116 protein-coding genes (2 of these 116 running past the window's edge) are annotated in these 113,734 nt (G+C 61.1%); 79 read left to right on the top strand and 37 right to left on the bottom strand.

Annotation, left to right across the window (positions count from 1 at the left end):
- Both P0111_01605 and P0111_01600 read right to left on the bottom strand, forming a co-directional pair.
- Positions 1–123: the start of an SDR family oxidoreductase gene (locus P0111_01605; GenBank protein MDF0642699.1), read on the bottom strand. It extends 750 nt beyond the left edge of the window; the window shows 123 of its 873 coding nt (coding positions 1–123); the start codon lies at positions 121–123; the stop codon falls past the left edge of the window.
- Positions 120–794: an SDR family oxidoreductase gene (locus P0111_01600; protein MDF0642698.1), complete on the bottom strand. Its 675-nt coding sequence runs from the start codon at positions 792–794 to the stop codon at positions 120–122. The genes P0111_01605 and P0111_01600 overlap by 4 nt, the downstream gene beginning before the upstream one ends.
- Positions 795–1,148: 354 nt before the next feature.
- On the opposite strand from P0111_01600, the gene P0111_01595 reads away from it, so the two are divergent.
- Positions 1,149–1,871, top strand: coding sequence for a hypothetical protein (locus P0111_01595; protein ID MDF0642697.1), 723 nt, complete (start codon positions 1,149–1,151; stop codon positions 1,869–1,871).
- Positions 1,872–1,895: 24 nt separating this feature from the next.
- On the opposite strand, the gene P0111_01590 is transcribed toward P0111_01595, so the two are convergent.
- Positions 1,896–2,021 carry a hypothetical protein gene (locus tag P0111_01590; protein ID MDF0642696.1) on the bottom strand — a complete coding sequence of 42 codons (126 nt, stop codon included), beginning with the start codon at positions 2,019–2,021 and terminating at the stop codon, positions 1,896–1,898.
- A gap of 87 nt (positions 2,022–2,108) precedes the next feature.
- Between P0111_01590 and P0111_01585 the strand changes: the two genes are divergently transcribed.
- The 3 genes from P0111_01585 to P0111_01575 all read left to right on the top strand — a co-directional run bounded on the left by P0111_01585 (position 2,109) and on the right by P0111_01575 (position 4,280).
- Positions 2,109–3,329, top strand: a complete 1,221-nt coding sequence (locus P0111_01585; GenBank protein MDF0642695.1) for a hypothetical protein — start codon at positions 2,109–2,111, stop codon at positions 3,327–3,329.
- Between the two features lie 6 nt (positions 3,330–3,335).
- On the top strand, positions 3,336–3,479 hold the full coding sequence (locus P0111_01580) for a hypothetical protein (GenBank protein ID MDF0642694.1): 144 nt from the start codon (positions 3,336–3,338) through the stop codon (positions 3,477–3,479).
- An 87-nt stretch (positions 3,480–3,566) separates the two neighbouring features.
- A complete protein-coding gene (locus tag P0111_01575) occupies positions 3,567–4,280 on the top strand; it encodes an RNA polymerase sigma factor (protein ID MDF0642693.1) in 714 nt (237 codons plus the stop codon).
- 16 nt (positions 4,281–4,296) lie between these two features.
- Here P0111_01575 and P0111_01570 read toward each other — a convergent pair whose 3' ends face one another.
- Entirely contained in the window at positions 4,297–5,553 is a 1,257-nt protein-coding gene (locus P0111_01570) for a patatin-like phospholipase family protein (GenBank protein ID MDF0642692.1), read from the bottom strand.
- Between the two features lie 145 nt (positions 5,554–5,698).
- Here P0111_01570 and P0111_01565 point away from each other — a divergent pair, with 145 nt between their 5' ends.
- The 4 genes from P0111_01565 (at position 5,699) to smbP (ending at position 7,422) form a co-directional block, all read left to right on the top strand.
- Positions 5,699–5,938, top strand: coding sequence for a ribbon-helix-helix domain-containing protein (locus tag P0111_01565; GenBank protein ID MDF0642691.1), 240 nt, complete (start codon positions 5,699–5,701; stop codon positions 5,936–5,938).
- A gap of 4 nt (positions 5,939–5,942) precedes the next feature.
- Positions 5,943–6,365, top strand: coding sequence for a PIN domain-containing protein (locus P0111_01560; GenBank protein MDF0642690.1), 423 nt, complete (start codon positions 5,943–5,945; stop codon positions 6,363–6,365).
- 256 nt (positions 6,366–6,621) lie between these two features.
- Positions 6,622–7,002: a hypothetical protein gene (locus tag P0111_01555; GenBank protein ID MDF0642689.1), complete on the top strand. Its 381-nt coding sequence runs from the start codon at positions 6,622–6,624 to the stop codon at positions 7,000–7,002.
- A gap of 39 nt (positions 7,003–7,041) precedes the next feature.
- A complete protein-coding gene (gene smbP / locus P0111_01550; GenBank protein ID MDF0642688.1) occupies positions 7,042–7,422 on the top strand; it encodes a small metal-binding protein SmbP in 381 nt (126 codons plus the stop codon).
- A gap of 12 nt (positions 7,423–7,434) precedes the next feature.
- Here smbP and ettA read toward each other — a convergent pair whose 3' ends face one another.
- Entirely contained in the window at positions 7,435–9,120 is a 1,686-nt protein-coding gene (gene ettA, locus P0111_01545) for an energy-dependent translational throttle protein EttA (GenBank protein ID MDF0642687.1), read from the bottom strand.
- Between the two features lie 381 nt (positions 9,121–9,501).
- Between ettA and P0111_01540 the strand changes: the two genes are divergently transcribed.
- Positions 9,502–10,434, top strand: coding sequence for a hypothetical protein (locus P0111_01540; protein MDF0642686.1), 933 nt, complete (start codon positions 9,502–9,504; stop codon positions 10,432–10,434).
- A gap of 95 nt (positions 10,435–10,529) precedes the next feature.
- Here the strand turns inward: P0111_01540 and P0111_01535 are convergent, their stop codons facing one another.
- The 7 genes from P0111_01535 to P0111_01505 all read right to left on the bottom strand — a co-directional run bounded on the left by P0111_01535 (position 10,530) and on the right by P0111_01505 (position 20,100).
- Positions 10,530–10,700 (bottom strand): hypothetical protein, encoded by a 171-nt coding sequence (locus tag P0111_01535; protein MDF0642685.1) that lies wholly within the window; start codon positions 10,698–10,700, stop codon positions 10,530–10,532.
- Between the two features lie 8 nt (positions 10,701–10,708).
- Positions 10,709–11,464, bottom strand: a complete 756-nt coding sequence (locus P0111_01530; GenBank protein MDF0642684.1) for an alpha/beta fold hydrolase — start codon at positions 11,462–11,464, stop codon at positions 10,709–10,711.
- Positions 11,461–12,180, bottom strand: a complete 720-nt coding sequence (locus tag P0111_01525) for a dienelactone hydrolase family protein (protein ID MDF0642683.1) — start codon at positions 12,178–12,180, stop codon at positions 11,461–11,463. Before P0111_01525 ends, P0111_01530 begins: the two co-directional genes overlap by 4 nt.
- Positions 12,181–12,291: 111 nt before the next feature.
- A complete protein-coding gene (locus tag P0111_01520) occupies positions 12,292–14,505 on the bottom strand; it encodes a PQQ-dependent sugar dehydrogenase (GenBank protein ID MDF0642682.1) in 2,214 nt (737 codons plus the stop codon).
- 318 nt (positions 14,506–14,823) lie between these two features.
- A complete protein-coding gene (locus P0111_01515; protein MDF0642681.1) occupies positions 14,824–18,054 on the bottom strand; it encodes a hypothetical protein in 3,231 nt (1,076 codons plus the stop codon).
- Between the two features lie 148 nt (positions 18,055–18,202).
- Positions 18,203–19,678 (bottom strand): YdiU family protein, encoded by a 1,476-nt coding sequence (locus P0111_01510; GenBank protein MDF0642680.1) that lies wholly within the window; start codon positions 19,676–19,678, stop codon positions 18,203–18,205.
- A gap of 77 nt (positions 19,679–19,755) precedes the next feature.
- Positions 19,756–20,100: a DUF2294 domain-containing protein gene (locus P0111_01505; GenBank protein ID MDF0642679.1), complete on the bottom strand. Its 345-nt coding sequence runs from the start codon at positions 20,098–20,100 to the stop codon at positions 19,756–19,758.
- Between the two features lie 390 nt (positions 20,101–20,490).
- On the opposite strand from P0111_01505, the gene P0111_01500 reads away from it, so the two are divergent.
- From P0111_01500 to P0111_01475, 6 genes are all read left to right on the top strand, one after another.
- Positions 20,491–22,209 (top strand): proton-conducting transporter membrane subunit, encoded by a 1,719-nt coding sequence (locus tag P0111_01500; GenBank protein ID MDF0642678.1) that lies wholly within the window; start codon positions 20,491–20,493, stop codon positions 22,207–22,209.
- A gap of 57 nt (positions 22,210–22,266) precedes the next feature.
- On the top strand, positions 22,267–23,967 hold the full coding sequence (locus tag P0111_01495) for a proton-conducting transporter membrane subunit (GenBank protein ID MDF0642677.1): 1,701 nt from the start codon (positions 22,267–22,269) through the stop codon (positions 23,965–23,967).
- Positions 23,964–25,274: a proton-conducting transporter membrane subunit gene (locus P0111_01490; protein ID MDF0642676.1), complete on the top strand. Its 1,311-nt coding sequence runs from the start codon at positions 23,964–23,966 to the stop codon at positions 25,272–25,274. The genes P0111_01495 and P0111_01490 overlap by 4 nt, the downstream gene beginning before the upstream one ends.
- Positions 25,262–28,507: a DUF2309 domain-containing protein gene (locus P0111_01485; protein ID MDF0642675.1), complete on the top strand. Its 3,246-nt coding sequence runs from the start codon at positions 25,262–25,264 to the stop codon at positions 28,505–28,507. Before P0111_01490 ends, P0111_01485 begins: the two co-directional genes overlap by 13 nt.
- A gap of 310 nt (positions 28,508–28,817) precedes the next feature.
- Complete coding sequence (locus P0111_01480) at positions 28,818–29,159, top strand: P-II family nitrogen regulator (GenBank protein ID MDF0642674.1); 342 nt, start codon at positions 28,818–28,820, stop codon at positions 29,157–29,159.
- 234 nt (positions 29,160–29,393) lie between these two features.
- Positions 29,394–29,663 carry a hypothetical protein gene (locus P0111_01475; GenBank protein MDF0642673.1) on the top strand — a complete coding sequence of 90 codons (270 nt, stop codon included), beginning with the start codon at positions 29,394–29,396 and terminating at the stop codon, positions 29,661–29,663.
- Positions 29,664–30,299: 636 nt separating this feature from the next.
- Here the strand turns inward: P0111_01475 and P0111_01470 are convergent.
- The 4 genes from P0111_01470 to P0111_01455 all read right to left on the bottom strand — a co-directional run bounded on the left by P0111_01470 (position 30,300) and on the right by P0111_01455 (position 33,647).
- Positions 30,300–30,701, bottom strand: coding sequence for a type II toxin-antitoxin system VapC family toxin (locus P0111_01470; GenBank protein ID MDF0642672.1), 402 nt, complete (start codon positions 30,699–30,701; stop codon positions 30,300–30,302).
- Positions 30,698–30,940 (bottom strand): hypothetical protein, encoded by a 243-nt coding sequence (locus P0111_01465; protein MDF0642671.1) that lies wholly within the window; start codon positions 30,938–30,940, stop codon positions 30,698–30,700. The genes P0111_01470 and P0111_01465 overlap by 4 nt, the downstream gene beginning before the upstream one ends.
- A gap of 162 nt (positions 30,941–31,102) precedes the next feature.
- Positions 31,103–32,140 (bottom strand): tetratricopeptide repeat protein, encoded by a 1,038-nt coding sequence (locus tag P0111_01460; GenBank protein MDF0642670.1) that lies wholly within the window; start codon positions 32,138–32,140, stop codon positions 31,103–31,105.
- Positions 32,141–32,159: 19 nt separating this feature from the next.
- Positions 32,160–33,647, bottom strand: coding sequence for an FAD-dependent thymidylate synthase (locus P0111_01455; GenBank protein ID MDF0642669.1), 1,488 nt, complete (start codon positions 33,645–33,647; stop codon positions 32,160–32,162).
- A gap of 158 nt (positions 33,648–33,805) precedes the next feature.
- Between P0111_01455 and hisS the strand changes: the two genes are divergently transcribed.
- From hisS to P0111_01410, 9 genes are all read left to right on the top strand, one after another.
- On the top strand, positions 33,806–35,062 hold the full coding sequence (gene hisS / locus P0111_01450; protein ID MDF0642668.1) for a histidine--tRNA ligase: 1,257 nt from the start codon (positions 33,806–33,808) through the stop codon (positions 35,060–35,062).
- Positions 35,063–35,175: 113 nt separating this feature from the next.
- Positions 35,176–35,496, top strand: coding sequence for a DsrE family protein (locus tag P0111_01445; GenBank protein MDF0642667.1), 321 nt, complete (start codon positions 35,176–35,178; stop codon positions 35,494–35,496).
- Between the two features lie 18 nt (positions 35,497–35,514).
- Positions 35,515–35,859, top strand: a complete 345-nt coding sequence (locus P0111_01440; GenBank protein MDF0642666.1) for a DsrE family protein — start codon at positions 35,515–35,517, stop codon at positions 35,857–35,859.
- Positions 35,856–36,095, top strand: coding sequence for a hypothetical protein (locus P0111_01435; GenBank protein MDF0642665.1), 240 nt, complete (start codon positions 35,856–35,858; stop codon positions 36,093–36,095). The genes P0111_01440 and P0111_01435 overlap by 4 nt, the downstream gene beginning before the upstream one ends.
- Before the next feature lie 310 nt (positions 36,096–36,405).
- Entirely contained in the window at positions 36,406–37,770 is a 1,365-nt protein-coding gene (gene dnaA / locus P0111_01430; GenBank protein ID MDF0642664.1) for a chromosomal replication initiator protein DnaA, read from the top strand.
- 24 nt (positions 37,771–37,794) lie between these two features.
- The gene (gene dnaN / locus P0111_01425) at positions 37,795–38,922 is read left to right on the top strand and encodes a DNA polymerase III subunit beta (protein ID MDF0642663.1); all 1,128 of its coding nucleotides are present in this window, start codon (positions 37,795–37,797) and stop codon (positions 38,920–38,922) included.
- A 54-nt stretch (positions 38,923–38,976) separates the two neighbouring features.
- Positions 38,977–41,466, top strand: a complete 2,490-nt coding sequence (gene gyrB, locus P0111_01420) for a DNA topoisomerase (ATP-hydrolyzing) subunit B (GenBank protein MDF0642662.1) — start codon at positions 38,977–38,979, stop codon at positions 41,464–41,466.
- 162 nt (positions 41,467–41,628) lie between these two features.
- The gene (gene gyrA / locus P0111_01415; GenBank protein ID MDF0642661.1) at positions 41,629–44,109 is read left to right on the top strand and encodes a DNA gyrase subunit A; all 2,481 of its coding nucleotides are present in this window, start codon (positions 41,629–41,631) and stop codon (positions 44,107–44,109) included.
- Between the two features lie 39 nt (positions 44,110–44,148).
- Entirely contained in the window at positions 44,149–44,721 is a 573-nt protein-coding gene (locus P0111_01410) for a hypothetical protein (protein MDF0642660.1), read from the top strand.
- Here the strand turns inward: P0111_01410 and P0111_01405 are convergent.
- Positions 44,718–45,188 (bottom strand): DUF721 domain-containing protein, encoded by a 471-nt coding sequence (locus tag P0111_01405; protein ID MDF0642659.1) that lies wholly within the window; start codon positions 45,186–45,188, stop codon positions 44,718–44,720. The two genes, P0111_01410 and P0111_01405, sit on opposite strands and share 4 nt — an antisense overlap.
- A gap of 55 nt (positions 45,189–45,243) precedes the next feature.
- On the opposite strand from P0111_01405, the gene smpB reads away from it, so the two are divergent.
- Positions 45,244–45,711 carry an SsrA-binding protein SmpB gene (gene smpB, locus P0111_01400; protein ID MDF0642658.1) on the top strand — a complete coding sequence of 156 codons (468 nt, stop codon included), beginning with the start codon at positions 45,244–45,246 and terminating at the stop codon, positions 45,709–45,711.
- Positions 45,712–45,773: 62 nt separating this feature from the next.
- On the opposite strand, the gene P0111_01395 is transcribed toward smpB, so the two are convergent.
- The 11 genes from P0111_01395 to P0111_01345 form a co-directional block, all read right to left on the bottom strand.
- Positions 45,774–46,094, bottom strand: coding sequence for a hypothetical protein (locus P0111_01395; GenBank protein ID MDF0642657.1), 321 nt, complete (start codon positions 46,092–46,094; stop codon positions 45,774–45,776).
- Positions 46,095–46,193: 99 nt separating this feature from the next.
- Entirely contained in the window at positions 46,194–47,087 is an 894-nt protein-coding gene (locus P0111_01390; GenBank protein ID MDF0642656.1) for a universal stress protein, read from the bottom strand.
- A 10-nt stretch (positions 47,088–47,097) separates the two neighbouring features.
- Complete coding sequence (locus P0111_01385) at positions 47,098–47,496, bottom strand: DUF488 family protein (GenBank protein ID MDF0642655.1); 399 nt, start codon at positions 47,494–47,496, stop codon at positions 47,098–47,100.
- A gap of 44 nt (positions 47,497–47,540) precedes the next feature.
- Complete coding sequence (locus P0111_01380) at positions 47,541–47,696, bottom strand: hypothetical protein (GenBank protein MDF0642654.1); 156 nt, start codon at positions 47,694–47,696, stop codon at positions 47,541–47,543.
- A gap of 314 nt (positions 47,697–48,010) precedes the next feature.
- A complete protein-coding gene (locus tag P0111_01375; protein MDF0642653.1) occupies positions 48,011–48,586 on the bottom strand; it encodes a BON domain-containing protein in 576 nt (191 codons plus the stop codon).
- Positions 48,587–48,869: 283 nt separating this feature from the next.
- Positions 48,870–49,376: a hypothetical protein gene (locus P0111_01370; GenBank protein ID MDF0642652.1), complete on the bottom strand. Its 507-nt coding sequence runs from the start codon at positions 49,374–49,376 to the stop codon at positions 48,870–48,872.
- A gap of 12 nt (positions 49,377–49,388) precedes the next feature.
- Entirely contained in the window at positions 49,389–50,177 is a 789-nt protein-coding gene (locus tag P0111_01365) for a hypothetical protein (protein ID MDF0642651.1), read from the bottom strand.
- An 80-nt stretch (positions 50,178–50,257) separates the two neighbouring features.
- Entirely contained in the window at positions 50,258–50,905 is a 648-nt protein-coding gene (locus P0111_01360; GenBank protein MDF0642650.1) for a LexA family transcriptional regulator, read from the bottom strand.
- Positions 50,906–51,380: 475 nt separating this feature from the next.
- Positions 51,381–52,334, bottom strand: coding sequence for a sugar phosphate nucleotidyltransferase (locus P0111_01355; protein ID MDF0642649.1), 954 nt, complete (start codon positions 52,332–52,334; stop codon positions 51,381–51,383).
- A gap of 239 nt (positions 52,335–52,573) precedes the next feature.
- Positions 52,574–54,013, bottom strand: a complete 1,440-nt coding sequence (locus P0111_01350; protein ID MDF0642648.1) for an ATP-binding protein — start codon at positions 54,011–54,013, stop codon at positions 52,574–52,576.
- On the bottom strand, positions 54,010–54,705 hold the full coding sequence (locus tag P0111_01345) for a response regulator transcription factor (protein MDF0642647.1): 696 nt from the start codon (positions 54,703–54,705) through the stop codon (positions 54,010–54,012). Before P0111_01345 ends, P0111_01350 begins: the two co-directional genes overlap by 4 nt.
- A gap of 634 nt (positions 54,706–55,339) precedes the next feature.
- Here P0111_01345 and rnk point away from each other — a divergent pair.
- Complete coding sequence (gene rnk, locus P0111_01340) at positions 55,340–55,753, top strand: nucleoside diphosphate kinase regulator (GenBank protein ID MDF0642646.1); 414 nt, start codon at positions 55,340–55,342, stop codon at positions 55,751–55,753.
- A gap of 1,519 nt (positions 55,754–57,272) precedes the next feature.
- On the opposite strand, the gene P0111_01335 is transcribed toward rnk, so the two are convergent.
- A complete protein-coding gene (locus P0111_01335) occupies positions 57,273–57,881 on the bottom strand; it encodes a hypothetical protein (protein MDF0642645.1) in 609 nt (202 codons plus the stop codon).
- A gap of 286 nt (positions 57,882–58,167) precedes the next feature.
- On the opposite strand from P0111_01335, the gene P0111_01330 reads away from it, so the two are divergent.
- The 14 genes from P0111_01330 to P0111_01265 all read left to right on the top strand — a co-directional run bounded on the left by P0111_01330 (position 58,168) and on the right by P0111_01265 (position 67,067).
- A complete protein-coding gene (locus tag P0111_01330; protein ID MDF0642644.1) occupies positions 58,168–58,611 on the top strand; it encodes a DoxX family protein in 444 nt (147 codons plus the stop codon).
- 103 nt (positions 58,612–58,714) lie between these two features.
- Complete coding sequence (locus P0111_01325) at positions 58,715–58,861, top strand: hypothetical protein (GenBank protein MDF0642643.1); 147 nt, start codon at positions 58,715–58,717, stop codon at positions 58,859–58,861.
- Between the two features lie 81 nt (positions 58,862–58,942).
- Positions 58,943–59,839 (top strand): pirin family protein, encoded by an 897-nt coding sequence (locus tag P0111_01320; protein MDF0642642.1) that lies wholly within the window; start codon positions 58,943–58,945, stop codon positions 59,837–59,839.
- A 146-nt stretch (positions 59,840–59,985) separates the two neighbouring features.
- Complete coding sequence (locus P0111_01315; protein MDF0642641.1) at positions 59,986–60,672, top strand: DsbA family oxidoreductase; 687 nt, start codon at positions 59,986–59,988, stop codon at positions 60,670–60,672.
- Positions 60,673–60,675: 3 nt separating this feature from the next.
- Entirely contained in the window at positions 60,676–61,110 is a 435-nt protein-coding gene (locus P0111_01310) for a VOC family protein (GenBank protein MDF0642640.1), read from the top strand.
- On the top strand, positions 61,107–61,478 hold the full coding sequence (locus tag P0111_01305; protein ID MDF0642639.1) for an ester cyclase: 372 nt from the start codon (positions 61,107–61,109) through the stop codon (positions 61,476–61,478). The genes P0111_01310 and P0111_01305 overlap by 4 nt, the downstream gene beginning before the upstream one ends.
- 49 nt (positions 61,479–61,527) lie before the next feature.
- Complete coding sequence (locus P0111_01300; GenBank protein ID MDF0642638.1) at positions 61,528–61,827, top strand: hypothetical protein; 300 nt, start codon at positions 61,528–61,530, stop codon at positions 61,825–61,827.
- A gap of 27 nt (positions 61,828–61,854) precedes the next feature.
- Positions 61,855–62,529 carry an SDR family NAD(P)-dependent oxidoreductase gene (locus P0111_01295; GenBank protein ID MDF0642637.1) on the top strand — a complete coding sequence of 225 codons (675 nt, stop codon included), beginning with the start codon at positions 61,855–61,857 and terminating at the stop codon, positions 62,527–62,529.
- A 14-nt stretch (positions 62,530–62,543) separates the two neighbouring features.
- Positions 62,544–62,990: a VOC family protein gene (locus P0111_01290; GenBank protein ID MDF0642636.1), complete on the top strand. Its 447-nt coding sequence runs from the start codon at positions 62,544–62,546 to the stop codon at positions 62,988–62,990.
- A gap of 55 nt (positions 62,991–63,045) precedes the next feature.
- Positions 63,046–64,173, top strand: coding sequence for a hypothetical protein (locus P0111_01285; GenBank protein MDF0642635.1), 1,128 nt, complete (start codon positions 63,046–63,048; stop codon positions 64,171–64,173).
- A 186-nt stretch (positions 64,174–64,359) separates the two neighbouring features.
- A complete protein-coding gene (locus P0111_01280) occupies positions 64,360–64,566 on the top strand; it encodes a CDGSH iron-sulfur domain-containing protein (protein MDF0642634.1) in 207 nt (68 codons plus the stop codon).
- A 51-nt stretch (positions 64,567–64,617) separates the two neighbouring features.
- Entirely contained in the window at positions 64,618–65,376 is a 759-nt protein-coding gene (locus tag P0111_01275) for an ROK family protein (protein ID MDF0642633.1), read from the top strand.
- A gap of 852 nt (positions 65,377–66,228) precedes the next feature.
- Positions 66,229–66,567 (top strand): hypothetical protein, encoded by a 339-nt coding sequence (locus tag P0111_01270; protein MDF0642632.1) that lies wholly within the window; start codon positions 66,229–66,231, stop codon positions 66,565–66,567.
- A 47-nt stretch (positions 66,568–66,614) separates the two neighbouring features.
- A complete protein-coding gene (locus P0111_01265) occupies positions 66,615–67,067 on the top strand; it encodes a Spy/CpxP family protein refolding chaperone (GenBank protein ID MDF0642631.1) in 453 nt (150 codons plus the stop codon).
- Positions 67,068–67,390: 323 nt separating this feature from the next.
- On the opposite strand, the gene P0111_01260 is transcribed toward P0111_01265, so the two are convergent.
- The 7 genes from P0111_01260 to P0111_01230 all read right to left on the bottom strand — a co-directional run bounded on the left by P0111_01260 (position 67,391) and on the right by P0111_01230 (position 71,122).
- Entirely contained in the window at positions 67,391–67,972 is a 582-nt protein-coding gene (locus P0111_01260; protein ID MDF0642630.1) for an aldehyde dehydrogenase family protein, read from the bottom strand.
- Between the two features lie 41 nt (positions 67,973–68,013).
- Positions 68,014–68,514: an NAD(P)H-dependent oxidoreductase gene (locus P0111_01255; protein ID MDF0642629.1), complete on the bottom strand. Its 501-nt coding sequence runs from the start codon at positions 68,512–68,514 to the stop codon at positions 68,014–68,016.
- A gap of 28 nt (positions 68,515–68,542) precedes the next feature.
- Positions 68,543–68,986, bottom strand: a complete 444-nt coding sequence (locus P0111_01250) for a GMC oxidoreductase (GenBank protein MDF0642628.1) — start codon at positions 68,984–68,986, stop codon at positions 68,543–68,545.
- A gap of 9 nt (positions 68,987–68,995) precedes the next feature.
- Positions 68,996–69,436 carry a cupin domain-containing protein gene (locus tag P0111_01245; GenBank protein MDF0642627.1) on the bottom strand — a complete coding sequence of 147 codons (441 nt, stop codon included), beginning with the start codon at positions 69,434–69,436 and terminating at the stop codon, positions 68,996–68,998.
- A gap of 80 nt (positions 69,437–69,516) precedes the next feature.
- A complete protein-coding gene (locus P0111_01240; protein ID MDF0642626.1) occupies positions 69,517–69,987 on the bottom strand; it encodes a hypothetical protein in 471 nt (156 codons plus the stop codon).
- 22 nt (positions 69,988–70,009) lie between these two features.
- Positions 70,010–70,363 carry a hypothetical protein gene (locus P0111_01235; GenBank protein ID MDF0642625.1) on the bottom strand — a complete coding sequence of 118 codons (354 nt, stop codon included), beginning with the start codon at positions 70,361–70,363 and terminating at the stop codon, positions 70,010–70,012.
- 282 nt (positions 70,364–70,645) lie between these two features.
- On the bottom strand, positions 70,646–71,122 hold the full coding sequence (locus tag P0111_01230; protein ID MDF0642624.1) for a JAB domain-containing protein: 477 nt from the start codon (positions 71,120–71,122) through the stop codon (positions 70,646–70,648).
- Between the two features lie 660 nt (positions 71,123–71,782).
- On the opposite strand from P0111_01230, the gene P0111_01225 reads away from it, so the two are divergent.
- The 6 genes from P0111_01225 to P0111_01200 all read left to right on the top strand — a co-directional run bounded on the left by P0111_01225 (position 71,783) and on the right by P0111_01200 (position 75,898).
- Positions 71,783–72,307: a hypothetical protein gene (locus tag P0111_01225; GenBank protein MDF0642623.1), complete on the top strand. Its 525-nt coding sequence runs from the start codon at positions 71,783–71,785 to the stop codon at positions 72,305–72,307.
- A gap of 72 nt (positions 72,308–72,379) precedes the next feature.
- A complete protein-coding gene (locus P0111_01220; GenBank protein ID MDF0642622.1) occupies positions 72,380–73,021 on the top strand; it encodes an NAD(P)-dependent oxidoreductase in 642 nt (213 codons plus the stop codon).
- A 75-nt stretch (positions 73,022–73,096) separates the two neighbouring features.
- Positions 73,097–73,768, top strand: coding sequence for a carbonic anhydrase (locus P0111_01215; GenBank protein ID MDF0642621.1), 672 nt, complete (start codon positions 73,097–73,099; stop codon positions 73,766–73,768).
- A gap of 346 nt (positions 73,769–74,114) precedes the next feature.
- A complete protein-coding gene (locus tag P0111_01210; GenBank protein ID MDF0642620.1) occupies positions 74,115–74,987 on the top strand; it encodes an NmrA family NAD(P)-binding protein in 873 nt (290 codons plus the stop codon).
- Positions 74,988–75,234: 247 nt separating this feature from the next.
- Positions 75,235–75,489 carry a ribbon-helix-helix domain-containing protein gene (locus tag P0111_01205; protein ID MDF0642619.1) on the top strand — a complete coding sequence of 85 codons (255 nt, stop codon included), beginning with the start codon at positions 75,235–75,237 and terminating at the stop codon, positions 75,487–75,489.
- Positions 75,470–75,898 carry a type II toxin-antitoxin system VapC family toxin gene (locus P0111_01200; protein ID MDF0642618.1) on the top strand — a complete coding sequence of 143 codons (429 nt, stop codon included), beginning with the start codon at positions 75,470–75,472 and terminating at the stop codon, positions 75,896–75,898. The genes P0111_01205 and P0111_01200 overlap by 20 nt, the downstream gene beginning before the upstream one ends.
- Positions 75,899–76,674: 776 nt before the next feature.
- Here P0111_01200 and P0111_01195 read toward each other — a convergent pair.
- On the bottom strand, positions 76,675–76,803 hold the full coding sequence (locus tag P0111_01195) for a hypothetical protein (protein MDF0642617.1): 129 nt from the start codon (positions 76,801–76,803) through the stop codon (positions 76,675–76,677).
- 577 nt (positions 76,804–77,380) lie between these two features.
- Between P0111_01195 and P0111_01190 the strand changes: the two genes are divergently transcribed.
- The 33 genes from P0111_01190 to P0111_01030 all read left to right on the top strand — a co-directional run.
- On the top strand, positions 77,381–77,662 hold the full coding sequence (locus tag P0111_01190; GenBank protein ID MDF0642616.1) for an antibiotic biosynthesis monooxygenase: 282 nt from the start codon (positions 77,381–77,383) through the stop codon (positions 77,660–77,662).
- Between the two features lie 151 nt (positions 77,663–77,813).
- Complete coding sequence (locus P0111_01185) at positions 77,814–79,859, top strand: c-type cytochrome (GenBank protein MDF0642615.1); 2,046 nt, start codon at positions 77,814–77,816, stop codon at positions 79,857–79,859.
- Between the two features lie 212 nt (positions 79,860–80,071).
- Positions 80,072–81,553 (top strand): hypothetical protein, encoded by a 1,482-nt coding sequence (locus tag P0111_01180; GenBank protein MDF0642614.1) that lies wholly within the window; start codon positions 80,072–80,074, stop codon positions 81,551–81,553.
- A 12-nt stretch (positions 81,554–81,565) separates the two neighbouring features.
- Positions 81,566–82,522 carry a hypothetical protein gene (locus P0111_01175; protein MDF0642613.1) on the top strand — a complete coding sequence of 319 codons (957 nt, stop codon included), beginning with the start codon at positions 81,566–81,568 and terminating at the stop codon, positions 82,520–82,522.
- 155 nt (positions 82,523–82,677) lie between these two features.
- Positions 82,678–83,826: an efflux RND transporter periplasmic adaptor subunit gene (locus P0111_01170; GenBank protein MDF0642612.1), complete on the top strand. Its 1,149-nt coding sequence runs from the start codon at positions 82,678–82,680 to the stop codon at positions 83,824–83,826.
- Positions 83,823–87,011, top strand: coding sequence for a multidrug efflux RND transporter permease subunit (locus tag P0111_01165; GenBank protein MDF0642611.1), 3,189 nt, complete (start codon positions 83,823–83,825; stop codon positions 87,009–87,011). The genes P0111_01170 and P0111_01165 overlap by 4 nt, the downstream gene beginning before the upstream one ends.
- 1 nt (position 87,012) lies before the next feature.
- A complete protein-coding gene (locus tag P0111_01160) occupies positions 87,013–88,446 on the top strand; it encodes an efflux transporter outer membrane subunit (GenBank protein ID MDF0642610.1) in 1,434 nt (477 codons plus the stop codon).
- 153 nt (positions 88,447–88,599) lie between these two features.
- Complete coding sequence (locus P0111_01155; protein ID MDF0642609.1) at positions 88,600–89,142, top strand: hemerythrin domain-containing protein; 543 nt, start codon at positions 88,600–88,602, stop codon at positions 89,140–89,142.
- 158 nt (positions 89,143–89,300) lie between these two features.
- A complete protein-coding gene (ybaL, locus tag P0111_01150; GenBank protein ID MDF0642608.1) occupies positions 89,301–90,935 on the top strand; it encodes a YbaL family putative K(+) efflux transporter in 1,635 nt (544 codons plus the stop codon).
- Between the two features lie 160 nt (positions 90,936–91,095).
- Positions 91,096–91,254 carry a pyrroloquinoline quinone precursor peptide PqqA gene (gene pqqA, locus P0111_01145; GenBank protein MDF0642607.1) on the top strand — a complete coding sequence of 53 codons (159 nt, stop codon included), beginning with the start codon at positions 91,096–91,098 and terminating at the stop codon, positions 91,252–91,254.
- A complete protein-coding gene (gene pqqB, locus P0111_01140; GenBank protein ID MDF0642606.1) occupies positions 91,251–92,174 on the top strand; it encodes a pyrroloquinoline quinone biosynthesis protein PqqB in 924 nt (307 codons plus the stop codon). Before pqqA ends, pqqB begins: the two co-directional genes overlap by 4 nt.
- Positions 92,171–92,935, top strand: a complete 765-nt coding sequence (gene pqqC / locus P0111_01135; protein ID MDF0642605.1) for a pyrroloquinoline-quinone synthase PqqC — start codon at positions 92,171–92,173, stop codon at positions 92,933–92,935. Before pqqB ends, pqqC begins: the two co-directional genes overlap by 4 nt.
- Positions 92,904–93,185 carry a pyrroloquinoline quinone biosynthesis peptide chaperone PqqD gene (gene pqqD, locus P0111_01130; GenBank protein ID MDF0642604.1) on the top strand — a complete coding sequence of 94 codons (282 nt, stop codon included), beginning with the start codon at positions 92,904–92,906 and terminating at the stop codon, positions 93,183–93,185. The genes pqqC and pqqD overlap by 32 nt, the downstream gene beginning before the upstream one ends.
- Positions 93,182–94,294 carry a pyrroloquinoline quinone biosynthesis protein PqqE gene (gene pqqE / locus P0111_01125; GenBank protein ID MDF0642603.1) on the top strand — a complete coding sequence of 371 codons (1,113 nt, stop codon included), beginning with the start codon at positions 93,182–93,184 and terminating at the stop codon, positions 94,292–94,294. Before pqqD ends, pqqE begins: the two co-directional genes overlap by 4 nt.
- A 50-nt stretch (positions 94,295–94,344) precedes the next feature.
- Positions 94,345–95,520: a PQQ-dependent sugar dehydrogenase gene (locus tag P0111_01120; GenBank protein MDF0642602.1), complete on the top strand. Its 1,176-nt coding sequence runs from the start codon at positions 94,345–94,347 to the stop codon at positions 95,518–95,520.
- 49 nt (positions 95,521–95,569) lie between these two features.
- A complete protein-coding gene (locus P0111_01115; protein MDF0642601.1) occupies positions 95,570–95,998 on the top strand; it encodes an OsmC family protein in 429 nt (142 codons plus the stop codon).
- Positions 95,999–96,099: 101 nt separating this feature from the next.
- Complete coding sequence (locus P0111_01110; protein ID MDF0642600.1) at positions 96,100–97,023, top strand: MBL fold metallo-hydrolase; 924 nt, start codon at positions 96,100–96,102, stop codon at positions 97,021–97,023.
- 33 nt (positions 97,024–97,056) lie between these two features.
- Entirely contained in the window at positions 97,057–97,740 is a 684-nt protein-coding gene (locus tag P0111_01105) for an HAD family hydrolase (protein ID MDF0642599.1), read from the top strand.
- A 139-nt stretch (positions 97,741–97,879) separates the two neighbouring features.
- Positions 97,880–98,845, top strand: coding sequence for a hypothetical protein (locus tag P0111_01100; protein ID MDF0642598.1), 966 nt, complete (start codon positions 97,880–97,882; stop codon positions 98,843–98,845).
- A 121-nt stretch (positions 98,846–98,966) separates the two neighbouring features.
- Positions 98,967–101,555, top strand: coding sequence for a sigma 54-interacting transcriptional regulator (locus P0111_01095; GenBank protein ID MDF0642597.1), 2,589 nt, complete (start codon positions 98,967–98,969; stop codon positions 101,553–101,555).
- 225 nt (positions 101,556–101,780) lie between these two features.
- Positions 101,781–102,377: a hypothetical protein gene (locus P0111_01090; GenBank protein ID MDF0642596.1), complete on the top strand. Its 597-nt coding sequence runs from the start codon at positions 101,781–101,783 to the stop codon at positions 102,375–102,377.
- Between the two features lie 52 nt (positions 102,378–102,429).
- Positions 102,430–103,389 carry an arylamine N-acetyltransferase gene (locus P0111_01085; protein MDF0642595.1) on the top strand — a complete coding sequence of 320 codons (960 nt, stop codon included), beginning with the start codon at positions 102,430–102,432 and terminating at the stop codon, positions 103,387–103,389.
- Positions 103,390–103,663: 274 nt separating this feature from the next.
- The gene (locus tag P0111_01080) at positions 103,664–104,620 is read left to right on the top strand and encodes a VTT domain-containing protein (GenBank protein ID MDF0642594.1); all 957 of its coding nucleotides are present in this window, start codon (positions 103,664–103,666) and stop codon (positions 104,618–104,620) included.
- Between the two features lie 400 nt (positions 104,621–105,020).
- Positions 105,021–106,139, top strand: a complete 1,119-nt coding sequence (locus P0111_01075; GenBank protein MDF0642593.1) for an efflux RND transporter periplasmic adaptor subunit — start codon at positions 105,021–105,023, stop codon at positions 106,137–106,139.
- Positions 106,140–106,177: 38 nt separating this feature from the next.
- Positions 106,178–109,261 carry an efflux RND transporter permease subunit gene (locus P0111_01070; protein ID MDF0642592.1) on the top strand — a complete coding sequence of 1,028 codons (3,084 nt, stop codon included), beginning with the start codon at positions 106,178–106,180 and terminating at the stop codon, positions 109,259–109,261.
- 180 nt (positions 109,262–109,441) lie between these two features.
- Positions 109,442–109,798 carry a YciI family protein gene (locus P0111_01065; GenBank protein ID MDF0642591.1) on the top strand — a complete coding sequence of 119 codons (357 nt, stop codon included), beginning with the start codon at positions 109,442–109,444 and terminating at the stop codon, positions 109,796–109,798.
- Positions 109,799–109,832: 34 nt separating this feature from the next.
- The gene (locus P0111_01060) at positions 109,833–110,276 is read left to right on the top strand and encodes a VOC family protein (protein ID MDF0642590.1); all 444 of its coding nucleotides are present in this window, start codon (positions 109,833–109,835) and stop codon (positions 110,274–110,276) included.
- Positions 110,273–111,454 carry an exo-alpha-sialidase gene (locus tag P0111_01055; protein MDF0642589.1) on the top strand — a complete coding sequence of 394 codons (1,182 nt, stop codon included), beginning with the start codon at positions 110,273–110,275 and terminating at the stop codon, positions 111,452–111,454. The genes P0111_01060 and P0111_01055 overlap by 4 nt, the downstream gene beginning before the upstream one ends.
- Before the next feature lie 230 nt (positions 111,455–111,684).
- Positions 111,685–111,981 carry a MoaD/ThiS family protein gene (locus P0111_01050; protein ID MDF0642588.1) on the top strand — a complete coding sequence of 99 codons (297 nt, stop codon included), beginning with the start codon at positions 111,685–111,687 and terminating at the stop codon, positions 111,979–111,981.
- An 82-nt stretch (positions 111,982–112,063) separates the two neighbouring features.
- Complete coding sequence (locus P0111_01045) at positions 112,064–112,480, top strand: VOC family protein (protein ID MDF0642587.1); 417 nt, start codon at positions 112,064–112,066, stop codon at positions 112,478–112,480.
- A gap of 22 nt (positions 112,481–112,502) precedes the next feature.
- Positions 112,503–112,868 (top strand): YciI family protein, encoded by a 366-nt coding sequence (locus tag P0111_01040; GenBank protein ID MDF0642586.1) that lies wholly within the window; start codon positions 112,503–112,505, stop codon positions 112,866–112,868.
- Positions 112,869–112,937: 69 nt separating this feature from the next.
- The gene (locus P0111_01035) at positions 112,938–113,360 is read left to right on the top strand and encodes a YciI family protein (protein MDF0642585.1); all 423 of its coding nucleotides are present in this window, start codon (positions 112,938–112,940) and stop codon (positions 113,358–113,360) included.
- A 14-nt stretch (positions 113,361–113,374) separates the two neighbouring features.
- Positions 113,375–113,734 carry the 5' portion of an SRPBCC family protein gene (locus P0111_01030; protein MDF0642584.1) on the top strand. The gene runs 168 nt beyond the window's last position, so only the first 360 of its 528 coding nucleotides appear in the window; its start codon is at positions 113,375–113,377; the stop codon falls past the right edge of the window.

Raw genomic sequence — 113,734 nt, 5'->3', positions numbered from 1 at the left:
GAGCTCGAGGTCCCGGCGGGTCAGCCCACGCACCTTCCAATCGGGCGCCCAGCGAACGACGGTGCGGACCACATACTGGCCGATTAATCCACCCGCGCCGGTCACCACGACGAGCGGTTTCACTGTGTCCCGCCGGCGAGCAGTCGGATGTCCGGCACATCCATCACTCGCATCGCCTCCGGCGGATGCTCTACGGCCCAGACCACCGCGTTCAGCATCTCGCCGATGGTCAGCAGCCCCAATCGACCGGCCGCCTTGCGTGTGGACGGCCATCGTTCCGCGATCCGGTAGATCGGCGCAAGGAAGAACGGCCACCAATGGCCGGGACCCAGGACGTACCAGGGACGCAGGATCGTCGCCGGCATGTCGCCGGCCCGCAGAACGGCTTCGCACTCGCACCGCACGGCAATGTAGTCTTTCATGATCGGCGCCGGATGGGCGACGCTGACATAGATGAAATGGTCGACTCCGGTCTGCCGCGCCGCCTCGATGGATGCCAGCCCTGAGATCCGATCGACAGCGCGAAACTGGTCGCCTTTCCACGGCGCCGGTCTCGGCGTACCGACCAATTGCACGAATGTGTCTCCCCTCCGCACATGCTCGAGGAAGGTCCGCGCGTCGAACGGATTGCCGATCACAGGTTCGCAACCGGCAGGGAGTCGCGTCCGCGACGACTCTCGGGTCAACGCACGAATCGCATGGCCACGTTGAGCGAGGAGTGGAATCAATCGGCTCCCCAGATAACCGGTGCCGCCGGTGAGGAAGATCCGTTGCAATGGTGGCTTCGTCTCCATCGATCGGACCATTATAGTGTGATCCGGTTCCAAAGAGCAGATAGGGTGGAGCCCCACGGCTTAAGCCTCCTCCGCCGAAGCAGCTTCGGCTGCGAAGGCCGGACAGCCGTGGCTTCCTGCGTAGGCGGGTGCATCACGCCTTCGGCCCTATCGCCATGTTTCCAGGCTGAGAGAGACCTGCCCAGGATCGCGATCAAGGATGGTCCCGGAAGGAGCCTCCACAAATCGCCGGAATACGGGAACGCGGCGGGCGACCTCAACATCCAATAGGTAGGACCGCGCGCGACGTGTCCCAGGCCACAGGGTCGTTCGCGGCATCCAGACCACAAACCATACCATTTTATGGAGACCGTCATGTCCTGTTTGCAGATCTCCCTTCCCGCCATCGTCCGAAAGCTCACCCTTGCGGGCACGGCAACCGCGTTCGTGGCCCTGTCTCTGTTGACGCTCACGACCGCCTGCGCTCATGAATCGCAGTCCTCGGATGTGTCGGCTAGACATGAGCGCATGATGACGGGGCAAGCCGGCATGCGCACCGCGAGCATGAGCGCGCTGTACTCCACGATGCAGCGACTCTGGGCGCAACACATGGAGTGGACCTACGCAGCGGTGACCGCGTTCGTCTCCGGCTCGCCCGCGTTCGATGCGAGTGCTGCGCGCCTCATGCAGAACCAGGCCGACATCGGCAATGCCATCAAGCCCTTTTACGGTGATGCGGCCGGCGAGGCGTTGACCAAGCTGCTCAAGGAGCACATTGCCGGCGCGGTCGAGGTGGTGAAGGCAGCCAAAGCCGGCGACAAGCCCGCCACGGACAAGGCTGTCGCCGCAGCCTACGCCAACGCTCAGGACATCGCGGACTTCCTCGCAAAGGCGAACCCCCATTGGAAACAGGACCAAGTGCGCGCGATGCTGAAGGGCCACATCGACACGACGCTCGTATATGCCACCTCGGTGCTGCAGGGTAAATACGCCGACGGTATCGGTGAGTACGGCAAGGCCGAAGCGCACATGCTGCAACTGTCCGACGCGCTGAGCGCAGGGCTCATCGCCGCATTCCCGAACAAGTTTGCCAGCTAACCCCCATTTCAGTCATGACCGCTTCTACCGCAACCGCCCATGCGCCGCGGTGACGAGCCTGGACGCAGCGGCTGCTGCGTCCAGACTGGCGGCTTTCTGGAACTCGCGCTGGTTCCAGAAGGCCAGACGATGTCTGACGTCCACCTGCATGGAGAAATCATGAAACGGGAACGTGGGGCGAAGTCGCTGCATCCAATGAAGTGATGTGAACGCGGACGCAGGCAGAAAGGAGACGACATGCTGACAGGCACGGCTCGAACATCGTTGATTGCAGTGACGGTCGTAGCGGTCGCGATCACGGCGGCTGGGTGTGGTGGCTCGGACGACCTGGCCACCCCCGTCTCGAACGCCCCCGCCTCGGCCTCCCCCGTCCAAGAGGGCCAGCAGATCTTCCGATTCGACACTTTCGGCGACGAGCGCCAATGGACCGACACGTTGAGGATGCACGAGGTCATCAGCGCGGCAGTCGATCCGACGACGGCGTTGTCGGTCGGGCTGAAGGTGGATGCCGATGCGCTCCCGGCAGCCGTCGCCGACGGCATCAAGAACGGCAGCGTCGATCTGAAAAGCCCGGCCACGACGGTCGCGCTGCTGAAGCTCGACGCGGTGGTCGGCATTAAGGGCACCGTCGAGACGGTCAACGGCGTGGACCGGTTGACCCGCGTCGGCATCACCTGCGCGCTCTGCCATTCGACGGTCGACGACTCCTTCGCCCCCGGCATCGGCAGACGGCTCGACGGCTGGGCCAATCGCGATCTCAACCCCGGCGCCATCATCGCGCTGTCCCCCGCGGTCAATGACGCGACAAAGGCGGTCTTGAACTCATGGGGTAAAGGTAAGTTCGATCCGCGGCACAACGTCGATGGCATCAGCAACCCAGTCGTCATTCCTCCGGCTTACGGGCTCGAAGGCATCCACAGCGTGACCTTTACGGGCGACGGCACGGAACCGGCCTACTGGAACCGCTATGTCGCCGTGGTCGAGATGGGCGGGGAAGGGTCGTTTTCCGATCCGCGCGTCAACCTGAATATCACCAACGGCACCAAGGATCTCGTGTCGAGCAAGCTGCCCGCTCTACAGGCGTATCAGTTGTCGCTGAAAACGCCTCCCCCACCGACCGGCAGCTTCGACCCAACCGCCGCAGCGCGCGGCAAGGGGGTCTACGAAGGCCCGGGCCAATGCGCAATCTGCCATAGTGGGACGCTGTTCACCGACGCCAACTCAACCCTGCATCCGCTCAGCGACTCGGCGGCCGCCGAGACGGACTATGCGCTGCGCTCGGCGACCAAGCAGTTCCGGACCACGCCCCTCAAGGGAGTGTGGCAACATCCGCCGTACTTCCACGACGGCTCGGCGGCGACGCTGGAAGATGCCGTACACAGCTATAACACGAAACGTTCGCTCGGGCTGAGCGTCCAGCAGGTCGCCGACCTCGTGCAGTACCTGAAGTCGCTGTGAGCACAGATGCCCTCCCGCTTGCGCGAGGTCCGCGCGATCGTTCAGGACGAGAATTTGCGCACCGCCACCGGCGAGAGCTACCATAGCTATTCGAGGGATGCGCTGGACACCGCAGTAGATAAGGACGATGTAAGCAGCGAACATTTCTAGGGTTATTGAACTCTTCAGGAGTCAACTCTCGCGGCCCCGAAGCCGGGAACGCGCGAGCCTCATAGCCCATCTAATGCTTTAGGACACATGCTGAACACAGACCGCCAATCATCAGCACCCAGTTCCGAGCACAGTCAGGAACTGGAACTCGTTTCACGCGCCGCCTGCGGAGACGAGGCCGCCTTCGAACTGATCATGCGGCGCTATAATCAAAAATTGTTTCGCACGGCGCGCAGTATCTTGAGAAATGACGAGGAGGCCGAGGATGTGGTGCAGGAGGCCTATATGCGCGCCTGGCGTGCGCTCGGCAACTTTCGCTCGGATGCCAGACTCTCGACTTGGTTGGTGCGCATTGTGGCCAATGAAGCCCTTGGACGCTTGCGCCGCAAGAGCCCGCAGATTCTCACGCTGGACGATGCTATGAATTCACCTGAACCCGACATACAAGCGTCGCTGACGGACGAGCCCAGTCGGAGACCCGAGCACGCCGCCATGCGGGCGCAGCTGCGTACGTTGCTGGAAGCACGCATTGATCTGTTGCCCGAGGCGTTCCGCGCCGTCTTCATGCTGCGTGCCGTCGAAGAAATGAACGTGGAGGAAGTTTCGCAGGCGTTGAATATTCCCGAGGCCACAGTGCGAACCCGGTTTTTCCGCGCCCGCACCCTGCTGCGTGAGAGCTTGGCCGGCGATCTCGATGTCACGCTGGCTGAAGTCTTCACCTTTGACGGCGCGCGCTGTGATCGTATTGTCGCCGGGGTCCTGGCCAGGATCAGGGGGGAAAGGCCCAGCTCAGGACGATGAAATCCTTGCCGGCGAATCAGTGGCCGGAAGGCGAAGGGGGCAGAAAGCTGGTCCGACCTTCGAGGCGCGCTACTTCGAGGCTCTCTTCGACAAGACGTTTTGCCGCCGCGATGAGCGCCTGCTGATCCTCCACATCGATCTTCAGACTGGTCTCGATTCTCGTGACCTTCGCGCCGAGCGGATCGTCGTCCGGCAACTGACGGAGGGCGAGGTGCCAAGAGCTGCAGGAGCCCTGCCTGTTGTCCGTTCCCACTGCAAACCTGCCGAACCGAGCGCGATCCTGCCGGTCGGCCGGAATGCCGGCCCGCTCCAGGACTTCCCGCCGATTGCTCTTGAGCAAGACGGTCGCAGCGGGTAACGGTTTGCCGTCGTGCTGTCTGAGGCGTGGAGTGGCATCCACCGAAATGAGAAGGCATCCCTCTGAGAATTGGGTCCCCAGCGATTCTCGTTCCACGGCCCGGTTCAACATCGTGACCAGGGTCTTCACGCCGAGATTGTCGACCGGACCGCCGTCATACGCGAGCACGGCCGGTCCAGCGGACGCGCCGGCTGCGCCGGATTTCCCGCGCAGAGCGACCGCATCGAACAGGCCCGGATAGGCAGCCGACATGTAAACCGCGCGGGCGACGCTGAATGACGCGAGCGACGGCTCCAACCCGGCAAAACTCTCGTCGGAAATCACGAACGGCTCGCCAGTCAGGGCGTTGGTGCTGTTGAGCAGAAGCGTCGGTCTGTCCGGATTCAGGTCGGCATAGGTCGCTCCATGAAAAAGTTCTTCATCGAGCACAGAAACGACCGTATCCGCCTTGGTGGTCTCCGTGAACCAATAGCGAAACAGGTTCGGCGGCGACAACCAGCGACCGAGCACTTCCCCCTGAAAATCCTGGCCCATCCGTTGCAGCACACCGTTGGAAAAGTCGATGTCTTTGTACCCGTCAAGCGCATAATAGGCGGCGGGCAGCGCGCCGCCGGAAACGGCGGACAGCACATCGATCTGCTGAAGGATGCCGAGCCGCTCCAGCTCCTTCATCACCGCCGCGCCGAACACTGCCGCGCGACTGCCACCGCCGGAGATCGCCAACCCAATAAAGCGGCCATCGCGTCGTTCTTTCTCGCCAAGCTCATGACTCGCTCTGGTCGGGTTCGACGCCCCGACCACCTCGAAGTGGGTGGGGACAGGCGGTCTCGCCGACGCGCAGCCGCCGGCGGTGAACACAAGCAGAACCATCAGACGAATCGAGTGGGAGAGGGTCCTGGCCAAGATCGTCTTCATGCAATGATGTACGAGACCGGATGACGATCGGATGCCTGGGAGTTTGTACGAGTCATGCCGCGCGACTTGACACAGCCGCCCTACGGTCATACAATTCTGCCACTACCGTAGTACCTTCCCGCGCCCACGACGGGGGAGTTGAACCATGAAGACCCTGTCCCTCAAGTTGGATGATGCGCTCTATGCCCGGGTCCTCGCCGCAGCGAAGCAGCGCGGCACGACTCAGTCCGACGTGGTGCGCGACGCGATTCTTGCCCGCCTTGCGCCGCGACGGGGAGCAGTCGTCGGTTCCGCGCTCGATCTCGCCAAGGATCTCGCCGGCTGTGTCACCGGCCCCGCCGATCTCTCGACCGACAAGACCCACCTTCGCGGATTCGGACGGTAGGCCGGTGCGGGAGGTCCTGCTGCTCGACACCGGTCCGCTGGTGGCGTTTCTGAACCGAACCGATCGGCATCACGAGTGGGCCACGGATCAATTCGACCGGTTGCGCCCGCCTCTTCTCACGTGCGAGGCCGTGTTGGCTGAAGCCTGTTACCTGCTCCGCCATCATCCCGGCGGCAGCCAAGCGGTCGTGCACCTGCTCGATCGCGGCGTGCTGCAAGTCGGCTTCGACCTCGAAGACGACGTCGAGTCCGTCGTCAAGCTTATGGGCCGATACGAAACTGTCCCCATGTCCCTGGCCGATGCCTGCCTTGTACGAATGGCGGAAGGGCACGCCAAGAGCCGCCTCCTCACCTTGGACGGAGACTTTCGTATTTACCGGAAGCACCGCCGCCAGATGATCCCGACCATCATGCCGCAAAGGGCATAACCGGCCAGGCGTTTCATGCTCCTGGCCGGCAGCGCTGCGCCCGGCCGTTCGGCAAGACTAGAACCTATCTCAAAATTCTTTCATGATGGGGCGGGGTCTGTTGTCGTCATTCCCGCGCAGGCGGGAATCCAGTCTTTTCGGGTCATTCTGGATGCCCGCTTTCGCGGGCATGACCACTTCTTTGTGGAACAACCATTTCGAGATAGGGGCTAGGCCGCGCACACGTCTCTGACGAAGTCGGTGCTATAATCGCGCCATGCGTTGGCTGATATCGCTCGCGGGGTTGCTTGTCCTGCTGCCGGTTTCCGGACGGACGCAGCAGCCGCTCCCGCCCTACGACCTCCCGCCCGAAATCAGAATCCCCATCGAGCAGATGAAGTTCGATCGGGCGACCAGGATCGAGGGCCGTGTGCTGTATCTGGATACCTACGACGAGGCGCTCTGGATCGAGTGGACCGCCGTTCACGACGGAGACCGGTGGCACACCGTTCCGAGCGGACGGCAATTCGTGGTCTACCCGGCAAGCTCCGACATGATGGCGTTCTTCAAGGCGCTGGCGAAGGGCACGGTATTGCGCATGACCGTGCAGCGCGGCCCGGACGGCAAGCGGCGGGCGCTGGTCCTCGAAGGCACATAAGGACGAACCGAGCAATTTGAAACCGGAGGAGGGCCTCCCATGCGATGCGATCGAAGCCCCATTCTGACCGTCCTGAGCGTGGTCCTGTTCACGGTGTCGCCGGCCTGGTCCCAGGGGTCCCACATTGAAGAGGCCTTGCAACACGCCCAGGCGGCAGCCATGCAGGGAAGGCAGGACTACCCCGACGAGTTGGTCAAGCAGGCGAAGGAGGCGCTCCGGCATGCCGAACAGGCTGCCAAGGGCAACGACAATCCCCATCTCGCATCCGGGATCGGCGCGCTAAAGCGCGCCATCGAGCACGGGCGGGCTGGTCAGAACACCGAGGCGACGAAGGCAGCCGAGGAAGCCGCCACGCATCTTTCTCAGGTGACGGCCGCCGCGCCTGCCGTGGCCCCGGCTGCGGCGGACAGCGGCTACTGACCTCCCGGTCGCTCAATCTCTGGTCAGTTTGCGATACCGGATTCGATGCGGCTGGTCCGCTTCTTTGCCGAGCCGTTTCTTGCGGTCCGCTTCGTAGTCGCTGTAGTTGCCCTCGAACCAGACGACCTTGCTGTCACCCTCGAACGCGAGAATGTGCGTCGCGATGCGATCGAGGAACCAGCGGTCGTGGCTTGAGATCACCGCGCAGCCGGCGAAGTTTTCGAGGCCTTCTTCAAGCGAACGCAACGTGTTCACATCCAGATCGTTCGTCGGCTCGTCCAGAATGATGAGGTTCGCGCCTTCTTTCAACATACGGGCGAGATGGACGCGGTTCCGCTCGCCCCCTGACAGATCCTTCACCTTTTTCTGCTGATCGGTCCCGGCGAAATTGAAGCGCGCGCAGTAGCCGCGCGCATTCACTTCGACCTTGCCCAGCTTCACGGTCTCTTGCCCATCGGAGATCACCTCGTACACGGCCTTGGTGCCGTCGAGGCTCCGATCCTGGTCCACATAGCCGAGCTTCACCGTGTCGCCGACCTTGATGCTGCCGGCATCCGGTTTCTCCTTGCCGATGATCATTTTGAACAAGGTCGTTTTGCCGGCGCCGTTCGGCCCGATCACCCCCACGATTCCGCCCTTCGGCAGGCTGAAGTCGATGTGCTCGTAAAGCAGCTTATCGCCGAAGCCCTTCGTCACCCCCTTGGCCTCCACCACGATATCGCCAAGGCGCGGACCGGGCGGAATGTAAATCTCCAAATCGTCGCTGCGCTGGTCCTGTTTCTGGTTCACCAGTTCTTCATAGCGATTGAGGCGCGCCTTGCCCTTCGACTGGCGGGCCTTCGGCGACATGCGGATCCACTCCAGCTCATGCTCCAACGTCTTCTTCCGTTTGGACTCGGCTTTCTCTTCTTTCTCCAATCGTTCCTGCTTCTGTTCCAGCCACGACGAGTAGTTGCCTTGGAACGGAATGCCGTGGCCGCGATCGAGCTCCAGGATCCAGCCTGCCACATTGTCGAGAAAATACCGGTCGTGCGTGACGGCGATCACCGTGCCCTTGTACTGCTGCAGATGCTGCTCCAGCCATTGTACGGATTCCGCGTCCAGATGGTTGGTGGGCTCGTCCAGCAAGAGAATATCCGGCTCCTGGATCATCAATCGGCAGAGAGCCACGCGGCGCTTTTCGCCGCCCGACAACGTCCCAACTTTTTGATCGGCCGGGGGACAACGCAACGCGTCCATGGCGATGTCGAGATGGTTCTCTAATTCCCACCCGTTCGCCGCCTCGATCTTTTCTTGCAGCTGCGCCTGCTTGTCCAGCAGCTTCTCCATCTCGTCCGGCGAGGATTCGCCGATCTTGTTGCTGACGGTCTCGTACTCTTTCAGCAACGCGACCAGTTCTTTCTTGCCCTCCTCAACGACCTCCTTGACCGTCTTGTCGGGGTCGAGCTGCGGCTCCTGTTCAAGCAGGCCGACGCTGTATCCCTTTGAACGTGAAATTTCACCGGTATAGTTTTGATCGACGCCGGCGATGATTCGCAGCAGTGAACTCTTGCCGGAGCCGTTCAAGCCCAGCACGCCGATCTTCGCGCCGTAATAGAAGCCGAGATAGATCTCCCGCAACACCTGCCTCTTCGGTGGGTAGACCTTCCCGACATTGACGAGGGAGAAAATGACTTGTTTGTCGTTCGCGGTGGCCATACGGTCCTTTATAACAATGATGTGAAGTGGTGGTGCGCCGGTATGAACGCTGGTGCGCTAAAGCGATGCCGTCACGCAAGCCTCTGTCGTCGGTCCGATTGCCGAGTGACAACCATACCCCGGATGCTTCGTCGATTTCCACTGAGCGCAGGCATTCCCGTTGCACAGGACATCCGAGTCGGCCCCTCTTGCCGGTTTAAGCCGTTCGGTATACGGTATCCGCCGTCGCGTCTCCTTTGTACCTGAAGGCTTCGGACCCCCAGCATGTCTTGACCGACGCCGTATCTGATAGCTGAATAGTCAATCCACTTTTTTGTGGTCGTTCCTCTTTCTTTCCAGACCTCTTGTTCCAGAGGCGCGCGGTTCGAAAGGAGGCTGTTCATGTTCGGCTCAATGGCGCTCGAGCTCGCGATCAGCATGGTCTTTGTCTACCTCCTGCTCAGCTTATTGTGCACGGCGATCAATGAGTGGATCGCGGGTTTGATGGCCTTACGACCGAAAACCCTGGAGCAGGGGATTCGCAATTTGCTGAACGATCGAACCGGTACCGGCTTCGCCAAGCGACTCTACGATCATCCATTGATCAGGGGGCTGTCCGAACAGGGTCATAAACCTTCCTATATTCCCTCGCGCGTCTTTGCTCTGGCCTTTCTGGACATGATCGCGCCCGTCGACGCCGCCGGCTCATCACGATCGCTTGCGGATGTGCGGACGCTTGTGGGGAAGATAGCCGACACCGAGCTTCAACGAATTCTGCTGATTCTCATCGACCAATCCGGCGCTGAATTGAACCGGTTACGCTTGTCTCTGGAAAACTGGTACGACGAGTCGATGAATCGGGTATCCGGCTGGTACAAGAAGAAAACGCATAAGATTATCTTCGTGTTGGCCTTCCTCTTGACGGTGCTGGTGAACGCCGACACGATCATGATCGTCAATGCGCTTTCGCGTGATGCCACATTGCGCGCTTCCATTGTGGCGGCAGCGCAACAAGCCGCGGCACAACCGCTGCCCCAAGGCGGCGGGCAGGCATCCGAAACCGTGACAACGCTCCGAAGTCAGATCAATGCCTTGCAATTGCCGATCGGATGGTCGGCGGATGCGAGAGACTCGCGAGCTGTTCCGACTTCATGGGGCGATGCGCTCATGAAACTCGTGGGTCTCTCCCTCACGGTGTTTGCCGTTTCATTGGGCGCGCCGTTTTGGTTTGACCTCCTGAATAAGCTGGTGAACATCCGATCGGCGGGGAAGCCGCCTGAAACCGTGATCGAAAGGGAGGAGCGGGTCTCCCGTGTCCAACAAGCCAACCCGTGAAGGAAATCCGTTCTAGTGGCCGTCCTGCTGAACGATGCGTAATGCTCCCCCTTCGCGTCCCACGACGCAAAGCGAAACCATCACGTGAGAAACGCTCATATCCCCAGGTCTTCCGACAGTCGCACTTCCGACTCGTCGAGAATGTCTTCCAGGCAGGTGAAACAGGGAAAGGGGAACCGATCTACAGGAAGCGCACACACTTCTCCGACGGCGGTGCCGGTTTCCAGCGCCGGGCCTCCACACTCCCTGTGGATGAGCGTCAACATGAGGGCCCTCATCGTTGCTCGACCAGCAGCCGACGCAGCAGTTCGATATGCTCCGGGCCGCTCAATCGATGGTCGCCAGGGATCAGGTGAAGATCAACAGGAAACGACGGGGCGTTCAACCGAAGCTGTTCGACGAACCGTCTGCTGCCTTCCGGAGCGATCGCCGCATCATTCAATCCATGTACGATGCTCGTGCTCACCGGCCTCAATCGATCGAGCGTCGTCTGCCAGACGGCCTCGCTTTCCTCGACCCACTTCCATGACAGCGGCCAGTCTTGGTGGAGGGGATCGTCGTCCCACGGCATCGAGCCCAACCTGATCCAGTCGCGTCGACGCTGATCCGGGATGTCCCTCGCGCGAACACCCATCATGTTGAACGCCGGCGCGATGAGAATCAGCCGATCGATATAGTCGAACTCTCGGGCCATTAGCCAGGCGATCCAACCGCCCAGCGAGTTCCCGACGATCGTGAGCGACGGACTCTGCGGCAGCATGGAGATCACGGCCCGGGCGTCGTCCAGCCAGTCTGAGAGACTGTACTTCGCAAACGACCCTTCCGAATCTCCGAATCCTCGCACATCGTAGCAACAAAACCCCCATCCCTGCTCCGCACACCATTGGGCCAAGGCTTTGCTCTTACTTCCCCAGCGTCTGGACAGGAAGCCCGTGATGAAGAGGACTTGGCGTCCGGCACCCTCGGCGATATCCCCCCGGATCAATTTACCGTCGGCACCCTTCAGATCGAATCGACGCATAGGCTTCATGGCCGGTTCAGGACTCCCGTCAGGAACGCGCCCAGTTGCCGCATGACCGGCTCAGGAATCTCGTGGCCGCCCCGGAAACTCTGCCAGGCGACCGCCAGCCCTGCCTGGGTCAATTCGTCCCGCAGTCGTTCTGCCATTTCATAGGGAAGGATCGGATCCTGGGTGCCGTGGCTCTGAAACACGGGCAAGCCCGCTCGCTTGGCAACGGCAGGCCGCCATTCATGGCGTGCCAGGAGCGTTCCAGATAATTGTACCAACCCGGCAAACGGATAGGCCGTGCGCATGGCCAGGTCGCAGGTCAACATGGCCCCTTGGGAGAAGCCGCCGATGACGGTGCGCTTGTAGTCGATCGGCAGGACATGCGGAAGTTCGGCCAGCAGCTGTTCCATCGTCTGCCTGGCTTGCAGCAGTCCACGCGGCACCTCAGTTGAGAGGTCCCGGAGACGCCCGGCCGAACGGTCTGCCTCCAATCGAGCCATATCGATCAACCACCAGGCTCGGGAATCTCCGTACCCGAAGCTCAGCGAGAGCGGGCCCTCGGGAAATACAAATCTCGTACCGGGCGGCACGGCCAGCGCGTCGCCGATCGGGACCAGGTCGTCTCCCGGCGCGCCGAAGCCGTGCAACAGGATCACGGCCGGACCCCTCCCGCCGCCTTTCCCATCCGTTCCGCCCGTGACGCGGACATTGAGGTCGCCAACACGCGCTTGCTTCATCAGTGAACCACTCTATGACGAGCGACTCCGCGCCGCAAGCAGCCCCGCTCCGCTGCGGCGTCAAACCGAGTCGTGCCGTTGACCCCGGAGATTGGGATGTCCGATGTGCGATTAGGGATTGGAATTTGGAATCACTTTATAGATCGCATTGAAGCCGGAAGCGTAGACGAACCCGCCCGGTCCTTGAATGACATCGAGCAGTCCTCCCAATCCTCCGTTGAACGAGACGGCCATGGCTCCAAGATGATCGAGCTGTGCTCCGGCCAATGCAATCCGCCGAAGCTTACCCCCGTTGACGTCGGCGAACAGCAGATTGTTGTGGTAGGCGGACGGATAATTCGAATTCTGCGGGATCGTCGTCATGCCCGTCGGCCCGATCGTGGGCGTGATGGACACAATAGGATTGCGGAACCGCGGATCGTTGGCTATGCCCGTGACGATAGGCCAGCCGTAGTTACCACCGGGCACGATGCGATTGACTTCATCGTCGCTCTCCGGCCCGTTTTCGGTGACCCAGAGGTCTCCGGTTTGAGGATGAAACACGGCCCCGAAACTGTTTCGAAGACCCATGGCGTAGATTCTGGGGTCGCCGAATCCTGGAGGATTGTCCGCCGGGGCTGAACCATCGGGATTGAGACGAAGAATCTTGCCGCCCAATGAATTGATGTCTTGCGCCAATTGCCGGCGATCCCATTCTCCGAGCGTGACGTAGAGTTTGCCGTCCGATCCGAAGCGCAGGACTCCGCCGTTGTGAATGTCCCCTGCGGGCAGACCGTCGAGAATGGGTGTTTCGTTCGTCCCTTGGCCGTTGACTTCCGTTACACGAATGAGTCGATTGTGCAATTGGTCAGCGGTGACATGGTAGAGATATACGTAGTGGTTCGTCGAAAAGTTCGGATCGAGCACGAGGCCGAGCAGGCCTTGATCCCTACCATGGCCGACGTCGACATGATAGAACGTGGTCGGGCGCAGTTGCCACGCGCCTCCCACGATATCGACGATCCTCACATTTCCTGTCAGAAGTTCGTTGAAGAACACCCTCCCATCCGGCGCAACAGCCATCGTGACCGGAATATCTAGGTCGCTGAGGACTGACTCTAACCGGAATTCGCCTCCGGGCGGTTCTGCGATCGTGAATGTCACTGTTTGAGTTGATTCGGGATTTCCAAGCGGATTATGCGCGCTGTCCACCAGTTGCAGACGGACTCGATGCGTACCGCTGGGTTGCTGGAAGATCTGAAACGACGTGCTGGTCTTCCAGTGCACGACGTGGGTGTGCTGCCCCTCATAGAGCACGCCCGTGTCTTCATTGGGTCCGCTGAAGAACTCATAGGGAGTCGGATCGTTGTCCAAGAAAAAATGGACATGGGGCTGCCCCTGGAGTCCAATGGTGAAGTTGGCGGTCGCCAGGGAAATGGGCACCGCTCCCGGCAGGAAGGTGGCGCCCGACGAGGGGCTGACGACGCTGATGGTCGGGATGGTGTTGGGCGGAACACCGACGGAGAAGACGAGCAAGGTCGTGGCCTGCGCATTGCTCAGCGCGACACCGGCCGCATCAACCAGCGTGAATCGAATCTGATGGGCCCCGCTCCCAAGATTGCTCAGGCGTATTGCCGTGGAACTTTGCCACGAGGCATCCGTCGCAGGGTTCCCTGAACGCTGGACTTGATTCGTCGTCCCGTTCAAGAAATCGTACGGAGTCGGATCGCTATCCAGATTAAACTGCAGATGCGGTTCCCCCGCCCCGCCCAGGAAAAAATTCTGCACCACAAAGTTGACCGTCACGGGGCCGGCCGGTAGCGCATCGTTCTGTGCGGGGCTCGTCACCGTCATCGTGGGGGCGATGCTGGCCGGGAGGGTCGTGTTCGGTTGACCCGGATTGTAAGACGAAGGTGGAGAGACATGTTCCGGAGTTGCCTTTTCCGGCGGGGCCGCGCTGGTCGCCACAAATCCTAGGTCGATCGCCCCGGCTTGTGTCAGAGAGAACACATTTGTTTCAGGATTGCCGATGTAAAGAGGGTAGATTCGCCCGCCGGTGATGAAAAATATCCGCAGCGGGGTCCCGAGTTGGAGCCCGGAGAGTTGATAGGGGACATGGCCTTGAGCATCGCGGGGCCTCCCTGTCGTGTCGTCCTCCGCGACGATTTGGTCGTTTGAATCAATCGCCACGATTCTCGTGCCGGCGACAGTCCCCGTGATCGAGCCGGGCCCCGGAGTCGTCGCCACGGGCTGGGAACTGTCGCTGCTGGAACCGCACGCAGAGAGACCCACCCATAGAAGGAGGGCTGTGCCCCCGGTAAGCGCTCGCAGAATTCTTGTAGCCATGCTCTCCCTTGTTCGTTCCTGCCCGACAGACGACTCTCCGTTTGCCCCTTATGGCCGCAAGTTTCTAGCATCTATCACGATTGCTTACTACCTCTACTGAAGTAGGGGGGCAGTACGAGCCCTGCCGCCCATTCCTCTCGAGAGTCGGATCTTCAAACCGCCCGGTAGGTTTTCAGGCATGAGCCACTTGCTAGCGTTGCGTCCCAGAAGTTCGTTCGTGGTGAGCCTGTCGAACCATGAACGAAACTCTTTGAAAGTGGGCACCCTTCGACCGACTCAGGGTGAACGGATTATTACAGGAACTTAAAGGACACCACACTAGCGGACATATAGATATTGGAGCAGTGCGATGAGGCCGTAGAGCGAAGATTCGATCACCGGCTGCTGGTACAGCGGCACGAAGGCCCCCTGCTCGTTGGCTTCCACCTCGCCGATGATGTGTTGGATTTGCTTCGTCCGGACCTCATGATCCTTTCCGACCCCCAGCGTCTGCACCATCTGTCGGCTCAACTTGGCCAGCATGGCGGCTTTCGCGTTGTTCGCCGCCTGATAGAGCAGGTAGGCGCCCATCAGCGCGAGCAGGATGTTCACCGACCACATGAGCAGCAACAGTTTGGGATAGTTCCAAATGTCGAAGTAGTCGTTGCGGGCGGCGATCATGATGAGCAGGGCGATGAAGGGGTAGCGGATGATGCGGTTCACGGCCTCGGTTCTCAGGCCGATCAGATCGATCACGGCCAGATATTTCAGCTTCTGGAACTCGGTTTTGTGTGCCTCGTCGAGACCGTAGTCGCGGAGATATTCGTCCTGCACCTGGTCGGACCAGCCGCCGGTCGAGGTCGTCACCCAGCCGATCCATCGCCGGCACAGCATGACGGCGTCGAACACCGCGAGGTTCAAGAGGACGACGACGGCCGCCGTGCCCAGCGCCATGAGCGAATCCACCGCGCAGCTCAGCGTTCCCCGACAGGGGTGAATCATTTCCTCGTCGAGCACCCATCGCTTCAGCGGCCACATGACCGCCAGATAGAGTAGGAACAGGAGGAGCGCCCGCGCGGTTCGCTGTGCCGGCCTCCCGGCTTCGCGATACCAGGACCAGGTTTGATCCATGGTGGCCGGGATTCTGGTCGCGGACGGATGGTAGACGCGCTGCAGGTTCGTCCAGAATGATCCGATCGTGAGACCTCGTTGTCCTTGGTCGTCCCGGAATCGGAATCGCCGGTCGAGCCGGTCGCTGTTGTGCCCGAGGTCGCGCGCACCCTTCGCCAGAAACACCATGCTCACGACGACCACCAGGAGCCGCAGCAGTTCGCTCGGCCAGATGCTCACGCCGTCCGTCCAGGAGAACGGCTCTCCTTCGTCATGCCCGGACAGGAGCGCAGGAGCGCCGCCCAGCGCCACAAACGCCAAGAAGGAGGCCAACACCAGCAGAGCCAACGCGCCGACCTGCCGGGGCTTTTCCGACGCCCAACTCCAGATCCGCTGATTACTCCAGGCGACGATGGTCATGATCAACAGGCCCACGATGCCAGACACCGCCACCGCCGTGTCGTTGAACCCGATCCCCTGCTTGAGCTGACCGAGATCGTCGGTAGAGGCCAGATCGCCCCGTAGCGGATGGACGGTCCGAACCCGTTCTTTCTCGACGACGCTCAAATCCACGGCGCCGTTCCGTCCCACTTCAAAGAGACGAGGGTGAACACCCGGATCATACCGGCGGTCTTCCGGCGTCAAAGACACATGATATGAGGAGGTACAGCGGCCGGGCGGTTGCGGCTGCCCCCTCGGTAGACAGACGACGTGTCCCACCGCCTGCAGGGCGGCAAAATAGGTGGCGGTCTGGTAGCTGCTGCGAAACGGCGGCACGTCGCGCTGCAGGCCACCTTCCAGCTGCAGCCCGAACGGCGAAGCCACGACCAGGTTGCGGGTCGATCGGTATTCGCTGGGGTGGAGGTGCCGCCCGTCCAGATCGACGGTGAAGAAAATCGCGTGGGGAAACGACGGCCGGAGCGCCTTGATGATCAGCAGCGCGTCGTAGGGATCCGTACCGAGGATCCCGATCGCCCTCGCTCCTTCTCCTTCCTCGTAAATCCGCGCGGTCAGCGCTCGCACGTAATCGAGCTGGCTCGTTCCTTCGGGTCGATCCCCGACCGAGTCTTTCGATGGATCGGCGCTCGCCCGCGCCGCCCGAGCGGCGCGGGCCGCATCGTCGCCCGGCACTTCTCCGTCCAGACCGCTGAGGTAACTGTAGCGAAACACGTTGAGCCGGAGATCTTCATAGTCGGCCGGGCGTTGAACCTGGAGATCGACGGCGCGAGGGACCGTGGGACAGCGCGTCTTGATCTCGACCGGAACGAGAATCTCTTTGAGTTGCTGCTCAGGAAGCGCGGCCACCTTGACGCAGGCGGCGGCGCGGAACTCGATCGGAAGGGCCCTGCCGTAAAAAGAATCCCACTCCCCGATGAGGATGACGGCATCCCATCCCAACTTCACCTGCCGCCGTTCCAGTTCGGCGATCAGTCCTTCGAAGAGCAGATCGTCGGATCCGATTTCATAGACCAACCGGATGTTGGCGTCGGCCAGCCGGCGGTGGAATTCGTGCTCGCAATCCTCATAGGTCCTGCAGGCCGCTCCCCGTCCGGATTCCGTCTTGAGTCCGTACGCCAGCAATCCTCTCATCGCGCTCGCCCATGGCGAGTAGAGTTCGACGGTGCCGTCGGCGTTCGGCCAGACCCCTACCCCGTCGTGCGGCCGCCCATATAATTGACCGACTTCGTCCAGGATGGCGCGGAAGGCGGACGAGCTGCGCGGCCCCATGATCTTGACGGTCACCGCCCGTTGCAGCGCGAGACGAATCCGAACCAGTTTGGGGGATTGTTGAGTCAGCAAGCACTCGCCTTGCGCGGAGTCCTCACAGACCAACGCCTGCGAAAAAGAGGTCAAGGTCGCGAGAAATCCCCGCCGCAACGCTTCATCGGCAAACCAGACCACGAGCACGCTGTCGGCGCGCGCCTCGTCCGCCCCGCAGACCCGCGTCTTCCTGAGCCGGTACCATTCGTACGGAAGTCCGGGCATCGCGCCGCCCGGTTCCCAATCGACGAAGGAGAGGTACCCTTCGCCCTCCGGGGCATAGCACCCCACTCCAAGCGCGGTGCCGACGGCATAGCGGTCGCGAATGCGGGATTCGATGTTGTCGACGTAGGGCCCGCCGCTGGTCGTGACCAGCAGCACCGTCACCCGTTGCCCGTTCTCCACCCGCTCGGCGAGGGCCTTGCGCAGCGGCATGAGCCGGCGGGCCAGCGAGGCTTCCGCGCCGGACGACGGCTTGGATCCTGACCGTCGGATGGCCCGCTCCACCGCCGCAACCGGATCCTCCCACAGACGCGCCCGAACGATCTGCTCGCTCGACCCCGGCTTCAGCTCGAGCGCGGATCCGGCCGGTCGCGAGCTGCGCAACGGCTCCTTGACCAGAAGCACCCCGGCGATGGCCAGCGCGAGCGTCAGCGCTCCCGCCACTGCCAGCTTCGAGTCACTGCGCGTCTTGGCCACGAGTCCTCCCCTGCCGTGCGGAAGTCACTCTACAACACTCCATGAGGGGACCTGCAAGGTGGGAACGTGCGCCTGACGGCGGCGTCTGGTTTGGACGCGGGTCTGAGGGGAACGGCACAGAGACCTGCGCAAGCCTGTAACAGGCCGGTCACGACGAACAACTGACCGTCACGTGCTTGCCCCAATTGGGCGGCGAGGCGGCATAGGCGTCCGTTCCGGCTCGTTCGCGGTAGGGATCCTGCAGCACATCGAACAATCGCTCGATCTCGGTGAAGTCCTGGTGCTGCGCCTTCTCGATCGCCGTCTGCGCGAGATAATTCCGCAGCACGTACTTGGGATTGATCCGGTTCATCCGTTCGCGCCGGTCGTCGTCGGCGCTTCCCTCGTCCTGCAGCCGCTCTCGGTACCGCACCGCCCAGGCCGCGAAGCGATCACGATTGAGAAAGTAGTCGCGTAGGAGCTCGTTGACCGCGCCGGGTGCGCTGTCGAAACTGCCGATCTCTCGAAACACACGCGTGTAATCCGCATGGCTCTCCTGCAGCATGCCGAGGAACTCGTCGATCAGGTCGTCGTCACCGCTTCGTGCTTCCCGCAATCCCAACTTCAGGCGCATTCGCGTCCGGAACTCCGACTCAAAGATCGGGGTATAGCGGTCCAACGCCTCCTTCAAGGCCTCCTTCGGCGCCAGCGGCAGTAACGTCTGCGCGAGGCAGCTGAGATTCCATAGTCCGATGTACGGCTGTTGGTTGAAGGCATAGCGTCCGTTGTGGTCGGAGTGATTGCAGATGAACGAGGCGTCGTAGTCGTCCATGAAGCCGAACGGTCCGTAGTCGAGGGTGAGGCCAAGGATCGACATGTTGTCCGTGTTCATCACGCCGTGGGCCCAACCGACGGCCTGCCACTGCGCGATGAGCGTGGCTGTCCGCTCGACGACCTCGGCGAAAAATCGGGCATATCGGTCGGCAGCTTCGCGGAGGTGCGGGAAATGCCGGTCGATCACGTAGTCGGCCAGGATTCTCAGCCGCTCATGCTGTTTGCGGTAGTAGAAAATCTCGAAGGTGCCGAAGCGCACGTGCGTCGGCGCCATCCGGACCAGCATCGCCCCGGTTTCGATCTGTTCGCGATAGACCTTGTCCTCGCTGCCGACGATGCAAAGCGCTCGCGTCGTCGGGATGCCCAGACCGTGCATGGCTTCGCTGCACAAATACTCGCGGATCGTCGACCGCAGCACCGCCCGCCCGTCGCCGTCCCGAGAAAACGGCGTCATCCCCGCTCCCTTGAGGTGTAGCTCCCATGTCTCGCCCCGCTCGTTGACGGCTTCGCCCAACAGGATGGCCCGCCCGTCGCCCAGCTGAGGCACATAGACGCCGAACTGGTGACCCGAGTAGAGCATGGCCAACGGTTCCATGCCGGGTGCCAGCAAGCTTCCGCCGAAGGTTCCCGCGAATTCCGGGCGAGCAAACTGAGCCGGATCCAGGTCGATCAGGGCGGCGGCGGCAGGATTGGCGTGGATCAACCGCGGGGGAGAGCTGAACGGCGTCGGGTTGAGCCTGGCGAAGAAGGCATCCGGCAGGCGGGCATAGCTGTTGTCGAAACGGAGCGTTTCAAGGGTCCGACCGGCCATGGTCCAGCATGCCAGGACCGGCGAGCGGCTTGCAACCGCGATTCGGCGTCACGAGAGGAGCGGTTCTTGGGTCTGCCCTAGCGGCCGACGGGCTGGATGTCCCGATCGACAGTGAAGACGAAGACGCGCTCCCCCAGCTGGACGTCGATGTCGGTAAAGAGGCCCAAGATCTTCGCGCCCGTGATGTCGCTGACCTGTTCGCAGAGTTTGTCGCGTCCTTGGGCGATCAAGGTCTGGCGCAGTCGCTTGACCATCTCCACCCCTTCGGGTGTCTTGGCCAGTTGACGCTCGGCGGGCGTCAGCACGCCTTTCAACCGCACCACCACGAGATCGCGCACGATGAACGCCCGCACGTCGTCGGGGCCGCGTCCCATGAACTCCTGTTCGAATTTGATGATGGCGTTGCGTATGGCGTTTTCCATGATGCGACTGCCGGCGCTGAGGCTCCGTCCGCTCCCGCACGTGTCCTCGTGATTATAGAGTTGCGCGGTGGCTCGAACAAGCAGTCCGGCCGCGCCGGTGGTTGATAGGTCTTTCGGACCATCGGACGGTTGTTGAGTGGACTCATGCCGCGATTCCTGCTTGACGCTGATCAGGACCCCGTATTAATGATGGACCACGATCGGTCGGCCGGCAGTGTTGCTCGTCCCGAATTTCGTGTCGCAGACGAGCAGGATGTCACGGTCGGCCGTCAGGGGCCGTAGGGCGGCCGGCAGTTCGATTGGACGGCCGGTCGCAGTGCAAGCCAACCGCGGGGCTCGACCGGAACGTCGAGACACCCGGTTGGCTTTTTGTCTTTTTACGGGTGTGGAATGTGGACGTTCGCCGTGCTGCTCGCCGTGCTGCTCGTCCTGCTGCTGCCGCTGCTGACCACGCTCATCGTGGTGGCCGGCGGGGAAGCGGCCTTGCGTGCCCGCATCAACATCGCCCTGTGGCCGATCGGCGTCGCCTGCGCCGGCGCCGTGGCAACCCTCTATGTCGTCGCCACGCAAGGGCCGGTCTCGATCCGCTTCTATGATCCCGCCCTGACCGGGTCGTTCCCTCTGCCGCTCGGCTTCTACGTGGATCGCCTCAGCGCGGTCATGATGGTGCTCATTTCGGGCATCGGCACGATCATCTATGCCTATTCCATCCAGTACATGAGTCGGGAGCCGCACGAACGCCGCTACTTCGCGCTGCTCGGTGTCGCCGTCTGCGTATTGCTCTGCATGGTGTCCAGCGCCAACCTCATCATGCTGTTTGTCTTCTGGCAGCTTCTCTCGTATCTGCTCTATCTCCTCATTCACAATCACACACACGCCGCGACGCTGGAGAGCGCCTTCCGAACCTTCACGTTGCTGCGGATCGGGGACGTCGCCTTTCTCGCCGGGACGGCCCTGGCCTATATGTGGTATGGCACCCTGGAGTTCCCCGAGCTGTTTGCCGCCGCCGTTCAGTCGCAGGTCACGATCGCGCCGCTACCTGGCATCGAGTGCAGCGGGGCCACGGTGGTCACGCTGCTCTTGCTGATCGGCGCCATGAGCAAGTCGGCGCAATTTCCCTTCCACATCTGGCTTCCGCGGTATCTGTACGCGCCGACGCCGGTGACGGCGCTCCTGCACGCGGGCATCATCAACGCCGGGGGCTTTCTGATCAACCGGCTCGCCCCGTTGTTCGGGCTCAGCTCCACGACCCTGCACATCGCCTTTCTCATCGGCACGCTGACCGCCGTGCTCGGCGCGACGATGATGCTGGCGCAGAATGACATCAAGAACATGCTCGGGTTCTCGACGATCGGGCAGATGGGCTATATGATCATGGAATGCGGCCTGGGCGCCTTCTCGCTCGCCGTCTTCCATTTGATCGCCCACGGCCTGTTCAAGGCGACCGTCTTCCTCAATTGCGGCAACGTCATCGGCAAGGCTCGGCTGGAGCCGCATGTCCCTCATCTCGAGCCGGAGACGGATGAGGAACACTACTCGCGCCTGACCTGGGTGACCGGATTCGTCACGACGCTGCTGATCCCGCTGCTGATTCTGTTGCTGACGCACGGGGCGTTGCACATTCCCCTCCTCGAAGCGCAGGGCACCGTGATTTTTCTGTTTTTCATTTGGATCACGTCCTCGCAGGCCATCTTGACCCTCACGCGCCTGCGGGCCGTCGCGTCGTGGAAAGTCTCGGCCGCCATGCTGCTGACCCTGTTGTTCGTCGTGTTCGTCTATCTGTTCGCCGTCGAGTCGTTCACGGCGTTCTTGTATCCCAACCCGGAGGACGTCGCGTCCTACTTCAAGGCGGCGGAGCTGCCGAGCCGGATGTTCGACATGATGATCGGCGCGGCGACGCTCATGACCGTCCTCGGCTGGTGCTACGTCTATCTCAAGGCTCACGGCCGATCGTTCCCGATGCCGGCCTGGATCCACGGCATCCGCCTCCGGCTCTACGTCTTCTTCCTGAATCGGCTCCACATCGACGAAAGCGTCCGGCGCCTGGGCCAAGCCCGGTTGGCCGCCATCCGGCGAGTCGAAGAGCTGGCGCAGGGACGGACGTCCTGATCGCGCTTGACGAGGATCTGATGGTCGTATTAATGGTTAGCCCCTGATGAGGGAGTCGTGACGCTCGTCTTGCTGGTACCGCTTCTCCTCCTCGCAGCCGCCGGTATCGTCGTATTCGGACGGGGCGGCTCCGAACATGCGCGGGCGAAGCTGGCCGCCTATCCCATCGGGGCCGCCTTCCTTGGCGCCGTGGCGACGCTGTATCTCGTGACGACCGGCGGGCCCGTCTCGATCCGGTTCTACGATCTATCCTCGATCGCCTCCTTTGCGATCCCCATCGGATTCTACGTCGACAGGCTGAGCGCAGTGATGATGACGCTGATCACCGGGGTCAGCGTCATCATTTACCGCTACTCGACGGCCTACATGTACCAGGATCGGCACGCCCGTCGGTATCTGGCCATGATCTGCCTCACGGATTTCGTCCTCATCTGCATGGTGTCGAGCGCCAATCTCATGATGCTGTTTCTCTTCTGGCAGGTGCTCAGCTACCTGCTCTACGTGCTCGCCCACAATCACGCCCATGCGGGGACGCTGGCGGGAGCCTTCAAGACCTTCACGCTCCTGCGCGTGGCCGATACGGCATTTCTTGCAGGAATCGCACTCGCCCATCAATTGTACGGCACGCTCGAATTCCAGGAGCTCTTCGCGCGAGCCGCCGATATGCCGGTCATCTTGTCGTTGTGGCCCGGCATGGACATGAGCGGCGCCACGGCCGTCACGCTGCTCCTCTTCGTCGGGGCGATGGGAAAATCGGCTCAGTTTCCGATCCATCTGTGGCTGCCGGGGTCGCTGTTCGCGCCGACGCCGGTACACGCGTTGCTCCACGCGGGCATCATCAACGCCGGCGGCTTTCTGATCAACCGGCTCGCGCCGTTGTTCGGGCTCAGCTCCACGACCCTGCACGTCGCCTTTCTCATCGGCACGTTGACCGCCGTACTCGGCGCGACGATGATGCTGGCGCAGAACGACATCAAGAAGACGCTCGGGTTCTCGACGATCGGCCAGATGGGGTACATGATCATGGAATGCGGCCTGGGCGCCTTTTCGCTCGCCGTCTTCCATTTGATCGCCCACGGCCTGTTCAAGGCGACCGTGTTCCTCAATTGCGGCAATGTCATCCACAAGGCCAGGCAGGAACCGCATTTCCCGCACGTCGATCATCAGGCAGAGGAACCGGGTTTGTCCCGCCTCACGTGGTTCACCGGAGCCGTGACCACGCTGTTCATCCCGCTGCTCATTTTATTGGTTACGCATGGGGTCCTGCGCATCCCCCTGCTGGAATCGCAAGGGACGGTGATTTTTCTGTTCTTTATCTGGATCACCTCGTCCCAGGCCATCCTGACGCTGACGCGGCTGCGCCAGGTGGCGTCCTGGAAAGTCTCGGCCGCCATGCTGCTGACCCTGTTGTTCGTCGTGTTCGTCTATCTGTTCGCCGTCGAGTCGTTCACGGAATTTCTGTACCCGAATCCCGATGAAGCGGCCTCGTACTTCAGAGCCGCCGATCTCCCCGACTGGTTGTTCGACCTCATCATTGTAACGGCCACGATTCTCACCGTCGCCAGTTGGGCGTACCTCTATATGAGCGCCCATGGAATGACGCTGCGGATGCCGGCATGGGTCGAGGATTTGCGGGTACGCCTCTACCTGCCCTTCATGAACCGGCTCTACGCCGACGAATGCTACGCGCTGATCGGGCAGACCATCATGCGCCTGGTTCATCAGGTCGACAAACGGGAGGGGGGCTGGTCGCGATGACAGGCGGCGCGCTGATACCGTGGCTGCTGGCCGGCCTCCCGTTGCTGGGGGCGCTCGCCTGTCTGCCCTTCCGCTCGGAGTCGGAACGGTTGAAACAGTCCTCCGTCGCCTGGGCCGTGGTGAGCCTCGCCTCAGTCGCGGGATGCGCCGGGCTGATCGATGCGCCCCCCGAGGGATTGTTGCCGCTCTACCTGTTGCCGCTCGCCGCCACGATTTCGATCTTGGGCCAACCGGTTCACGAACAGCACCGGCTTTCGTGGATCTTGACATTGGTGTGTCTCGGACTCGGCTTGTCCGCCCTGAGCAGCCCACAGCCGATCGCTCCCTTGAGCGTGACCCTCCTATTGGCTCTGATCGCGGGGTTGCTCTACCGTCACCACAGCGCACTCTGGCCCAGGTCCTGGTGGGGCATCGGCGCCTACGGCTTCGGCGCTTTCTGTGCCGCCGCGTCGGTCGCTGCGGACGTGCCGTTGTCATCGGTCGCCTCCTTACTGGCTTGCGCGGTCTTGCTTCCCCTCGTACCCTTTCACGATGGGTACCTGACGGCGCTGACGCGGTTGCCGGGCAGCCTCCCCTCGTTCATCGTCGTCCTCCTCCCGGTCGCCGGTCTCCACCAGCTTGCGGCTGCCCTGCCCACGATTCCGGACACGGTGGCCTGGACCGTGAGTCTCTTCGCCCTGGTGGGCGCCTCCTACGGGGCGCTCAAGGCCTTGGCGCAATCCCGAGTCCGGCTCCTCCTGGCCTACGGCAGTCTTTCGTTCCTTTCCATCTTCTGGTGGTTCGCCGCAGCCTCGCGAACGACGACGCCCCGGGCCGCGCTCCTGGTCGGGGCGGTGGGCCTGGCGACCAGCGGGCTCATGATCGGCTGGCAGGTCGTCCGCACCAGATACGGCGACGACGTGGATCCACAGGCGATCAGCGGCCTGGCGAGCGGCATGCCGCACTATGCGGTCTTGCTGTCCTTGATCGCGCTGGCCGCGATGGGCCTGCCGCCCTTCGGTGTGTTCGCCGGATTTATGGGGCTGTTGCTGAACTCGCCGCTTCCGTCCTTGGCCGGCCTGTTCGTCACACTTCTGGCATGGCTCGCTGCATCCTGGTACATCATGCAGTTGGTGCAACGGCTGCTCTTCGGCGTCCAGCGGCCCGAACTGCGATACACCGATCTGCTTCACGCCGAGTTGGCGTCGCTGTTGATCATCGTGCTGGTCCTGCTCGCGTTGGGACTGGCACCCTCGACCCTCTTCGCGTCCGACCAAGCCTGGCTCGGGACCTCCACCATCGGAGAATTGACCACGTGGAATCGGTAGGGCGCGCGACCGATATCGAATCGAGACGGATGGAATTGCGCGGGGTCGTTCGCCTCGCCGGGGAGGTGATCGCGCAATATTGGCCGATGCGGACGTTCGTGCATCACAATCCGCTCCACAGTCTCGAATACCTTCCGTTCGAGGAAACGGTCCGGCGCGGCAAGCAATTCATGGGCGGGAGCGGCTATCTTCCCGGCGACCTCTATCGCCGCTACGTCCGGTCGGGGCGGATCCGTCCCGAACACCTGGATGAGGTCTTGGGCCCGCTGGCGCAGGATACCGGTGTCGCGATCGGCGCCCGCACCGTCTCGCAGCGCGAGGTGCTGCGCGCCTGTCTGACCGAGGGACTGGGATCGCCCGCCATCGAACCTCTCGACAGCCAGCTGCCCGATCCCTCCCATGTGCCGATCGAACGGCTCGCGACCCGCCTTGAGTCCGCGCTCATCTATCCCGACCTCCGGACGCGGATACGCGCCATCGTGGAGGCCGATGAAGCCGCGTTGGGTCAGTGGCTCACCCTCTCGCACTGGTGCGACGATACGTTGGGTACGCAGGTCGTCCGCCAGATCAACGACCAGCTCATCAAATGGTGCGAAGCCTTTCTCGACGAAGGACACGCGACCTGGGCCATGCCGGAACGCGACAAGGGTCTGTACCAGGCCTGGAAGACGATTGCCGCGCACGAATGGTCACCCTGCGGCATCGAAGACAGCGCGCGCAAAATCGCGGAACTGCCCGAGTACCCGGAAGATGCGCTGATCGAGAGCCTCGACATGCTCGGCATTCCCGCCAACCTGCGGCAAGACTATCTGTCATTGCAATTGACCGCCCTGCCCGGCTGGGCCGGGTTCATCAAGTGGCGCGGCGAAGAACGAGATTATCCTTGGCAACAGGCGTATCCGGCCGGGCTCGTGAAGTTCCTGGCCATCCGCCTCTGGTACGCGCGCGAGCTCGTCCAGAAAGCCTGCCGCGCCGAACTCGGTATCGACGGTCGCTACGAGGCCGTAACCGAGTACATGCGCAGCCATCCGGAAGAGTACTATTTGCGAAAGCAACGGGTCGCGGGGCGATTACCGGCCCTGTATGCGGAGGAGGTCGATCGTCTGGCTCACCAGAGAGGCAACGGATGGAAGGCGGTGCTCGATCGCTACCACATCGACGTGGTTCCCCGACAGGCGTCGGCGTCTCGTCGTGGCGCAGCCAGAACGCTGCTGGCGCTCGCGCAATCGCTCGGTCTCGACCCGGAGCAGCTCGTCGCCGCCCCGCCCGATACGCTGAAACAGCTCGTGCAATGGATTGAGGCCTTTCCGGAGTCCGCTCATGGGCCGGTTTGGCTCAAGGCCTTTGAGGCGGGCTATCAGGACACGCTGATCGGAAGACTCGCGCGCAACGCGCGTGAGGGGGAGGCTCCGCCGGTGAAGCCGGCGGAGGGGGCGACGCGAGCCCCTACGATCAGTCGACCCTACTCACAGTCGGTCTACTGCATCGACGTGCGATCGGAACCGTTCCGCCGGCACTTGGAATCGACCGGCGCGCACGACACCTATGGCTTCGCCGGCTTCTTCGCCGCCTTCATCCGGTTCAGGGCCTGGGGAAAAGAACACGACACGGAACAGTTTCCCGTCATCATGCGCGCCAAGAACGAGGTGCGTGAGATTCCACGCAGCTACCTCGATCACAAGGTCTCCACTCATGAAGCCCGGACGAAATGGGTCCATGCCGGCCACACGCTCCTCCACGATCTCAAAGAAAACGTGGTCACGCCCTACGTCATGGTGGAATCGTTGGGATGGGTCTATGCGATTCCCATCTTCGGCAAGACCTTGTGGCCGTCGCTCTACCGTCGATGGACATCCTGGCTACGGCGGCTGTTCGTCCCGTCCATCGCGACGACGCTCACGGTCGGCAAGATGGCCCCAGACGAAACCGCCGAGATGCTGGCGGCGCAGCAGCAAGCCAGGATCAGGGCGGCGCTCGAAGAACATACGGGTCTGCGCAAATCCCGGATCACGCCCGGGCTCGTCGAGGGCCTTCGTCAGCGGGCGCTGAGCGGCGCGGGAGAAGCCGATCCGCTCCTCCTGGACGCAGCCACGCAGTCGGGACTCACGGCGGACACGCTCGACCGGCTCGTCGGGCTTCTGCAGCGGCAGTACGGCATCAGCGCGCGCTCCGCCTCCCATCAACGGGAACGGATCACGCGCACCGGGTTCACGACGGATGAACAGGTCCTGACGGTGGATACAGCCTTGCGGATGATGGGCCTGACTCGGAACTTCGCTCGGCTGGTGCTGTTTTGCGCGCACGGCAGCACGTCCGACAACAATCCCTATGAATCCGCGCTCGATTGCGGAGCCTGCGGCGGCAATGAAGGCAACCCCAACGCGCGGGTTTTGGCCATGATGGCGAACAATCGGACGGTGCGGGAACGCCTGGCCAAAAACGGCCTCGACATCCCGGCCGACACCCATTTCGTGGCCGGCCAGATGGATACCACGACCGACCATGTCACGCTGTTCGACCTGGAAGACGTGCCGCCGACCCACCGTGCCGATCTGGCCCGGCTGCAGGAAGACCTTCAGGAGGCGGCCGAACTGACGAGCCAAGAACGCTGCGCGCGGCTTCCCGACCTCGAGCCGCCCCCGACGGGACAGCAGGCGGTCGCCCACGTGCGCAGACGCAGCGCCGACTGGAGTCAGGTCCGCCCGGAATGGGGGCTCTCAGGTAACACGGCGATCATCTTCGGTCGCCGGGAGTTGACCAAGGGTCTCGATCTCGAGGGCCGGGTGTTCCTCCATTCCTACGACTATCGGGAAGATCCGTCCAATCGCCTGCTGGAGGTGCTCCTGACCGCGCCGCAGGTCGTGGCCCAGTGGATCAACATGGAGCATTATTTTTCCACCACCGACAACGAGGTCTACGGGAGCGCGAGTAAGATCTACCACAATGTCGTCGGGCGACTGGGGATCATGTCGGGACCCTGGAGCGATCTTCGTTTGGGGCTCGCGCGGCAGACCGTCATGAACGGCGACCTGCCCTACCACGAGCCGATGCGGCTGCTGACCATCGTCGAGGCGCCGCGCGGGCGCATCGACAAACTGATCGGACGGCACGAGGTGCTGCAGCACTTCTACCACAATGAATGGGTCCATCTCGTCGCGCTCGATCCCGAAGATGCGGTATGGTATCGGTATCGCCCCACGGGGGGCTGGAGTCGAATCGAGTCGATGTCGTAGCTCATCGTGAGCTAGGAGTCTGTCCGAGTCATGCCATTCTACTGCGGCAAACGATCTGCGGGTATCTGCCTCGTGCTCGGCCCGAAAAAATGCTCAACGTATTCCAGCGAATACGCGTCCGGTTTTTTCGAGCCTTGCGCCGCTCATCTGCCCGCACCTCCTTCGCCTCGCTACGAAGGATGACTCGGACAGACGCTTAGGAATTCGAGCAGACGAAGCTGTCCGAGGAACGTCCGGCACCGGCAGCAACGTCCCAGACGCGAGGACCACCGAGCGTCGAGTATGTCTAGCCGGGAGAAGGAGACGTGAGATGGGCGGGCTAGTCCTGCATCCGATGAAGGAAATTCGTGTGATCGTCGCCGGGGAGCATCGGGCGTTCGTGACGGAGTTGCTCGACCGCGTCAATGCGACCGGCTATACCATCATCGGCAACGTGTCGGGGAAGGGGCATCATGGGGTGCGTGAAGCGCATTTCATGTTCAGCGAGCAGGAAAGCCTGGAGATGATCATGACGGTCGTGCCCGAAGACAAAGTCGAACCCATTCTGGCCGGCCTGAGGCCGCTGTTCGAGCGGCACTCCGGCGTCATGTTCGTGGCCGACGTGGCGGTCAGCCGTCAGGAGTATTTCGGCAAGAAGAACAAAAATTCCTGACCGGCTGGTAGCGAGTCAGTGGGCCATCAGCAGCACTGACGTGTGTCATTCCCGCGGAAGCGGGAATCCAGTCAAGGCCTTCTGGTCAGCATCGAGTCTTGATCGAGGAGTGGATGCCCGCCGTCGCGGGCATGACGCAAGAGGGAACCGACCCACTACCGACTGGTTTCCGGCCTTGTCTTTCCCGTGACGGATTGTCTAGAATGGCGGTCCGTCCACGGTCAGGAGTCTATCGTGAAAGGATTGCGGTTCGAACGAATCGGGCAAGGCCGTTATTACAACGTGGTGTTCCACCTGGGCAGTACGTACGTCCCGGTGAGCGACGAGACCATCGACGAGCTCAAAGCCCAGAGTCTGCTTCCCGCCGAGCGGTTTCTCGACTTGCTGCTGGATCGCGTCGGCTATTCCTCCTACCTGAAAGATCAGATCCGAGCCGAACTGCGGAGTTCCGGCGATCCGGTGACGCAGATTACGGTTCTTCAGGGCGCCATCCGCGAACTGTAATCAGGCGTTGAAAAACGCCACCGGCTACGTTCTCGCATTACTCAAAGGCTCAACGTATCAGCAACCATACGCCTCGCCTTCTCGTTCGCTGCGGCCTTGCCAGCGTCGCCTTTGAATACCTGCGAAATCCTGGAAATTCATTCCTCCGGTCTCTAAATGCCCGAGTCACCGCAAATCTTGTGAAATGCATCTCCGAGGAAGTACGGGTGATACTATCATCAGGATATTGTTCACGCTATTGCGTGCCACAACACTATTCCTACCCAAACCACTGCGGCAATAATCGCTAGAATCCAGGCCAAGATTGTTCCGAAGGCAAGAAATCCCATAATTGTTGAGGCAGGCGACAGGGTTCCAATAAGCTTCCGCTCGTCGCCCAACGACTTGCCAGTCCGTGACCACAAAGGAGTATCGAGTATAGTTCTCTCGCTTTTATGGCTTCTCCCGGTCTCTTTGATAGCCCGAAATGAAACGTGTTGCCGGAATTTCGATGAAGATGGTGCGGGCCGTCCGTAGGAGGGTTTGCAACTGCTCAAAGGTGTTCATACATATGATGCAACTTGCCCATCCCCTCTCTTCGGATCTAGCGAGTCAGGTTTTGGTCCTTCCACTGCGCGCCTCGAGCGAGGGCCTGTTTTAAGCCACAAAGGCCGAGGGTGAAACGGCAACGACGGGGAAGGCTTTCAACAACTGGCGGTCGCTTGTGACCAAGGGCGCCCCTAGGTCCTGTGCAAGGGCGACAAACTCACAGTCATATGCGGAGCATCCGGACTGATCGGCGAGCGTCAACACATGGCGAGAGATCACGCTGTACTCGTGTCCGGCCACCCATCGTTCGGCTTCGTCGAGGATGGAAAGGGCCTCATCCAGTTGGAGCACAGCTTTTCTCACCAGTCCGATCAGCGCATTCCGAAACTCGGACCGCCACAGCAACGGGGCCGCCCATACGGCATCCCGACGCAGCACAGCTTCGCTGTCCTGCGTTCGTTGGCCTTGCACATAGAGATAGATCAGCAGATTGGTATCGGCCACGATCATGGCCGCCCGGCCTCCTTGAGTTCGTCGAGCACCCGATCGGTTAGTTTCATACCTTTGGGCATCCGTCGAAGGGCCCGCGCTCTGGCCAGCAGCGCATCGGCATCGACTGGGACGCTGTGGGTCATTTGCTCCAAATAAGAGATAACTTGAAAATTCAGGCTCCGGCGATGAGCAGCAGCCTGTTGCTTGAGGCGCTTCACCAACGGCTCCGGGATATTCTTTATGGTTAAGGTCGCCATGAGATTCCTCCTGGATGGTTCCATAACGAATCCGTTATGGATGCTATCTTGGGCTCGATGACCTCGTCAAGCGTGAAGATGTGCGGGCAGGTGATGACGAGCGAGCGGCGGATCGTTCTTGCGCGACGCGAGAACGACGCTGGCGGTCTGTTGAGCAGCGCGCTAATCCCCGACTCGCCCTTCCTGGAAGAGCTGATTCATGATGGCGTTCTTCATGTCGGGGTCTTTGTAGTACTTGAGCGCCTTGGTGTAATTGTCCATCGCGCTTTCCGGTTTGCGCCGTTGCGCATAATATTCGGCGATGCCGTGATAGGCGCGGGCGTCCTGCTCGTTGACTTTGAGGCCGCGGTTGAAGGCCTCATACGCGTCCTGCAAGTGCCCCTTCCGCAGCGAGATCCATCCGAGCGCCGTATGCGCCGGCCCGAAATCGGGATTCGACCGGAGCGCTTCGGCATACTCCTTCTGCGCCAGGTCCATCCGGTTGCGCGTTTCGTACAAGCCGCCCAGCGCAAACCGCACTTCGGCGTCGTGGGGATTCAGCCGGAGCGCTTCCTTGTAGGCCTGCACGGCCGCTTCCTGCTTACCCTGTTCCGCCAAGGCACAGGCCAGATTCGCATGGGCCACGCTGTCGCTCGGGTCCAGCTTGATCACTTCGCGATATTGGGGAATCGCCATTTCCAACCGCCCTTGCTCCTGATAGGCCACGCCCAGGTTGGTTCGGGCCGGCGCAAAGCCGGGATCGAGCCGGACGGCTTCTCGATATTCTTTGATCGCCATATCCGGACGGTCGGCCCGTTCGTGGATCTGCGCCAGAAAATAGTGCGGATAGGCGGACGCCGGCGCCAGCTTCGCGGCCTCCTTGTAACTCTGCTGTGATTGCTCCGATTGGCCCGATTGCGCCAGGAACAGACCCATGATGAGGTGGGCGAAGGCCTGATCGCCGTGCATCGCGACGAGGTCCTCCGTCCACTGTTTGATCTGCGTGATGTCCTCCTCCTCTTGAAGACTGTGCGCGTGGCTTGCCCAGGCTTCGGCGAATCGCCCCTTGAGGAGATGGGTGACGTTGAGCACGAAATGCGGGCGGGGGTCACGCGCCTTGACGGTCTGGGGATGGCGTGCCCAGGCCAGCGCCGCCTGAGCCGCGCGCTCCCAGTCTCCCTCCAGGAGAGCGGTTTCGCATACTGTTCGATGGTCGTTCATGACGAGAAGAACCGGCCGGCTATCTGGTCAAGGTGTCTTCGATATCCGGTGAGGTCGCCTGCATGTGCCGGCCGAGGGATGGGTAGCGCTCCGTCACCTTCTCCTTGATCTGCCAGGCGATGGACCGGTAGGACCAGTGTCCCTTCACGCCGGAGCGGAGCTTGGCGATGTACTCGGCCTCGGCAAAATCCATCTTGAACAGGCAGCGGACCTTGAATCCGAACGGAATGGCGTAGAGGGCGGCTTCCCCGTTGACTTTCTTGAGCTGCTCGATGTCGGCCTGCACGGCGTCCATCGCTTGCCGATACTCCCCGTCGAGACCGGCCTGCATGAGCGGCTTGGGCGTATCGTACCCATGCCGGGTCGTGAAGTTCTGCTGGATCTGCTGGCATCGCCGATGCCGGTGAAGGTCGCGCCACCCGCCGATGTCCATGAGAATATCGAACGTGAACGGATAGCCGCTGCGGAATTCCCTGATGAGTTCGTCATACGGACCCCGTCTGTTCAGCGCGACCTCGATCGTTTCTTGCTTCTGCTTCTCGGTCCAGTCGCGGACCACGGCCAGGATGTGTCGGTAGGGTGCTTGGGACACGCGGTAGAGAAGCGTCGCCACCACTTCGTCGCAGGGGTCGTGCGGGTCGATCAGCTCGACCGCCTGTTGGCTGCCCCACGTGGCGGTCTCGTCGAGTCCTGTTCCGCGGAGCGCCTCTTTCGCATACCGGGCCAGGTCCGTGTAGACGGTCCCTTGATACTCGTTGGCCTTGGCGTGGCGCGCCAGCGTGGGGGCCAGCGGTTCGTGGGCGCCGGTCGATTGCCCGTTCAGCTCGCCCCAGACGTTCATCGGAGACCTCTGGCAGGCGTCCTTCAAATCTTCGCCGATCATGCGGAGCTCCGGCAGCTGCGACGACAACAGCCGGGTGATCTGTTTCTCCAGCGTTCTGATGCTGACCACCTGGCCGACGTTGGTGCGGGACGCGAGCGGCAACAGATAGCGCGTGACATCGAAGGCCCTGGCGGCGATCGTGCGTTGATAATCGCCGGGCTTCATGGATTCCGGTCGCGGATCGCCCTCCGACAAAAATTCCACCAGCGGTCCGTGCAGAAGGCGGTAGATTTCCCCCAGGCTCCGAAGAATGCCCTGGTAGGCTCCCTCCGTTTCACTGCCGTGAATCGCGTCCGGTACATACCACCCGCTCGAGGCAAAGTTTTGATACCGGCTCGATTTCGCCTGCCCGTCCCACAGCGGTTCGTCCTCCAGGCGGATCGCCGCCAATTCGGTGATCTCCTCGAAGCAGACGATGACGTGACCGAGGTCGGCGATGGAGGCGTGACCGTAATCGAAGTAGAACTGTTCCCAGAACTTTTCCGAGGAATGGCCGTGGACCCATTGGATGCTGTTCTCGATCGAGTCGGGAGACCGGCTGTACCGGGCCAAGGCATAGGCGGATTTTTCAGGCGGCATCGGGGCCACGGCGATCACGCGACGACTTGGACGGTCTGCGCTCATGCAACGCTCCGGTTCAGGGAGAGACAAGGGTGGAAGGAGGCCACTATAGCGCTCCGCGTCCGCCGCGTGCAAGCGCAGCGATGTCCGCCTGCTCGTTGACTTGGCCGCGAAGCCGTCGCTATAGTCCGCTCGCATCGGCGAGACGTGCGAGATTGCTCATGATCAAGGGAATTAAAGGCGTCAAGGACATTTTGCCCGAGGAAACTCCGCGGTGGCGCGTCATCGAGGAGGCCGCCCGCCGGTGGGCGGAACGGTGCGGATTTCAGGAAATCCGTCTGCCCATTTTCGAGGTGACGGCGCTCTTCGCCCGCAGCATCGGAGCCACCACCGACATCGTGGAGAAGGAGATGTACACCTTTCCCGATCGCGACGGCACCCTGCTGACCTTGCGGCCTGAGGGCACGGCGGGCACGGTCCGGTCGTTCGTCGAACACAATCGAGCAGCCGATCCTGTCCCGCAGAAATACTACTATCTCGGGCCGATGTTCCGTCACGAGCGGCCGCAAGCCGGCCGCCTCCGGCAGTTTCACCAGTTCGGTGTCGAACATTTCGGCACGCAGGATGCCAGGGCCGACGTGGAAGTCATCTCGCTGCTGTGGCGCTTTCTGTCGGACCTTGGCCTTCCGGATTTGACGCTGGAAGTCAACAGTCTCGGCAGCGCGGCCGACCGAGCTGCGTATCTTCCGGTCCTTGTCGCGTTTCTGAAGGGGCGCACCGACCGCCTCTGTGCCAACTGCCTCCGGCGGCTGGACAGCAACCCGCTCCGCGTACTCGACTGCAAAGTACCCGAATGCCGCGCCGCCACGGAGGAGGCGCCACGCCTGACGGATCACCTCTCGGTGGAAGCAAAGGCTCATTTCGACGAGGTGCTCGCCGGCCTGACCGCGCTCGAGATCCCCTCTCGCCTGAATACCCGCTTGGTCCGCGGCCTCGACTACTATTGTCTGACGGCCTTCGAAGTCACATCGTCTCACTTGGGCGCTCAGAACGCGGTCGGAGCCGGCGGCCGGTACGATGGGCTGGTGGAGACGCTTGGAGGACCCAAGACTCCCGCGGTCGGTTTCGCAGCCGGGCTCGAGCGGATCTCCCTGATGTTGCCGGAAGCGCCACAGTCTTCTTCCGTCCCCTCGGTCTATGTGGCTTCGTTCGGAACGGAAGGCGCACCGGCCGGTGTACATGTGCTGGACGCATTGCGGCGGGCCGGGCTGGTTGCTCAGACTGACTACCGGTCCACCACGCTCAAGGCACACCTCCGTCAGGCTGACCGGACCAAGAGCCGTTGGGCCGTCTTCCTTGGTGACGACGAAGTCCGCCGTGGATCCGTCATCGTCAGAAATATGGATACGAAGGCACAAGAAGAGGTACCGCTTCCAGATCTCCCGCGCTATGTTCTCGCACAGCTTCCCCGTTCATAACGCGCCGATTTTTCGTGTTGACTTCCTCTCGAAAACCCCGTAGGCTCGCCAAGTTGTATTAGTGTAACTGTTTGAATAATAAGTGAAGTTTCTTTTTAGTTCCAGGTTATCTCATGGCTGCGCAGAAGCTGGGTCTGTTGTTATCCACACCCCCATCGCACCCCAGCGTTGAGACAGCCGCTCATCTGGCCCGAGCCGCCTTAGGGCGAGGAATCGAGGTCTATCTCTACCTCATCGACGAGGGCGTCAAGAACGTCCGAGACCATCGTTATATCGGCCTCCTCGATCAGGGGGCCAGACTGTCCATCTGTGCATATGGCTGCCAGCAACACGGCGTCTCCACAGAACAGGTTGATTCGCGCGCGTCTCTCTCCGGCTTAGTCGTGCTCTCCGGGATCATTGATGGTTGCGATCGCTTCCTCGCCTTCACATGATAGTCCACATAGTCCACAATGGCTAAGCGTATTGCCGTGGTGATTACAGAAGACCCTCGCGAGACGCACCGACCAGTCGAGGCGCTTCGCATCGCCCTCGGCCTTTCCGCCGGCGACCATGACACAACCGTCGTTCTCATAGGTCCCGCCGCTCGCCTCCTCAGTGAGGACACCGACGACGTCATCGATGTCGATATCCTCGAGCGCTATCGCCCTTCCTTCCAACAACTGGGCGTCCGGTTCGTCGTCGACGATACCACCGTCCCCGCGACGCTTCTCCCTGGTTACGCGGTCGAATCGCGATCCAGACAGGATATTCAGGCCTTGTTACGCGCCGCTGAGCGGACGGTGATTTTTACATGAACTCATTTCTCTATCTTCTTCGACGACCGCCGGATCAGATTCCGGACACTCTGTTCCGACCTTCCGACGCCCCCGCCGATGTGGTGCTTCTGGAAGCGGCTACATCGTCTGTCATGTCCGTGCCACATGGGACTGTGTTTAGCCTCAAGCAGGATCGCGCGGGGGACGAAGGGACGCTCACTTACGACGAATTGGTGGAGAAGATATTCGACAGCGAGCGAGTGATGGTGATCTAGAAACAGTGCTCTTACTTCCGAGCGTCTCTCAGGAGAAAGAAATTCGTCGTCGGAGTCGGAGTAGGAATAGGTCCTGTGGAGAAGGAGGGAAGGACATAAGTGTCGAGGTGACCACGAAAGTTCGCCGAGGGACCCTGGTGATGAAGTTGGGGATTGACTCTGGGTTGACGGTGAGTGCAGAGTCAGCAACCGCTGAATCACGTGTCGGGGTGGTGATCTCTCATCCGGGGACCGGAGACCCAGTGTGTGTGGGGCGGCCGGATGAGGGAGTACAATGTACAGTTATCCACAGGTGTGAATAAGCCTGTGTATGGGTGATATTGCAGGGATTATGACTGTCGCATCGGTGTGGCAAGAGGCCCTGGCCTATATCCAGGGAAAAGTCCCAAAACAGGTGTACGACACATGGTTTACGCCGGTTCACCTCGAACGGATCGAGGACAGTACGGCTCAGATTGCGGTGCCGAACAAGTTCTTCGGTGACTGGCTGAGTCAGCATTACGGACCGCTTCTGGAGGAGGCCGTCTCGACGGCCCGCGGCGGCGGGGAAACGGCCGTGTCGTTCGTGGTCTTCAACCGTCTGCCGGCCAAGCACCTGGACTCCACCGTGATCGATCAGGCAGCCAGAGCCGTTGCAGGGGCCAAACCGAAGCGCGGTATCCAGCTGAATCCGAAGTATACGTTCAAGAACTTCGTCGTCGGCGCCGGAAATCAATTCGCCCATGCCGCCTGCATGGCGGTGGCCGAGCAGCCGGCCAAGGCCTATAATCCGTTGTTCATCTACGGAGGGGTCGGCCTCGGCAAGACTCACCTGCTCAATGCCATCGGCAATCACGTCGCGGAACTGACGGATTTGCGGATCGCGTACCTGACGACCGAGCAGTTTACGAACGAGGTCATCAACTCGATCCGCTACGACAAGATGATGGACCTGCGGAAGCGGTACCGACACATCGACATGTTGATGATCGACGACATCCAATTTCTGACCGGGAAAGAACGGACGCAGGAAGAATTCTTCCACACCTTCAACTCCCTCTACGAGGCGCACAAGCAGATCGTCCTCTCCAGCGATCGTTTTCCGAAAGACATGCCCGATATCGAGGAGCGGTTGCGGTCGCGCTTCGAGTGGGGACTGATCGCCGATCTCCAGCCGCCGGACGTCGAAACACGAATCGCCATTTTGCGCAAGAAATCAGAAGATGAAGGCGTCACGCTGCCGGAGGACGTGATCCAGTTCCTCTCGACCACGATGAAAAGCAACATCAGGGAATTGGAAGGCTCCTTGGTCCGGTTGGGCGCCTATGCGTCGCTGACGGGGCAAGTCATTACGTTGGACATGGCCAGAAACGTCCTGAGAGACCTCATCGGCGACAAGAAGAAGATCGTGGCCCTGGAGGATATCCAGGAGGTCGTGAGCACGTGGTTTCACGTGAGAATCGCGGATCTGAAGTCCCGGCGCCGGAGCAAGACCCTGGTCCATCCGAGACAGATCGCCATGTACCTCTGTCGGGAGCTGACCGACGCGTCATATCCGGAAATCGGGCGGCATTTCGGAGGCAAGGACCACACGACGATCATTCACGCTTGCCGACAGATCGGCAAGGCGCGGGATAGCGACAGCGCGCTGCAGGCGACGCTGGATGGACTCAGGGACAAGATCCTGCGCGGCTGACGGCCGCTCGGGGAGAAGGGGACCATGAAGGTACGCATCGGACGCGACGAACTGCTGACGGGCCTGCAACGTGTCCAGGGGGTCGTCGAAAAGCGCAACACCATGCCGATCCTGTCGAACATTCTCCTGGAAGCCAAACAGGAGGGAGTGGAAATCATCGCCACGGATCTCGAGATCGGCATGCGCGGCTTTTACAAGGCGACGGTCCAGAATACCGGCGGCATTACCCTCTCTGCCCGGAAGCTCTACGAGATCATCAAGGAGTTGCCCTCGGGCGACATTGAGATCACCAGCGCGGAGAACAACTGGACGAACATCCAGGCCGGGAAGAGCCAGTTCAAGATCGTGGGATTGCCCAGCGCGGATTACCCGGCCCTGCCGACCATCGAACGCGAGGGCCTCATTCCCCTGTCCGGGGCCGGTCTGCTGGAGCTGATCCGGAAAACCCTCTTTGCCGCGGGAGACAACGACGCCCGCTACATCCTGAACGGGTTGCTCGTCATGTTGATCTCCGCCGACCGGAAAACGACGCTCCGCTTGGTCGGGACCGACGGCCACCGGCTCGCCGTGGCGGAACAGGACTTGGGAAAGCCGGAAGGGAAGGGCGTGCCGCAGGAGATCAAGGCCATCATCCCGAAGAAGGCGGCCCATGAAATGCGACGCCTGTTGGAAGAAGGCGGTGACGGCGAACCGCTGATCGGGTTCACGAAAAACCTCATGATTTTCCGGAAGAGCGGGCTGTTGCTGACCTCGCGCCTCATGGAGGGCAACTATCCGAACTATCAGCAGGTGATTCCCAAAGAAAGCAACAGGCGCATCAACGTCGCTCGGCTGGAGTTGGAGAGCGGGTTGCGCCGCGTGTCCGTGCTGTCCAGGGACAAAGCCAACGCGGTCAAATTGTCGTTTGCACCGGGCCGGCTTTCGTTGTTCTCCAGCAGTCCCGACTACGGGGAGGCGGCGGAAGATCTGCCGGCGCGGTACGAAGGAGAGGCGCTGAATACCGGATTCAACGCACGGTATCTGCTCGACGTGCTCGGAGTCATGGACGGCGAGACCCTCTCGCTCCAAATGGACAATCCGTTGAGTCCCTGCCTCATTCAAGAAGCGGAAAGTCCCGGATTCAGGTGCGTCGTGATGCCGATCAAGATCTGAATCCGGCGCGCGTGATGCAGGGCGCGCTGAGAGGCGGGGCGACTAGGAAACGGGATGGCCACGAAAGAATCTGACGAGAGATCGGGCGAACCGAACTCACCGAAGTCCGACAGCTACAGCGCGGACCAGATCAAGGTGCTGGAAGGGCTCGACGCGGTCCGCAAGCGTCCGGCGATGTACATCGGCAGCACCGGGGTGGACGGGCTGCACCATCTCGTCTACGAAGTCGTCGACAACAGCGTCGACGAGCACATGGCCGGCTTCGGGGAAGCGATCGAAGTTACCGTGCACATCGACGGCAGCGTGACGGTCGTCGACAACGGGCGCGGCATTCCCACCGGAATGCATCCGACCCAGAAGAAGTCGGCCGCGGAGGTAGCGCTCACGGTGCTCCACGCGGGCGGCAAGTTCGAGCAGGGCGCCTACACCGTGTCCGGCGGATTGCACGGAGTCGGCATCTCGGTCGTCAACGCGCTGTCCGAATGGCTCGAACTGGAGATTTGGCAGGACGGCCTGGTCTTCGAGCAGCGGTACGAGCGCGGGAAGCCCGGCGCCCCGCTGAAGGACAGCGGGAAAACGAAGCGCCGCGGCACCAAGGTCCGATTCAAGCCGGACGACCAGATTTTCGAGACGCTGGAGTTCAGCTTCGACGTGCTGGCGCAGCGTCTTCGAGAGCTGGCGTTCCTGAACAAGGGCCTCGCGATCACCTTGAAGGACGAGCGCAAGGAGCCCGCCAAGGAACAGACGTTCCTGTACAAGGGCGGCATCGTGTCGTTCGTCGAGCACCTGAACGAAGCCAAGACTCCCTTGCACAAGCCGATCTATGTGAACGTCGAAAAAGAGAAGATGATTCTGGAAGTGGCGCTCCAGTACAACGACGGCTATGCGGAGAACCTGTTCTCCTTCGCGAACAACATCAACACAAAGGAAGGGGGCACCCACCTGGTCGGGTTCAAGGCCGCCCTGACGAGGACGATCAACAACTATGCCAACGCCAATGATCTCCTCAAGAAGGAGACCGAGTCGCTCACGGGCGACGACGTGCGCGAGGGACTCACGGCCGTCGTGAGCGTGAAAGTCCGCAACCCCCAGTTCGAGGGTCAGACCAAAGCCAAGCTCGGCAACAGCGAGGTGAAGGGGGTCGTGGAAGCCGCGGTCAACGAGGCGCTGGGGACCTACTTCGAGGAGAACCCTCCGGTCGCCCGGAAGATCATCGGGAAAGCCATCGACGCCGCCCGTGCCCGCGAGGCCGCCCGCAAGGCGAAGGATCTCATCCGGCGCAAGAGCGCGCTCGACGGAGGGTCGCTGCCCGGCAAGTTGGCGGACTGTTCGGAGAAGGACCCGGCGGTCAGCGAATTGTACATCGTCGAGGGAGATTCGGCCGGCGGCTCGGCCAAACAAGGGCGCGACCGGAAATTCCAGGCGATCTTGCCGCTGAAGGGCAAGATCCTGAACGTCGAGAAGGCGCGCTTCGACAAGATGCTCACCAGCGACGAGATCCGCACGCTCATCATGGCCTTGGGCACCGGCATCGGCCGCAAGCGCGAGGAAGGCGACAAGGCCGACAAGGACACCTTCGACATCGCGAAAGCCCGATATCACAAGATCATTCTCATGACCGACGCCGACGTGGACGGGAGCCACATTCGGACGCTGCTCCTGACGTTCTTCTTCCGGCAAATGCCCGAGCTGCTCGAGCGGGGCTACGTGTATATCGCGCAGCCGCCGCTTTTCAAGGTGAAGAAGGGCAAGGCCGAGCGGTATCTGAAGGACGAGGGGGCGCTGAACGAGCACTTGGCCGATCTCGCCGTCGAGGACGTCGAACTCTATGTGGAAGGGGCGCAGGGTTTCGTCACGGGACGGCGGTTGCTGCCGATTCTCAAGAAGATGATCGCGTTCGAGACGTTGCTCATGCGGTTGAACAAGAAACCGCACGAAGCCGCGATGCTCCGGGCGTTCGTCGACGAGCCGGGTTTGGATCGGGATCTCCTCAAGAGCCGTGAGGCCCTCGTCACGATCGTGGCGAACGTGAAGAAGACGCTCGGTCTGGTCTTTCCCAAGCTGGCTCCCACCCTCGACATTCTTCAGGACGAGGAACACCAATCGAGCCGGGTGTCCTGCCGAGTCCATGCCAACGGAATCGCGCACGCGCTCGATGTGACTCACGACCTGGTCGGCTCCGCCGATTTCCGGGAACTGCAGAAACTGACGCCGTCCGCCATCGGTCTCGGCCGCCTGCCCTATCGGCTCAAGTCCAAGGGGCAGGAGCAGCAGATTCATTCCACCGCCGACTTGGTCAAGACCATCTTGGATCTGGGGAAGCAGGGGCTCAGCATTCAGCGCTACAAAGGGTTGGGCGAGATGAATCCGGAGCAGCTCTGGGAGACGACCATGAATCCGGAGGTCCGCACCCTGCTCAAGGTCAAGCTGGAAGACATGACCGGGGTGGACGAGATTTTCACCATTCTCATGGGCGACGAAGTGGAGCCGCGCAGGAACTTCATCCAAGCGCACGCGCTCGAAGTGAGAAATTTGGACGTGTAGCGGGCGGGTCCTGTCGGTGGACAGCCCCGACATGCTCGCTCCACCCATCCCCCAGTGGGTCCCTTCCGCTGCGCGTGTCGGGGCGCCCGTCCGCCGCCACCCGCGCTACATCCATTGGGTTGCGGGAAGAATGAAATAGGAAAATAGGAATGGAAGCCAAAGATGCCGCCGGATGAACGCCTAGGCCAGATCGCGATCGAAGACGAGATGCGGTCGTCCTATCTGGATTACGCCATGAGCGTGATCGTGGGACGCGCCCTCCCCGACGTCCGCGACGGCTTGAAGCCCGTGCATCGCCGCATCCTCTTCGGCATGAACGAGATGGGCCTGGTCCACAATCGGGCCTACCGCAAGTCGGCCAAGATCGTCGGCGAGATCATGGGCAACTATCATCCGCATGGCGATTCGGCGATCTACGACACCCTGGTGCGCATGGCGCAGGATTTCAACATGCGCTATCCGCTGGTGGACGGCCAGGGCAACTACGGATCGATGGACGGTGATTCTCCTGCCGCCATGCGGTACACCGAAGCCCGCATGACGAGGTTGGCCGAGGAACTCTTGGCCGACATCGACAAGGAAACGGTGGATTTCGGTCCGAACTACGATGAGTCCCGCGTGGAGCCCCTCGTCCTTCCCACGAAAGTTCCCAATCTCCTCATCAACGGAGCGGGCGGCATCGCCGTCGGCTATGCGACGAACATCCCGACGCACAATCTGGGCGAGGTGGTGGAAGGGCTGTTGCTGCTGCTGGAGAATCCCGACGTGACCGTGGCGCAATTGATGAAGAAGATCCCCGGACCGGATTTTCCCACCGCCGGATTCATTTACGGCATGAGCGGCATCAAGGACGCCTACGAGACCGGGCGCGGCCTGCTGAAGCTGAGGGCGAAGGTCGTCGTGGAATCGGAGCAGCGCACGGACCGTGAGCGGCTCATCGTGACGGAGATTCCGTTCCAAGTGAACAAGGCGAAGCTGATCGAGAAAATTGCGGAGCTGATCCAGGACGACCGGATCAAGGGCATTTCCGATTTGCGCGACGAATCCTCGGCGCGGGAGGGCGTCCGCATCGTCATCGAACTCAAGCGGGCGGAAATCCCGTTGGTCGTCCTGAATAATCTCTACAAGCACACGCAGCTTGAAACGACGTTCGGCGTGATCATGTTGGCGCTGGTGAACAACCGTCCGGAGGTGCTGAACCTCAAGCAGATCCTTCACCACTTCATCGAGCATCGCCGCGAAGTGGTGGTGCGGCGGACGTCCTTCGAGCTGCGGAAAGCCGAGGAGCGGGCGCATATTCTGGAGGGCCTGAAGATCGCGCTCGATAACCTCGATGCCGTGATCGCCTTGATCCGGCGGGCTCAATCGCCGGATGAGGCCAGGGCCGGCCTGGTGCGACAGTTCGCCCTGAGCGAGATTCAGGCGAACGCCATCTTGGACATGCGGCTCCAGCGGCTGACGCAACTGGAGCGTACCAAGCTGATCGAAGAATACGCGGAGGTGTTGAAGCAGATCGAGTATCTCAAGTCGGTCCTCGGCAGCGAGGCTCTGGTGCGCAAGATCATCAAGGACGAGCTGACGCGGATCTACGAGACCTATCGCGACGAGCGGAGGACGCAAATCGTCAAGGAAGAGGCCGAGATCAGCGTCGAGGATCTGATCGCCGAAGAGGAGGTCGTCGTCACGATTTCCCACGCCGGCTACATCAAGCGCAACGCTGCGTCGCTCTATCGGGCCCAGCGCCGCGGGGGAAAGGGCAAGATCGGGATGGGCATCAAGGACGAGGATTTCGTCGAGACGCTCTTTACGGCCTCGACCCACGACGCGTTGCTGTTTTTCACGGATGCCGGAAAAGTCTACTGGCTGAAGGTGCACGAGATCCCCGAGGCGAGCCGCGCGGCCAAAGGCAAGGCGCTGGTCAATCTGCTGGCCCTCTCGGGAAGCGAAAAGGTGACGGCCACGCTGCCCGTCAAGGAATACCGTGACGACCGCTTCGTGGTCATGGCCACGAAGCGGGGGATCATCAAGAAGACCGAGCTGTCAGCCTACAGCAATCCACGCCAGGGCGGCATCATCGCGCTGGGACTGGAAGAGGGCGACAAGCTCATCGGTGTCCACATCACGGACGGCCAACGGGAGATTCTGCTGGGCACGAAACAGGGCATCACCATCCGCTTCAAAGAGGACGAGGTCCGGCCGATGGGACGGACCGCCTACGGGGTGAAGGGCATCACGCTCGAAGAAGGCAACGAGGTGATCGGGATGGAGACGATCACCCCCGACTCGACGACCGCCATCCTGACCGTGACGGAGGAAGGCTACGGCAAGCGGACGCCGGTCACGGAATATCGTGTCCAGGGCCGCGGCGGTAAGGGAATCATCAGCGTGAAGACGACCGAACGGAACGGATTGGCCGTCGGGTTTCTCCAAGTGCGCGATGGCGATGAGATCATGCTGATGGCCGCACAAGGCAAGGTGCTTCGGTGTAAAGTGGATGACATTCGTGAGATCGGTCGCAACACGCAAGGCGTCCGGATTCTCGACCTCGAGGGTGAGGAGGACCGTGTCGTGGCGGTGGCCCGGCTCGCTGAAAGCGGTGAGCGGGAAGAGCAAAATCCCGCTGAAGGCGTCGCCGGTCAATAACGCCCGCTCCGCCCGCCCTCGTGGCCGCTCGCCCCGCTCATGAACAACACCACGATCCAGGCCCAGCCCCCTGCCCCACGGAAGAAACCGCTCGATACCGTCGTCAAGCTGGCCCTCGCGGTGTTCTTCGGATCATTCGGCCTGATCTGGGGCGGGATGTACCTCAGCCGGCCGGACCGATCGATTCCGCCCTACAGTATTGGATCGCAGGAGGGGACCGCGGTGTCGGTGCACGTGCCGGCTTGGACGAGCGACACCGAAATCGAGACGCTCATCGAGCGGTTTCGGAAGGTCGGGCGCGAAACCAGAAACTTCGGTTCCATGAAGATCAGGCCCACCACGCCGGACGATCCGAAGGGGCGATACCGACAAATCACTATTTATATTTTCACTCATGACGCCTGGGCGGAAGCGCCGATTCTGCACAAATACCTGAGCGGAGGAGATCGGGAGGTTCGCGAAGGATTTCGGAAAGCGATGCGCGGGTTCTATCAACTGTCGGAATCGGAAGAGGAGGGGCGCATCGGTCCGCTGGTGGACGGACCGGACTCGGCTGCAACCGCCGCGTACTCTCGTCGGCTCTTCAAGGAAGCGCTCCAGCCCGGATCCTAACGATGGCCGGCGCGTGACAGGGCCTCGGCCATCACCTGCGTGAGGCGGCGCCGGAGTTCTTCGTCCTGGATGGCCGATGCGTGAGCCGAAGCCTCGACCAGGGCCGCCTCGGTCGTCGGAACCAGGGCGGCCGACAGCGCAGGATCCGTGCCGCTGCGGCTTGCAGGAAGTTCGCCCACGCGCAACGCGAGGTCCGTGATGAGTGTCGCGTTCGCTTCATGGAGTTTGGCCAGGAGCGCCGGCTTCAAAAACGTCAGTTGCTGCATCCAGACGGAGTTGCGGACGATGAGGTGGAGTTTCTTAAAGCGAATGTGATCCGGCCAGGTATGGGACGCCATCGGTTCGCCGACGATCCGGACCCAATCACGTTGAAGGCGCAATTCCAGCAGGCGCGACTCCAGGCCGAGCCGCTTCGCCAGGCCGGACAGGATGGTTCCGAAGGCATCGACTGGTCCGGGGCCGCGCATGGTCGGATCTTAGGGCGTGGTGCCGGCTGGGTCAAGACGGGAAGCTGAGCGACGGATGGCACAACGAGAGACGGAACGGGCCGTGGCGACCAACCGCAAGGCGTTCCACGATTATTTCATCGAAGAGAAGTTTGAAGCCGGAATCCAGTTGCAGGGCACGGAGGTCAAGTCTCTGCGGGAAGGCAAGGTCAATCTCCAGGACAGTTATGCGAGCGTGAGGGACGGAGAAATCTTCCTCCACCACTGTCACATCAGTCCCTACAGCCACGGCAATATCATGAACCATGATCCGGTCAGGGTGCGGAAGCTCCTCCTGCACCGGAAGGAAATCAACAAGCTGCTCGGCAAGACCCAGCAGAAAGGGCTGACGCTCATCCCCCTCCGGATCTATTTCACCAAGCGCGGCTTCGCCAAAGTGGAACTGGGACTGGCCAAGGGCAAGAAACTGTATGACCGCCGCGACTCCATTAAAGCCCGCGAAGCCGGCCGCGAGGTCGAACGAGCAATCAAAGAGCGAAAGTAAGTCTTCCTCAGGCTTGTCGAACGGTCATGCTGTTGACAAAGACGTCTAGACGTCTTACTGTATTAATTCAGCTTGTATACCCAGTTCTGTCTCAGTTTTTCAATCCCGCTCTTGTGCAAGGTCGCCGTTCGAGTGCCTAACTCACCACGTTGATTCTTTCGAAAGTCATCCCTCGTGACCTCTCCAAGGTAGATTTCTGTAACCGTCATCGACGTTCTGTCTCTTGCAGGTTCAGCCTCGTTGTCCACGTGGTAGACAAAGACGCACATCCATTGATCCCGCGCTCCGTGAGTATCGACGGCGCCACCGGCCTTCCGAGTCGTCTTGATTTCCACACCTTCGGAACCAGCCTTGACCTTGTTGTCGGCGTATACACCGCTCACGACTAAAGCTTGACCTCTTGTGAAGGTACTGGGAATCTTTTCCGACTCCCGCGCGGCGTCAGCTGAGGGTGGCTGGTCCAGGAATCCAACGTGAACCGGTCACGACACGAACGAGCGAGGGAACTTCTTTCCTGCGAGGACGGGGCAGGGGGCGAGACGCAAGACGGTTGCCGCGACGCTGCCCTGTAATGCGCGGGAAATCCCTCGCCGGCCATGCGTCCCCATGATGATGAGATCACAAGGCGACGCTCGAACAAATTCGAGAATCGAATCGGCCGGCGCCCCGCCACGAATCACCTGACGGGCCGAGACGCCCGCCGACCTGATCGTGCTCACGTACGTCTTGAATTGGGCGTCGAGTCGTTCGTCGAGCCGGCCTCCCCCCAACTCCTGGGGCAGCGTAAAATCATGGCCGTAGAACACGGGTTCCAGGACGTGGAGGAGCGTCAAGGATGCGCCGAAGACCTTCGCCATCTGGATACCGTACTCCAAGGCACCCACCGAGCACTCGGAAAAATCAATCGGGATGACGATGTGTTGGAACCTGATCGGACCATGACCGGGCGTCGCCTCGGATCCGCTCGCCGCTCGCACCGTCAACACGGGACAGGGGGCCATGGTCACGACGCGTTCGGCAGTACTGCCCAATAGAATGTGGCCGAGACCGGTTCTTCCATGGGTGCCCATCACGATGACATCCGCGTTCCAGGCCTCGGCCGCAGCGCAAATCTGCACGCTGGGAATGCCGGTCGACTGATGACCGGTCACCGGAACCGTCGATCGTTGAAGGCGGCGGACCGTATCGGCCAGCATGCCGTCCGTCTCGCGATGGTCCTGTATTCCGGCGTAGATCCCTGGGTAGATTTCCGATACGTGGATGACATCGACCGAGGCTCCGCAAGTCGAGCTTAGCTTCGCCGCGTACTCCTCGGCGTGGCTGGCGCAGGCAGAAAAGTCGGTTGCGAACAACAGCCGTTTTATTACGTCGTGCATCGCCGCCATCTCATCCGCCGCTCCTGTCACGCGGCCTCTTCGCGATGATCTTCTTGTAGGCGACCTTATCCAAGACCTCTTTCAAGACGACGGCTTGGTTGTGCTCCTCATCGGCTGCGCCATACACAAGTGTGATCGTCCGTTTGCGTGAGAGGCGCGCAAGCTTTTGCAGCTCATCCACCATTCCGGACCGACCCAACTCCGCTTGGTATCGCTTCCGAAACTCAGTCCATCTGGCTGGTTCATGTCCGAACCATTTGCGGAGCGAGGTGCTCGGCGCGACATCCCTCCACCATTCGACGATCTGAGCCCGTTTTTTGGTGATTCCCCGTGGCCACACGCGATCAACCAAGACGCGAACGCCGTCACGCGCGCGCGGCTCACTGTACACACGTTTGATTCGTATCATTGCGGGCTCCTGGTTCTTTCACTCACCGGCCCGGACCACGTCCTTCAACCCAACTTCCCGACCGCGTGCTCTTCCGCTGACTGCCCGAGAGAGAAGAGCAGCGCCTCTTGCCTGGATGGATCGAGGTAGGCCGGTGTCTGGCCAAGCGGCACGCGCCACACGGCAGCCGCGGAATGCGTCGGACCCTTAGAAAAATTCATGAACCATATCTGCGAGGGCCGTAAGCAGGATCTGCTCCCGGTTCGATTCACTCCGTGCGAGGGACACCGCTAGCTTGTTGACTTGGTCCAGCGTCACGTTCGGAGGCATCGGCGGCGCGAACGGGTCTGCGACCGCCTCATTGAAGACAGGCCACACAGGCGCCGGCTCTCGCCCCGAGGAGGCCCGGGTGCAGGAGCCAACCCGTGCGATGTGTGAGGTGGAATGTTCCGTTTCGACCCTTTTCCGGGTCGCGTCCGCTCACTAGAAGTCCACCGAAATGGTAACGAAGGTATTATGTTTCGCGTTCGGTCTGCTAGGACCTCGGTTGCACCTTGATCGCATTCACCACCTTGCTGACTCCCTGAACTGATTGGGCAGCCTTCACCGCCGCCTCTTCCTGGAGCGGCTGCTCAACCGAGCCGGACAGCGTGGCCACCGTATGGTCCACACGGACCCGCAACGTGTGCGTCTGTTCTCGCAGCGCATCCACGCCTCGCAAGGTGCTCCATACCGCCTTCCGGAGGCGATAGTCTGTCGAGATCGGCTTATCGACGATGATGCGGTTATTCAACTTTTTCACCCCGGGAACAGTACTTGCGATTAGGCTGGCCAGTCCCTTCTGGTCCTCCGTCAAGACTTCGCCGTAGAGCGTCGCCTGTCCTTCGTGCACTTCGACGTCGAGGACCTCCCAATCTATGCGGCCATCCGTTCGGAGACGCTCCTCGACCTTGTACTTGACCTGTTCGTCGCTTTGGGCTTGCTCAGCAATCAGGTGCGTGATCGGACCAGTACTCAGTGACCGCTCGCTTGCTAGGACGACGGAACCGGAAAGGCACACACTCATGACAGCAGTGAGGGAAACGTTCAGAATAGGCGAATCTCCGTTCATGATCAATCTCCCTGTGACGTGCACGCGTCAGCGTGCAGTGCACCTCCTGCGCAGGCAGGAGGATATTCTGCGTTGGTGAGGCACCTCTTATCGCAAACCGCGCAAGCTATCTTCGACAGTCGTCGACGGTCATCTATGGTTTGACCACTACTGCGCACAGTCGGCGGTGCTCGCTTCGCGCTCTCACGCCATGGTGTGGGTCCCTTCGCCGCTTGAGAATCGAGTCGCGTGCTGGAACCCAGCAATCGTGAGCGCGCCCCATGGAACCTGGGAACCTGGCACCCTATTTCGCCGGCTCGAGATGCTTGATGTGGTATAGGAACCGCACGTGGCCCTTATCCGTCACATAAGCCTCGACCTTGTTCCCCACCTTGAAAGCGCCTTCCAGGTGCGTGGTCTTGTCGACATGCAAGCGGACTTCGTGACCGGCCGTATCGTGCACCGTATAATAGTCTCCCTCGATCTTCAGCACATCTCCTTCGACGATCCTCGAACCAGACGTGGCCATCGTACCGGCGGCGGTTAGATGGATGATGGAACGCGCGTGCCCCTTATCCGTCACGTGGGTCTCGACCTTGTCCCCCACCTTGAAGGTGCCGCCCTCCAAGTGCGTGGTCTTGTCGACATGCAAGCGGACTTCGTGGCCGGCCGTATCGTGCACCGTATAATAGTCTCCCTCGATCTTCAGCACGTCTCCTTCGACAATCTTGGAACTCGCTGCGTATAGAAGGGTTGCGATCCCGATACTGCCGATCAGTGTAAACACGAACAGCGCGATGGGGGTTTTCATACCGCCTCCTTCTTAATTTCTTGGCGTGAACGCGACATCCGTCACTTTCTGTTCATCGTCAACGAGAAGCACCACGGAATCACCTTTGGATACCGCGGTCAGTCGTTGCTGAATGAGCGGACGTACCGGATAGGAGCGCTCCTTGCCGTCCTCGGTGCGAATAACGACGGTATCGTCTTTCAAGGGCTTTACGATCACGCCGACAATGCGGCTCAGGTTGCCCTTCAAGGGAGTCTTCTTTTGCCAAAGTTCCGCCGCGTGATGAACCGCCTCTTTGCTGCCGTAGGTCACATCCACGACCTTGTCCAGTTCGTCGATGAGAAAGACGGCGTCCACGCCCACGGGAACGGAGGCGACCTTGCTTCGAGCGACCGGCCTCACCAGGTGAGATTCCTCTTTCCCATTCGTTGTACGAATCACCGCCTTGTCGTGTCCGGTTTCCATGGGCCCGGCGAGCTGACCGTGAATCACACGGTGATGGGAGGACTCACCGACTTTATGCACATCGACCAACAGGTTTTGATCATTGACGGTGAGTTCGATCCGATCGCCTGCCTTAAGATCCGGCAGCCCCTTGGCCTTCCTGACCCCCATGGGGATGAACCGCGGCTCGAGCTCTCCGGTGTCGACTCGTGCCTGGTCACTTCTGATTTCCAGGACTGTGCCGAGCAGCACCCGATCGCCGGGCACCAACTGCGGATGAGTCGACTCCAAATCAGGCGCTGCGCCGACGGGGGAGCCGGCGCCGAGCCACCACGCAAGGACAATCACAAATCGCCACCAACCGTTACGTTTCATCATACTTCCCTTTCCGGACCGGCCGCTTGGTTGTAGAGGATCATGTCATCGTTCTCCATGCTCATGAAGATATTCAAAAGGTTTCAGAGATTCTTGCGCAGCCTGACGACCTTTCCCCACACGGCGTCTCGGGTCGTGACCGGAAGATCGTCGTATTTCCGGTTCAGCGGATGGAGCATGCAGTGACTGCCGATGCGTTTGATCTGTCGAAGGAACAGGGCGTCCGAGTGTCCGTCCCCACTCTGGGCAATGACATAGTCGCCCGGGTTCCATTCGAGGTCGGGATTCACAAAAATCATTTCTCCTTCGCTGAACAGGGGCTCCATCGAGTCGTCCGGGACTTTCGCGGCGACGGTGCGTATCCCCGTCACGTCCGTCGCCTCGATCAGAGCTTCGGCGTGGGCGGCCTCAGGAAGGGTTTGGCCCGTGACGATCTGGCCCAGGTGCTGCCACTGGAGCAGGGGAAACTTCCGGATTTCACCCGCCGCGGAATGATGGGTACTCCCCGGGAGTTCCACCGTTGTTCTCGCATGGGTCGACTCTCCGGTCCGCAGGAAATCCACATCCATCCGAAAGTACCGCGCGAATTTTTCCCAGGTGGTACGGTCATGCGGCAGCCTGCCGGCCAGAATATTCTCGATCGTCCGCTCGGACACCGCCACGGCCGAGGCCAGCTCTTTTTCCGTCAGTCCCTCGCCGAGTTCTCGATGAACCAGCCCCTTGAGGTTCACTGTGGTGGCTCCTAGTGAGAAAACAACATCACTTGACCGCTACCAATCGTCTTGTTCGAACAACAGAGCAACTAGCAATCCCCCTAGACTCTAATCTCAAATGTGGTGATCGCGTCGCACGAATCCACAGAGAAACTGAAGACCCAAGACGACCGCGACCTGCGTGGAAACCAACGCCGCCGATAACTTTCTCGCTTTTGTGCAGCTCGCATCCCTCACCATGCTGCTCCAACAATTTTGAGATAGACTCGAGTCTCTATCGCGTGACGGAATTTCTGTCCCGCAAAAGTCATACCGATGAAATCCAACCTGTCACCGAGACCCATCGCGCTCTACGTAATCCTCTTAAGAATGCAGCGTATCTGAATGTCTCAAGCGGACTCGGGTAGACGAGCGCGTTCTGGATCATCCTGTCATGTCTGTGCGATACCGCTCGGTACGCACGCTATAGAGATGCACGCGGCTGAACCGTTCATCACCCTACATAGACGAATGGGAGCGCGACCTCCGCCGTCGCCGGCCGTTTCCCGATCTTTTCGAGACCCGACAGGATTCGCTCGGGCTTCCCCCAGTCACTCCAGAGGACCCTCGTCATTTCCATGACCGCGGGCCGTTCCGGCGCGCATTCGAGCAGGTGCGAGGAGAAGTTCCGGGGCGGCATGATCGTATAGATTTCGTCAAGGACCCTCAGTTCCTCAGCCGTGTCGATGGCTTCTTTCAGCCGTTCGAAGAGCGGCATCATCTCGGGAAAGCACGTCCATCCCAAGCTCCAGAGTGTTCTTCCTTCGGCTGCCAGTACCATCGTATTCCACAGACTGCCGGCGGCCTCGGCTTCGATGGCAGCGGCCTCGTCTGGTTTCTCAAGGAACGTCTCCACCGCATGGACGGGCGCCTTCCCTGTCCATCCCAGAAAGCGTCCCGGCTTGATCCAGCCATACTCCAATTCCAGGCTGTCCGGTTTGACCCCGAGTAAGACGGGTCGGCCGTCAAGACCGGCGCTTCCCCGCACCGCCTGCTCGACTGCAGCCACAAACGAATCCTCCGGATGGACGAAATGATCCGATGGATAGATCACCACGGTCGCCCACGGATCACGCGCCAAGATGAAAGTGAGGGGCAGAAATATGCCGGCCGCCGTGTCCACGTTCTTAGGCTGTAACAGCACCATGCCGGCCGGTCTGCCATCGAGCTGGGCCCAGACTTCATGTTGATGGTGTCGGGCCGCCACGACGACCACGCGCTCCCAGGGGGTCAATTTGGCCGCTCGGTCGAGGGTGTGCTGGAACATCGAGCGAGAACCGACGAAAGTGCAGTATTGCTTCGGCCTCTCGTAGCCGAACCAACGCCGGATGAATTCCTTGGTCCGCACTCCGTCACCGCCTGCCAATACGATCGACCACAAATTCTCTCGTCCATTTCCGTGCTGCATTCCGTCCTCCTGTAGCTTTTCAACCAGCGTCCTGCTGGAAAGAGTTTCCTTCACCTGCCGGTGTCACAATAGCTCGGTCACATGATCGATCCATGAACGGATCATGAAGAATTCTTCATCTTCCCGAACCGTCTTGGGCATGCACGTCCGCGGACGCAAAGCCGCACCCGGCGATCTGAACCGACGCCTCAGAGACAAGACGAAAATGAAAGTGGGGGAAGATGCGGAGCGCCGGCCGGCTAGGCAGGAATCGTCCGAGGAGTGTGAACAGGAAACCGCAGGGTAAAGACCGAGCCCTTGTCGACATGGCTCATCACCGAAATCGCGCCGCCGTGGGCTTCCGCGATTTCCTTGACGATCGGAAGTCCGAGTCCGGTGCCACCGGAATCCTTCGACCGTGCCCAGTCGGTCCGATAAAATCGCTCGAAGAGATGAGGCAGATGTTCCGGCTCGATCCCGTGGCCCGTATCCTCGACAATCACAGCGACCCCTTCCCCGATCGCCTGCAAGCGGACAGTCACGGCTCCGCCGGGCGGGGTGTAGCGAAGGGCGTTGTCGAGGAGATTGATCAACGCTTGTTTGACCCACTGTGCATCGCCCAGGACAGGTGGGACCGATTGGGATTCACACGACAAGGTGATTCGGCGCTCGTCGAAAAGAATGGTCAATTCGGCCACGAGATCGCGGATCAATGGCTCCAAGGCGAGCGGCGCGAGGTGAACGGGAGGCTTGTCGGCGGTGAACTTCGCGAGCGTCAACAGGGAACGCGTCAGCGAGATCAGACGTCCCACTTGCTCAAGATTGTTGATAAGCGCGTCGCGATATTCTTCCGAGGTCCTGGCTTTGAGGAGCGCGACCTCCAGGTTGCCCTGCAAGACGGTCAAAGGCGTCTGCATTTCGTGAGCGGCATGGTCGATAAATCGGCGTTGACTATCAACGCTCCGCTGAAACCGGTCCATCACGGAGTTGAATGCCTGGGTAAGCCGACGAAATTCCTGATACGGTGAATCGAGAGTCAATCGTTTTCCCAGGTCGGCTTCAGACATCGTTTCGGCGCCGGTACTCACCACCTCGATCGGGGTCAGCACTTTTTTGGCCAGCCATCCGCTGGCCACCCAGGCGACGAAAAGGATGGTTCCCGTTCCAAAGGTCAGGAGGAGCGCAAGCCCCTTGAGTGTCTCTCGGTACAGCAGCAGGGATGCTTCAGCCTGCAACACGTACCGCGCCTCACCGTGACGGGGAACGGGCAAGAACAGCTGTCGAACGGGGGCGTCATCGGCCGACTCAACGGTTTCAAACACGGTGTTTCCGAGGCGAATTCGTTCGAAGACCTTCTCATTGATCGGCGGCTGCGCCACCGCATCGGATCCCTTCCAGAGTAGGCGACCTTCCGGCGAGAAGATCCGAAGAGAATGGGTGACTTCCTGCAGCTCGTGCTGTTGTTTCTCGTTCCGCTTCACCCCCGCGGCAAGCGCAAAGTCCTCACCGGATCTCTCGATGAGGTCGGGGTGCTGCTCAACGATCTTGGCTAGCGTCTCCGCCAACCCCAGCAGCCTGCCGTCCACGAAGCGGCGCACCAGGGCGTCGCCTCCGGCGTACATCAGGACGGAAAAGATAAGGAGGAGCCCCGCCATCAGGACGAGGGCAGACCGACGGATCAACCCTTGGAGAGACTTCATGCGACCGGTTCCGGCTCCTGCAGCATGTACCCCGCACCGCGCACCGTCGCGATCAGCTGAGGCGAACAATCCCGGTCCATTTTGGCGCGCAGGGCCCGAATGTGGGCATCGACAATGTTCGTCATCGGGTCGTAACTGATGTCCCACACGTGTTCGATGATCGCCGTTCGTGTCAGCACTCGATTCTTGTTGCGGAGGAGAAATTCGAGCAGCGCATATTCTTTATTCGTCAGCGTGATTTCTTTTCCCGCCCGCCAGACGCGATGGGACGCCGGATCCAACTCCAGGTCTGCTGCCGTCAGATGGACCAGCTGTTGCGGCCCTCCCCGACGCAGCAACGCCCGGATCCGAGCCAGCAATTCGGCAAACGCGAACGGTTTGGTCAGAAATTGGTCCGCTCCGGTATCGAAACCGGAGACCTTATCCTCTACGGTGTTACGCGCCGTAAGGAGCAGCACTGGAGTCATGTTCCCGACAGTGCGTAGACGTCGACACAGAGCAAGCCCGTCGAGCTTGGGCAACATGATGTCGAGGATCAACAGATCGTAAGGGTTACCCAAGGCCAACGCCAACCCTGCTTCGCCATCGGCGGCGAAGTCCACCGCATACTGCTCCTCCTTCAGCCCTTTGCGGATGAACTGCGCGAGGTCCAAATCATCTTCAACCAGCAACAGTCGCATAGGCTCTCCCATTTCCCGCTCATGACCGAATCGACCCGGTCGGACCGGCGATCCGACGTCGGCCGAGCGGATCCCCACGGCGGCGCTATTATGACACCGCGCGAGTGGCCGGTCACTCCGATGCGTATCCGTCGAAGAGATCTCGGCGTTCCCGGGAACAACTGCGCCTAAGGGCGATTCGTGTGCTGCAGGTAGCAATTCCTATCGCTTCCGATACAACGGCAGCACAAAGCTCGTCGAGAAATCATCACCCGGCCACCATCCCTCTTGTCAAGACTCCAACCAAACAGAGGATGAAGATTCCCCCGTACAGCAGGGCCGCGGTCGTAGCGACAGTCATCATGACGTTCCTCCTTTCGTGAGAATCCCTCTGCCCTTGGAACCGCTCGGTGGGATCTGTTCACTTGCCACAGGCGGATGTCGCAGCCCGCCGTTGAAACGGCTTGTCTTGCCGGGACGAGTGTACCGACCGAACATGAACGGAGCGTGAAGCGAGCGTGAAGAAGCTCTAATGGACGGTTGTCGGGTTCCATTTCGTGATGAGGATCGGGTAGTGTGGATGCAAGTACAAGGGGCGCTCGGACTGTGAGCCCTCTGCATGGCATGTACGGCGACATAGGCGGCAACCACAAGGAGGGATTGAGTCATGGAGCGGGCGATCTATATGACGGACTTCGATCTCAAGCGACTCAGAGAACTCGTCGGAGTGGGCATTACCTTCAAGGGAAAGGATGCCGAGTATCTCCGTAGCTTGGAGAGGGAATTGGATCGGGCTCACATCGTTGACTCGAAAGCGATTCCCAAGGATGTGGTGACGATGAATTCACGCGTCAGGTTTGTCGATCTCTATAGCGGAGAGGAACGGGTCTGCACCGTGGTGTTTCCCAGCGACGCGAACATCGAGCAGGACAAGATCTCCGTGTTGGCCCCCATCGGCACTGCTTTGCTGGGGTACCGAGTGGGAGATACGATCGAGTGGCGCGTGCCTTCGGGCAACAAACAGGTGAAAATCGAGGAAATCCTCTATCAACCGGAAGCGGCGGGGCATTTCGACCTGTAATTGCTCCGTCTTCTCGCTCTTCCGACACCGGTCTCTCCGCGCAGTGAGCGGTCGGCGTCCGTCCAGAGTGATCAGTGATTCTCCGTCGCATTTCTTCATGCTCTTTTTCATCCGGAATTCATCATGCAGCCGTACCTCCATCCGCCTGCGCAGGAAGCCACGGCTGCTAAACCGTGGAGGAATGCGCAATGGGTATCCTCCGAGGCCTTGGCGAAGGAGGACATGCTTCGGCGGGCTCCGCCGAAGACACCAGAGGGACCACGGCTGTCAAGCCGTGGGGTTCCACAAGTCAAACGCAGTACCATCCTCAAATTGAGCGATCCGCACCATCAAGATTGACAAAGACGTCTAGACGTCTTACTCTCCGACCCGTGTACAAGTCGCCGACCCAGCACAAGCGACGGCCTGGTGAGGTACGGGACGCAATTCTTTCCGTACTACGCGCAAGGCCGAGTGGCGCTTCCCTCAAAACGATAGAGCAGCATGTTAGTGATCTGATCGGAATCGCGGCACGATCCAGCGTTCGCTCCTACCTCAGGCTCAACACTCCGTCGACCTTTGTGCGGACGGGAAGGGGTCAGTATGGGCTAAAGACGACTGCGAGAATACAGGCCAACAAGGTAACCGAATCCAATCCCCAATATTGGCCCAGCTTCTCGTACCGCAAAGCGCAAGTGTTTCAGGCCGATTGTTTGAACTGGTTGCAGGAACAGAGACACAAAACCGTTCATGCTGTCGTCACAGACCCTCCGTACGGCTTATTCGAATACACCTCGGATCAGCAAGAGAAATTACGGAAAGGTAAGGGAGGGGTATGGCGAATCCCTCCTTCATTTGACGGAGTCCAGCGCGCCCCTCTTCCCAGGTTCACGGTGCTCTCACCTCAAGATCTGCGCGCCCTTGAATTGTTTTTTCTCGAATGGGCAAAGGTGCTCATCCCCGTCCTGGTTCCGGGGGCGAACGTCGTCGTGGCTACAAATCCCCTGTTGTCTTACCTGGTCTCAGGCGCTCTCGCGAAAGCAGGCCTAGAAAGGCGTGGAGAGATCGTTCGCCTCGTAATGACCATGAGAGGGGGAGACAGACCGAAGGCGGCTCACGAGGAGTTTCCTGATATCAGCGTGATGCCCCGATCGATGTGGGAACCATGGTTGCTCTTCCGTAAGCCGCTGGAGGGAAGGGTACAGGATAATCTTCGTAAATGGGGAACGGGAGGCTTTCGAAGGCCTTCTTCGGATAAACCGTTCGGAGACGTGATCCCTTCGGCGCCCACTCATAAGTCAGAACGGGAGTTGGCGCCGCATCCGAGCTTGAAGCCTCAGCAGTTCCTCCGTACCTTAGTCCGAGGTGTTCTACCACTCGGAGAGGGAGTGGTACTCGATCCATTTTGTGGAGCAGCGTCAACTCTTGCTGCAGCTGAAGCGATGGGATATGAAAGTAGCGGGATTGAAAAGGATCCACACTACTTTGAGATGGGAAGAAAGGCCCTCCCAAGACTAGCTGCTTTCAAAAATGGAGAGAATCATCTCCTGAGCTTGTAGACCCAACTCTTCCTCAACTTCTCAATACCGCCCTTGTGCAGAGTGGCTGTGCGAGTGCCGAGTTCTCCCCGCTGATTCTTGCGAAAGTCGGTCTTGGTAACTTTTCCGAGATAGATCTCAGTCACCGACATTGGCACCCTGTCCTTCGCCGGCTCAGTTGAATTATCGATCTGATAGACAAAAACGCACATCCACTGATCCCGTGCGCCATGGGTGTCGACAGCACCGCCGGCCTTCCGAGTGGTCTTGATCTCGACGCCGTCGGTCCCCGCTTTAACCTTATTGTCAGGATGTACCCCGCTCACAACGAGATCAGGGTGACCGTTGTGATAGAGGTTAACGGTCAGGCTCCTGGAATGTTTTGCCAAACTTGCCGTGAGCATGTCCGACAAAACACCGGATATGATCGCAGGCCGGAGCATGTCGTCGAGACGCTGGAGACCGCGATCGATCAGGCCGCAATTCACGTCATAAAAGAAATCATAGACATCCTGCATGGCCATCTCGAAATCTTTCAATCGAAGGCCAAAAGGTAGCTTGATGCTCCGGTTGAAACACTCAGTTGCGACTTCATTCCGTTCCGCAGACATGATTGCTATGGTGGCCTGGTGTCCTTAACTACTGCATTCGCGGCGTTTTCGGGGGGAGGGGCATCATAAGTCGTTTGATTGAGCCTGGCAACCCATTCGTAGTGTCTCCTCCGCTTCAAGGTCCTGACCTTTCTAAGAAAAAGGTCGCATCGCGCAGGATAGAAATTTCCCCCTTGACTTAGTTCTAATTAGGACTACCTTGCTGTGTACATGAAGAGCCATGCCGGAAGAGGCGGTTCGGCTCCGACTCACTCGGGGCACTATCTGATGATGAGGAGGTGTGAAGATGAAGACGTGCTTTCAAACCAACGAAGAGTGGACCGGTCTGATTCTCCGGCTGACTTTGGGACTGGTCATGTTCCCTCACGGCGCGCAGAAGCTGCTGGGCTGGTTCGGCGGGTCCGGGTTCTCGGGGACGATGGGATTCTTTACGGAGACGATGCATTTGCCGTGGATCATCGGCTTCCTCGTCATCATCGGTGAATTCTTCGGCAGCCTCGGATTATTGGCGGGCCTCCTCACCCGCTTTACAGCCGCGAGCCTGAGCGTCATCATGTTGGGAGCGATCGTGACAAGCCATTTACCGCATGGATTCTTCATGAACTGGTTCGGCAATCAACAGGGTGAAGGCTACGAGTATCATCTTCTGGCAATCGGCATCGGGCTCGCGCTGCTGGTGACCGGAGGAGGCCGCTGGGCTCTGGACACCCTCATCGCGGACAAGGTGTGACCCTCACGCTATGTGGCGGATACAACTCCTGGCTCTGTTCGCCGGCCGGCGAGTGGTTTGCGTTCACCGGCATCGCACCCGAGCAATTCAGGGATGTGGAGCCATGGGGGCGACGAATGACGATCTGGCAGGATGGATCAACCGGCACTCGAAGGTGACAAATCCTGGCGGCGTGTTGAAATGGAACAACCGAATGCGCGACATCAAGCTCAGCGAGATGAGTCTGCCGTCCGGTGTATGTTTGGTTTAATGTGCATGATCTGGAGGAAAAGCGATGGTGAACGGAACGGTCGGCGCAGCTCTCCGCGAAGAAGCGTGAAAGGAGCCAACGATGAACAAGCAGGCCTCGATCGCAACAGCCGGAACGAAGGAACTCATCGGCGTCTATCAGGCAGGGTCTCAGCATATGGTCGGCGACGGGTTTCCGGTGCGCAACATGATTCCGGGAGCCGGAGTGGACGAGCAATTGTCTCCGTTCTTGCTCCTGGACTACATGGGGCCGGAACATTTCCCGCCGACCGATCGACGGCTCGGTGTGGGCGAACATCCGCATAGGGGATTCGAGACGGTGACGATCATGTACCAGGGCAAGGTCGCCCATCGCGACTCGACGGGAAGCGGGGGCGTCATCGGCCCCGGCGATGTGCAATGGATGACGGCCGCGTCCGGCATCGTGCATGAAGAGCTGCACGAACAGGAGTTCGCCAGGCGCGGAGGCACGTTGGAGGGTATCCAACTCTGGGTGAATCTGCCGAAGGCGTTCAAGATGACGAAGCCTGGGTATCAGACGCTGGTGAACGATGCGATTCCCGCGGTCGAGCTCGGCGGAGGCGTCGGACGCCTTCGCGTCATCGCCGGGGAGTTTCTGGGACAGAAGGGTCCGGCCAAGACGTTCAGCCCGGTTCACCTGTATGATCTGCGACTGAACGCAGGACATCGGATCGAACTGTCGCTGCCCGAGGGATTCAATACGTCGGTGTTCGTGCTGCACGGACGTCTCGTGGTCAACGGAACCCGATCGGCGGGAGAAGTCGAACTGGCCCTGTTCGGGCGCTCAGGCGATCGCATGACGCTCGAAGCCGACGCGGATTCGACCGTGCTCATCCTCAGCGGAGAGCCGATCGACGAACCGATCGCGCGCTATGGTCCGTTCGTTATGAATACCCAAGCGGAGATCGTGCAAGCCGTGAATGACTATCGCGCCGGGAGAATGGGGCACTTGTCCTAACAGGATGCTGAAAAAGCCCGCCAGCTTCGTTCTCGCGTGCCGCGGAGGCTCAACGTACGAGCATAAAGTACGCCTCGCCTCCTCGGCCGCTGCGGCCTTGCTGGACGGACTTTTTGAGCATCCTGAGAAATCAAAAAGAAGGTGCCATGAATCAGCAGATTGAAAATGCTTCCATCGACGTCTATTCCGATGTCGTCTGCCCTTGGTGCTACGTCGGGAAGCGCCGATTAGAAGGGGCGCTGGCGCGATTGCAGGGTTCGGTGAAGGCCTCGATCGCCTGGCGCCCGTTCCAGTTGAATCCCACGATGCCGAAGGAAGGCATGGAGCGAACGGCCTACCTTGAAGCCAAGTTCGGCAGCATGGATGCCTTCAAACGGTTGGAGGAGCACGTGTCGGAGGCGGGGCGCGAGGAGCGAATGGCGTTTGCGTTTGATAAGATCGCCAGGACACCGAATACGTTGCTGGCGCACCGATTGATCTGGCATGCCGCACGACACGACAGTCAGGACCCGGTGGTGGAGTCGCTGTTCAAGGGTTATTTCGAAGAGGGGGAGGATATCGGATCGAGTGCGACGCTCGTGCGATTGGCGCAGCGTGCCGGACTTGAGGGGGCCGAGGTGGAACACCTCTTTCAAACGGATGAGGGAGTGGCGGAGGTCAAGGTCGAAGAAGCGGTCGGCCACCGACTCGGAATTCGCGGCGTCCCGTACTTCGTGCTGAACGGCAGATACGCGGTCTCGGGCGCGCAGCCGGTCGAACGGTTTGTCGCGGCGATCGAACGAGTCCAGGCGCAACCGACGACGATCGAGGCGGGTCCGGCAGGTAGGAGGTGAACCATGGCGGTGCAGGTCTATGGGTGCAATCATGTGGTCATCGAAGTCACGGATGCGAAAAAGGCCGTGCGGTTCTACTCCGACGTGTTCGGACTCACGATGCTGCGCGGGGGCGAAGGCGCCGCCTGGTGCAAGCTCGGCGAGCATCAGTTCATGGCGATCTTCGAGGTCGACACACTCCAGCCGGATCGCACGAAACATTTCGGGCTGATGGTGCGCGATGAGGAGCAGATCAAGGAGGTACGCAATAAGCTGATCAGAAAATATAAGCTCAAGTTGGCGCCGGGATTCCGGTGCGACTTCCGCGATCCTTGGGGCAATCGCATTCAAGTGGTCGATCTGAGCGACGAGTCGCTCGTCTGGCTCCTCCCCTACCAGGAGGTGCAGAAAGCCGGCCTGACGTTTACCAAACCGACGCGAAAGGAGAAGAAACGATGAGCACAACCCAACTTCAGCAACGACTCCAGGGCTTGCTTGATCATATCCGTAACGGCAAGATCATCGAAGCGATGAACGAATTCTACGACAAGGAGGCGGTGATGCAAGATAACGCCAACCCTCCGACCAGAGGTCTGGCGGCGAACATCGAACGGGAGAAGCAGTTTCTGAACGGAGTGAAGGAATGGAAGGGGTTCGCCGTCAAGGCCAGCGCGGCGGGCGACAACGTGACGTTCTATGAAGGCACGATGGATTTCATCGCCACCAACGGCCAGCCGGTCCATATGGAACAGGTGTCCGTGGCGAGGTGGAACAACGGCAAGATCGTGCACGAGCGGTTCTACTACGACACCGGCTCCAAACCGTAAGAAGCGTCGCGACCTCCTCTGCCTAGGAGCGACTCATGCCGGACGGACAATGGGCGGGCAGGACAATGTCCAAGGTGTGGCCGGCCAACTTATGACGTTCTGGGCCGAAGTCGGCTGCCAGTTTCCGCAGTTTCCGTTCATCGCCCATTCGAGGGGGTGGAGCGCCGAAGATATGGAACGGAACGTCATCGAAGTCCAAAACAGTCGGGAGCTGCGGGAAGGGGCCCAGGAACTGGTCGCGCGGGCGGCGGCAATGGCGAGCCTCATGGTCGAGGGACAGGTGCCGGACCATCCGCTTGTGCGCGGCGGGCGCAAGGCTCATCAGCTCGACAGCGAGCCGACAGGCTAGAGACGGCACAGTAAGGGAAACATACCCATGTCGTTGAAGGGGAAAGTCGTGGTGATCGCCGGAGGGTCCGGCGCGCTGGGTCAGACGGTCACCCCGGCCTTCGCGCAATCCGGCGCCCGCGTGATCACGGTAGACCGTCATCCGCCGCCGGCAGCGGTTGCAGCCGGGAACGCGATGGAGGCGGATGTGACCGATGAACCCTCCGTCCGTCGCCTCGTGGATGAGGTGATCAGAACAGCGGGCCGTCTTGATGTACTGGTCAACCTGGTCGGCGGCTTTGCGATGGGGCGCCTCACGGACAGCGATGTGTCCCTCTGGCAGCGGATGTTGACCATGAATCTGACTCCGGCCTTTCTGCTCTCAAAAGCCGTGCTGCCCCACATGATGGAGCGTCGAGCCGGACGTCTCCTGCATGTGGCGGCCTGGGCGGCCGTCGAGCCGTTTCCCGGGGCGGCGGCCTACATCGTGTCGAAGTCGGGCCTCGTCTCGCTGATTCGCACCCTCTCAATCGAACTGACCGGGTCGGGCGTAACGGTCAACGGAGTGTTGCCCGGTACGATCGACACGTCCGGCAATAGGAAGGCCATGCCGGATGCCGATCCGTCCACCTGGGTCAGGCCCGGATCTATCGCCCAGACCTTGATGTTTCTCGCCTCCGATGAAGCCGCCCAAATCAACGGAGCGCTGATCCCGATCAGGTAACGAGGAGCCACGACATGAAAGCTCACTACCTCGGTCACGTCGTGTTCTATGTGAAGGATCTCGAACGGGCGTTGGCATTTTATCGTGATCTGCTGGGCTTCGAGGAAGTCGGGCGGATCTTCAATGGAGCGGCGGCCGCGCTGACCTCGGGCCGCACCCATCATGAACTGTTGTTGATTCAAGTCGGTGAGGCGCCGGGGCCGCCGGCCGGCCGAAGGCGCGGACTCTATCACATCGGGATCAAGATCGGCGACACTCTCGACGAATTGCGCGCCGCCAAAAAGGACTTGGAACAAGCCGGCGTCGCCATCGACGGCATGAGCGACCATACAGTCAGCCAAAGTCTCTATTTGCGCGATCCGGACGGCAATGAAGTCGAGCTCTATGTCGATGCCGGCGAATCGCTGTGGAAGAACAATCCGGCGGCGGTCCTGTCGCCGATCAAGCCGCTGCATCTGTGATCCAGATGTGAAAACACGAAGGAGCCGGCACGATGAATGGATCGGAGGAACGATCATGAGTGGGTGTTTCGCGCGCGCGCGCTGGGCTGACACGTTACGGATCTTGGTTCCAGGAGCAGCCTGTCTGATCCTGCAGGGCTGCATGAGCTTCGGCGCAGCGACGCTCGACCGTGATCGGTTCGACTTCACGCAGGCCATGGCGAATTCCTGGAAGCAGCAAACGCTGCTCAACATCGTCAAGATGCGCTACGGGGATACGCCCATTTTCGTCGATGTCGGACAGATCGTCAGCAGCTACTCGTTGGTCAGCACGGTGCAGGCCGGCGGCACGATCTACCCCAACCTCGAGAGAGCCCCGACATCGTCCATCAGCAGTTTCTTCAATCTCGGCGTGCAGGGACAATACACGGATCGGCCCACCATCACCTACGTGCCGCTGACCGGTTCTCAGTTTATCCGGACCTTGATGACGCCCATTCCACCGATCCGGCTCTTCGAGTTGGTCGAAGCGGGGTGGCGGATCGATCTGCTGTTCATGGCTGCCGTGCAGACCGTGAACGGGCTGTCCAACAGCAGAGGCGGGGCGCAATTGCGATTGGAGGATCCGGACTTCGTCCAGGTGGTCAGGTCCCTTCGGCGGATCCAGGAGTCCGGTACGGTCGGATGGCACGCCAGCCCGGACAAAGAGAAGCAGGGTGAAGGCCTGGCGATGTTTTTTGCGACCAAAAAGGTGCCACCGGAGATCCAGAAGGAGCGTGAAACCGTGAAACGCCTCCTGGGTTTAGACCCGGCGAAGACGGAGTTTTCGGTCCTCTATGGTCCGGTCCCGCAGGGGCGGGATGATGTCATCGCGTTGCATACCCGCTCGGGATTCCAGATCCTATACGAACTCGCGACGTTTGTGGAGATTCCTCAGGAGCACGAGACGGAGCTGCGCGCGTATCCCCATCTTCCCACTCCGCCTGATGGGGTGGAGACTCTCCCGCCGTTGATTCGTATCGTGAGCGGCGAAGCGAAGCCGTTGGATGCCTTCGCCAAGGTGTACTACAACGACCGATGGTATTGGATTGAGAATCGAGATCTTGCGTCGAAGGGATTATTCTCATTCCTCCTCGTCATGCTGACCTTGGCCGAAGCCAACCAGAAGGCCCCGTCACCGTTCGTCACCATTCAAGCGAACTGAGGGTGCGCCACAGGTATAGATCGAAATGGATCGAACATGGAGATTCCTTCAAAATGAACGTCAGGAGGCCTGTCGATGAACGTTGAGATGGCCGGTGCCACAGGTTACGGTGGAACAGCCGAAGCATAGCTGGAGACGGTTTACGGTCGGATACGAGCGCGGATGAAACCAACCAAGGAGGACGATATGAGCGACGTCATTATCACTCCCAAGAATGATGGACCCTATTACGTGAAGGGAACGTTCAAGATCGTGACCGAGGGTGGCCGGGAGATCGCGGTCGAGGGAAATGAAACCTGGCTGTGCCGATGCGGCCATTCCGCGAGCAAGCCCTTCTGCGACGGCTCGCATAAGAAGGCAGGCTTCAAGCACAACCTGGATCAGAAGCCGTAACCTGCTCAACGAAGGAAGCAACAGACTGTAACGCTGAAGACGGAGAACCCGATGGTCAAGGCGGGTCGGCCTGTGCGTGTGAAGGGAAACGGAGGGAGATCCGGCAGTCCGATAAAGGTGCTGGTGATCGACGTGGGAGGCACCAATGTAAAAGTCCTTGCCACCGGGCATGCGGCGCCTCGCAGGATTCCGTCCGGCCCGGCCATGACGGCGGGAAACATGGTTCAAGCGGTCAAGCAGGCGACGGCCGACTGGACCTACGATGCGGTCGCCATCGGCTATCCCGGACCGGTCCGTGACGGACGTCCGGTCGCAGAACCGAAAAATCTCGGCGGAGGCTGGGTGAAGTACAGTTTTCGCCGGGCCTTCGGCGTGCCGGTCAAAGTGGTCAATGACGCGGCGATGCAGGCCCTCGGCAGTTACGAGGGCGGGCGCATGCTGTTTCTCGGTCTCGGCACCGGTCTGGGCTCGACCTTGATCACGGACGGCGTGCTGGTACCGATGGAGCTGGCGCATCTTCGGTATCGCAAGGGCCGCACCTACGAGGACTACGTCGGCCTGCGCGGCCTCAAGCGACAGGGCAAGAAAAAATGGCGCCGGTACGTGCTCGATGTGGTGTCGGGGCTTCGGGAGGCGTTCCAGCCGGACTACGTGGTGCTCGGCGGCGGCAACGCGAAGAGAGTGGGGGCGCTGCCGAAGCGAACCCGCCTCGGCGACAATCGCCATGCGTTTGTCGGCGGCTTTCGCCTGTGGGAAGAGGCCTGGAAGGATGAGCGGCCGACGTGTGTGGTGCAAGCGGGGTCGTCGTAAGGCGGTCGAAGATCACCTGGAGTGGGCCGAATGAAAAAACTAGTCGACGGCATCCACCGGTTTTAGTCCGGCGTCTTTGGACGAAAGAAGGAGCTGTTCGAACGCCTGAGCAAGGGACAGGAGCTGGACGCGCTGTTTGTGACCTGCTCGGACAGCCGGGTGAGCCCCACCCTGCTGACCCAGACGGTCCCCGGCGATCTCGTCATTCTGCGCAACGCCGGCAACCGCATCCCGCCCTATCCCGCATTATTCATGACCGCTTCTGCTGCAATCGCGGATTCGCTGCTGCGACAAGCCTCTCCGCCGCGATTTGATCGAACGCGCCGGCTCAAGCGAAGCTTGGTGTGGCGGGCGGGCTCGCCCCTCGGTCGGTCGACAAACTGTTCGGGGACTGGCTCCGTCGTCCTCGACGGTGCCTGTCTCAGTTCGGAACGGGGGCAGACACCACGCGCCCGCCTGCCGAAGCCATGCGGCGGGCAGACAGACGCGCGGAAGGGTGTCAGTCCCCTGGGTTCCGCACGCCCGTCTCGCCTGGCGTCTCCGCCGTTTCGTCATGAACCTCCATGAATAATGCAGGCTAGGCAGTGACGATCCGCTTCGTCATCTGACGATATCTCGTCGCTTCGCTTCGTCAGTCCCTTCCATCAGCGACGAGTCTCCTCGGTCTCGCGAATCAATTGACTCGATTCGACAAGAACTTATGGGTGAAGACCCGTCGAGGACAGAACTGGAACGGTCTTTGCTGTTTCATCTGGTAGCGTCGGACGACGATGTCTGATGCGATGCAACGGATGGACTCAATCACCAACTGCCTGAACCATGAAGGGACAGGTTTCCAACAAGGAGGTCATCATGAAACGAGTGTTGTTCACGGGCCTTGCTCTCATTGTTTTGAGCCTGGGTATCTCGATGGGTTCCGCCTTGGCCGATGAAGATGACGGGTCGAAGATCAGGATCACATCGCCGAAAAATGGGGCCAAGGTCGGAGAGACGTTTGAACTGCAATATGAACTCGTCAAAGGGACCAAGGCGGCGCATGGGCACGTCTATCTCGACGGCGAGCCTCAGAAAAAGTTTCCCGGTACATTCAGGGGATTGAGCAAGGGCACCCACGAAATCAAAGTGCAAGCTGCAACCCATGATCATGACCATCTTGCCGCGAGCGATACGATCACGGTGGAAGTCCAGTGACGGCGAGAGGACAACGAGGTTGAGTCGGGACAGAAAGGAGCAAGGTTATGAACACGCATGTAATCAGAGCCGCGGTCGGCATAATGATCTTGGTCGGCCTGCTTGGAACGTCGGCTTGCTTCCGTCATCATCATACCCCGGAGGAACGAGCCGACTGGGTGACGGGAAAGATCGCCAAACATTTGGATCTCAACGAACAGCAGCGGGCCAAACTGGACGCTGTGAAACAGGAGATGCTGGCGGCGCGGGCCAAAGTCGGCAAGGAACGCCAGACGCTGATTGATGACGCCGTTGCTCAGATTCAGGCGGATCGTCTGGATCAGGCCAAAGTGCTTGAGTTACTTGAGCGAAGACAAGAGTTGCAGCGCCAGGTCGCCTCGCAGGTCGTGCCAAAGTTGGAGGGGTTTCACGCGAGCCTGACGCCGGAGCAAAAAGCCAAGGCCGTCGAACATCTCCGACACTTGCAGGAGAGGATGGGTTCCTCCCTCGTTGGGATGTGAATGTAGCCGTGGCCGGCCAGCGAGCGGAGAACGACCGATCTACTGGCCACGGATTGTTCGAAGCCAGCTCGACGGGCCTTCGCCTATGCGCTCAGGTTCTCCTCGATCTTGAAGGTGGATCTGATTCTCCTGCATGTCGTCAGAGTGCCGCCCGACTTTGAGGCCTGGTCCCCGTCGGCCCGTCGTTTCCCGCACCCGTGACGGACCAAGGCCTTGCTCGAATTGGGTCGCATGGCTCGTATCGCCAAAGGTGATGGGATCGCGACCGAGCAGAGGTTGATCGTGGGGATTCCCGAGGACTCGATGGCGGCGCATGGGCAGGATCAGAAGAGATGGGCACGCCGGATGTCCTGCTGCGTTACCCAATGCGGCCGCGTGAACTCCTCGATGATCCACTCGCCGTTGACGCGGCCAAAGCCAGAATTCTTTTCGCCGCCGAACGGGCCATAGATGTCGGTCTGCCTGGTCTGGTCGTTGATGTTCGTCATGGCTGCATCCAGCCCCATCGCAAAACGCTGAGCCCGCGCGACGTCAGGGCTGAAGACCGCGCCGGCCATGCCGTATTCCGTGTCGGTGGCCATCGCCTCGTCGTCGGTGCGGAACCTCATGACCGGCAGCACCGGCCTGAAGACCTCTTGGCGCGCCAGCGCGTGCGTTGGGTCCACATCGACGAACAGGTGCGGTGGCACCACACGGCCCTGCGCCGGTCCCCCGACGAGCATGCGGGCGCGGGCGGCCTTGACTCTCTCGATCTTCGCGAACACGCCGTCCACAGCCTTGCGGGTCACCAACGGCCCCACCACGGTCTTGGGGTCGGCGGGGTTTCCATACGGCAGGGCCCGCACCAGCGGCACCAGCTTTTCCACCAGGGCATCATGCACCTTGGCGTCCACGAGCACGCGCATGGGGCAACGTCGCTGCGCTCTCCTCCGGCTGCTTACCTCCCTCACGCTTTCGACCGGTTGCTGGCGATCCACTTTCCGAAGGTCGCCATGAAAGCGATGAGGAGCTTCTTCGTGTTCTCGTTTGCCAGCTCTCCACTCTCGTCGAGCAGGTCCGCGACATTGCCAATGTAGGCTTCCGGCTGCTGAAGGATCGGCACGTCGAGGAAGACCAGAGACTGGCGCAAATGATGGTTGGCTCCAAAGCCGCCGATGTGGCCGGGCGAGACGCTGACGATCGCACCGGGCTTGCCGCTCCACACGCTCCTGCCATACGGCCTGGACCCGACGTCGAGCGCGTTCTTGAGGGCTGCCGGTACCGAGCGGTTGTATTCCGGCGTCACGAAAAGGACGGCATCGAAAGTTTTCACCTTCTTGCGGAACGCGGTCCAAGCGGCAGGCGGCGTCTTTTGTTCGAGATCCTCGTTGTAAAGCGGCAGATCACCGATCTCGACGATCTCAAGCTTCAAGTCCTCCGGCGCAAGCCCGATGAGCACGTGGGCCATTTGGCGGTTGAACGATGCCTTGCGCAGGCTACCGACAAGAACGGCGACGGATAAGGTCATGGCGTTTTTCCTTGCAGGTTTGATTGTGAGGAAAGATGACGGATCGAGCGCTCAAATCTTCATCATCCGGACCCCCGGGGCAGCGATGCCCTTGACCCGCAGCCGGACCATCCCCCGCTCCCATCCGGACCGTGCCGATGTCGCCGGGGACTGAGGCGGCGAGTTCCGCGTCGCTCGCGTTCGGGGCGGAGAATATCGTCTCAGCCCATGGTTTCAAGATGTCGGCCTGCGCGACGTGCTGGGGGATACGGAGTCCCGCGATCGATGTGTCCACATCCTCGATCTCGCTGAGATAGCGAGGATCGATTTCCGGCTTCGCCATCGGATCGCGCGAAGCGAGCCGAACGGTCCAGCGGTTCTTCGGCTGGAGTAGCACCACGCCGCGAAGCGAGTCATCCCACAGGTTCGGCATCGTCACGGGTCAGTGTCCAGCTTCGGGCACGGGGATCGATAGCGGTTGGCCCGACACGCCAGCATAGGTCACGATCGCTACGACCGGCTCGGCGCCAGTGGTGCCGCGATGGACGTTGTCAACCGACTCGGCGAAGGACTGACCGGCATGATAGGTCGCCTTGCGGCCGGTGCCCTTCTCCTCGATCGTCAGGGTGCCCGAGAGGATATATGCGGTGTTGGGCATGGGATGCCGGTGCCAATCGAGCTTGGCGTTGGCTGGTATTGTCATCCTCAACGTCGTCAGCTCCGGCTGGCCGGCAGGATAGGCCACGTAGCGGATGTCGTTCCACGAAGCGGTCGACTTCAGCAACGTGGAGCTCTTGCTGCCGCCGCCCTCGCTCGCCGCCACCGCGCCGGCTGCGACGGCCACAGCAATGAGACCTGTCAGCATGAAGACCCTGTTCAACATGATTCCGATGTCCTTTCGTCGTGCCCGCCACGTGAGACGATGGGGTATGATCTGCCGGTCTTCTCGCATCGAGCGGACGTTCAGCCGCCTGCGCCAATGTCCGGGGCGTCGCGATCGAACTGCACGAGCAACTGGACACACGGCTCGTCTCCGATTTGGCCGGAGAAGTGCCCCTGTTGTCCGGTGGTGTCGATATCCGCACCCCAGTGAATGTCCCCCGGCCCCATCTCGACGCGCTTGCCGTCGCGCGTCTCGATGAACCAGCGTCCCGAAAGCGGGATCACCCATTGCGGTTCCGGGCTTTCGTGCCACTCGCCCACCCAACCGACGGGCAGGATCGTGAACCAGCCGCCTGTGATCCGGCCCTCGACGCGCCGCATCCAGATGGGGGCCGTGTTGCCGCTCACCACGCGGCGGACGAAGCCGTCCAGAAACTCGCGATCGATCGTGCTGCCGCCATTGGGACCCGGTCTCATGTGCCAGAAGGGCACGCGCGGCGGTTGGTCCAACCCTTTTCCTTGCGGCGCCGGGCTTGCTGCGGATGTCGTCATTCATTCGCTCCTCTGCCCCGCGTCAGCGCGAGAAGCCGGCGAACGGCGTCAGGTAGATCGCCCCGAATCCATCCGGTATCTCGCGGATCTCGGGCGTGGTTTCGCCATAGACATACAGCGCCTCGATGCGGACGAGTTTCAGGAATCGGTCGGCATAGGGCGCGAAGGTTTGCTTCACGTGGGGCAGCAGGCCCTTGGTCCGATAGCGCTCGACGATGTGCACGACGGTACGATCGGCGTTGACGACGTATTCGTAGATCGTCGTGTCCGGCTCCTTGCGGGTCGCCCGGACGATCTCAGCGACAAGCGCCTCGAAGGCGTCGAAGTTCGCAGGGTCGATCGTCAGATGGTACAGCGAGAAGATTTCGTTATGCATGTGAAAGCACTCGGTTGCGCGGCAGAGCCGGTGCCTCGTCCTTCGCCATCGGTCAGGTTCTCCTGCTTGCGGCTGATCTCGACGCGCTTCAGCGCATGTCTGATCGCGGTAGGTGTAGGGGCCGGCATAGCTTTTCCTCCTTTTCGGAACTGGGATCGGTCGAGGAGAAGCAGGGATCGCTTTCTGGGAGCGGAAGGCCGTTTTTTACCCCTTTTGCAGCCCCCAGTTTGCCAAAACCGCCCCTACTAGGCAATGGCAAGAAAGCACGATTGATCTCGTATTTTATTGTGTTTGAGTATGATCCAGCGTGATCGAATTGAGGCTAGAGGGGTGATTCTGCCCAAGGATGACGGCGCTCGCGTTCATGAGGATCACCGGCGTGAAGACTTCGCGGGGGTGGACGATGCGCAGAGTACCGGATCCGATGTTCACGGGGTTGATGCCGATGACAGCATGTTTCGCGTCGAGACCCACGACCATGAATGGTTCGCGATCGAGTCCCTCGAATAGCGGTACAAGCAGCCGGTCTGCGCTCTCGGAGTCCCTGATTGTGAGGGGCGAGGGGTGTCCCAGGCTCTCCCTCACCAGCATGACCCGATAGCGCGGAATCGCATAGGCATGTGGGGCCGGGTGTAGCTTGGCCGATGCTGCCTTTCTCGCCGAACCAGAAGACAGGTCGGCTTGGGGCGTCTCGGCGTAGTCGGTGGCATAGTTCTGTATGCAAACGGGGAGGAAAGGGTCAGGACTTGAATTTGGCATATCGCAGCCAAGCCCAATCCTCACGATGATCGGCAGCCTGGGCAAGTTGTCAAAGTCGAGACCTGCCCCCAATTCCACCCTGAGCGACAAGGTCCGCCACTGAAACCGATCGGATCTGCCACCAACAAGCATGGGAGGAGAGAAGAATGTCAGGAACCATGTTGCACGAACTTCTTTCTTCAATCCTTACGGAATCGCCGTTGATCACGAAAACGGTTCCTGATACCTTTTCGCTCATCCGAATACGGCCTTTATGGACAAGGTGGCCGAGACCTTTGGCCCTCTCCAGCGGTCGATCAATCGTCGATTGAAGAAGGCGTTGGATCCCAACCGCATATGGGCGCCGGGAAAATCCGGCCTCCGGCTTCGCTGATCACCTTGACGGGCTGTTGCAATCACCGCGCCGAATGAAGGAGAACATTCACGCCAAATACTCAGACCCGACAGATCAGGGCCGCAGTGCCCGTCAACGATCTCCCCAATTGTCCGTTCGGCGGCGAGATGAACAGCGGCCTCGGCCGATTTGGCGGAGATTGGATCATTGAGGAATTCACTACGGACCACTGGGTCAGCGTCCAGCATCAGTCGCGGCAGTTTCCATTTTGAGAGTGAACCGAAGCTGGGCCGCAGCATGATCGGTCGCTCGTACTGGAGGAATCCATGCAGCGTATACCTGTTCGACGGATCGCGTTGTCGACCCTGATCGCCGCTTTTCTCACCGCCACAACGGTCGCCAAGTCGGCGACAGCGTCAGAGGATCTTGCACGCGGACATACGAAGATTACCGGCGTGGTGACGGAAAAGGCCGGTGCGCTCGTGGTCACAACACCGGGTGGCGCGAAGCATCAGATCAACGAAAACATCTCTCGGCGTCACGGCCATGAGCCGTTCAAGGCTGGCGACGAGGTGATCGCGGTGTTGGATGAAAACAATTACATCATCGACATGCACCTCAAAGGCCATGAAATACAACATCAGTTTGAGACGGGCAAGCTCATCCACCTGGGCATGACGAATAAACAGATCAAGATTCACACGCCTGAGGGAGACAAAATCTTTCCGTTGACGGAACAAGCCCAGAAAACAAAAGGCTTTGCGGAAGGCACCCTTGTCACGATCGAACTGAACGAAGCAGGGGCAGCGATCGACGTTCACCAGGCGGACATCGGCAGTGGCAAGCAGTAGGGACTCTCGCAGAGACCCAAGCCTGGGTCTGGCCGCGGTCTCTTCAAAGACGCGGCGCAGAGGAGGTTTCGCATGAAAATCGCATTGATCGGCGCTACCGGATTTGTCGGGTCGGCCATATTGAAGGAAGCGCTGGATCGAGGCCATGAGGTCACGGCAATCGTGCGGGACCCGGAGAAATTACAGCCGCATCCAAACCTGCATCCTCAGAAGGGCGATGTGTCTGGGACGGATGAGGTGGCGAGGTTGGTCGCGGGCCATGACGCCGTCATTAGCGCCTTCAATCCGGGATGGGGCAACCCGGACATTTACAACCAACAAGTAAAGGGGACGAAGGCCATTATCAGCGGTGTGAAGAAGGCCGGCGTCATGCGATTGCTGTTCGTCGGCGGGGCCGGCAGTCTGGAAGTCAAGCCGGGTGTGCAGTCCGTCGATTTGCCGGAGTTTCCGAGGGAATGGAAGCAGGGGGCTCTCGCGACACGGGAGGCCTTGAACATGTTGCGCACAGAAACGAGTCTTGAATGGTCCTTCCTGTCCCCCCCGGCGGATTTGTCCCCCGGCCGGCGGACCGGAAAGTTTCGCCTCGGCACGGATCAGTTGCTGAAAGATGCGGAGGGAAACAGTCGTATCTCGGTCGAGGACTATGCCATGGCAATGGTGGATGAAGTCGAACGCCCCGCACACATCCGGCAGCGGTTTACGGTGGGGTACTGAGCCTCCGCTGCCCACCGCTCCCGCGGTGGGGGAAAGGATAAAGGTGAGCGGGCAGACGAATGGATACGAGAAAGAATGAGAAGGCTGATCGACGGCATTCACCGGTTTCAGTCCGGCGTCTTTGGACGAAAGAAGGAGCTGTTCGAGCGCCTGAGCAAGGGACAGGAGCCGGACGCCCTGTTTGTGACCTGCTCGGACAGCCGGGTAAGCCCCACCCTCCTGACCCAGACGGTCCCCGGCGATCTCTTCATTCTGCGCAACGCCGGCAACCTCATCCCGCCCTATGGCCCTATTCATGGAGCGGAAGCCGCCGCGATCGAATATGCGATCGACGCGCTGGCGGTCAAGAATATCATCATCTGCGGTCACACCTATTGCGGCGCGATGAAGGCGGTGCTTGATCCGGCCTCGCTGGACAACTTGCCGGCGACGAAGGGCTGGTTGACCTATGCCGAAGCGACAAGACGCGTGATGGCGACGCACTACAAGGAGCTATCGAACGCCGACAAGCTCGAAGTCTGTATCGAGGAAAACGTGCTCGTGCAGATCGAGAATCTGCGGACGCACCCCTCGGTCTTGGCGGCCTTGGCGAGCGGTCGCTTACGGCTCCATGCCTGGGTCTATGAGATCGAGAGCGGCAACGTGATGGCTTTCGATGACCAGGCCGGCCAGTACCTTCCCCTCGCAGAAGCGGGCCACGGCGTGGCGGAACGGCCGGAGCGGCTGTCGCCGATGCGTGAGATCTGATCGAGCTGTTCCCTTCGTGTCAGGAGTGCTGAACACCCTAAATCCCTCACTCCGACCGAGGGGCAATGTTGTTGAAGGCATCGTGAATCATGCGGGCTGTTGACTCACGTCATCAGGAGGTAGTGTTATGGACGCGCTCCGTCACGGTGCTGGAGTGGCCCTCGTTGTCCTTGCAGAACCTATCTCAAAATTCGTTCGTGACGGGATGGAGTCTGTTGTCGTCATTCCCGCGCAGGCGGGAATCCAGACTTTTTAGGTCACTCTGGATGCCCGCTTTCGCAGGCATGACCGGTTCTTACCGGAACACCTATTCTAAGAAGGCATCAATCAAGGAGGACGATTCAAGATGAAGATTCTCGTAACCGGCAGTACCGGCACAGTCGGCTCCGAAGTGGTCAAAGAGCTTCGCAAGCGCAATGCCGCGGTTCGCGCGCTTGTCCGCAGCGGGGGCAAGGGCGGCAGCTTGCCGGCTGACGTTGAAGTGGTCGTCGGCGACCTCCTGGACCCGGTAGCGGTCCAAAAGGCGCTGGACGGTGTAGACAAGCTGTACCTCTTGAACGCTGTCGTGTCCGATGAGCTGACGCAGGGACTCATCGCCTACGGCCTCGCGAAGCGGCGCAAACTCCGACAGGTCGTGTACCACTCAGTCTTCGACGTAGACCGGTTCAAGGATGTGCCGCACTTCGCTTCGAAGCTGGCTATCGAGAACGCACTCAAAGAGTTTGACGTCCCGTTCACCATCATTCGCCCGAGCTACTTCTTTCAAAACGATATGCGAGTAAAAGAGTCGCTCTTGGGTGCCGGTATCTACCCGATGCCGCTAGGAAGGCGGGGCATTTCGGCGGTGGACGTGCGCGACATCGCGGAGGCTACCGCGATCGCGCTGACGACCGATGGTCACCAGGGAAAAACATATAATCTCGTGGGCCCGAAAGACTTGAGCGGCCCGGACGCGGCGTCGATATGGAGCGGAGTGCTTCACAAAGAGATTCGCTACCCAGGGGAAGCGCTCGACTCGTGGGAAGAACACATGCGGAACATCGCCCCAGCGTGGATGGCGTTTGACATGCGCGTGATGTTCCAAGGGTACTTGGAACGCGGCTTTGTCACGAGCGACGGGGACATCAAGGCATTGACGCAGTTATTAGGGCATCCACCTCGCGGGTACGAAGCCTTTGCTCGGGAGACCGCGTTCGCGTGGCAGAACAAAGGGGGCTGAGCAGTTCTCGAGGCGGTTTCAGCACTCGTGCCACGCCGCGGGAGAGAAAGGTGTCAGGCACCATTGTGCACCAATTCTTTCTTCAACCGTGCGGAATCGCCGCTGATCACGACAACGGTTCCTGACACCCTTCATGCTCTCATCTCGACGGACACATCGGACAGGCGTCTCGCCCGCGCGCAGATCATGGTCGGTATCGCTCGCCGCTCGCTTGACATCATGATGCATGGATCGTATGCTTTGATGCATGCGAACCACGATCAATCTGTCTGCTGAGCTCCTGACTCAGATCAAGAAACTCGCCGCGACATCGCATTCGACCGTGACGGCGTTGATCGAAGATGCCATCCGAGAGTCGTTGGCCCGCCGGCGCGCGCGCCGGCGCAGTCGCTCGGCCCTGAAGACCTATGGCAGGCACGGGCTGCTTCCGGGAGTGGATCTCGACGATACCGCCTCCACATGGGATCTGATGGAGTCGCCTGTTGATTCTTCCCGACGTTAACGTCCTGGTTTACGCTCACCGGCAGGACTCCGCTCGACATGCTGATTATCTGGCTTGGCTGAATGATCTCTTGGAATCCGACGCGGCATTCGGCGTCTCCGAGATCGTGCTGAGCGGGTTTCTGAGAGTCGTCACCCATCCACGCGTGTTTCGTGATCCGACCCCCCTCGATCTCGCGCTCCAGTTTGCCGAGTCGCTGCGGAGTCATCCCAACGCGGTCACGCTGATGCCGGGCGAACGGCATTGGACCATCTTCCAACGTCTGTGCCAAGACGCGAACGCGAAGGGAAACCTCATCGCCGATGCCTATCTGGCCGCGCTGGCCATTGAGTCCGGCGCAGAATGGATCACCACCGACCGTGATTATGCGCGGTTTCCTGAGCTTCGCTGGCGGCATCCATTTGGTTGAGGCTGAACACGGTTCCAGGCACCAGAACGTGCCTCACGCATCTGCGTCAAGCTGGGTGCGATATCCGAACGCTCCAAGAGCTGCTCGGTCACCAGGACGTGGGCACCCACAGGGTGAGGAGTCCGGTCGATAGTCTCTGCTCCGTCCTTTACAGACTGTATACGACGACTATCCGCAAACGGGAATGGAGCAGAACCTGCCCATGTTGCAATTGGTTGGAGCTGGCACGCCGCGCGTACCAGCCGGTTTAGGCAGAAGTGGACAGGCTGCCTTAATGGGATTATACAGTCTGTCCAAACATTGTTAGACGGCATGAGATACCGTGTATGACGGATTGTTGCGAAGACAAGATTTCGCCATACGACATTCGACCTGAGGATGTGCCGATCATTGATGCAGCCATAACCTCGGGGAGCGGCTGAAGCGCTTCGATGAAACAACGCCTGAACAGCGGGTGGCCATCGAGCAGATACTTGTATTTCTCCGCTGTTTGCCCGCTGCTCCGCCAGACGGACTCCACGGAGAGTTTGGCTTTCGCTTCGAGCATGAGGACGAAGCGATAGATCAAGGCCCCTACGGCAGTTGGTGTGTCAGCGTGTGCCGCGCCATGTTCGAGATATTTGGGTGCGGCCGGGAGGGGCTGCCGGAGTTTTCGTGGCTTCTCTGTCCCGGACGTCAGAACCAGAATTCAATGGCGCACGCTGCCGCATGGGTTGCGCAGGTGTCTGACCCAAAGGCCCTAAAGTTGGCTGGTCAACGACTTGTAATTGATGCTTCTACTTGGGCCGTAAAGGCGTGAGGCACATGCCGTCCAACAAGGCGCTCCAGCGGACGGTCTTGCCTCCGCTTCGCTGCGGCAAGCCCGCCGCTGAACCGCTCCGATGGGCGGCATCCAGACGTGCCATGACTACCAACCCTTACACACGTGAGAAGCCAGTCTGGACACGCAGGAATAGCAGGGACATTCTGAATTTCCGGTGGCGGCTGCTCATTCTGTGACAAGAATTCAGAATGTCCCTGCGCAAGAATCTCGACTGTTGCAGGTTCTGGACTCACCCGGTAGAAGAGATAGTAGTAGATGCGGGTAAGGTGAAGGCGACCGACACCGGCAAGTTTAATGTTCCGAGCCTGCGCGCCGATCGCCGGTTGTGAAGCAAGGAGTTGAAGTGCGCGCTCAAGCCGTCGGCGAATGCATCGTGAGCCTTAGCCCGCATTATTCATGAAGGTTCGTGACGAAACCGTCAAGATGCCAGGCGAGACTGGCACGCGGAGCCCAGGGGACTGACACCCTTCCGCGCGTCTGCGCGTGGTGCCTGTCCCCTTCGAAGGGGGACAGGTGCCAGGAGGAAGGGTGCCTGTCTCCAACAGTCGCAGCGGCATATCGCCGGTTGCAGTAGAAATCATCGTGAATAGTGCAGGCTGGGTTGCGCAGGTCGCCTGCGGCAGACTTACTAATGAGGGATATTTATCAAAGGTGCTTAGATGCAACACGTTTTAATCATTCATGAGGTCGAGTCTTACCCCGCATGGAAAGCGGTATTCGACAAAGCAGCGGACATCAGAAAGTACGCTGGAGAAATCAGTTATCAGTTACTACGCTACGAAAACGACGAAAATAATATCGTCCACTTCTCAACCTGGTCATCGCTGGACAATGCGCGGCGGTTCTTCGAATCTCCTGAATTGGTCGAAATTAGGAAGCAAGCGGGTGTAAAGGCCCCCGAATTCATCTATTTGCAAGAGATTGAACATGGTGTGTTATAGCCCTAACCAGGCGCCCCAGCCGCCGTCTTGCCGCAGCACAGCGGAGGCAAAACGGCGGCTGAGGTTGGGCATTAGGCAGACGGATGCCACCAGCCGGCCAACTCTCATACATTCAACGGTCGAACGACACGAAAGGAGCGTTTGATCTGCCATGAGAAACTTTCTGCGTTCACGGCGCCGAGTCATGGTGGTCACGCTCGGGCTGCTCCTCCTGCTGGATCTCGGCCGGTCGATCTACGCGCGGGTCGGCTATAGTCAGCCCTTTGAAAACTGGCAACCGGATCCATCAGTCCATGCTGAAATCACCTGGCCGCCGGGCGCCAATCTGCCGCCCGACACGCCGATCGGTAAGCGAGTCTTCGCCCAGCGCTGCGCGGTCTGTCACGGCCCTGATGGTCGCGGCAACGGGCCGGCCGCCCCAGCACTGACTCCCCGCCCTCGCGATTTCACCCGAGGCCAATTCAAATACAAGTCCACGCCGGCCGGTCAGCCGCCGAGTGATGCCGATCTGATCCGGACGGTTTCGACCGGTCTCCGGGCCAGCGCGATGCCCTTCTGGCAGGATATCCTCAGCGCGGAGGAAATTCGCGACGTCGTGACCCACGTCAAGAGCCTCTCGAACGTCTTCGCCGGTCCCCCTCCAATCCCACTCACGATCCCACCGAGGGTCCCACCCGATGCAGCCAGCGTCGGCCGTGGCCGCGCGCTCTTCACCGCGAAAACCTGCATCGTCTGTCATGGGCCGGAAGCCCGCGGAGGAGTCCGGTTGGCAGATGCGAAAGGTCAACCCGTCATCTCCCGCGACCTCACCGCGCCCTGGACCTTCCGAGGCGGGAGCGAGCCGGAACAGATCTGGTTGCGAATCACCACCGGTCTGGCCCCCAGTCCCATGCCTTCGTTCGCGGAGATGACCACCCCGGCTGAGCGCTGGGATCTCGTGAATTATGTCCTGTCGCTGTCTCGGATTCCCCCGTGGGAACCGGGCGGACAATTCGGCGGGCCGGGCCGGCAGGCAGATCTGGTCAAGCGCGGCGACTATCTCGTGCATGCGCAAATGTGCGGCCTCTGCCACACGCAGGCGACCAGAGGAGGCATCTATCGGGACGATTTTTATCTGGCGGGCGGGCAGCGGGTCGATGTCTGGCCGCACGGCGTCCTCGTATCGCGCAACCTGACCTCTGATCCGGACACGGGACTGGGACGCTGGACGCCGGAACAGATAATCGAGGCGTTCCGGAACGGGAAGACGCCCGATCGACATCTGAACGTGTTCGACATGCCGTGGCATTTCTTGCACGCCCTCAAGGACGACGATGCGCAGGCGATCGCCGGCTATCTGAAAACCCTGACCCCCGTGCGCAATCTCATCCCTCCGCCGCTTCGCTACGGGATCGTGGAAACCGTCGTGGGGAAACTGACACGTCCGCTCCCCGCGGCCCTTCCCGAAACGATTACGTTCCTGGACGGCAATTTCGGTCAATCCACATCAGAACCGATCCGGCGCCATCTGCCTCAAGAGGTTTTAATCATGGCGCAATGGCTGGTGTTGGGCCTCGGCATGGTCGCGTGTATCCTGGCCGGTCCGCCTGAACGACGCTGGCCGCGGAGGCCGACCGGATGGATACTCCTGATTCTCGGAGTTGTGGGCATCGGAATCTTGTCGTTCCTCATCCGAATCATTTATGAAATGCCGGCGACCTCGTTCATTCCGCCGGAGGTAATTGCCCAGCCGGTCTTGGCGACCGTTCATGAACCGGACCCGGCCACGTTCCGCAATCAAGAACATGGCGCCATGGTGATGCGAGGGAAGTATCTGTTTACGATCGCCTCCTGCGCCATGTGCCACCAGGGCAACGGAGAGGGAGACAGGAAAACCAGTTGGGCGCCGGCGGGCACCAGGTGGTCGCGCAACATTTCTTCCCATCCAACGAATGGGATCGGCGCCTGGTCCGATGCGGCCCTTGCTCGGGCCATTCGGAGCGGAGTCTCCGCGAACGGGCGGGCGCTGCATTGGCAAGGCATGATCTGGGATTTTGCGTCGAACTGGGATGAGGAAGACATCCGATCCTTGGTCGCGTACATCCGCACATTGCCGCCGGTGGACCGGAAGGTCCCCGACCCTCAGCCGCCAAGCGCAGCGGATTGCGAGAAGGCGACGGTCTGGGTCGGCGAGAATGATTTGCCTGGCTGTCGGTAGCGGGCTGAACAAGACCGATGCTGAGAGGGCTGGGTTCATACGGTGGGAGGACACGATTTGCCACTTTATCTCGTTGACATCTGTGTTCCTGAAAACTAGCCTGTGCGTACCCGGACGGCGCATCCCCGTAGCAGCGTATTGGGAAGGGCCGGCGGGGAAGCCTATCGGCCTGTGGGAAACACGCGGCGCCTGCGGGATCAGGACTGATCGAGATGGACTGCCGGCTCTATCCTCGCCCCGTTCCGATCACCGCAGCAGGCGGCTCCGCTGGGGACCGGCTGCAGATCTGGATCGGCCTGTTCGATGTGACGGCCCCTCCCCCGCTCCAGTGGCTGGTGAACGGGGCGCCTGCCGCACCGACACCGATTGTGCCTCTTGGCGCCGTGCGCAAGCCGCCGCTCGTCGCGGACACCGTTTCCAGGGCCTTCACCGGCATCTATGAATTCACCGGCCTGCAACCTGACACCTCCTTCACGTTTACCGCGAACGTGGGAGGTGAACGGGTGTCGATCGACGCGCGGACCTTACCGAATGAACTTCCGGCCGGCTTGACCAACCCATTTCACGTGTTGCTCGTCTCCTGCTACTACCAGCCGGAGGATCGCAGCGAGTTGGTCAGTGCGATCGTCCGTGGATTCAACGGAAGCGTCAGGCCGCACTTGACGTTGTTATTGGGCGATCAGGTCTATCTCGACCTTCCCACCCTCACGGATTTTGAAGATGATGAGTCGTGGCTGGCCGAGCGGTTCGAAAGCTCGTATGTGAGAAATTGGCGAGGACCCGGCGGCTTGACGGCGATCCTGGCTTCGGCGCCCTGCGTGGGCATTCCGGACGATCACGAGTATTGGAACAACGCCCCTCATTTCAGCCCGATCATCGGCAACACGAAGTCCAAGGATGGTCGGGAACGGTGGCGCAGGGCTGCGGAAACCTTGTATCGAGGTTTCCAGCTTCCGGGTCGGCTCGAACCGGGCGATCCCTTCATCTTGGATGTTCCCCCGCTTTCGTTCTTCTTGGCCGACTCGCGGAGCCGGCGGACTGAGGATGAGGGCGAGCCTGGTCGATCGATGCCCCTTCAGGCGCTGCAGGCGTTTCAAGCCTGGTGCGGCCGTCTGGCCCGGGACCGCCTGTTCGGCGTCTTCGCCACGGGACAATCGCTCTATGATGCGCCGGTCGGAGCCTTGACAGGCAGCATCGCGGACTATGCCCTCGCGAATTACCAGGACTATCCGGACCTGATCCGTGAGGTCGTGTCTGTTCCCAACCGGGGGCAACCGCTCCTCTGCCTCACCGGGGACGTCCATTGGGGCCGGGTGACGCAAACCGTGGACGTGAGCCTCGCCCGTCCTGTGCTGTATGAAGTCATCTCATCACCCAGCGCGTTGGTCGGTACGGTGGGCATGGATCAGCTGAAAAGGGCCGGCGGGTTCCTGGGAGGCTTGTTTGGGAAACGGGATCCATGGCCGCGTCACGCGAATCCGGAGGAGGCGCCCGACTTTCTCGCAAGCAAATGGCTCGGCAAGCGATACCGATCGGATGACCTGCACGGCCAACCGGGCGATCAGGTCGTGCTCCTCTCGTTCACCCGCGCCGGTACCGGGGTCGATGTACAAGCGACGTATTATCCGATCCATCAGGATAGTTCCGTGCGGCAGCCGATCTCCGTGGGTCCGCTGCTGCTGCGACCGTTGTGAGAAGGAGGATCTATGCTTCCGATAGCCGCGGCGCGAACCGACAAGAAATCAGACTGCATCGAGTCGCTTCCGGGCGACGCGGGCGAAGACAACGTGGCTTGGTTGCAACGGGCCGCGGGGAAGGTGGCGGCGAACTTCGGTCAGCGGCAGGCATCCTCAGGCCACATCCGGCTGGTCCTTCTGGGCGGCACGGACCCGGTTTCCTTTCGCCTTCGTGTCGCCCAGGCCCATGTTCGACATGATCTGACGCCGAGCAGTTGGTCGCACGTCGTCCTGTGTGATCCAAGGGAGGCCGCGTCGGTCCACGAAATTTCTCTCGAGCCGCCGGCCGGGTTTCGGTATCCGGTTCCGAACAATGGATTGCAACAGGGGACCATCGAGGCCTACCGCGATCGCGCCCTGTACCCGAACATCGCGTTGATCGGCATCCGCAGCACCGAGAAGCTCACTTGGGAGAAGATCGACGGGACGTTCAAGCAGTTTCAGAAACAACGGACCGCGCTCGATGGGATCGAGCTGATCGTGCGGTGGCTGGCCTTTGTCTGGGGAGCCGGGCGCGCAGGCAATCCTCTGCTGGAAGGCTTCGGCATTCCCTCGGCCGCCATGTTGGAGGTGGTGTTCAGCGCGCTCGGATATGATTTGACTCCGGGGCTGGAGAGCCGGTCCAGTTGCCCCGAGGCGATCTGGCAGGCGGTCAATTGGTGGCATGATTACTACGGTCCGGCAGGCATCGAAGCGCCCCGTTGTGTTCACCGAGTCGATCACCGCCTCGTTCCGGAATCCGCCCAGGCGATGGAATCGGCCGCTCTTAAACACAGGGTCGCAGAGCCTCCCTCTGCCTCCACCACGGCGGCAGAGCCGACGGCCCGTCCCACGGCTGGGCATCGAAGCGCTTCCCGGAGCATGCAAGCCGGGGCCAAGCGAGCGACACGCACCGCTCCCAAGAAAAAGCGTTCACGTCGCTCCTAACGTGCATTATTCATGGACGCGTCCGCTGCATGCCATTGCGGGACAGACAGTCGAGGCCGCCGTCAGGTGCGTCATTCTCGCGCCAAGCGCAGTCCAGCGGCGCTCGACTTCGCACGCGCGCATGAAGGCCGGCGAGCCGACAGACGGGTGTCGCCGTGACTGAAGCGATTCCAACGAGGCTCGCGGTCGGCGTGCTTCTTTTGATGGGAGCAGCCGGCCTGTCCGGCTGCAAAGGCGAAGCCGGCTCATCAGCCGCCCGTCCCCTCCCCGAGGTTCAAATCGTCGAAGTCAGTTCTCAGACCGTGCCCGATGAACCGGAGCTGATCGGGCAAGCCGAGGCGTCGAGCATCGTCGAAATCCGGCCGCAAGTGACCGGGATCATCAAGCAGCGGTTCTACCCCGAGGGCCGTGACGTCAAGCAAGGCGATCGTCTCTACGAGATCGATCCCGTGCCCTTCAAGGCGGCGGAGATCAGCGCCAAGGCAAGGGTCGCGCAGGCGGAAGCGCGGTTGGTGCAGGCCAAACAGAACCTCGCTCGTGTCAAGCCGTTACTCGCAGAGGATGCCGTCAGTCAGAAGGACGTCGATGACGCCTTCGCGGAAGACCTCGCGGCCAAGGCGGCCTTGGAGGCGGCAAAAGGAGATCTGGTCAAAGCCAAATTCGATCTCGATAACACGCTCATCGTCGCCCCCATCGACGGCTTGATCGAGCGGACCCGGTCGTATCAAGGCCGGCTGGTGACCGCGCAAACGGACCTCCTGACCGTGATTCATCAAGTCGATCCCATGAATGTCATTGTGAGCGCGCCGGAGAGTTTCCTCCTCAAGCGAAGGCGGGACATCCTGTCGCAGCGGATTCAGCATCCGGGGATCTACAGTTTGACCGGCACCATCATCTTTGTGGACGGGACGATCTACCCTCACCAGGGCAAGCTGGATTTTGCCGACATCAGCTTGCGGTCGGAGACCGGTTCTCGGCAGGCGAGGGTCGTGTTCCCGAACCCGGACCGGATGCTGTTACCCGGCCAGTTCGTGACCGTGCGTTTTCACGGAGTATCGAAACCCAACGCCATCCTCATCCCGCAGCGGGCGGTGCAGCAGGGGCCGAAGGGCGCCGTCGTCTATGTGGTCGGCGAGGGCGACAAAGTGGAACTCCGAGATGTGAAGGCGTCGGATTGGGAAGGGGACCGCTGGCTGATCGAAGAGGGGCTCCGTGCCGGCGAGCGTGTGATCGTGGACGGGTTCTCGCGGGTCGTGCCGGGAGCCCAGGTCAAGGTGGTGTCTGCAGAGGCGCAGCCGAAATGATCCTGAGCTTTCTCATCGATCGCCCGATTTTTGCGTCGGTCCTCTCCATCATCATCATCGTGGTGGGGCTAGTGGCGATGCAGGCGCTGCCCATCGCGCAATTTCCGGAGATCACCCCTCCGGTCGTACAGATCGAAGCCGATTATCCGGGCGCGAGCGCGGAAGTCGCGGCGGAATCGGTGGCCCGCCCCATCGAGTTGCAGCTCCCCGGCATCGACAATCTCCTCTACTTCGATTCCACCAGCACGAACGACGGTCACGTGAGCATCCGGCTGACCTTCGAGATCGGCACCAACGTCGACATCGCGCAAGTCCAGACGCAGAACCGCCAGAAGCTGGCGGAGCCGCAACTCCCGCCTGAAGTCGTCCGCCAGGGGATCACCGTCAAGAAAATGTCCCCGGATCTTCTGGCGGTCATGGTGCTCCAATCGGACGATCCTCAGCAGGACGCCTTCTTCCTCTCCAACTTTGCCATCCTGCGCATCCTCGACAACATCAAACGCCTGCCCGGCGTCGGTGACGCTCTGGTCTTCGGGCAGCAGAACTACAGTATGCGCCTGATCCTCGACCCGGTCCGCATGGCGCAATTGAGCCTGACGCCGACCGATATCGCGACTGTGGTGCGCGAGCAGAATCGAGATTTTCCCGCCGGCACCGTCGGACGGGAACCGATGCCGATCGCCACCGAACTGACGCTGCCGCTCATTACCGAAGGACGAATGTCCGACGTGCGTGAATTCGAAGAGTTGATCGTCCGGGCCATGCCGAACGGCGCGATGATTCGCCTCAAGGATGTGGCGAGGGTCGAGTTGGGGGCGCAGTCGTACGGCCTCGAAGGCCGCTATAACCGCAAACCCACCGCGCTTCTCCTCACCTTTCTCTCGCCCGGCGCGAACGCGCTCGAAACCGTGAAGCAGGTTCGCAGAGAGATGGAGCGACTGACCAGGATCTTTCCGCCCGGCGTAACCTACGACATTCCCTACGACACGACACGCTTCGTCGAAGTGTCGATCAGGGAGGTCGTGAAGACGCTGATCGAGGCGATGGCGCTGGTCATCCTGGTCGTCTTCTTGTTCTTGCAAAGTTGGCGCGCCACCCTGATTCCCACCCTGGCGGTGCCGGTGTCGCTGATCGGCACCTTTGCGGGGATGGCGGCGCTCGGATTTTCGATCAATACCCTGACCCTGTTCGGGTTGGTGCTCGCCATCGGCATCGTCGTCGATGACGCGATCGTGGTCGTGGAGAACGTGGAGCGGCATATGGAAGGCGGGCTGTCGCCCAGGGAGGCCGCAAAGAAAGCCATGGGCGAGGTGGCCGGACCCGTGATCGCAATCGTCCTGATTCTCTGCGCGGTCTTCGTGCCGGTCGGCTTTCTTGGAGGCATCACCGGCCAGCTCTACAAGCAATTCGCCATTACGATCGCCGTCTCCGTCGCGATCTCAGGATTCGTGGCGCTCACGCTGAGCCCGGCCCTGTGCGCGATCATCCTGAAGCCGAGCCATGGTTCCCGCGGCGGCTTGTTCGGAGCGTTTAACCGGGTGTTCGATCGGATCCAACGTCGGTATGCGAACGGCGTCGGCTACGTGTTGAAGCACTCCGCGCTCTCGCTGGCGCTGTTCGGCGTCGTGCTCGCGATCGTCGTCGGCCTGTTTCGGACGATTCCGGTGGCCTTCTTGCCGGAGGAGGACCAGGGGTACTTCATCACCATCGTGCAGCTGCCGGACGGGGCCTCGAAGAAGAGGACCGATGCGGTCCTGGACCGAGTCGAGCAGTACTACCACACCCTGCCTGCGATCTATGGAACGCAGGCGTTGTCGGGACAGAACTTCGTCTTCAATACGCGGGGCACCAATACCGCGACGATGTTCGCGCCGCTCAAACATTGGGATCAGCGAACGGGGAAGCAGGACCATGTGAAGTCGCTCATCGCCGGCGCATTCAGAGAGTTCGCAAAAATTCCCGGCGCGACGATTCTGGCCTTCAACGCGCCGTCGATCCGCGGCCTGGGCGCCACCGGCGGATTTTCCGTCCAGCTCCAGGACCCGAGCGGCGGAGACTTCAAGAAATTCGGGGCCGTGGCCCAGGAGTTCGTCGCCAAGGCGAGGCAGGATCCGGCGATCGGGGCGATCAGCACCAGTTTTCGCGTGAGCGCCCCGAGCGTTCACGCCAAGATCAACCGAGAGCGAGCCAAGGCGCTCGGGGTGCCGATCTCGGAGGTGTTCGACACGCTCCAGGCCTTCTTCGGGAACCTGTATGTGAACGATTTCGTCAAGTTCGGCCGCGTCTATCGGGTCCAGACCGAGGCGGAACCCCAGTACCGGTCCCGCCCCGGTGATATCAGCAAAATCTACGTTCGAGCGTCGAACGCCCAAGGCTCGGCGCAGGGCTCGGCGATGGTGCCGCTCGACACGGTGGTCACGACCACCTATACCAGCGGGCCGGATCCCGTCACCCACTTCAACGGCTTCAACACCGCCCTTGTCCTGGGTTCCGCGGCGCCGGGATACAGTTCGGGCCAAGCGCTCGACGCATTGGAGCGAGCGGCGCGGGAGGTGCTGATGCCCCAAGGGTTCGACATCGACTGGAGCGGCATTTCGTATCAGGAGCGCAAAGCCGGCGCCCAGTCGAGCGTGGCGTTCGGTTTCGGGCTGCTCATGGTGTTTCTGGTGCTGGCCGCGCAATACGAGAGTTGGAGCGTGCCGTTTGCCGTGATCTTGGCCGTGCCGTTCGGCGTGTTCGGAGCGTTGTCGGCCGTGTGGCTTTCAGGGATGGCCAACGACATCTATTTCCAGATCGGCCTGGTGACGCTGATCGGACTGGCGGCGAAGAACGCCATCCTGATCGTGGAATTTGCCAACCAGCGCTACGCCCACGGCCTGTCGTTGATGGACGCAGCGGTCGAGGCCGCGCGGCTGCGATTTCGGCCGATCCTCATGACCTCGTTGGCGTTCATTCTGGGGGTGGTGCCGCTGTTGGTTGCCGGCGGCGCAGGGGCTGCCAGTCGCCATTCGATCGGCACCGGCGTCTTCGGCGGGATGATCGTGGCGACGTTTCTCGCCGTCTTCTTTGTTCCGTTGTTCTTCGTCCTGGTGCGGACGTTCGGCCGGCCGATCGTCGAGCCGCTCCCCGGAGCCGGGACGGACCCGGCCGGACTCGTCTCGGCACCCGAGGAAGGAGCACATTGATATGCGTACCCTCTCGCTGATAGGGCTTTCGGGATGGCTGCTCTCCTGCGCGGTGGGGCCCGATTATTCACGCGTCGACATTCCCATCACCGACTCGTTCCGTATGGCCGAGGAGGAGGCCGATTTGCCGTCGCTGGCCAACATGCCGTGGTGGGAACTCTATCGGGACGAGGAACTCCAGAAGCTCATTCGTATTTCGCTGGAAGAGAACAAGGATCTCGAGCGCGCGGTCGCCACGGTCGAAGAGTTCGAGGCCCGGCTGTTCATCGCACGGACCGACTTTGCTCCCCAGATGACGGCCACGGCCAACGGCCCGGTCGTGAGGCGAGGGGGAGTGCGGTTCTCCGGATTTCCCAACCCGTTCAATTACTACCTGCAGGGGAATCTCGCCTGGGAGCTCGACGTGTGGGGACGAATCCGCCGGTCGAACGAAGCGGCCCGCGGCGACCTCTTGGCTCGGGAAGAGAATCGTCGCGCGATCATCTTGCAACTGGTCGGCGGAGTCGCTCAGGCCTATTTCGATCTGCGGCAATTCGATTTGCAGTTGGAGATCGCCGAGCGCACCTTGCGGGCCTGGGACGAGTCGGTGCGCATCAGTCAAGCGCGGCACCGACAGGGGCTGATTCACAGACTGGACGTGGAGCAATTCCAAGCCGAGCGGGAGAATGCCGCGGCTCGGATCGCCGAGCTGAAGCGGCAAATGATTCAGAAGGAGAATGAATTGGGTGTGCTCTTGGGGAGAAATCCCGGTCAGATTCCACGCGGGCAATCGTTGACCGATCAAGTGATGCCGCCGGTGGTGCCGGCCGGCCTTCCCTCCGAATTGCTGCAGCGGCGTCCGGATGTCGTGCAGGCTGAGCAGCAGCTGGCGGCGGCGACCGCCAGGATCGGGGCCGCCAAAGCCGACCGCTTTCCGAAAATCTCCTTGACCGGGATTCTGGGCATCGCCAATCCGAGCCTCACCAAGCTCTTCACGCCCGGCTCGGACTTCGGCGTATTGGGTCCGGGCATCACCGCCCCGCTGCTGAATGCGCAACTTCTAGGATTCCAGCAGGAGGCCGCTGAAGCGCAAGCTCGGCAGGCGGTCGCCCAATACCGACAAACGATCCTCGTGGCCTTCAAGGAAGTTGAAGATGCCCTGGCAGGAGTCACCACGTCTCGTGAGCAGTCCGCCGCACAAGAGAGACAGGTCAACGCCTTGCAAGCGGCCTTGCGCCTCGCGAATCTCCGGTACAAGGGCGGTCTGGCGAACTATTTGGACGTCCTGATCGCGCAGCGGAATCTGTTCGACGCCGAACTCTCCCTCGCATCGACTCGGCGTCTGTATCTGACCTCGGTGGTCCAGCTCTACAAGGCGTTAGGCGGCGGGTGGTCGCCCGACCATGTGGGGCAGGAACAGCCGGTCGCCGCAGCGTATGACGCGCGAGCGAACTGAGCGTAAGGGTTTGAGCCCTGCCCGCGAGGTCCGCGTCGGAAAAGGAATCCATGCGTAATCATCGGGGATCGGGCTTCCCGATTCGCCGGTTGGGGCGGCCTCCGGGGGCGGCGAGCCGGCGAAGATGCACGCGTGTGCGTGTGGAGACGTGTAATGGGTGAAGCGACAATCCGGACGAGCGGGCCTCTTGGGTGCTACCTCACGGAGGATCACCGGCGACTCGAGAGGCTGTTGCAGGCGACTGCGACCGATTCCGACAAGCTTGACGACTCTTCATACGCCCTATTCCGTGCAGGGCTGCTACGGCACATTGGAATGGAAGAGAAGATCCTCCTCACCGCTGTTCACCGACTTCGGGGTGGGGAACCGCTTCCTGTGGCCGCCAAGCTCCGGCTCGATCACGGGGCCCTCGCGGCGCTCCTGATGCCGACACCGACGGGTGCAATCATCGCGACGATCCGAGCCATCCTCGCGGACCACGATCAGCTGGAGGAAGGCCCAGGCGGTGTCTATGAAATCTGCGACGAGTTGGCCGTCTCCGAAGCGGAGCAACTCCTCGCCAAGCTTCGTGCGGCTCCAGAGGTGAGCGTGATGCCCCACTCGGACGGTCCCGCGGTGATGCACGCCGTGCATCGCGCGCTGGAGCGGGCCGGGTATCGCCTGCGCGCCGGCATCGAACAACAGCCCCGCGAGTGAGTGGTTCAAGGTCTTGCCCGCCGGCTCCCTCGTCTTTATCATTCTCGAAGCGAAGCGATCATGAACGTCTCTTCGGTCGCCCGGAGGCCTCGCTCTTACTCTGACAAGGACATGATGAACATAATCGGCAGGCGCTGTCTGATGTCTGGACCTGGCACATGACCCCACATCCCCTGATTTCCATCTTGGTCGGCGGCTTCGTGGTCGCGTTCGTGTTCGGCGCGATCGCGAACCGCCTCCGGGTGGCTCCCGTCGTCGGATACTTGCTGGCGGGTATCGTGATCGGCCCGTTCACACCGGGGTTCGTGGCCGACGGCTCGCTGGCGCCGGAGCTGGCTGAAGTCGGCGTGATTCTTCTGATGTTCGGGGTGGGGCTCCATTTCTCGATCAGCGACCTGCTGTCCGTGCGGCACATCGCCATTCCCGGCGCCATCGCGCAGATCATCATAGCCACCGGCCTCGGATGGGGACTGGGATATGCGATCGGGTGGTCTCTCGGCACCGGTTTGATGTTCGGCTTGGCGTTGTCCACTGCGAGCACGGTCGTCCTGCTTCGAGCACTGGAAGACCGGCGCCTGGTCGACACGTCCGAGGGCCGGATTGCGATCGGATGGCTGATCGTCGAAGACATCGCCATGGTCGTCGCCTTGGTGGTGGTGCCGGCGCTGTCGGGCGCGCTGAAGGGCTCGTCCGGACCTTCGGCACAGCTCGGTCCGCTCCTGTTCACGCTCGCGGTGACGCTCGGCAAGGTCCTGCTCTTCATCACCTTGATGCTGGTCATCGGCAAGCGGGTGATCCCGTGGGCCTTGGAACAGGTGTCGAAGACCGGATCGCGTGAATTGTTCACGCTGGCCCTGTTGGCCATCGCGCTCGGCACGGCCTTCGGATCGGCCACTCTCTTCGGCGTCTCCTTCGCGCTGGGGGCGTTCTTTGCCGGGCTGATCCTGAACGAATCCGAACTGAGCCATAAAGCGGCGGCCGACACGCTTCCGTTACGGGACGCCTTCGCCGTCCTCTTTTTCGTCGCGGTGGGCATGCTGTTCGACCCGAGCATCCTGGTCCGCCAGCCCTGGGCCGTCGCCGGGACGTTGCTGATCATCCTGGTGGGAAAATCGCTTGCCGCCTGGGTGATCGCCCTGTTGTTCGGACACCCCCAGCGCGTGGCGCTCACCATTTCGGCCAGCCTGGCACAGATCGGCGAATTTTCGTTCATGCTGGCGGAACTCGGCGTCCATTGGAATCTGCTGCCGCACGAGGGGCGAGATCTGATTTTGGCGGGCGCGATTCTGTCCATCGTCATGAACCCCGTGTGGTTCATGATCGTGGACCGGCTCCAGCCGCGTGGCCGTCGGGCCGGGCCTGCGACCGCACCGGCCTTCTCGGCCAAGGATCACGTGATTCTCGTCGGGCACGGCCGGGTCGGCTCACTGGTGCATCGGGCGCTGAGGGACGAGAATCAGCCGGTCCTGGTCATCGAAAACGACGCCGAAGTCGTCCGCACGTTGCGCGTGCAAGGAGAGCGGGTGATTCTCGGCAATGCGGAGGCGCCGGGAATACTCGAAGCCGCCCAAGTGGGCCGCGCGCGCATGCTGATCAGCGCGATCCCCAACGTGTTCGAGGCCGGCCAGGTCATCGAGCGCGCCCGGGCCCTCAATCCGTCGATCGAAGTCGCGGCGTGCGCGCAGTCCGATGCGGAAGCGGAACATCTCCGGCGCCGGGGCGCCGGGGTGGTCATCACGGGCGAGCAGGAGATCGCCCGCCGGATGATCGAGTACGCGGGCGAACGGCGATGAGCCGATCCGGTCCTGCATCGTCCGGCGCCCCCGTCTCGAGCAGCCCTCTGGTGATCCGGGAATCATTTCCGTGTACGATGGATGCGATGGAAATCTTGAAGGACATCTCGAAGGACATCTCATAGTGCGGCCGCCTCATCACAGGCCGGAAGGAGGGATCATGCGCAAATGGGAAACGCCTGCCTTTACGGAAATCAGGATGGACGCCGAGATTAACGGCTACCAGCAGGATCGTGACGACATCCCGGACCTCAGAGAGGCCCAGTGCGCGGCAGAGACCACGGCTTCGCAGCAGGAACGCCCAGCGGCGACGACATGATCCTGCGGATCTTGGGGTCGGCAGCCGGCGGAGGCTTTCCGCAATGGAACTGCGCATGCGGCAACTGTCGCGGTCTGCGGCAGGGCGTCATTGCCGCAAGCCCTCGGACGCAGGAGTCGAACGGTCTGAGCGCGGACGGACGCAACTGGTTCTTGATCAACGCCTCTCCCGACATTCGCATGCAGATCGAAGGCTTCGGCTCTCTGCATCCGGTGACGGGGCGCGCTACGCCGATCGAAGCTATTTTTCTCACCAATGGGGATCTTGATCACTGCCTGGGACTCCTCTCCCTTCGCGAGAGTCAGCCCCTCATCATCTATGCGACGGACACGGTCCGACGGGGATTCACGGACGGCAATGTGCTGTACCGGACGTTGGAACGGTTTCCCGGCCAGGTCACCTGGCGAAGGCTCGTGCTTGGAGAAGAGGACGCCGTCCTGTGCGCGAACGGGATTGCGTCCGGCTTGACGGTCACGGCGTTTGCCGTACCGGGGAAACCGCCCGTCCATTTGGAGGGGTTGGTGGCGAGGGAGCATCCTGAACTCAACGTGGGACTTCGATTCCGCCAGGTCGGGAACGGGCGGGTGCTGGCCTATCTGTCGTCCGTCGGGCGCATCACCGCCGCGTTGCTGGATCAATTGGCCGGGGTCGACGGGATTGTGTTCGACGGGACGTTCTGGTCGAGCGACGAGCTGTCGGTCCCGGGTTTTCTCAGAAAGTCGGCCGAAGAGTTGGCCCATTGGCCCGTCGGGGGGGCGGACGGCAGCCTGGCGACATTGGCGGATATTCGCGCCCGACACCGGATCTTCACTCACATCAACAACACGAACCCGATCCTGCGCGAGGATGCTCCAGAGCGAGCCATGGTCGAGGCAGCGGGATGGCAGGTCGGACGAGACGGGATGGAAATTCACGTATGAGTCGGCGCTCCGATCCACGATCCCTGTCGAATGCGGCGTTTCTCGCGAAGCTGCGCCGGGAGGGCGCCTCCCGCTACCACGATCGGCATCCGTTTCACCTCCGTATGCACCAAGGGAAGCTGACAAGAAGACAGCTCCAGCAATGGGTCTTGAACCGGTACTACTATCAAACGCGGATTCCCATCAAAGATGCCTTGATTCTCTCGAAATCGGAGGACCCGGTCTTCCGGCGGGTCTGGATCCGGCGTATCCAGGATCAAGACGGCGGTGAGACCGGTGGCGGGGGACTCGACTCCTGGTTGCTCCTTGCGCGTGGCGTGGGTCTCGATGTCGACGAGGTCCGCAGCCTGCGATCGGTTCTCCCGGGGGTCAGGCTGGCCTGCGACGGCTACGTGCAGTTCGTGCGGGAGGCTTCGCTGCTCGAAGCCGTGGCTTCTTCGCTCACCGAGTTGTTTGCGCCTGCGCTCATGAACCGGCGGCTGGACGCCTGGACTCGCCATTACCCCTGGGTCGGCTCCCAGGCGCTGGCCTACTTTCGGATGCGCCTGTCGCGCGCCGATCTCGACGCGAGGCAAGCCGTCTCGTTCGTGCTGCGGGAGGCGACCACGCGCGAACGTCAAACGGCCTGCATGGAGGCCTTGATCAAGAAGGCGCAAATTTTGTGGCATCTGCTCGATTGCGTCCATACCGCCTACGTCGGGCCGATGTCGGCGAACGAACGGAGCGCCCATGTTCGACCCCATCGTCAGGCCTCGGCTTAGTCCCAAGGCCCGACTTCGGTTTGATCGGCGAACGGGCCGCTATCTGCTGCTGTACCCCGAAGCCGGACTGGACTTGAATGATACGGGATCCGACATCCTGCAGCGGTGTACCGGCGACCGGACGACGGACGACATTATCCAAGAGCTGGCTGACAGGCATGGCGGCGCGGCCCCGGCGGAGATCGCACGAGACGTCCGCGCCTTCGTTATGGCGCTTGCGGACCGCGGGCTGATTCAGGACGCCGAATGAAGACCATCTACCGCCCCTACACGCTGATCGCCGAACTCACCCATCGCTGTCCTCTACGGTGTCCCTATTGTTCGAATCCGACGGACCTGGTCGGTTCAGGGATCGAGCTCGATACGGAGACCTGGCAGCGTGTTTTCGACGAAGCGGAGGCGCTCGGCGTAGTTCAGGTGAATCTTAGCGGAGGCGAGCCGCTGCTGCGGGATGATCTGGAACGGCTCATCGAACGAGCGGCCGCGCGGGGGCTGTACAGCAATTTGATCACGAGCGGGATCCCTTTGACCGTCGAGCGGCTGGGCCGGTTGAAGGCGTGCGGATTGGACAGTGTCCAGGTGTCGGTGCAAGACGCCCGACAGGCGGACGCCGACGCCATGGCCGGAGGACCGGTCTTCGGACGGAAACTCGCGGTCATGCGATGGGTCAAATCTCTGGGGCTGCCGCTGACCATGAACGTGGTGCTCCATCGGGAGAATCTGGGCGAGATCGAGGACATCATCCGGCTGGCTGAACGGATCGGGCCGGACCGCCTCGAGTTGGCGAATGTGCAGTATCTCGGCTGGGCCCTGCGCAATCGGACGGCTCTCCTGCCGACTCGCGAACAGATCGAACGGGCGAGGCCCGTTGCCATCGAAGCCAAACGGCGGCTCCGCGGCACGATGGACCTGTGCTTCGTCCTGCCGGACTATTACGCGGATCGACCGAAGGCCTGTATGGACGGTTGGGGTCGTCGCTATCTGGTCGTGAATCCCGAGGGATTGGCGCTGCCCTGCCACCTGGCCTGCACGATCCCGGGCCTCAGCTTCGACAATGTCCGGCAGCGGCCGCTTGCGGAGATCTGGGAGCGGTCCGACGGTTTCAACCGATTCCGAGGGGAGGAGTGGCTGCCCGACCCTTGCCGGTCCTGTCCGAGCCGGACGGAGGATTTCGGCGGCTGTCGATGCCAGGCCTATCATGTGACGGGAAACGCGGGCGCCGCCGATCCGGCCTGTGCGTTGGCGCCGGACCACCGGACGATCGAAGCAGCGCGGGACCGAGCCGTTCACCAGACCGGGACGCCGGTCGTCTTCGAGTATCGCGACACGCCACGGCCTGTCATGAATGGTGCGGGGTAGCTGAGACTTGCGGAGGCGACCTCGTGCTGCCTCAGCCGACGGAGGACCCTATGCCAGAGAGTCACGACATCGGGATCTATGATCCTCAGGTGCCCCTTCAGACCGGACGGGCGGACCGGGTGCGACCCGTACGCTGGTGGTGGATGGTCTGGCTCTGCCTATTCGTCACGCAAGCCGGGGCCGCGTCACTCCCGCTGGACCGCATCACGCTCCCGCCGGGTTTCACGATTGCGATCTATGCGGCCGATGTGCCGAATGCCCGAGGCATGACCCTTGGCCGGAACGGCACCCTCTTCGTCGGCAGCAAGGAGAAAGGAAACGTGTACGCGGTCGTCGACAAGGATGGAGACCAGCGGGCCGATCAGGTCTTCACGGTCGCCAGTGGACTCCCTATGCCCGTGGGCGTGGCCTATCGAAAGGGGGCGCTCTACGTCTCCTCCGTCGATCGTATCCTGAGGTTCGACGGCATCGAGGAACGGCTGTCGAATCCTCCTGCGGCGGTGACGGTCACGGACCGCTTTCCGAAGGAGAGGTCGCACGGCTGGAAGTTCATCGCCTTCGGACCGGACGGGAAACTCTACGTCCCGGTCGGGGCGCCGTGCAATATCTGCGAGCCGGAGCCGGACCGGTACGGGCTTATCGCGCGCATCAACGAGGACGGCGGAGACTATGAAGTGGTCGCCCGCGGCGTCCGGAATTCGGTCGGCTTCGATTGGGATCCGGCTACACGGGAGTTGTGGTTTACGGACAACGGTCGTGACTGGCTCGGCGACGATCAACCGCCGGATGAGCTCAATCATGCGCCGAAAGCGGGCCTCCATTTCGGCTATCCCTATTGTCACGGGGGCACGATTGCCGATCCGGAGTTCGGGGCTAAACACTCCTGCCCGGAGTTTACGCCGCCCGCCGTGGCGCTTGGCCCTCATGTGGCGTCGCTCGGCATGCGCTTCTATACCGGCGCGATGTTCCCGCCCGAATACCGGGGCCGAATCTTCATCGCGGAGCACGGCTCGTGGAATCGGACGGAGAAAAACGGCTATCGAATTACGGTCGTGTCACGGGACCAGCAAGGCGCTCCGACCTATGCCGTGTTTGCGCAGGGCTGGTTGCGCGGTCAGCAGGCCTGGGGGCGCCCGGCCGACGTCCTGGTCATGCCCGACGGCGCGCTCCTGGTATCCGACGACCTGGCGGGGGTGATCTACCGCATCAGCTATCGACAACCATGAGCCCGTCGCCGACGGGCCACGCAGTCCATTGATGGACAGGGAGGAGAACATGATGAAACGAAGCGCATCCGCCGCGTGGCGGGGAGATCTGAAGGCGGGCAAGGGAACCGTCTCAACGGAGAGCGGTGTCCTGTCGCAGGCCCAGTATTCGTTCGGCACCAGATTCGAAAGCGGGAAGGGCACGAATCCGGAAGAGCTCATTGCGGCGGCTCATGCCGGCTGCTTTACGATGGCGCTGTCGGCGCAGTTGAGCAATGCCGGCCTCGTACCGGAGAAACTCGAAACGACCGCCACGGTGCAATTTGAGAAGCTCGACGCAGGGTGGACGGTCACCAAGATTCATTTGGACGTGAAGGGTACGGTTCCGAAGGCCGACGCCACCGCGTGGGAGAAGGCGACCACGGCGGCCAAGACCGGCTGCCCCGTCTCACGTCTGCTGAATACGACCATTACGATGGATGCGAAACTGGGAGCCTGACAAGCGTCCACGGGAGGAAGCCGGAAATCGGGATGCCCGACGGCCTGATCGTGATGGGAGAGCGGAGAACCATAATGGAGGACGACCGTAAAGGAGCGGCTATGAAGAACATCGAGAGACGGAGGGCGGTGAATCGGGACGGCGCGACCTGTGTGCCGGCTGTGGCCAGGCGCATACTTATGATGTTGGCGCTCGTGGGTCTGCTGGGGCAGAGCTGGCCTGTATTCGGGCAGGAGAGCCGTCCGGAGAACGAGATCACGAGCCTGGGCGACGGCGTGTACGCGTTCCGACATCAGTTCCACCAGGCCATTTTCATCACGACTCCCAAAGGGGTGATCGTCACGGATCCGATCAGCGCCGAGGCGGCGACCTGGCTCAAGAAAGAGATCGGCAAGTACTCCGATCAGCCGGTCCGCTATGTGATCTACAGCCATCATCATGACGATCACATCACGGGCGGGAGCCTCTTTGCCGACCAGGCGCTGTTCGTCAGTCAGGCCGGAGCCACGGCCAAGATTCGGGAGGCGGCGGACCCCCGCACGCCGCTACCGGATCTCACCTTCACGGATCGCCTGTTCATCGACCTCGGCGGCAAGCACGTCGAGCTGATCTATACGGGCAAGAACCATTCGGACAACAGCCTGGTGGTCCTCCTGCCGGAACAGAAACTGCTCTTTGCCGTCGATTTCATTCCGGTCGAGACGGTCGCCTACCGCACGATGAAGAGCGACTATCCGGACGACTGGATTGAGTCGCTCAAGCGCGTCGAGCAATTGGATTTCGACCGGCTGGTGCCCGGTCACGGCAAGATAGGGAACAAGGCACACGTGCGGATGTTCCGCGGCTATCTGGAGGACCTCCGGGCGGCGGTGCAGGAACAACTGCAGAAGGGGGCGAGTCTCGAGGAGGCGAAAAAGGCCGTGCAGCTTCCCAAGTATGAGCGGTGGCAGCACTACGGCGACTGGTTTCCCGAGAACGTGGAAGGGATGTACCGCTATTTGTCGCAGCGACGAGAGACGAAGTAACGGCGATCCCATCGGATCGCGCAGGGGTTCATCATGCCGTCAGGCGAGGTCGTCCTGCTCTTCGACGTGGACAACACGCTGCTCGACAACGATCAGGTAACGGAGGACCTGCGCCGGCATCTGGTGCGGGAGGTCGGTCCCGATCGGGAAGAGCGGTATTGGGCGCTGTTTGAGGAGTTGCGCCGTGAGCTGGGGTATGCCGACTATCTCGGGGCGCTTCAACGGTATCGCATCGAGTATCCGCGCGATCCCCATCTCTTGACGGTGTCCCATTTTCTGATCAACTACCCGTTTGCGGACCGCCTGTACCCCGGTGCGCTCGACGCGATCGATCGGGCGAAGGAGATCGGCAAGGCCGTGATCCTTTCCGACGGCGACGTAGTCTTCCAACCGAGGAAGGTGGAGCGGTCCGGACTGCATCGGGCCGTCGACGGGAACGTCCTGATCTACATTCATAAGGAACAGGAACTCGAGGACGTGGAACGGCGGTTTCCGGCCGAGCGATATGTGTTGGTCGACGACAAGGTCCGGATCCTCTCGGCCGTGAAAGCGATATGGGGCTCCCGTGTAACGACGGTCTTCCCCCGACAGGGCCACTATGCGATGGATTCGCAGGCCGTCGCCCGGTTCCCCCCACCGGATGTGCGCATCGACGCCATCGGAGACCTGCTCGACCCGGACTGTTTCGCCCGGATCCTCGGCGGCGCCGGATCTTGAACCGAGCGTCGCGGCGCCGGTCAAGTCTTCGGTTGAAGCCCGACGGTCGGCTGGCATATAAGTAAGTCAGTGAGGTCAACGAGACAGGCCGGTCCGTGACGCGGGAACGTATTGGTCCATCAACCAGGAGGAGGGTATCGTGAACGGTTTGAGTCATGCGAGTCGAATACTGACTGTAAAATCCAGGGGATGGAGCGCCGGCCGCAATGCGATCCTGCTGGGGGCGCTCGCCCTCGGCCTGGTCCTCACCCCGTACGGCTTTGCCGACGAGGGCCATAGCCAAGGCGCGGCGACACACATGAAAGTCAGTGGGGTTGTCGAGAAGGTGAAGGGCACCCATGTCGTCATCAAGACGCCTTGGGGCCAAATGACCGTCGCTTCACCCGTTCTCCCGAAAGGCCTTGAGCCGGGTGAGGAAGTTGAGATGTGGGTGAACGAGAATAACGCCGTCATCGATGTCCACCGGAAGGGAGACCCGAGCCACACGCATAAGTTCGTGACCGGCAATCTTGCCTATACGTCCGCGGACAAGACGGAAATCAAACTGCAGACGCCCGAAGGCGAAAAGACCTACGACGTGCAGACCGGAAAGTCCAAGCTCTCTGCCATCGCGGAAGGCACGCCTGTCACCGTCGAGGTCAACGAGGCGGGCAAGGTCATCGACGTCCATCGCTTCAACGTCGAGTTGACTTTCAACAAGCAGCCGCGCACCAAGCCCGGCTACAGTATCCAAGCGCATGGCGCGGTGGAGAAGATTCAGTCGGGCGTCATCGTCGTGAAGACGCCCGCGGCTATCTATCGGCTGAACGCCAAGTCTGTCCCTTCCGGCATCAAGGTCGGAGACGAGATTACCTTGTGGGTCAACGAAGAGAACATGGTCGTCGATCATCACATGAAGGGTAAAGCCAACGCGCACCGGCTGATCTCCGGGAAGCTGATTTACGTCGGCAAGACGAAGAAGGAAATCAAGCTCTGGACGCCCGAGGGTGAAAAGGTGTTTCCGCTCGAACGGCTCGAAGTGAAGGCCAAGCCGATCAAGGAGGGATCGACGATCACGGTCGAACTGAACGAAGAAGGGACCGTCGTCAACCTCTGGAAATCGTAACGCGCGCATCGTCAAGATCGGCCGGGATGCCCGATTCCTCGGCATCCCGGCCGATCCTCGCCCCACTACCCTGCCGCCTCTTGAGCCGCCCCGGCCCGATGCGCCATACTGCACGCTTATTATGGACCAAGACGCTGCCTCCCCTTGCGAGACTCTTGCGGAGCGGTACCAAGCCCTCTTGGAGGTGGCCGAGGCCATTTCCGCCCACCGAGATCTGCACGAACTCTTCAAAGATCTCGCCCAACGCCTCCCCCGAGTCGTTCAGGTGAATTTCGTCGCCCTCTCGCTTCACGATCCCGCGCGCGGCGTGATGCGGCTTCAGACCATTCAGGCGAATGTGCCGGCCGATCTGGTAGGCGGCCACGAGGAACCGATCGAGGAGACGCCCGCTGGAGTGGTGTGGCGCACGCAGCAACCGATTCTCGTTTCGGATCTTTCCACGGAGGCACGCTGGCCCGCGGCGACTCGACGGATGAGGGAGGACGGCGTCAATTCCTATTGCGTCGTTCCTCTGACGACCGCCGTTCGCCGGCTGGGCGCCATGGGGTTCGCCAGCTTGCGGCAAGGCGCCTATGACGGAGCGGACGCGGAATTTCTCCAGGAAGTCGGCAAGCAGGTGGCGGTCGCCGTGGACAACGTCCTGCATCATCAAGACCTCGCGCATGATCGGGATCGACTCAGGCTTCTCCTGCAAGTGACGGAATCCATCGCCTCACACCGCGATCTCACGGAGCTGTTGCGGGATCTCGCCGAACGGCTCCCGGAGATCGTGCCTTTCGACTACATCAATGTGATCCTCCACGAGCCGTCGCGCGATGCGATGCGGCTCTGGCTCTTGGTCACCTCGGAGCCGAGCACGATCAGTCCAGGGCTCGAAACTCCCGTTGATGAATCTCCCGGCGGATTGGTGTGGAAAACGCAGCAGCCGTTGACGGTGAACGATATCACGCAAGAACGCCGCTTCCCAAAGCTGATGGCCATCCTCCGCGAGAACGGGGTTCAGACGTTCTCGGCGGTTCCGCTGACGACGGCGCAACGCCGGCTGGGCGCGATGGGCTTCGGGAGTCTGCACCGGAGAACGTATCAGCCGTCTGAACTCGATTTCATGCAGCAAGTCGCCAAGCAGGTGGCGGTCGCCGTGGACAACGTCTTGCACGACCAGAGCGCCGAGGCCGCTCATCGGCAACTGACGCGGGAGCGCGATCGCCAACGGTTGTTGCTCGAGGTGAACAACGCGGTCGTGTCCCATCTGGATCTTGACGACCTCTTCACCGCCGTCAGCTCCTGTCTGCGCACGGTCGTTCAACACGACGGCTCCAGCCTGTTGCTCTACGATCCGGAGACGCGCCTCTGGCGCATTCACGTGCTGGATTTCGCCAAGAACGAAAGCTTCGTCGAGGAGGGTCAAGCGGAGGACAGCACGCAGTCGCCCTGTTGCCAGGCCATTACAACCGGCAAGCCGGCGGTGTTTCGTGAACGGGATCTGAAGGACATGGCGGCCTCCTCCGCGATCGCGCAGGACCTGCTGGATCAGGGAGTGAAGTCGTTTTGCTCCGTTCCCCTCCTCTCGCACAATCGGACGCTCGGCGCGCTCAACATCGGCAGGCGACAGGATGACGGATTCACGCAGGAAGACGTCGACCTGCTCGGCCAGGTTGCGCAACAGGTCTCCATCGCCGTCGAGAACGCCTTGGCCTATAAGCAGATCGCCCAGCTGAAGGACAAGTTGGCGGAGGAGAAGCTCTACCTTCAGGAGGAGATTCAGACCGAGTACAATTTCGAGGAAATCGTCGGGGAGAGCGCGGCCCTCAAACGGGTCCTCAAAGAGGTGCAAACCGTCGCGGTGACCGATTCCACCGTGCTCATCCTGGGTGAAACGGGAAGCGGGAAGGAACTGATCGCTCGGGCGCTCCACAATCTGAGCGACCGGAAGGAGCGGACGTTCGTCAAACTCAATTGCGCCGCTATTCCGACCGGACTGCTGGAAAGCGAATTGTTCGGCCATGAAAAAGGCGCGTTCACCGGAGCCATCGCGACGAAGATCGGCCGCTTCGAGCTGGCCGACCGGGGAACGCTCTTTCTCGACGAGGTCGGCGAGATTCCGCTGGAGTTGCAGGTGAAACTGCTCCGGGTGTTGCAGGAGCAGGAATTCGAACGGTTGGGGAGCACGCGAACCATTCGTGTGAATGTCCGCGTGGTCGCGGCCACAAACCGCGATCTGGCGCAGCTTGTCGAGGATCAGAGATTCCGGAGCGACCTGTACTATCGACTGAAAGTCTTTCCGATCACCGTGCCGGCGCTGCGCGACCGGGCGGAGGATATCCCCTTGTTGGTTCGGCACTTCGCGCAGAAGTTTGCGCAACGCATGAAGAAACGCATCGAGACGATCCCCTCGGAAGCCATGAGAGCCCTGCAATCCTATCCGTGGCCGGGGAACGTCCGCGAGCTGGAAAACTTCCTGGAGCGGGCGGTGATCCTCTCGTCCGGTTCCGAGCTGTTCGTGCAACTGTCGGAACTGAAGCGCCCGATCAACGCCGGCAATGGGTCCATCAGTACGCTTGAGGAAGCGGAACGTGAGCACATTCTGAAGGCGTTGCGGGATTCGAGCTGGACCATCGGCGGTCCTTCAGGCGCCGCTGCGAAGCTCGGGATGAAACGGACGACATTGCAATCCAGGATGCAGAAGCTTGGAATCGCTCGCCCGTCCTAGCGCCGACCTGTCGGCATCTGCCGAGATGTCGGCGCAGAATCCCTCTCCACCCCCACCTCACTCGCTCTAACCCCGTGCCGACGCGCAGACTAATTGCCCCGTCGGATCTATAACTTACGGCCCTCACGCAACTGTTCGATTCGACGGAACGTCCCTTGCTGATCCGTCAGGGCAAGAGTCCATGATGACAAGAACGAAGGGAAAGGCGTTGGAGGGAGGCCACATATGACTTGGACATTCAAATGCGCGCAACTCGGCTCACGCGGGGGAGTCCTGATGGCAGTCGGAGCATTTTCCCTATGCTTCTCCTTCACCTCAACTCTGACCTCGGTCGGAGCTGCTGTCCCCGGTATCGTGGTGAAGCGCTCGGCGGAGCTTCAGACTTCCCTGCGATGGATTCAGCCGCTGTTAGGCCAGGCGATTGTAGAAGACGCAGTGATCAGGCAACCTCCTAGCCGGTACGGCAAGGCAGTCGATGATGTTCACCACCTGTCCGTGGTCTCCAATCGGACGGCCGGTGCAAATTCGGCCTTGTGGACGTCGGCCGATCATTCAGCAATTGAAACGGATCATGCCTCTCGCGCGCAATGGATCATGGGACGGCTCATCGTGGAATTGACCAGACACCGAATGATGGTTCAACCGGGACGGACGGATGAGGGCAATCAACGGATCATCGCCATCGCGCGCCTGGTTCAAGAGGAGTTGAATGGTGCGTTCAGGACAGGATGGCACCCCGGGCCTGGACGGGCAGTTGCGACCAAAGCGCTCAAGCGGGAGCTGACGCAGGTTACCGATTCACAAGCAGGACTGGTTTTCTAAATGGCCCGAGCATTGCTGTTGACAGACACCTTCAAACGACGAACGGCGACCGATGCGTTCCCCAAAAGACAAGGTGGCGATCGTCACAGGCGGGTCACGAGGAATCGGACGGGGCATCGCAGAGAGGCTCGCGAAAGACTGGTCGGCGGTCGTCATACAGGACGCCAAGAATTCTGACGAGGCGAAGAAGGTGACCGAGCGGGCAACGATCGATCTGGAAGCCTACTTCCGGCGGATCGGCTATGACGCAGACCGCACACCGACGCTCGACACATTGCGGGCCATCCAGCTGCGGCATGCCGAGACCATCGCATTCGAGAATTTGAACCCCTTGATGAGGTGGCCGGTTCCCCTCGGCCTCGAATCGCTCCAACAAAAGCTTGTGCGGGACCGTCGCGGCGGGTACTGCTTCGAGCAGAATCTGCTGCTCAAACACCTGCTGACGGCCCTCGGCTTCCGAGTGACCGGTCTGGCCGCCCGCGTCCTATGGAACGAACCGGACGGCGCCCTCAGGCCGCGCTCACACATGCTGCTCCTCGTCGAGTTGAAGGGAACGCCGTACCTCGCCGACGTCGGGTTCGGAATTTTGACTCCGACAGCGCCCCTGCGGCTCGAGCCTGAGATCGAGCAGGCCACACCTCACGAACCTTTCCGCCTGCTTCCGGCGGGGGAGGAATTCGTGATGCAAGCGAAAATCAAAGGAGATTGGAAGACGCTCTATCGCTTCGGGTTGCAGGAGCAGCTGTTGCCCGATTACGAGGTCAGCAACTGGTACCTCTCGAACCATCCAGAATCCATTTTCGTGACCGGACTGATGGCGGCCCGTCCGGCGCCGGACCGCCGCTACGCTCTTCGCAACAACGAATTCGTCGTGCACCACTTGAACGGCGGAACGGAACGGCGCGCACTCGCGAGCGTCGCTGAAATGCGTGACACGCTGGAACGCGCGTTTTGCATCACCCTGCCGAATGGTCCTGATCTCGATGCGGCTTTGACGAAGCTCGTATCGTGATGTTCCTCCAGGTGCCGGCACAAACCTGAAAGCCGAATAGAGGCAGAGGGCTGCGCCGAACCATCGGCAGATGCCGATATCCCGGCGTCGGCACCGCACAACCGAGCGTGATCCGTGCCGAGCGATGCTCTCGTTCCTGATCCCATCTGTCCATAGTGTCAACGAGTTACGACCTTCCGTTCAGCCGGTGGATTTGTGGAATGCTCGTTGCCAATACCCAATACCATGAGGGAAAGCCGATCAATCCACGGACGAAACACACGCGGAGAGGCCGATGAATGACATTGTCGGATTCTTGACGGAACATGGCGCCATCGTCGTCTTTGTCGCTGTTCTCGCGGAGCAGATCGGCTTACCGGTGCCCGCTGTGCCGTTTCTGGTGGCCGCCGGCGCCTTGTCCGCTGCCGGGCACGTGGACCTGGCCGTCGCGGCCGGCGCAGCCGTGCTCGCGTCGCTGGCGGGCGACCAAGTCTGGTTCGAATTGGGTCGGCGGCGCGGTCGTCAGGTGCTGGGTTGGCTCTGCCGGATTGCGATCGAACCGGCCTCATGCATCCGCCGGACAGAGGATTTTTTCAGCCGTCACGGCGCCAATTCCCTGATCGTCGCGAAGTTCGTCCCCGGTTTGAGCACGATCGCCCCTCCCCTCGCCGGCATTGTCGGATTGCGCCTGTCGCGGTTCCTGCTGTTCAACGGGATCGGCACGGTCCTGTGGGTGGGGACAGGGCTGGGAGTAGGATATGTGTTTACAGATCAACTCGAACGGGCGTTGTCGGTGAGCGCCGGTCTTGCGCCCGCCGCCGGATTGCTCGCGCTAGTCGGAGCGATCGGTTATGTCGTCTTGAGGGTCCTCAATCGATATCGCGGCGGAGATCCGGTGCCAGGAATCACCCCCCGTACAGTGCGGGAGAAACTCCGCGTGGGAGAGCAGCCGATCATCGTAGATTTGCGTCCATTGGGCGCCCGCCGAGAGAAGGCGGGGATCCCTGGGGCATTGCCGTTGTCAGCCGAGGAGATCGTCGCCGGCCGTCACGATCTTCCTCGGGATCGAGATGTGATTCTCTACTGTGATTGCCCGGGCGACGCGGGAAGCCTCGCGATCGGCCGCCTCCTCCGCGAGAAGGGTTTCACCAGAGTGTGGCCGCTCGCGGGCGGTGTTGAGGCCTGGCGAGCCATGGAAGTCGAAGAACGCGCGCAGGAACCTGCTTCAACCAATCATCCCGTGGCGGCTTGACGCGAGCCCGTGTCCCACCAGACGCGACCCCTTAGAACAGCTTAAGATGCATTAAGGTCGCGGCCTTCCGGTTTCATACCCGGCAGATAGGCTGGATGTCTTCGGCCCCACCAGACCATCGTGGAAACTGTCGGCTGAACAGACATGGCGAGTGAGTCACAGGCTTGCGCCGCGCCGAGATGTCGGCATGCGCCGAGATGTCGGCAGATTTGCCTCGTCGCAGCGCTCGCGCTCCATCAGGCGGGTCTCCGCTTCTGGATAAAAATCCTCTTGTTGATCGATGGTTAGCCTCCCTTTGCTTGATTCATCGTGCAGGGTACGAGCATTGCTGTACCAGTCCGTCTGCAGGAAGGCCCGGCAGGTCCCCTCTTTTCGCCGGCAGGCATGTTGGAGGTCGCACGTGAATCGTCATGGCTGGTTCGGATCATCGCTGCTCCTCGTCATGGTTGTGGCAACGGGGGTCGGGTTGGCCGGCTGGAAGTACGCGTCAATACAGGATCGTAACCAGGCTTCCGCGCGACAGCCCGAGCCGATGGAGTCCGTGACCCTTGCCGTGGCGAGGGAGTTTGAACATCGTCAGTCTACGACGTCGATCGGGACTGTCTTAGCCTTACGATCGATTACCCTGCGCAACGAGCTTCCCGGCACCGTTCAGGAGGTCCGGCTCGTCCCCGGCCAAGTGGTCGAGAAGGGGATTGTGCTTGTCGCGCTCGACGTGTCCGTGGAGGAGGCGGATTTGAAGGCGCAGCAGGCGCAGGCCGCTCTCGCGAAATCTGTGCTCGAGCGCAGGCAGCACTTAAGGCGGGACCTTGCGACCGCCCAGGAAGAGGTGGACCGGGCGCGCGCGGATCTCGATGTCGCATTGGCCCAGATCGCCCGTACCAAGGCCGTCATCGCCAGGAAGACGATCCGGGCGCCGTTTCGTGCGCGCGTGGGTTTGGCGGATGTCCATCCGGGACAATACCTCAATGAAGGCAGCCGGCTCACGACGCTCCAAGGGGTCGACGACGCGGTCCATGTGGACTTCACCGTCGTTCAGCAGGTCGCCTCGAGCCTGCGGGTCGGAGAGCGCGTCGAGGTCTTCGTCACGGCCGACGCACCTCCCGTCGCCGCCACGATCGTCGCGCTCGACGCGCGAATCGATCCTGAGACCAGAAATGAAATGGTGCGCGCGAAGATCGAGGGAGCCTCCGACGGGCCGGCGCCGGGAGCGTCGGTGCGTGTCCGGGTTCCGGTCGGCTCTCCGCGCAAGGCCGTCGCCGTTCCCGTGAGCGCGCTGAGAAAGGGGCCGGGCGGCGACCAGGTGTTTGTGATCGCGCCGGACAAAGACGGGAAGCTCAGGGCCTCCGTGCGACAGGTTGAGAGCGGCGCCATGGTGGGGGATGAGATCGTGGTCCAAAGCGGCCTGTCGGCCGGCGATCGCGTCGCCGCGTCCGGATCCTTCAAGCTGCGCGACGGGGCCCTGGTCACGATCGCCGGGGATCACGAAGGCTCCAACCAACAGAGTCAGGCCGGCTGAGCGGACGACGAATACCGTGACGGACCAGGGATAACTCCATGCGCTCGTTTACCGATATATTCATCAAACATCCGGTGCTGGCCGTGGTCGTCAACCTGGTGATCGTGCTCGCAGGCTGGCGGGCCCTGACGGCTCTGCCGGTGCAACAGTACCCGAAAATCGAGAGCTCCTCAGTCATCATCACGACCGTCTACTACGGCGCCGGCGCCGAAACGGTGCGCGGCTTTCTCAGTACTCCGATCGAACGGGTCGTCTCTGCGATCGGCGGCGTGGACTACGTCGAATCGACGAGCCGAGCCGGCGTCAGCACCGTCACGGTCCATTTGAAATTGAACCACAGCAGCACGGCCGCGCTGGCCGAAGTCACGGCGCGGCTTCAACAGGTGCGATCCGAGCTGCCTCCGGAAGCCGAGCCGCCGGTGGTCGAAGTGCAACGCGCCGATCGGCCGTATGCGTCCTTTTATGTCAGTTTCACGTCAACGGAGCGCGGCGTGCCGGCCGTCACCGATTGGCTGTCACGCACGCTGCAGCCTCAGCTGTCCACGCTGTCCGGGGTGCAGCGGGTGACGATCGAGGGAGGCCGCCAGATCGCCATGCGCGTCTGGATCGACCCGGATCGCCTCGCCTCGTTCAACCTGTCGCCCGGCGATGTGCAAGGGGCGCTCCGGCGGAACAACTACCTGGCGGCGGTCGGCCGGACGAAGGGGAACCTGGTACAGGTCAATCTGCTCGCGAACACGGACCTGCGCTCGGCCGCCGAGTTCGAGGAACTGATCGTCGCCGATCGCGGCGGAGCCATCGTGCGCCTGAAGGACGTCGCGCGGGTCGAGCGGGAAGCCGAAGAAGCCGAGATGGTCGCGAAGTACAACCGGGCCGAAGGCGTGTATCTCGGAGTCTGGCCCGTGCCGGGCGCGAACGAGATCGATGTCGCGCACCGGCTGCGAGACGAAATGGAACGGATCCGCCCCACCCTGCCGAAAGACATCGACATGCGGCTCGTCTGGGACGGCACGATGTTCATGCGAAACGCGCTGACGGAGATCACCAAGACGCTCTCGGAGACGGTGTTGATCGTGGCGGTCGTGGTGTTTCTCTTCATGGGCTCCGTGCGGACGGCGCTGGTGCCGCTCGTGGCGATGCCGGTCTCCCTGGTCGGGGCGGCGATCTTCATGTTCGCATTCGGCTTCAGCCTCAATCTCTTGACGCTGCTCGCCATCGTGTTGTCGGTCGGACTGGTTGTGGACGACGCGATCGTCGTCGTGGAGAACGTGGAGCGCCATGTGCGGCTGGGCAAATCGCGGATCGAAGCGGCGCTGGCCGGCGCCCGCGAGCTGATCGGCCCGATCATCGCGATGACGATCACCCTGGCGACGGTCTACACACCGATCGGCTTCCAGGGCGGCTTGACCGGCTCGCTCTTTCTGGAGTTCGCGATCACCCTCGCCGTGGCGGTGGTGTTGTCGGGCATTGTGGCCGTCACGCTGTCGCCGGTCATGAGTTCCCGATTCGTGCACCCGCAGGGCGAGCAGGGGCGGCTGACCTCCTTGGTCAACGGCGGTTTCGAACTCGTGCGCCGCGCCTACGCGAGACTGCTCGACGGCGCATTCCGAATGCGCTGGGGGATCGTCGCGGCATCGCTCCTGATCATGGCGTCGGCATGGCCGCTGTACCAGTTTTCCCGGCAGGAGCTGGCCCCCGTGGAGGATCAGAGCCATATCAGTCTGTTCTTCGAAGCGTCGCCGGATTCTACCGTGGCCGCCACCAACCGCGAGCATTTGCAGATCGTGAGCGCCATCACGGCTTTCCCGGAAACGGAGTTCACCTGGTCGTTGACCACCGCCTGGGGCGGCTTCGGAGGCCTTGTCGCGAAGGATTGGCACGCGCGGGCACGCTCGACGGAAGCCATGTACGGAGAAGTCTACGGCGCAGTGTCGCAAGTGCCGGGGCTGCGCGTCTTTCCTCGTCTGGATCCGCCGCTGCCGACCCCCGGTCAGTACGATGTCGAGCTGGTGTTGCAGAGCGACGCGCCGCCGCAACAGATGCTCGAGACGGTCGGAGCCGTATTGGGCGCCGGTTGGCAGAGCGGCAGGTTCTTGTACGTGGACACCGACTTGAAGATCGATCTGCCCGAAGCCCGCGTCATCCTGGACCGGGAACGTCTGGCCGATTTGGGGCTCGACCTGGCAGGAGTCGGTCGTGAACTCGGCACACTCCTCGGCGGCGCCTATGTCAACCGGTTCAACTATTTCGACCGCAGTTACAAGGTCATCCCTCAAATCGGTGATAAAGATCGGGCGACGGTCGATCCGCTCCTGGACTTGAAGATCAAGACGCCCGGCGGCCAGCTTGTGCCGGTCTCGACGTTCACGCACATCGAAACGAGCACGGCCCCGCGTACCTTGAACCGCTTTCAGCAACGCAATGCCGTCCGAATCTTCGGCGGGGTCAAGCCGGGAGTGACGAAGGACGAAGGGCTGCGTATTCTCGAGGCTGCGGCGCGTGCGGCAGGCGGGCCGGGGGTCGTTCTCGACTACGCGGGCGAGTCGCGGCAGATCCGTCAGGAGGGTTCCGCGCTCACCGTCACGCTCGGGTTCGCCGTCATCCTGATCTACCTGGTGCTGGCGGCGCAGTTCCAGAGCTTCCGCGATCCGCTCATTGTCCTGCTCGGCTCGGTTCCTCTGGCGATCTCCGGCGCGCTGGTGTTCAGCTTCCTCGACCTCACGACGATCAACATCTATTCGCAGGTGGGATTGATCACTCTGGTGGGGCTGATTGCGAAGAACGGCATCCTCATCGTGGAATTCGCCAACCAGCTGCAAGCGCAAGGGTTTTCGCGGATGGACGCGGTACGCGAAGCGTCGTTGACCAGACTACGGCCGGTGTTGATGACCTCCGCGGCCACCGTCTTCGGTCATCTTCCCTTGGTGCTGGCGTCGGGGCCCGGAGCGGCGGCCCGCAACAGCATCGGGATGGTGTTGGTCACGGGGATGACCGTCGGGACGTGCTTCACCCTGTTCGTCGTGCCGGTGTTCTATTCCCTCATCGCCGCCCAGCATCAGCCGAGTCCCGCAAGCGAGGAGATCAGCCATGAACGGCTCGCGCTCGCTGGAGCAACAGGGTAACGCAAGCCGCCGAGACTCGATTGAGCGGCGAGTGTCGCGCCCTCGGTCCAAGGGAAACGCACTTCCACTCCGATATCAATCATTTACGTCCGGTTGCCGAAGGTCGGGAGACCGATGTCGATTTCCGGGCTCCGTCACGACTATCTCACGACATGCGGAAAAACGGACGGAGGCCTCCTGATGAAATACATGTTGCTCATTTACCTCGAGGAGAAGGCGGGCTTGAGCGAGGCCGAACGGCAGGATTGCTACAAGGAATCCTCGCAACTCGCTCACGAGCTCCACTTGAAGGGACAGTATGTGTCCGCCAACCCTCTCCACGAGACCTCGATGGCGACCAGTGTCAGGGTTCGTGACGGCAAGCGGTTTGTCACCGACGGTCCGTTCGCCGAGACGCGGGAACAATTGGGCGGATATTTCCTCATCGAGGCGGACAATCTTGACGAGGCGATTGCCGTGGCTGCGCGTATCCCCATGGCGCGTAAGGGAACGGTCGAAGTACGACCGGTGATCGAGATCCCCGGTCTGCCGTCCTAGCCATCACCGGTTCCATTCGAAGGAGTCGCACACCATGCAAAAAATCACCCCGTTCTTATGGTTCAACGGCCAAGCAGAGGAGGCGGCGAAGTTCTATACCGCCGTCTTCAAGAATTCCAAGATCGAGAGCCTCTCTCCCATGTCCGCGACCTTCCAACTGGACGGAGTCGAATTTATCGCGCTCAACGGCGGCCCCCAATTCAAGTTCACGGAAGCCGTTTCGTTTTTCGTTCGGTGCGAGACGCAGAAGGAGATCGATTACTTTTGGAACAAACTGTCCGCCGATGGCGAGGAAGGAAGATGCGGCTGGCTCAAAGACAAGTTCGGCGTCTCGTGGCAAATCATCCCCCCGATTCTCAGTGAGATGTTGAACGACCGGGACGACGCGAAATCGCAACGTGTGATACAGGCCATGCTGCAAATGAAAAAGATCGACATCGCCCGCTTGAAGGAAGCCTACGAAAGGAGCCAGGCATGAGCAAGGTGCGATTACTCGTCGGGACAAAAAAAGGCGCCTTCATTCTGACGTCGGATGGAACGCGTAAAAAATGGGACGTGAGCGGTCCCTCCTTCGGCGGCTGGGAGCTGTATCACCTCAAGGGTTCGCCCGCCGATCCGAATCGGTTGTATGCCTCGCAGACCAGCAGTTGGTTCGGGCAGATCATCCAGCGATCGGATGACGGCGGCAAGACCTGGAACGCGCCCGGGACCAAGCCGGAGGACCTCATGGGATCGGATGGCATGCCGAAGGGCGAGAGCAACATGTTTCTTTATGATACGTCCGCCGAGACCGGCAGACCCCTCACGACACACCAGTGGTACGACGGCACGCAAAAGCCCTGGGAGTTCAAGCGGGTGTGGCATCTTGAGCCGTCGCTCACCGACCCCGATACGGTCTATGCCGGGATCGAAGATGCGGCGCTTTTCCGTTCGACCGACGGAGGGCGCACGTGGCACGAGTTGGCGGGGCTGCGCGAGGTTAAAGGGATTTTGTGGCAGCCGGGCGCCGGCGGGATGTGCCTGCATACCATCATGTTCGATCGCACCGATCCCGGGCGGATGTATGTTGCCATCTCCGCGGCGGGCGCCTTTCGCACAGATGACGGCGGCAAGACCTGGCGGGCGATCAACAAGGGCCTCAAGTCCCAGTATGAATTGCCCGATCCGGATGCGGATGTCGGACATTGTGTGCACCGTATCGCCATGCATCCGTCACGATCGAACGTGCTGTTCATGCAAAAGCACTGGGACGTCATGCGGAGCGACGATGCGGGCGGCTCCTGGCATGAGATCAGCGGCAATCTGCCGACCGACTTCGGCTTTCCGATCGACGTGCACGCCCACGAGCCGAATACGATCTACGTCGTCCCGATCAAGAGCGACTCGGAGCACTATCCTCCGGACGGCAAGCTGCGGGTGTACAGGAGCAAAACGGGGGGTAACGAGTGGGAAGCATTGACGAAGGGGCTACCGCAGCGGGATTGCTACGTCAACATCCTGCGCGATGCCATGGCCGTCGACCAGCTCGATCCCTGCGGGATCTATTTCGGCACCACCGGCGGGCAGGTCTACGGATCAGCTACAGGCGGCGACAGCTGGGAGCCGATCGTGCGGGATTTGCCGGCGGTGTTGTCAGTCGAGGTCCAAACTTTGTAGCGGTTGCTGAAAATGGCCGCCAGCTTCGTTCTCAGTCGCGACCGTCGCTGCGACGTACTCCACAGGGGAAGAGTTGTTCCTGCAACTCGGGGTGGGAGGGTGAGGAGGGTACGCCTCACTCAATTCGCTCCCTGCGGCTTCGCTGGACGACCATTGTGAGCAGCCGTAGGGATGATGGCAGTTCTTGTTCGTCCCGTTGGCTATACGCCATTAGCTCTGAAGGATGAATAATGATTCGAGTCGTGCTCCCGGCTCATTTGCGAGCATTGGCGCGCGTCAACGGCGAGGTGACGCTTGAAATTGAAGGGCCGGTGACGCAGCGCGCGATTCTTGACGCGCTCGAAGCCCGCTATCCGATGTTACGGGGGACGGTTCGCGACCACGTGACGTTCAAGCGTCGAGCCTTTGTGAGGTTCTTTGCCTGTGAGCAGGACCGGTCGCATGATTCGCCGGATGGCGTGCTGCCGGATGCGGTGGCGACGGGTGCTGAGCCGTTTCTGATTGTGGGGGCCATGGCGGGCGGATAGCAGGTTGCTGAGAAAGGCCGCCGCCGGCCTTTTTGAACAGCCTGCATCGAGCGGACCAACGATCAACCACAAGGGGGAGAGGATGGGGACACAGAAGAAGGCAAAATCGAAAGCGGTGAAGCGCACCCGTCCTGCATCGAGGATCGTCTGGTTTGAAATTCCCGCGGACGATCCAGAGCGCGCGAGGAAGTTTTACAGCTCGTTGTTCGGCTGGAACATCAAGTTGTTTCCCGGAATGGCCGATTACTGGCACATCGACACGGGGGGTAGTGACGACACGCCCGATGGAGGGCTCATGGTGCGCAAACATCCGGAGCAACCCATTACCAACTACGTACCCGTGTCCTCGGTGGATGCTGCTGCGACGAAGGTCGAAAAACTCGGGGGGCAAGTCCGCAAGTCCAAGACGGCCGTGCCGCGGATGGGCTATTTCGTCATCTGTCGGGACACGGAAGGCAACGAGTTCGCGCTTTGGGAAATGAACGAGCGGGCGAAGTAGAAGAGCCGATGGAGATGGATTCATGAGATACCTGTTGCTGGTTCATCATGACGAAGAGGCCTTCAGCAAAATGCCCGAAACAGAGCGGCAGCAGATGCTGGACGAGTCCGTGCAGCTCACGCATCACCTGCACGCCGACGGTCAGTATGTGCACGCATCGCCGCTCCAGCCCGCGGCGACAGGCGTCATCGTTCGAGTTCGGGAGGGCAAGCCGTTGGTGACCGACGGGCCGTTCGTGGAGACAAGAGAGCAGCTTGCCGGCTACTTCCTGATCGATGCGAAGGATCTCCACGAAGCCGTCCGGGTCGCCACCAGGATTCCCGGTGGACGCATCGGCACGATCGAGGTGCGACCGTTGAGGCGGATCACAGGGTTGCCCGGAGAGTAGCGATAGAAGCACGTATGAATAGGCCGGCTCAGAACTCCAAACCTGAAGGGGGACACTCCAATGCGGTTCATGATCATCATCAAAGCCACCAAGAATTCTGAAGCCGGGATCATGCCGAGCGAGACGCTGCTCGCCGACATGGGCAAGTTCAACGAGGACCTGGCCAACGCCGGACTGTTGCTTGCCGGCGAGGGGCTTCACGCGAGTTCGAAGGGCGCGCGGGTGCAGTTCTCCGGAACGGCGCGAGCCGTGATCGACGGACCCTTCGCCGAAACGAAAGAGCTGATCGCCGGCTTCTGGCTCTGGCAGTGCAAGTCGAAACAAGAGGCGATCGAATGGGTCAAGCGCTGTCCGAATCCGATGCCCGGCGAGGAATCCGAGATCGAAATTCGTCAAGTGTTTGAAGCGGAGGATTTCGGCGCCGCGTTCACCCCCGAACTGAGGGAGCAGGAAGACCGTGTCCGGGCGCACGTCGAGGCGAAACAACGATAGACATGGAGGGTCCCATGATGGCAGCGATGGTCATGATCGCGGTCGGGTTGATCGCCGGGATGCTCATGTATGCCGCAACCAAACCCGGCACGTTTCGCATCCAACGCTCGGCGAGCATCAACGCGCCGCCCGGAACAGTGTTTGCGCTCATCAGCGACCTCCACGCCTGGGCGTCCTGGTCGCCATGGGAGAAGAAAGACTTGGCGATGAAGAAGAGTCACAGCGGGACGCCCCAAGGAAAGGGCGCCGTGCTTGAATGGGATGGGAACAAGGACGTGGGCACGGGACGAATGGAAGTCCTCGAATCGATTCCCTCGTCCAAGATTCTCATCAAGCTGGACTTCCTGAAACCATTCGAGGCCCACAATACGGCG

Source organism: Nitrospira sp. (assembly GCA_029194535.1).
GTDB lineage: Bacteria > Nitrospirota > Nitrospiria > Nitrospirales > Nitrospiraceae > Nitrospira_C.
Note: the sequence above shows the minus strand (reverse complement) of the source record. Positions and strands in the feature narration are given on the sequence as shown.

Excerpts from the sequence above, each read along its gene's own strand:
- P0111_01260 (MDF0642630.1), bottom strand. The coding sequence starts at position 67,972 with ATGCGCGTGCTCGTGGACGCCAAGGTGCATGATGCCCTGGTGGAAAAG.
- P0111_01535 (MDF0642685.1), bottom strand. The coding sequence starts at position 10,700 with ATGTTGACGCTCATCCACAGGGAGTGTGGAGGCCCGGCGCTGGAAACC.
- P0111_01300 (MDF0642638.1), top strand. The coding sequence starts at position 61,528 with ATGGGCGGGCAGGACAATGTCCAAGGTGTGGCCGGCCAACTTATGACG.
- P0111_01055 (MDF0642589.1), top strand. The coding sequence starts at position 110,273 with ATGAGCAAGGTGCGATTACTCGTCGGGACAAAAAAAGGCGCCTTCATT.
- P0111_01175 (MDF0642613.1), top strand. The coding sequence starts at position 81,566 with ATGCTTCCGATAGCCGCGGCGCGAACCGACAAGAAATCAGACTGCATC.
- P0111_01305 (MDF0642639.1), top strand. The coding sequence starts at position 61,107 with ATGAGCACAACCCAACTTCAGCAACGACTCCAGGGCTTGCTTGATCAT.
- gyrA (MDF0642661.1), top strand. The coding sequence starts at position 41,629 with ATGCCGCCGGATGAACGCCTAGGCCAGATCGCGATCGAAGACGAGATG.
- P0111_01110 (MDF0642600.1), top strand. The coding sequence starts at position 96,100 with ATGAAGAACATCGAGAGACGGAGGGCGGTGAATCGGGACGGCGCGACC.
- P0111_01440 (MDF0642666.1), top strand. The coding sequence starts at position 35,515 with ATGGCTAAGCGTATTGCCGTGGTGATTACAGAAGACCCTCGCGAGACG.
- P0111_01445 (MDF0642667.1), top strand. The coding sequence starts at position 35,176 with ATGGCTGCGCAGAAGCTGGGTCTGTTGTTATCCACACCCCCATCGCAC.
- P0111_01465 (MDF0642671.1), bottom strand. The coding sequence starts at position 30,940 with ATGGCGACCTTAACCATAAAGAATATCCCGGAGCCGTTGGTGAAGCGC.
- P0111_01280 (MDF0642634.1), top strand. The coding sequence starts at position 64,360 with ATGAGCGACGTCATTATCACTCCCAAGAATGATGGACCCTATTACGTG.
- ettA (MDF0642687.1), bottom strand. The coding sequence starts at position 9,120 with ATGGCCACCGCGAACGACAAACAAGTCATTTTCTCCCTCGTCAATGTC.
- P0111_01095 (MDF0642597.1), top strand. The coding sequence starts at position 98,967 with ATGGACCAAGACGCTGCCTCCCCTTGCGAGACTCTTGCGGAGCGGTAC.
- rnk (MDF0642646.1), top strand. The coding sequence starts at position 55,340 with ATGGAGCGGGCGATCTATATGACGGACTTCGATCTCAAGCGACTCAGA.
- P0111_01235 (MDF0642625.1), bottom strand. The coding sequence starts at position 70,363 with ATGCATAACGAAATCTTCTCGCTGTACCATCTGACGATCGACCCTGCG.
- P0111_01220 (MDF0642622.1), top strand. The coding sequence starts at position 72,380 with ATGAAAATCGCATTGATCGGCGCTACCGGATTTGTCGGGTCGGCCATA.
- P0111_01315 (MDF0642641.1), top strand. The coding sequence starts at position 59,986 with ATGAATCAGCAGATTGAAAATGCTTCCATCGACGTCTATTCCGATGTC.
- P0111_01060 (MDF0642590.1), top strand. The coding sequence starts at position 109,833 with ATGCAAAAAATCACCCCGTTCTTATGGTTCAACGGCCAAGCAGAGGAG.
- pqqB (MDF0642606.1), top strand. The coding sequence starts at position 91,251 with ATGATCCTGCGGATCTTGGGGTCGGCAGCCGGCGGAGGCTTTCCGCAA.
- P0111_01510 (MDF0642680.1), bottom strand. The coding sequence starts at position 19,678 with ATGGCCGGTCGGACCCTTGAAACGCTCCGTTTCGACAACAGCTATGCC.
- gyrB (MDF0642662.1), top strand. The coding sequence starts at position 38,977 with ATGGCCACGAAAGAATCTGACGAGAGATCGGGCGAACCGAACTCACCG.
- P0111_01210 (MDF0642620.1), top strand. The coding sequence starts at position 74,115 with ATGAAGATTCTCGTAACCGGCAGTACCGGCACAGTCGGCTCCGAAGTG.
- hisS (MDF0642668.1), top strand. The coding sequence starts at position 33,806 with ATGATCAAGGGAATTAAAGGCGTCAAGGACATTTTGCCCGAGGAAACT.
- P0111_01370 (MDF0642652.1), bottom strand. The coding sequence starts at position 49,376 with ATGAAAACCCCCATCGCGCTGTTCGTGTTTACACTGATCGGCAGTATC.
- P0111_01275 (MDF0642633.1), top strand. The coding sequence starts at position 64,618 with ATGGTCAAGGCGGGTCGGCCTGTGCGTGTGAAGGGAAACGGAGGGAGA.
- P0111_01345 (MDF0642647.1), bottom strand. The coding sequence starts at position 54,705 with ATGGGAGAGCCTATGCGACTGTTGCTGGTTGAAGATGATTTGGACCTC.
- P0111_01215 (MDF0642621.1), top strand. The coding sequence starts at position 73,097 with ATGAGAAGGCTGATCGACGGCATTCACCGGTTTCAGTCCGGCGTCTTT.
- P0111_01555 (MDF0642689.1), top strand. The coding sequence starts at position 6,622 with ATGCGTTGGCTGATATCGCTCGCGGGGTTGCTTGTCCTGCTGCCGGTT.
- P0111_01325 (MDF0642643.1), top strand. The coding sequence starts at position 58,715 with ATGGGGGCGACGAATGACGATCTGGCAGGATGGATCAACCGGCACTCG.
- smpB (MDF0642658.1), top strand. The coding sequence starts at position 45,244 with ATGGCACAACGAGAGACGGAACGGGCCGTGGCGACCAACCGCAAGGCG.
- P0111_01250 (MDF0642628.1), bottom strand. The coding sequence starts at position 68,986 with ATGCCGAACCTGTGGGATGACTCGCTTCGCGGCGTGGTGCTACTCCAG.
- P0111_01385 (MDF0642655.1), bottom strand. The coding sequence starts at position 47,496 with ATGATACGAATCAAACGTGTGTACAGTGAGCCGCGCGCGCGTGACGGC.
- P0111_01335 (MDF0642645.1), bottom strand. The coding sequence starts at position 57,881 with ATGTCTGCGGAACGGAATGAAGTCGCAACTGAGTGTTTCAACCGGAGC.
- P0111_01290 (MDF0642636.1), top strand. The coding sequence starts at position 62,544 with ATGAAAGCTCACTACCTCGGTCACGTCGTGTTCTATGTGAAGGATCTC.
- P0111_01375 (MDF0642653.1), bottom strand. The coding sequence starts at position 48,586 with ATGAACGGAGATTCGCCTATTCTGAACGTTTCCCTCACTGCTGTCATG.
- P0111_01295 (MDF0642637.1), top strand. The coding sequence starts at position 61,855 with ATGTCGTTGAAGGGGAAAGTCGTGGTGATCGCCGGAGGGTCCGGCGCG.
- P0111_01405 (MDF0642659.1), bottom strand. The coding sequence starts at position 45,188 with ATGCGCGGCCCCGGACCAGTCGATGCCTTCGGAACCATCCTGTCCGGC.
- P0111_01085 (MDF0642595.1), top strand. The coding sequence starts at position 102,430 with ATGCGTTCCCCAAAAGACAAGGTGGCGATCGTCACAGGCGGGTCACGA.
- P0111_01565 (MDF0642691.1), top strand. The coding sequence starts at position 5,699 with ATGAAGACCCTGTCCCTCAAGTTGGATGATGCGCTCTATGCCCGGGTC.
- ybaL (MDF0642608.1), top strand. The coding sequence starts at position 89,301 with ATGACCCCACATCCCCTGATTTCCATCTTGGTCGGCGGCTTCGTGGTC.
- P0111_01410 (MDF0642660.1), top strand. The coding sequence starts at position 44,149 with ATGAACAACACCACGATCCAGGCCCAGCCCCCTGCCCCACGGAAGAAA.
- P0111_01050 (MDF0642588.1), top strand. The coding sequence starts at position 111,685 with ATGATTCGAGTCGTGCTCCCGGCTCATTTGCGAGCATTGGCGCGCGTC.
- P0111_01120 (MDF0642602.1), top strand. The coding sequence starts at position 94,345 with ATGCCAGAGAGTCACGACATCGGGATCTATGATCCTCAGGTGCCCCTT.
- P0111_01365 (MDF0642651.1), bottom strand. The coding sequence starts at position 50,177 with ATGATGAAACGTAACGGTTGGTGGCGATTTGTGATTGTCCTTGCGTGG.
- P0111_01185 (MDF0642615.1), top strand. The coding sequence starts at position 77,814 with ATGAGAAACTTTCTGCGTTCACGGCGCCGAGTCATGGTGGTCACGCTC.
- P0111_01070 (MDF0642592.1), top strand. The coding sequence starts at position 106,178 with ATGCGCTCGTTTACCGATATATTCATCAAACATCCGGTGCTGGCCGTG.
- dnaN (MDF0642663.1), top strand. The coding sequence starts at position 37,795 with ATGAAGGTACGCATCGGACGCGACGAACTGCTGACGGGCCTGCAACGT.
- P0111_01155 (MDF0642609.1), top strand. The coding sequence starts at position 88,600 with ATGGGTGAAGCGACAATCCGGACGAGCGGGCCTCTTGGGTGCTACCTC.
- P0111_01330 (MDF0642644.1), top strand. The coding sequence starts at position 58,168 with ATGAAGACGTGCTTTCAAACCAACGAAGAGTGGACCGGTCTGATTCTC.
- P0111_01575 (MDF0642693.1), top strand. The coding sequence starts at position 3,567 with ATGCTGAACACAGACCGCCAATCATCAGCACCCAGTTCCGAGCACAGT.
- P0111_01530 (MDF0642684.1), bottom strand. The coding sequence starts at position 11,464 with ATGAAGCCTATGCGTCGATTCGATCTGAAGGGTGCCGACGGTAAATTG.
- P0111_01520 (MDF0642682.1), bottom strand. The coding sequence starts at position 14,505 with ATGGCTACAAGAATTCTGCGAGCGCTTACCGGGGGCACAGCCCTCCTT.
- P0111_01480 (MDF0642674.1), top strand. The coding sequence starts at position 28,818 with ATGGGCGGGCTAGTCCTGCATCCGATGAAGGAAATTCGTGTGATCGTC.
- P0111_01230 (MDF0642624.1), bottom strand. The coding sequence starts at position 71,122 with ATGCCAAATTCAAGTCCTGACCCTTTCCTCCCCGTTTGCATACAGAAC.
- P0111_01080 (MDF0642594.1), top strand. The coding sequence starts at position 103,664 with ATGAATGACATTGTCGGATTCTTGACGGAACATGGCGCCATCGTCGTC.
- P0111_01355 (MDF0642649.1), bottom strand. The coding sequence starts at position 52,334 with ATGCAGCACGGAAATGGACGAGAGAATTTGTGGTCGATCGTATTGGCA.
- smbP (MDF0642688.1), top strand. The coding sequence starts at position 7,042 with ATGCGATGCGATCGAAGCCCCATTCTGACCGTCCTGAGCGTGGTCCTG.
- pqqA (MDF0642607.1), top strand. The coding sequence starts at position 91,096 with ATGCGCAAATGGGAAACGCCTGCCTTTACGGAAATCAGGATGGACGCC.
- P0111_01265 (MDF0642631.1), top strand. The coding sequence starts at position 66,615 with ATGAACACGCATGTAATCAGAGCCGCGGTCGGCATAATGATCTTGGTC.
- P0111_01160 (MDF0642610.1), top strand. The coding sequence starts at position 87,013 with ATGCGTACCCTCTCGCTGATAGGGCTTTCGGGATGGCTGCTCTCCTGC.
- P0111_01490 (MDF0642676.1), top strand. The coding sequence starts at position 23,964 with ATGACAGGCGGCGCGCTGATACCGTGGCTGCTGGCCGGCCTCCCGTTG.
- P0111_01435 (MDF0642665.1), top strand. The coding sequence starts at position 35,856 with ATGAACTCATTTCTCTATCTTCTTCGACGACCGCCGGATCAGATTCCG.
- P0111_01455 (MDF0642669.1), bottom strand. The coding sequence starts at position 33,647 with ATGAGCGCAGACCGTCCAAGTCGTCGCGTGATCGCCGTGGCCCCGATG.
- P0111_01580 (MDF0642694.1), top strand. The coding sequence starts at position 3,336 with ATGCCCTCCCGCTTGCGCGAGGTCCGCGCGATCGTTCAGGACGAGAAT.
- P0111_01115 (MDF0642601.1), top strand. The coding sequence starts at position 95,570 with ATGATGAAACGAAGCGCATCCGCCGCGTGGCGGGGAGATCTGAAGGCG.
- P0111_01245 (MDF0642627.1), bottom strand. The coding sequence starts at position 69,436 with ATGTTGAACAGGGTCTTCATGCTGACAGGTCTCATTGCTGTGGCCGTC.
- P0111_01105 (MDF0642599.1), top strand. The coding sequence starts at position 97,057 with ATGCCGTCAGGCGAGGTCGTCCTGCTCTTCGACGTGGACAACACGCTG.
- pqqD (MDF0642604.1), top strand. The coding sequence starts at position 92,904 with ATGTTCGACCCCATCGTCAGGCCTCGGCTTAGTCCCAAGGCCCGACTT.
- P0111_01240 (MDF0642626.1), bottom strand. The coding sequence starts at position 69,987 with ATGACGACATCCGCAGCAAGCCCGGCGCCGCAAGGAAAAGGGTTGGAC.
- P0111_01045 (MDF0642587.1), top strand. The coding sequence starts at position 112,064 with ATGGGGACACAGAAGAAGGCAAAATCGAAAGCGGTGAAGCGCACCCGT.
- P0111_01225 (MDF0642623.1), top strand. The coding sequence starts at position 71,783 with ATGCAGCGTATACCTGTTCGACGGATCGCGTTGTCGACCCTGATCGCC.
- P0111_01035 (MDF0642585.1), top strand. The coding sequence starts at position 112,938 with ATGATCATCATCAAAGCCACCAAGAATTCTGAAGCCGGGATCATGCCG.
- P0111_01590 (MDF0642696.1), bottom strand. The coding sequence starts at position 2,021 with ATGCAGGTGGACGTCAGACATCGTCTGGCCTTCTGGAACCAGCGCGAG.
- P0111_01595 (MDF0642697.1), top strand. The coding sequence starts at position 1,149 with ATGTCCTGTTTGCAGATCTCCCTTCCCGCCATCGTCCGAAAGCTCACC.
- P0111_01310 (MDF0642640.1), top strand. The coding sequence starts at position 60,676 with ATGGCGGTGCAGGTCTATGGGTGCAATCATGTGGTCATCGAAGTCACG.
- P0111_01320 (MDF0642642.1), top strand. The coding sequence starts at position 58,943 with ATGAACAAGCAGGCCTCGATCGCAACAGCCGGAACGAAGGAACTCATC.
- P0111_01500 (MDF0642678.1), top strand. The coding sequence starts at position 20,491 with ATGTGGACGTTCGCCGTGCTGCTCGCCGTGCTGCTCGTCCTGCTGCTG.
- P0111_01540 (MDF0642686.1), top strand. The coding sequence starts at position 9,502 with ATGTTCGGCTCAATGGCGCTCGAGCTCGCGATCAGCATGGTCTTTGTC.
- P0111_01380 (MDF0642654.1), bottom strand. The coding sequence starts at position 47,696 with ATGAATTTTTCTAAGGGTCCGACGCATTCCGCGGCTGCCGTGTGGCGC.
- P0111_01600 (MDF0642698.1), bottom strand. The coding sequence starts at position 794 with ATGGAGACGAAGCCACCATTGCAACGGATCTTCCTCACCGGCGGCACC.
- pqqC (MDF0642605.1), top strand. The coding sequence starts at position 92,171 with ATGAGTCGGCGCTCCGATCCACGATCCCTGTCGAATGCGGCGTTTCTC.
- P0111_01505 (MDF0642679.1), bottom strand. The coding sequence starts at position 20,100 with ATGGAAAACGCCATACGCAACGCCATCATCAAATTCGAACAGGAGTTC.
- P0111_01065 (MDF0642591.1), top strand. The coding sequence starts at position 109,442 with ATGAAATACATGTTGCTCATTTACCTCGAGGAGAAGGCGGGCTTGAGC.
- P0111_01390 (MDF0642656.1), bottom strand. The coding sequence starts at position 47,087 with ATGCACGACGTAATAAAACGGCTGTTGTTCGCAACCGACTTTTCTGCC.
- P0111_01255 (MDF0642629.1), bottom strand. The coding sequence starts at position 68,514 with ATGGCCCACGTGCTCATCGGGCTTGCGCCGGAGGACTTGAAGCTTGAG.
- P0111_01180 (MDF0642614.1), top strand. The coding sequence starts at position 80,072 with ATGGACTGCCGGCTCTATCCTCGCCCCGTTCCGATCACCGCAGCAGGC.
- P0111_01090 (MDF0642596.1), top strand. The coding sequence starts at position 101,781 with ATGACTTGGACATTCAAATGCGCGCAACTCGGCTCACGCGGGGGAGTC.
- pqqE (MDF0642603.1), top strand. The coding sequence starts at position 93,182 with ATGAAGACCATCTACCGCCCCTACACGCTGATCGCCGAACTCACCCAT.
- P0111_01205 (MDF0642619.1), top strand. The coding sequence starts at position 75,235 with ATGCGAACCACGATCAATCTGTCTGCTGAGCTCCTGACTCAGATCAAG.
- P0111_01470 (MDF0642672.1), bottom strand. The coding sequence starts at position 30,701 with ATGATCGTGGCCGATACCAATCTGCTGATCTATCTCTATGTGCAAGGC.
- P0111_01190 (MDF0642616.1), top strand. The coding sequence starts at position 77,381 with ATGCAACACGTTTTAATCATTCATGAGGTCGAGTCTTACCCCGCATGG.
- P0111_01460 (MDF0642670.1), bottom strand. The coding sequence starts at position 32,140 with ATGAACGACCATCGAACAGTATGCGAAACCGCTCTCCTGGAGGGAGAC.
- P0111_01570 (MDF0642692.1), bottom strand. The coding sequence starts at position 5,553 with ATGAAGACGATCTTGGCCAGGACCCTCTCCCACTCGATTCGTCTGATG.
- P0111_01270 (MDF0642632.1), top strand. The coding sequence starts at position 66,229 with ATGAAACGAGTGTTGTTCACGGGCCTTGCTCTCATTGTTTTGAGCCTG.
- P0111_01525 (MDF0642683.1), bottom strand. The coding sequence starts at position 12,180 with ATGAAGCAAGCGCGTGTTGGCGACCTCAATGTCCGCGTCACGGGCGGA.
- dnaA (MDF0642664.1), top strand. The coding sequence starts at position 36,406 with ATGGGTGATATTGCAGGGATTATGACTGTCGCATCGGTGTGGCAAGAG.
- P0111_01165 (MDF0642611.1), top strand. The coding sequence starts at position 83,823 with ATGATCCTGAGCTTTCTCATCGATCGCCCGATTTTTGCGTCGGTCCTC.
- P0111_01040 (MDF0642586.1), top strand. The coding sequence starts at position 112,503 with ATGAGATACCTGTTGCTGGTTCATCATGACGAAGAGGCCTTCAGCAAA.
- P0111_01350 (MDF0642648.1), bottom strand. The coding sequence starts at position 54,013 with ATGAAGTCTCTCCAAGGGTTGATCCGTCGGTCTGCCCTCGTCCTGATG.
- P0111_01285 (MDF0642635.1), top strand. The coding sequence starts at position 63,046 with ATGAGTGGGTGTTTCGCGCGCGCGCGCTGGGCTGACACGTTACGGATC.
- P0111_01585 (MDF0642695.1), top strand. The coding sequence starts at position 2,109 with ATGCTGACAGGCACGGCTCGAACATCGTTGATTGCAGTGACGGTCGTA.
- P0111_01195 (MDF0642617.1), bottom strand. The coding sequence starts at position 76,803 with ATGGCACGTCTGGATGCCGCCCATCGGAGCGGTTCAGCGGCGGGCTTG.